General features: G+C 72.4%; 99 protein-coding genes and 1 tRNA gene (1 of these 100 only partly in view). 31 read left to right on the top strand and 69 right to left on the bottom strand.

The features are described 5' to 3' along the window. The 7 genes from ybeY to fumC all read right to left on the bottom strand — a co-directional run. Positions 1-167: the beginning of an rRNA maturation RNase YbeY gene (gene ybeY, locus ACI3ET_RS07270; RefSeq protein WP_405032335.1), read on the bottom strand. The gene continues 334 nt to the left of window position 1, outside the view; the window shows 167 of its 501 coding nt (coding positions 1-167); it begins with the start codon at positions 165-167; the stop codon falls past the left edge of the window. Next, positions 164-1,189: a PhoH family protein gene (locus ACI3ET_RS07265; protein ID WP_405032334.1), complete on the bottom strand. Its 1,026-nt coding sequence runs from the start codon at positions 1,187-1,189 to the stop codon at positions 164-166. The genes ybeY and ACI3ET_RS07265 overlap by 4 nt, the downstream gene beginning before the upstream one ends. Beyond that, positions 1,189-2,589 (bottom strand): MFS transporter, encoded by a 1,401-nt coding sequence (locus ACI3ET_RS07260; RefSeq protein ID WP_405032333.1) that lies wholly within the window; start codon positions 2,587-2,589, stop codon positions 1,189-1,191. The genes ACI3ET_RS07265 and ACI3ET_RS07260 overlap by 1 nt, the downstream gene beginning before the upstream one ends. Next, positions 2,586-3,323 (bottom strand): 16S rRNA (uracil(1498)-N(3))-methyltransferase, encoded by a 738-nt coding sequence (locus ACI3ET_RS07255; RefSeq protein ID WP_405032332.1) that lies wholly within the window; start codon positions 3,321-3,323, stop codon positions 2,586-2,588. Before ACI3ET_RS07255 ends, ACI3ET_RS07260 begins: the two co-directional genes overlap by 4 nt. Before the next feature lie 4 nt (positions 3,324-3,327). Beyond that, positions 3,328-4,455, bottom strand: a complete 1,128-nt coding sequence (gene dnaJ / locus ACI3ET_RS07250; RefSeq protein WP_405032331.1) for a molecular chaperone DnaJ — start codon at positions 4,453-4,455, stop codon at positions 3,328-3,330. A gap of 100 nt (positions 4,456-4,555) precedes the next feature. Then, complete coding sequence (gene hrcA / locus ACI3ET_RS07245; protein ID WP_405032330.1) at positions 4,556-5,575, bottom strand: heat-inducible transcriptional repressor HrcA; 1,020 nt, start codon at positions 5,573-5,575, stop codon at positions 4,556-4,558. A 75-nt stretch (positions 5,576-5,650) separates the two neighbouring features. Further along, positions 5,651-7,060 carry a class II fumarate hydratase gene (fumC, locus tag ACI3ET_RS07240; RefSeq protein ID WP_405032329.1) on the bottom strand — a complete coding sequence of 470 codons (1,410 nt, stop codon included), beginning with the start codon at positions 7,058-7,060 and terminating at the stop codon, positions 5,651-5,653. A 120-nt stretch (positions 7,061-7,180) separates the two neighbouring features. On the opposite strand from fumC, the gene ACI3ET_RS07235 reads away from it, so the two are divergent. Together ACI3ET_RS07235 and ACI3ET_RS07230 are read left to right on the top strand one after the other, a co-directional pair. Then, entirely contained in the window at positions 7,181-8,059 is an 879-nt protein-coding gene (locus tag ACI3ET_RS07235; protein ID WP_405032328.1) for a DUF3097 domain-containing protein, read from the top strand. Between the two features lie 5 nt (positions 8,060-8,064). After that, positions 8,065-8,496 carry a DUF4870 domain-containing protein gene (locus ACI3ET_RS07230; protein ID WP_405032327.1) on the top strand — a complete coding sequence of 144 codons (432 nt, stop codon included), beginning with the start codon at positions 8,065-8,067 and terminating at the stop codon, positions 8,494-8,496. 469 nt (positions 8,497-8,965) lie between these two features. On the opposite strand, the gene hemW is transcribed toward ACI3ET_RS07230, so the two are convergent. Then, positions 8,966-10,183 carry a radical SAM family heme chaperone HemW gene (gene hemW / locus ACI3ET_RS07225; RefSeq protein ID WP_405032326.1) on the bottom strand — a complete coding sequence of 406 codons (1,218 nt, stop codon included), beginning with the start codon at positions 10,181-10,183 and terminating at the stop codon, positions 8,966-8,968. Between the two features lie 89 nt (positions 10,184-10,272). Between hemW and ppk2 the strand changes: the two genes are divergently transcribed. Then, positions 10,273-11,163, top strand: coding sequence for a polyphosphate kinase 2 (gene ppk2, locus ACI3ET_RS07220; RefSeq protein ID WP_405032325.1), 891 nt, complete (start codon positions 10,273-10,275; stop codon positions 11,161-11,163). Positions 11,164-11,184: 21 nt separating this feature from the next. On the opposite strand, the gene trmB is transcribed toward ppk2, so the two are convergent. The 5 genes from trmB to ACI3ET_RS07195 form a co-directional block, all read right to left on the bottom strand. Beyond that, a complete protein-coding gene (gene trmB, locus ACI3ET_RS07215) occupies positions 11,185-11,835 on the bottom strand; it encodes a tRNA (guanosine(46)-N7)-methyltransferase TrmB (protein WP_405032324.1) in 651 nt (216 codons plus the stop codon). A 155-nt stretch (positions 11,836-11,990) separates the two neighbouring features. Then, positions 11,991-13,826 (bottom strand): translation elongation factor 4, encoded by a 1,836-nt coding sequence (gene lepA, locus ACI3ET_RS07210; RefSeq protein WP_405032323.1) that lies wholly within the window; start codon positions 13,824-13,826, stop codon positions 11,991-11,993. A gap of 178 nt (positions 13,827-14,004) precedes the next feature. After that, positions 14,005-14,712 carry a fasciclin domain-containing protein gene (locus tag ACI3ET_RS07205; protein WP_405032322.1) on the bottom strand — a complete coding sequence of 236 codons (708 nt, stop codon included), beginning with the start codon at positions 14,710-14,712 and terminating at the stop codon, positions 14,005-14,007. A gap of 32 nt (positions 14,713-14,744) precedes the next feature. After that, positions 14,745-16,283 (bottom strand): molybdopterin-dependent oxidoreductase, encoded by a 1,539-nt coding sequence (locus tag ACI3ET_RS07200; protein WP_405032320.1) that lies wholly within the window; start codon positions 16,281-16,283, stop codon positions 14,745-14,747. Between the two features lie 117 nt (positions 16,284-16,400). Then, the gene (locus ACI3ET_RS07195) at positions 16,401-16,835 is read right to left on the bottom strand and encodes a GNAT family N-acetyltransferase (RefSeq protein WP_405032319.1); all 435 of its coding nucleotides are present in this window, start codon (positions 16,833-16,835) and stop codon (positions 16,401-16,403) included. A gap of 169 nt (positions 16,836-17,004) precedes the next feature. On the opposite strand from ACI3ET_RS07195, the gene aceB reads away from it, so the two are divergent. From aceB to glcF, 4 genes are read left to right on the top strand one after another with little or no spacing between them, the layout of a single operon-like run. Next, the gene (gene aceB, locus ACI3ET_RS07190) at positions 17,005-18,627 is read left to right on the top strand and encodes a malate synthase A (RefSeq protein WP_405032318.1); all 1,623 of its coding nucleotides are present in this window, start codon (positions 17,005-17,007) and stop codon (positions 18,625-18,627) included. 50 nt (positions 18,628-18,677) lie between these two features. After that, a complete protein-coding gene (locus ACI3ET_RS07185; RefSeq protein WP_405032317.1) occupies positions 18,678-20,156 on the top strand; it encodes an FAD-linked oxidase C-terminal domain-containing protein in 1,479 nt (492 codons plus the stop codon). Beyond that, complete coding sequence (locus ACI3ET_RS07180) at positions 20,156-21,397, top strand: FAD-binding oxidoreductase (protein ID WP_405032316.1); 1,242 nt, start codon at positions 20,156-20,158, stop codon at positions 21,395-21,397. Before ACI3ET_RS07185 ends, ACI3ET_RS07180 begins: the two co-directional genes overlap by 1 nt. A gap of 5 nt (positions 21,398-21,402) precedes the next feature. Further along, the gene (glcF, locus tag ACI3ET_RS07175; protein WP_405032315.1) at positions 21,403-22,812 is read left to right on the top strand and encodes a glycolate oxidase subunit GlcF; all 1,410 of its coding nucleotides are present in this window, start codon (positions 21,403-21,405) and stop codon (positions 22,810-22,812) included. 109 nt (positions 22,813-22,921) lie between these two features. Here the strand turns inward: glcF and ACI3ET_RS07170 are convergent, their stop codons facing one another. After that, positions 22,922-24,730, bottom strand: coding sequence for an L-lactate permease (locus tag ACI3ET_RS07170; RefSeq protein ID WP_405032314.1), 1,809 nt, complete (start codon positions 24,728-24,730; stop codon positions 22,922-22,924). A gap of 153 nt (positions 24,731-24,883) precedes the next feature. On the opposite strand from ACI3ET_RS07170, the gene ACI3ET_RS07165 reads away from it, so the two are divergent. After that, positions 24,884-25,651, top strand: coding sequence for an IclR family transcriptional regulator (locus tag ACI3ET_RS07165; protein ID WP_405032313.1), 768 nt, complete (start codon positions 24,884-24,886; stop codon positions 25,649-25,651). Then, on the top strand, positions 25,648-26,154 hold the full coding sequence (locus ACI3ET_RS07160; RefSeq protein ID WP_405032312.1) for a type II toxin-antitoxin system PemK/MazF family toxin: 507 nt from the start codon (positions 25,648-25,650) through the stop codon (positions 26,152-26,154). The genes ACI3ET_RS07165 and ACI3ET_RS07160 overlap by 4 nt, the downstream gene beginning before the upstream one ends. Here the strand turns inward: ACI3ET_RS07160 and ACI3ET_RS07155 are convergent. The 6 genes from ACI3ET_RS07155 to ACI3ET_RS07130 form a co-directional block, all read right to left on the bottom strand. Further along, positions 26,129-27,379, bottom strand: coding sequence for an MFS transporter (locus ACI3ET_RS07155; protein ID WP_405032311.1), 1,251 nt, complete (start codon positions 27,377-27,379; stop codon positions 26,129-26,131). The two genes, ACI3ET_RS07160 and ACI3ET_RS07155, sit on opposite strands and share 26 nt — an antisense overlap. Before the next feature lie 122 nt (positions 27,380-27,501). After that, positions 27,502-27,574 (bottom strand) — tRNA-Ala (locus ACI3ET_RS07150). Between the two features lie 81 nt (positions 27,575-27,655). Continuing rightward, positions 27,656-28,291, bottom strand: coding sequence for a histidine phosphatase family protein (locus ACI3ET_RS07145; protein ID WP_405032310.1), 636 nt, complete (start codon positions 28,289-28,291; stop codon positions 27,656-27,658). Between the two features lie 13 nt (positions 28,292-28,304). After that, a complete protein-coding gene (gene rsfS / locus ACI3ET_RS07140; protein WP_405032309.1) occupies positions 28,305-28,682 on the bottom strand; it encodes a ribosome silencing factor in 378 nt (125 codons plus the stop codon). Continuing rightward, positions 28,679-29,251, bottom strand: coding sequence for a nicotinate-nucleotide adenylyltransferase (gene nadD, locus ACI3ET_RS07135; RefSeq protein WP_405032385.1), 573 nt, complete (start codon positions 29,249-29,251; stop codon positions 28,679-28,681). Before nadD ends, rsfS begins: the two co-directional genes overlap by 4 nt. A 14-nt stretch (positions 29,252-29,265) precedes the next feature. Beyond that, positions 29,266-29,493 (bottom strand): hypothetical protein, encoded by a 228-nt coding sequence (locus ACI3ET_RS07130; protein ID WP_405032308.1) that lies wholly within the window; start codon positions 29,491-29,493, stop codon positions 29,266-29,268. 37 nt (positions 29,494-29,530) lie between these two features. On the opposite strand from ACI3ET_RS07130, the gene ACI3ET_RS07125 reads away from it, so the two are divergent. Continuing rightward, the gene (locus ACI3ET_RS07125) at positions 29,531-30,526 is read left to right on the top strand and encodes a glycosyltransferase family 2 protein (protein WP_405032307.1); all 996 of its coding nucleotides are present in this window, start codon (positions 29,531-29,533) and stop codon (positions 30,524-30,526) included. Here ACI3ET_RS07125 and ACI3ET_RS07120 read toward each other — a convergent pair. The 7 genes from ACI3ET_RS07120 to ACI3ET_RS07090 all read right to left on the bottom strand — a co-directional run bounded on the left by ACI3ET_RS07120 (position 30,514) and on the right by ACI3ET_RS07090 (position 39,494). Further along, positions 30,514-31,797, bottom strand: coding sequence for a glutamate-5-semialdehyde dehydrogenase (locus ACI3ET_RS07120; RefSeq protein WP_405032306.1), 1,284 nt, complete (start codon positions 31,795-31,797; stop codon positions 30,514-30,516). The genes ACI3ET_RS07125 and ACI3ET_RS07120 overlap by 13 nt on opposite strands. A 70-nt stretch (positions 31,798-31,867) precedes the next feature. Beyond that, on the bottom strand, positions 31,868-32,995 hold the full coding sequence (proB, locus tag ACI3ET_RS07115; protein WP_405032305.1) for a glutamate 5-kinase: 1,128 nt from the start codon (positions 32,993-32,995) through the stop codon (positions 31,868-31,870). A gap of 115 nt (positions 32,996-33,110) precedes the next feature. After that, positions 33,111-34,616, bottom strand: coding sequence for a GTPase ObgE (gene obgE, locus ACI3ET_RS07110; protein ID WP_405032304.1), 1,506 nt, complete (start codon positions 34,614-34,616; stop codon positions 33,111-33,113). Positions 34,617-34,738: 122 nt separating this feature from the next. Next, on the bottom strand, positions 34,739-35,005 hold the full coding sequence (gene rpmA / locus ACI3ET_RS07105; protein ID WP_405032303.1) for a 50S ribosomal protein L27: 267 nt from the start codon (positions 35,003-35,005) through the stop codon (positions 34,739-34,741). Between the two features lie 35 nt (positions 35,006-35,040). Further along, entirely contained in the window at positions 35,041-35,349 is a 309-nt protein-coding gene (gene rplU / locus ACI3ET_RS07100; RefSeq protein ID WP_405032301.1) for a 50S ribosomal protein L21, read from the bottom strand. 159 nt (positions 35,350-35,508) lie between these two features. Next, the gene (locus tag ACI3ET_RS07095; RefSeq protein ID WP_405032300.1) at positions 35,509-38,388 is read right to left on the bottom strand and encodes an Rne/Rng family ribonuclease; all 2,880 of its coding nucleotides are present in this window, start codon (positions 38,386-38,388) and stop codon (positions 35,509-35,511) included. A 338-nt stretch (positions 38,389-38,726) separates the two neighbouring features. Further along, a complete protein-coding gene (locus tag ACI3ET_RS07090; RefSeq protein WP_405032299.1) occupies positions 38,727-39,494 on the bottom strand; it encodes a TIGR03936 family radical SAM-associated protein in 768 nt (255 codons plus the stop codon). Between the two features lie 186 nt (positions 39,495-39,680). Here ACI3ET_RS07090 and serC point away from each other — a divergent pair, with 186 nt between their 5' ends. Continuing rightward, positions 39,681-40,760 (top strand): 3-phosphoserine/phosphohydroxythreonine transaminase, encoded by a 1,080-nt coding sequence (gene serC, locus ACI3ET_RS07085; protein ID WP_405032298.1) that lies wholly within the window; start codon positions 39,681-39,683, stop codon positions 40,758-40,760. Positions 40,761-40,764: 4 nt separating this feature from the next. Beyond that, positions 40,765-41,949: a phosphoglycerate dehydrogenase gene (locus ACI3ET_RS07080; protein ID WP_405032297.1), complete on the top strand. Its 1,185-nt coding sequence runs from the start codon at positions 40,765-40,767 to the stop codon at positions 41,947-41,949. A 171-nt stretch (positions 41,950-42,120) separates the two neighbouring features. Here the strand turns inward: ACI3ET_RS07080 and ACI3ET_RS07075 are convergent, their stop codons facing one another. The 9 genes from ACI3ET_RS07075 to rbfA all read right to left on the bottom strand — a co-directional run bounded on the left by ACI3ET_RS07075 (position 42,121) and on the right by rbfA (position 51,742). Continuing rightward, entirely contained in the window at positions 42,121-44,085 is a 1,965-nt protein-coding gene (locus ACI3ET_RS07075; RefSeq protein ID WP_405032296.1) for a TIGR03960 family B12-binding radical SAM protein, read from the bottom strand. A gap of 67 nt (positions 44,086-44,152) precedes the next feature. Continuing rightward, a complete protein-coding gene (locus ACI3ET_RS07070) occupies positions 44,153-44,551 on the bottom strand; it encodes a hypothetical protein (RefSeq protein WP_405032295.1) in 399 nt (132 codons plus the stop codon). 42 nt (positions 44,552-44,593) lie between these two features. Next, positions 44,594-45,460 (bottom strand): hypothetical protein, encoded by an 867-nt coding sequence (locus ACI3ET_RS07065; RefSeq protein WP_405032294.1) that lies wholly within the window; start codon positions 45,458-45,460, stop codon positions 44,594-44,596. Between the two features lie 27 nt (positions 45,461-45,487). Continuing rightward, positions 45,488-46,210 (bottom strand): phosphatase PAP2-related protein, encoded by a 723-nt coding sequence (locus ACI3ET_RS07060; protein WP_405032293.1) that lies wholly within the window; start codon positions 46,208-46,210, stop codon positions 45,488-45,490. 26 nt (positions 46,211-46,236) lie between these two features. Then, entirely contained in the window at positions 46,237-48,084 is a 1,848-nt protein-coding gene (locus ACI3ET_RS07055) for an AMP-dependent synthetase/ligase (protein WP_405032292.1), read from the bottom strand. A 77-nt stretch (positions 48,085-48,161) separates the two neighbouring features. Continuing rightward, positions 48,162-49,292 (bottom strand): rod shape-determining protein RodA, encoded by a 1,131-nt coding sequence (gene rodA / locus ACI3ET_RS07050; RefSeq protein ID WP_405032291.1) that lies wholly within the window; start codon positions 49,290-49,292, stop codon positions 48,162-48,164. A gap of 14 nt (positions 49,293-49,306) precedes the next feature. Further along, positions 49,307-50,269: a bifunctional riboflavin kinase/FAD synthetase gene (locus ACI3ET_RS07045; protein WP_405032290.1), complete on the bottom strand. Its 963-nt coding sequence runs from the start codon at positions 50,267-50,269 to the stop codon at positions 49,307-49,309. A gap of 5 nt (positions 50,270-50,274) precedes the next feature. Then, positions 50,275-51,234: a tRNA pseudouridine(55) synthase TruB gene (gene truB / locus ACI3ET_RS07040; RefSeq protein ID WP_405032289.1), complete on the bottom strand. Its 960-nt coding sequence runs from the start codon at positions 51,232-51,234 to the stop codon at positions 50,275-50,277. Next, positions 51,224-51,742, bottom strand: coding sequence for a 30S ribosome-binding factor RbfA (gene rbfA, locus ACI3ET_RS07035; protein WP_405032288.1), 519 nt, complete (start codon positions 51,740-51,742; stop codon positions 51,224-51,226). The genes truB and rbfA overlap by 11 nt, the downstream gene beginning before the upstream one ends. Positions 51,743-51,837: 95 nt before the next feature. Between rbfA and ACI3ET_RS07030 the strand changes: the two genes are divergently transcribed. Genes ACI3ET_RS07030 through ACI3ET_RS07020 form a run of 3 tightly spaced genes read left to right on the top strand, consistent with a single transcriptional unit; the run spans position 51,838 to position 54,343 of the window. Then, entirely contained in the window at positions 51,838-52,476 is a 639-nt protein-coding gene (locus tag ACI3ET_RS07030) for a hypothetical protein (protein WP_405032287.1), read from the top strand. Positions 52,477-52,517: 41 nt separating this feature from the next. Next, positions 52,518-53,069 carry a copper chaperone PCu(A)C gene (locus ACI3ET_RS07025; RefSeq protein ID WP_405032286.1) on the top strand — a complete coding sequence of 184 codons (552 nt, stop codon included), beginning with the start codon at positions 52,518-52,520 and terminating at the stop codon, positions 53,067-53,069. Continuing rightward, on the top strand, positions 53,066-54,343 hold the full coding sequence (locus ACI3ET_RS07020) for a Dyp-type peroxidase (protein ID WP_405032285.1): 1,278 nt from the start codon (positions 53,066-53,068) through the stop codon (positions 54,341-54,343). The genes ACI3ET_RS07025 and ACI3ET_RS07020 overlap by 4 nt, the downstream gene beginning before the upstream one ends. A gap of 146 nt (positions 54,344-54,489) precedes the next feature. Here ACI3ET_RS07020 and infB read toward each other — a convergent pair whose 3' ends face one another. From infB to ACI3ET_RS07000, 4 genes are all read right to left on the bottom strand, one after another. Then, on the bottom strand, positions 54,490-57,468 hold the full coding sequence (gene infB / locus ACI3ET_RS07015) for a translation initiation factor IF-2 (RefSeq protein WP_405032284.1): 2,979 nt from the start codon (positions 57,466-57,468) through the stop codon (positions 54,490-54,492). Positions 57,469-57,659: 191 nt separating this feature from the next. After that, a complete protein-coding gene (locus ACI3ET_RS07010; protein WP_405032283.1) occupies positions 57,660-57,941 on the bottom strand; it encodes a YlxR family protein in 282 nt (93 codons plus the stop codon). A gap of 49 nt (positions 57,942-57,990) precedes the next feature. Further along, positions 57,991-59,022: a transcription termination factor NusA gene (gene nusA / locus ACI3ET_RS07005; protein WP_405032282.1), complete on the bottom strand. Its 1,032-nt coding sequence runs from the start codon at positions 59,020-59,022 to the stop codon at positions 57,991-57,993. Further along, a complete protein-coding gene (locus ACI3ET_RS07000; RefSeq protein ID WP_405032280.1) occupies positions 59,022-59,534 on the bottom strand; it encodes a ribosome maturation factor RimP in 513 nt (170 codons plus the stop codon). Before ACI3ET_RS07000 ends, nusA begins: the two co-directional genes overlap by 1 nt. A gap of 109 nt (positions 59,535-59,643) precedes the next feature. On the opposite strand from ACI3ET_RS07000, the gene ACI3ET_RS06995 reads away from it, so the two are divergent. The 3 genes from ACI3ET_RS06995 to ACI3ET_RS06985 are packed head-to-tail and all read left to right on the top strand — an operon-like array spanning position 59,644 to position 63,954. Continuing rightward, on the top strand, positions 59,644-60,645 hold the full coding sequence (locus tag ACI3ET_RS06995; RefSeq protein WP_405032279.1) for a hypothetical protein: 1,002 nt from the start codon (positions 59,644-59,646) through the stop codon (positions 60,643-60,645). A gap of 9 nt (positions 60,646-60,654) precedes the next feature. Next, positions 60,655-62,631 carry a thioredoxin domain-containing protein gene (locus ACI3ET_RS06990; protein ID WP_405032278.1) on the top strand — a complete coding sequence of 659 codons (1,977 nt, stop codon included), beginning with the start codon at positions 60,655-60,657 and terminating at the stop codon, positions 62,629-62,631. A 9-nt stretch (positions 62,632-62,640) separates the two neighbouring features. Next, on the top strand, positions 62,641-63,954 hold the full coding sequence (locus tag ACI3ET_RS06985; RefSeq protein ID WP_405032277.1) for a CapA family protein: 1,314 nt from the start codon (positions 62,641-62,643) through the stop codon (positions 63,952-63,954). Positions 63,955-63,983: 29 nt separating this feature from the next. Here ACI3ET_RS06985 and ACI3ET_RS06980 read toward each other — a convergent pair whose 3' ends face one another. The 4 genes from ACI3ET_RS06980 to ACI3ET_RS06965 all read right to left on the bottom strand — a co-directional run bounded on the left by ACI3ET_RS06980 (position 63,984) and on the right by ACI3ET_RS06965 (position 69,201). Then, positions 63,984-64,781, bottom strand: a complete 798-nt coding sequence (locus tag ACI3ET_RS06980; protein ID WP_405032276.1) for a TSUP family transporter — start codon at positions 64,779-64,781, stop codon at positions 63,984-63,986. Between the two features lie 17 nt (positions 64,782-64,798). Beyond that, on the bottom strand, positions 64,799-66,583 hold the full coding sequence (locus ACI3ET_RS06975; RefSeq protein WP_405032275.1) for a proline--tRNA ligase: 1,785 nt from the start codon (positions 66,581-66,583) through the stop codon (positions 64,799-64,801). A gap of 102 nt (positions 66,584-66,685) precedes the next feature. Beyond that, positions 66,686-67,960, bottom strand: coding sequence for an alpha-amylase family glycosyl hydrolase (locus ACI3ET_RS06970; RefSeq protein ID WP_405032274.1), 1,275 nt, complete (start codon positions 67,958-67,960; stop codon positions 66,686-66,688). After that, positions 67,957-69,201: a cysteine desulfurase-like protein gene (locus ACI3ET_RS06965; protein ID WP_405032273.1), complete on the bottom strand. Its 1,245-nt coding sequence runs from the start codon at positions 69,199-69,201 to the stop codon at positions 67,957-67,959. Before ACI3ET_RS06965 ends, ACI3ET_RS06970 begins: the two co-directional genes overlap by 4 nt. A gap of 91 nt (positions 69,202-69,292) precedes the next feature. Here ACI3ET_RS06965 and ACI3ET_RS06960 point away from each other — a divergent pair, with 91 nt between their 5' ends. Then, complete coding sequence (locus ACI3ET_RS06960; protein WP_405032272.1) at positions 69,293-71,617, top strand: glycoside hydrolase family 3 protein; 2,325 nt, start codon at positions 69,293-69,295, stop codon at positions 71,615-71,617. 342 nt (positions 71,618-71,959) lie between these two features. Here the strand turns inward: ACI3ET_RS06960 and ACI3ET_RS06955 are convergent, their stop codons facing one another. From ACI3ET_RS06955 to ACI3ET_RS06935, 5 genes are read right to left on the bottom strand one after another with little or no spacing between them, the layout of a single operon-like run. Further along, positions 71,960-73,345 (bottom strand): mannitol dehydrogenase family protein, encoded by a 1,386-nt coding sequence (locus ACI3ET_RS06955; RefSeq protein ID WP_405032271.1) that lies wholly within the window; start codon positions 73,343-73,345, stop codon positions 71,960-71,962. Beyond that, positions 73,342-74,742 carry a glucuronate isomerase gene (uxaC, locus tag ACI3ET_RS06950; protein ID WP_405032270.1) on the bottom strand — a complete coding sequence of 467 codons (1,401 nt, stop codon included), beginning with the start codon at positions 74,740-74,742 and terminating at the stop codon, positions 73,342-73,344. The genes ACI3ET_RS06955 and uxaC overlap by 4 nt, the downstream gene beginning before the upstream one ends. Before the next feature lie 19 nt (positions 74,743-74,761). After that, positions 74,762-76,066, bottom strand: coding sequence for a TRAP transporter large permease (locus ACI3ET_RS06945; protein WP_405032269.1), 1,305 nt, complete (start codon positions 76,064-76,066; stop codon positions 74,762-74,764). 1 nt (position 76,067) lies between these two features. Further along, positions 76,068-76,586 carry a TRAP transporter small permease gene (locus ACI3ET_RS06940; RefSeq protein ID WP_405032268.1) on the bottom strand — a complete coding sequence of 173 codons (519 nt, stop codon included), beginning with the start codon at positions 76,584-76,586 and terminating at the stop codon, positions 76,068-76,070. A gap of 20 nt (positions 76,587-76,606) precedes the next feature. Then, a complete protein-coding gene (locus ACI3ET_RS06935; RefSeq protein ID WP_405032267.1) occupies positions 76,607-77,632 on the bottom strand; it encodes a TRAP transporter substrate-binding protein in 1,026 nt (341 codons plus the stop codon). Positions 77,633-77,803: 171 nt separating this feature from the next. On the opposite strand from ACI3ET_RS06935, the gene ACI3ET_RS06930 reads away from it, so the two are divergent. Next, complete coding sequence (locus tag ACI3ET_RS06930) at positions 77,804-79,129, top strand: lactate racemase domain-containing protein (protein ID WP_405032266.1); 1,326 nt, start codon at positions 77,804-77,806, stop codon at positions 79,127-79,129. On the opposite strand, the gene ACI3ET_RS06925 is transcribed toward ACI3ET_RS06930, so the two are convergent. After that, positions 79,084-80,115 (bottom strand): LacI family DNA-binding transcriptional regulator, encoded by a 1,032-nt coding sequence (locus tag ACI3ET_RS06925; RefSeq protein ID WP_405032264.1) that lies wholly within the window; start codon positions 80,113-80,115, stop codon positions 79,084-79,086. The genes ACI3ET_RS06930 and ACI3ET_RS06925 overlap by 46 nt on opposite strands. 98 nt (positions 80,116-80,213) lie before the next feature. Between ACI3ET_RS06925 and gndA the strand changes: the two genes are divergently transcribed. From gndA to larB, 3 genes are read left to right on the top strand one after another with little or no spacing between them, the layout of a single operon-like run. Then, complete coding sequence (gene gndA, locus ACI3ET_RS06920) at positions 80,214-81,743, top strand: NADP-dependent phosphogluconate dehydrogenase (protein WP_405032263.1); 1,530 nt, start codon at positions 80,214-80,216, stop codon at positions 81,741-81,743. Then, complete coding sequence (gene larE / locus ACI3ET_RS06915) at positions 81,736-82,614, top strand: ATP-dependent sacrificial sulfur transferase LarE (RefSeq protein WP_405032262.1); 879 nt, start codon at positions 81,736-81,738, stop codon at positions 82,612-82,614. The genes gndA and larE overlap by 8 nt, the downstream gene beginning before the upstream one ends. Before the next feature lie 14 nt (positions 82,615-82,628). After that, positions 82,629-83,318: a nickel pincer cofactor biosynthesis protein LarB gene (larB, locus tag ACI3ET_RS06910; RefSeq protein ID WP_405032261.1), complete on the top strand. Its 690-nt coding sequence runs from the start codon at positions 82,629-82,631 to the stop codon at positions 83,316-83,318. On the opposite strand, the gene larC is transcribed toward larB, so the two are convergent. Next, complete coding sequence (gene larC / locus ACI3ET_RS06905) at positions 83,282-84,508, bottom strand: nickel pincer cofactor biosynthesis protein LarC (RefSeq protein WP_405032260.1); 1,227 nt, start codon at positions 84,506-84,508, stop codon at positions 83,282-83,284. The two genes, larB and larC, sit on opposite strands and share 37 nt — an antisense overlap. A gap of 102 nt (positions 84,509-84,610) precedes the next feature. Between larC and ACI3ET_RS06900 the strand changes: the two genes are divergently transcribed. Together ACI3ET_RS06900 and ACI3ET_RS06895 are read left to right on the top strand one after the other, a co-directional pair. Then, a complete protein-coding gene (locus tag ACI3ET_RS06900) occupies positions 84,611-85,483 on the top strand; it encodes an alpha/beta hydrolase (protein WP_405032259.1) in 873 nt (290 codons plus the stop codon). Next, positions 85,480-86,460: a DMT family transporter gene (locus ACI3ET_RS06895; protein WP_405032258.1), complete on the top strand. Its 981-nt coding sequence runs from the start codon at positions 85,480-85,482 to the stop codon at positions 86,458-86,460. Before ACI3ET_RS06900 ends, ACI3ET_RS06895 begins: the two co-directional genes overlap by 4 nt. A gap of 112 nt (positions 86,461-86,572) precedes the next feature. Here the strand turns inward: ACI3ET_RS06895 and ACI3ET_RS06890 are convergent, their stop codons facing one another. From ACI3ET_RS06890 to ACI3ET_RS06870, 5 genes are read right to left on the bottom strand one after another with little or no spacing between them, the layout of a single operon-like run. Beyond that, positions 86,573-87,283, bottom strand: coding sequence for an ABC transporter ATP-binding protein (locus tag ACI3ET_RS06890; protein ID WP_405032257.1), 711 nt, complete (start codon positions 87,281-87,283; stop codon positions 86,573-86,575). Next, the gene (locus ACI3ET_RS06885) at positions 87,280-88,986 is read right to left on the bottom strand and encodes a branched-chain amino acid ABC transporter ATP-binding protein/permease (protein ID WP_405032256.1); all 1,707 of its coding nucleotides are present in this window, start codon (positions 88,984-88,986) and stop codon (positions 87,280-87,282) included. The genes ACI3ET_RS06890 and ACI3ET_RS06885 overlap by 4 nt, the downstream gene beginning before the upstream one ends. Next, positions 88,986-89,861 carry a branched-chain amino acid ABC transporter permease gene (locus ACI3ET_RS06880; protein ID WP_405032255.1) on the bottom strand — a complete coding sequence of 292 codons (876 nt, stop codon included), beginning with the start codon at positions 89,859-89,861 and terminating at the stop codon, positions 88,986-88,988. Before ACI3ET_RS06880 ends, ACI3ET_RS06885 begins: the two co-directional genes overlap by 1 nt. Continuing rightward, positions 89,861-91,060: an ABC transporter substrate-binding protein gene (locus ACI3ET_RS06875; protein WP_405032254.1), complete on the bottom strand. Its 1,200-nt coding sequence runs from the start codon at positions 91,058-91,060 to the stop codon at positions 89,861-89,863. The genes ACI3ET_RS06880 and ACI3ET_RS06875 overlap by 1 nt, the downstream gene beginning before the upstream one ends. Further along, complete coding sequence (locus ACI3ET_RS06870) at positions 91,057-92,322, bottom strand: alpha-hydroxy acid oxidase (protein ID WP_405032253.1); 1,266 nt, start codon at positions 92,320-92,322, stop codon at positions 91,057-91,059. Before ACI3ET_RS06870 ends, ACI3ET_RS06875 begins: the two co-directional genes overlap by 4 nt. Before the next feature lie 111 nt (positions 92,323-92,433). Here ACI3ET_RS06870 and ACI3ET_RS06865 point away from each other — a divergent pair, with 111 nt between their 5' ends. Next, the gene (locus ACI3ET_RS06865; RefSeq protein ID WP_405032252.1) at positions 92,434-94,530 is read left to right on the top strand and encodes a prolyl oligopeptidase family serine peptidase; all 2,097 of its coding nucleotides are present in this window, start codon (positions 92,434-92,436) and stop codon (positions 94,528-94,530) included. 3 nt (positions 94,531-94,533) lie between these two features. On the opposite strand, the gene ACI3ET_RS06860 is transcribed toward ACI3ET_RS06865, so the two are convergent. Next, positions 94,534-95,376, bottom strand: coding sequence for a GNAT family N-acetyltransferase (locus ACI3ET_RS06860; protein ID WP_405032251.1), 843 nt, complete (start codon positions 95,374-95,376; stop codon positions 94,534-94,536). Between the two features lie 128 nt (positions 95,377-95,504). Between ACI3ET_RS06860 and ACI3ET_RS06855 the strand changes: the two genes are divergently transcribed. Together ACI3ET_RS06855 and glpK are read left to right on the top strand one after the other, a co-directional pair. Then, entirely contained in the window at positions 95,505-97,250 is a 1,746-nt protein-coding gene (locus ACI3ET_RS06855; RefSeq protein ID WP_405032250.1) for a glycerol-3-phosphate dehydrogenase/oxidase, read from the top strand. A gap of 4 nt (positions 97,251-97,254) precedes the next feature. Beyond that, positions 97,255-98,772, top strand: coding sequence for a glycerol kinase GlpK (gene glpK / locus ACI3ET_RS06850; protein ID WP_405032249.1), 1,518 nt, complete (start codon positions 97,255-97,257; stop codon positions 98,770-98,772). Positions 98,773-98,822: 50 nt separating this feature from the next. Here glpK and ACI3ET_RS06845 read toward each other — a convergent pair whose 3' ends face one another. The 7 genes from ACI3ET_RS06845 to ACI3ET_RS06815 are packed head-to-tail and all read right to left on the bottom strand — an operon-like array spanning position 98,823 to position 105,078. Further along, positions 98,823-99,533: a nucleoside/nucleotide kinase family protein gene (locus ACI3ET_RS06845; protein WP_405032248.1), complete on the bottom strand. Its 711-nt coding sequence runs from the start codon at positions 99,531-99,533 to the stop codon at positions 98,823-98,825. Positions 99,534-99,559: 26 nt separating this feature from the next. Then, positions 99,560-100,396, bottom strand: a complete 837-nt coding sequence (locus ACI3ET_RS06840; RefSeq protein WP_405032247.1) for a GNAT family N-acetyltransferase — start codon at positions 100,394-100,396, stop codon at positions 99,560-99,562. Positions 100,397-100,413: 17 nt separating this feature from the next. Next, positions 100,414-101,580, bottom strand: a complete 1,167-nt coding sequence (ispG, locus tag ACI3ET_RS06835) for a flavodoxin-dependent (E)-4-hydroxy-3-methylbut-2-enyl-diphosphate synthase (protein WP_405032246.1) — start codon at positions 101,578-101,580, stop codon at positions 100,414-100,416. A 30-nt stretch (positions 101,581-101,610) separates the two neighbouring features. After that, positions 101,611-102,930, bottom strand: a complete 1,320-nt coding sequence (locus ACI3ET_RS06830; protein WP_405032245.1) for a M50 family metallopeptidase — start codon at positions 102,928-102,930, stop codon at positions 101,611-101,613. Next, positions 102,927-104,168 (bottom strand): 1-deoxy-D-xylulose-5-phosphate reductoisomerase, encoded by a 1,242-nt coding sequence (gene dxr, locus ACI3ET_RS06825; RefSeq protein ID WP_405032244.1) that lies wholly within the window; start codon positions 104,166-104,168, stop codon positions 102,927-102,929. Before dxr ends, ACI3ET_RS06830 begins: the two co-directional genes overlap by 4 nt. Beyond that, positions 104,165-104,950, bottom strand: coding sequence for a hypothetical protein (locus ACI3ET_RS06820; protein WP_405032243.1), 786 nt, complete (start codon positions 104,948-104,950; stop codon positions 104,165-104,167). The genes dxr and ACI3ET_RS06820 overlap by 4 nt, the downstream gene beginning before the upstream one ends. Next, complete coding sequence (locus ACI3ET_RS06815) at positions 104,947-105,078, bottom strand: hypothetical protein (RefSeq protein ID WP_405032242.1); 132 nt, start codon at positions 105,076-105,078, stop codon at positions 104,947-104,949. Before ACI3ET_RS06815 ends, ACI3ET_RS06820 begins: the two co-directional genes overlap by 4 nt. Before the next feature lie 464 nt (positions 105,079-105,542). On the opposite strand from ACI3ET_RS06815, the gene ACI3ET_RS06810 reads away from it, so the two are divergent. Further along, complete coding sequence (locus tag ACI3ET_RS06810; protein WP_405032240.1) at positions 105,543-106,253, top strand: hypothetical protein; 711 nt, start codon at positions 105,543-105,545, stop codon at positions 106,251-106,253. Positions 106,254-106,604: 351 nt separating this feature from the next. On the opposite strand, the gene ACI3ET_RS06805 is transcribed toward ACI3ET_RS06810, so the two are convergent. After that, positions 106,605-108,521 (bottom strand): propionyl-CoA synthetase, encoded by a 1,917-nt coding sequence (locus tag ACI3ET_RS06805; protein ID WP_405032239.1) that lies wholly within the window; start codon positions 108,519-108,521, stop codon positions 106,605-106,607. Between the two features lie 62 nt (positions 108,522-108,583). On the opposite strand from ACI3ET_RS06805, the gene ACI3ET_RS06800 reads away from it, so the two are divergent. Both ACI3ET_RS06800 and ACI3ET_RS06795 read left to right on the top strand, forming a co-directional pair. Beyond that, complete coding sequence (locus tag ACI3ET_RS06800) at positions 108,584-109,786, top strand: LOG family protein (RefSeq protein WP_405032238.1); 1,203 nt, start codon at positions 108,584-108,586, stop codon at positions 109,784-109,786. 104 nt (positions 109,787-109,890) lie between these two features. Continuing rightward, entirely contained in the window at positions 109,891-110,487 is a 597-nt protein-coding gene (locus ACI3ET_RS06795) for a mycothiol transferase (RefSeq protein WP_405032237.1), read from the top strand. Here the strand turns inward: ACI3ET_RS06795 and rlmN are convergent. From rlmN to pyrH, 4 genes are read right to left on the bottom strand one after another with little or no spacing between them, the layout of a single operon-like run. Continuing rightward, positions 110,484-111,677, bottom strand: a complete 1,194-nt coding sequence (rlmN, locus tag ACI3ET_RS06790; protein WP_405032236.1) for a dual-specificity RNA methyltransferase RlmN — start codon at positions 111,675-111,677, stop codon at positions 110,484-110,486. The two genes, ACI3ET_RS06795 and rlmN, sit on opposite strands and share 4 nt — an antisense overlap. Before the next feature lie 27 nt (positions 111,678-111,704). Beyond that, the gene (locus tag ACI3ET_RS06785; RefSeq protein ID WP_405032235.1) at positions 111,705-112,571 is read right to left on the bottom strand and encodes a phosphatidate cytidylyltransferase; all 867 of its coding nucleotides are present in this window, start codon (positions 112,569-112,571) and stop codon (positions 111,705-111,707) included. Between the two features lie 33 nt (positions 112,572-112,604). Continuing rightward, positions 112,605-113,171, bottom strand: a complete 567-nt coding sequence (frr, locus tag ACI3ET_RS06780; RefSeq protein WP_405032234.1) for a ribosome recycling factor — start codon at positions 113,169-113,171, stop codon at positions 112,605-112,607. A 48-nt stretch (positions 113,172-113,219) separates the two neighbouring features. Next, positions 113,220-113,999: a UMP kinase gene (gene pyrH, locus ACI3ET_RS06775; protein WP_405032233.1), complete on the bottom strand. Its 780-nt coding sequence runs from the start codon at positions 113,997-113,999 to the stop codon at positions 113,220-113,222. Between the last annotated feature and the right edge of the window lie 130 nt (positions 114,000-114,129).

The raw sequence follows: 114,129 nt of genomic DNA, 5'->3' as shown, positions 1-114,129 counted from the left end.
CGCTCGTGCAGGGCCGTCATCGCCGGCTCGTCGACGAGGGTGATGGTCAGCTCGGCACGCGGGTGCACGCGCAGCTGCTCGAGCACGTGGCGTCCCAGGTCGGCCAGCTCCTGCTCGGGCACCGGCGCGGGGACCTCCCCCGACTCGTTGAGGATCTCGACGCTCACGCGTGGTCCCCCTTGGCCGCACGCCTGCTGCGTCGTTCGTCGTGCCGCTCGTAGGCGTTGACGATCTCGCCGATCAGCCGGTGGCGCACGACGTCGTCGCTGGTCAACCGTGCGAAGTGGATGTCGTCGACCTCGTCCAGGATCTCCTGGACCACCTTGAGGCCGGACTGGGTCCCGCCCGGGAGGTCGACCTGCGTGGTGTCCCCGGTGACGACCATCTTGGAGCCGAACCCGAGTCGAGTGAGGAACATCTTCATCTGCTCGGGCGAGGTGTTCTGGGCCTCGTCGAGGATGATGAAGGCGTCGTTGAGCGTGCGGCCCCTCATGAAGGCCAGCGGCGCGACCTCGATCGTCCCTGAGGCCATGAGCTTGGCCATCGAGTCGGGGTCGACCATGTCGTGCAGCGCGTCGTAGAGCGGCCTCAGGTAGGGGTCGATCTTGTCGTTGAGCGTGCCGGGCAGAAAACCCAGGCGCTCACCGGCCTCCACCGCGGGGCGGGTGAGGATGATCCGGTTGACCTGCTTGGCCTGCAGAGCCGCGACCGCCTTGGCCATCGCGAGGTAGGTCTTGCCGGTGCCCGCCGGACCCAGGCCGAAGATGATCGTGTGCTCGTCGATCGCGTCGACGTAGTGCTTCTGGTTGAGCGTCTTGGGGCGGATGGTGCGGCCCCGGTTGCTCACGATGTTCATCGACAGGACGTCCACGGGCCGCTCGGTCGTCGAGGCGCGCAGCATCCCGATCGAGCGCTCGACCGCGTCCCGGTTGAGCGGCTGCCCGGTGCCGGCCACCGCGACCAGCTCGTCGAGCAGCCTCTCCGCCAGGGCCATCTCGCCTGTCTCGCCGGCCAGCCGGACCTCGTTGCCGCGCACGTGCACGTCGAGCTTGGGAAAGGCTCTCTCGATGGTGCGGAGCAGCTCGTCGCGCGGCCCCAGGAGGGCGACCATGGCCACGTCCTGGGGGATCACGACGGTGTGGGTGGGCACGCCCGGGTGGGCGGGACTGGCGGGTTGCGCTTCTGTCATCAGGACGTCAGTCTATGCGTCTGCGGCACGACCGCCGGGCGAGCGCGCGCGGCGCTGAGCACGGACAGCAGCCCCACACCGACCGCCACGACCAGCGTGCCCACGAAGGCCGTGTGGGGGTCGGAGGAGTAGGAGAGGCCGAAGATGACGCCGGTGAGTGCCAGCGCGGCCGCACCGGTGAGGGCCTCCCCCACCTGCAGCGCCGAGGAGTTGCGGCCGATCTCGGCCGGGGGCGAGAGCCGCATCGTCAGCAGCGAGGTCGTGGGGTAGGCCAGCCCGACGCCCAGGGTGGCCACGCCGTAGACCAGCACGACGACCCAGCCCGGCCCCGAACGCTCGACGGTGACCGCGAGCGTGAGCATCATGACGACGAAGATCAGGGTGCCGGCCCACATGACCCGGTAGCGGTCCGTCTGGTCCCCCAGCCGTCCCTGCACCCACGACCCGAGCGCCCAGGCCACGGAGGCGACGGCCAGCACCGCGCCTGCCTCCGCCGGCGAGTAGCCGTGCTGGTCGCGCAGGAGGAGCGGCAGGTAGGCCTCGGCGGCCAGGAAGGAGCCGCCCATCGCCGCCCGGACGCCGATCACCGACGGCAGACCCCGGGCGAGCACGAGCGTCCCCACTGGCAGCAGACGCCGGCTCGCCAGCCCCAGGAGCACGACGACGACGGCGCCGACCACCCACTCCGCGCCCTCGACCGCCTCGCCGGCCAGGTTCAGCAGGCCGACCCCGAGGGCCGCGACCACGGCCCAGACGATCGTGGAGGGACGAAGGTAGGGGGCGTCGTCGCCGGCCCGGGTCCCGGCCAGCGCCCGCCAGAAGACGAGCAGGGCCACGCCCACCAGGGGTGTCACGCCGAGGAAGACCCACCGCCACGAGAGGTGCTCGACCAGGAACCCCGTCAGCAGCGGGCCGACCAGCCCCGGCACCACCCACGCCGCCGCGAGCAGCGAGAACACCGCCGGTCGCTGCGCGTCGGGGATCCGCTGCGCGATCACGACATACACCGCGACGGTGGACAGACCGGTGCCCAGGCCCTGCAGCCCCCGGCCCGCCACGAAGACCGACATCGTCGGCGAGAGCCCGGCCAGCACCAGGCCGGCCGCGAAGAGCAGGACGCCGGCGACCACGACCCGCTTCGGGCCGCCGTGGTCGCTCCACCAGCCGCCGACGATCATCCCGACGACGCTGGCCGCGACGGTCGCACCGAAGGCCATGTTGTAGAGGTGGTAGCCGTCCAGGGCAGCCGCGACCGTGGGCATCGCAGCACCGACGGCGATGTACTCGAGCGCGAACAGCGCGATCAGCGCTGCTGACCCGACCGAGGCGCTGCGCAGCCCCGGGGCGAAGATCGAGACGGGCCCGGCGCCCTCGACGGGCACGCGGGTGGCGGCGCTCACCGCCACCCCGACCGGGTGTGCAGTGCCGAAAGGGCCGCGGCCCCCGCGGTGGAGGTGCGCAGGACGGTCCGTCCCAGCCGCACCGGGCGGGCGCCGGCAGCGGTCAGCGCCTCGAGCTCGGCCGGGGTGAGGCCCCCCTCGGGACCGACGACCAGGAGCAGCTCGCCCCGGGACGGGATGTCGACGGTGGTCAGCTGCTCCTCGGCGTCCTCGTGGAGCACGAGCGCCAGGGTCGCCGCGCCCGCCCGCGCGACCAGCGCCCCGCGGTCCGCCAGCGGCGCCACCGCGGGGATGCGTGCCCGGCGCGCCTGCTTGGTGGCGGCGAGCGCGACCTGCTGCCACCTGCGGTGGGCCTTGTCCGCCCGCTCCCCCTTCCACCGCACGATCGAGCGGTCCGCCTGCCAGGGGACGATCTCGTCGACGTCGAGCTCGGTGGCCGCCTCGACCGCCATCAGGTCGCGGTCGCCCTTGGCGAGGGCCTGGACGAGCACCAGCCGCAGGTCCGGTCCGAGCTCCTCGCGCACGTCGTGCACGTCGAGGTCGAGCGCGCCCCGGTGGGCGGTCGTCACGGTGCAGGTCGCGATCCTGCCGGCACCGTCGCCGACGAGCACCGGCTCTCCGGGGGCCAGCCGCTGGACGTCGGCGGCGTGCCGACCCTCGGGGCCGTCCAGGTGGAGCGATGTGGTCCCGGGGGCGAGGGTGCCCGGCGGGACGAGGAAGAGGGGCGCGGTCACCGGCTCACCGGCCGCGGAGCGCGTCCCAGAACTTGCCGGCGCGGCCGTGCGACTGCCCGGCGGTGCTCAGCCGCCCGTCCGGCCGGGTCTCCCCGCGCTCCTCCGCCAGCCTCTCGAGCAGCTCGCGCTGGGTGTCGGTGAGGCGCGTGGGCACCCGGACGTCCAGGTGGACCACGACCGACCCGCGGCCCTGGGCGCGCAGGTGGGTCACCCCCCGCTCCGGCAGCGTCACGGTCTCGCCCGGCTGCGTGCCGGGCTCGACCTCGACGTCGACGAGACCGTCGAGGGTCTCCACCGGGATGGTCGCTCCCAGCGCGGCCGCGGTGACCGGCACCTCGACGCTGCAGTGGAGATCGTCGCCGCGACGGTGGAAGGTGTCGTGCGGCTCGACCGCGATCTCGACGTAGAGGTCTCCGGCAGGGCCTCCGTAGGGTCCGACCTCACCCTCGCCGGCGAGCTGGATCCGCGTGCCGCTGTCGACGCCGCCGGGGACCTTCAGGGTGAGGTCCCGCCGGGTGCGGACGCGCCCCTCGCCGGAGCAGTCGAAGCAGGGGTGCTCGATGACGTCGCCGTAGCCGCGGCAGGCCTGGCACGGGCGCGAGGTCATGACCTGGCCGAGGAAGGAGCGCTGCACCTGCTGCACCTCGCCCCGCCCTGCGCAGACCTGGCACGTGCGGGTGCCGCTGCCGGGCTGGGCGCCCGAGCCGGTGCAGGTGGAGCAGACGATCGCGGTGTCCAGGGTGAGGGTCTCCTCGCCACCGAAGACCGCGGTGCGCAGCTCGACGTCGAGCCGGACGAGCGCGTCGTGGCCGCGCTGCACCCGGGAGCGCGGACCGCGCTGGCCGGCGGCGGTGCCGCCGAAGAAGGCGTCCATGATGTCGCTGAAGGAGAAGCCCTGGCCGAAGCCGCCGGTGGTGCCGCCGTAGGGGTCCTGCCCGCGGTCGTAGGAGGCGCGCTTGCCCTCGTCACCCAGCACGTCGTAGGCCTGGGAGACCTGCTTGAACTCGGCCTCGGCGTCGGCTCCCGGGTTGACGTCGGGGTGCAGCTGGCGAGCCTTCTTGCGGTAGGCCTTCTTGATCTCCTCGGGGCTGGCGTCGCGGGAGACACCGAGGTCGGCGTAGTAGTCGTTCACAGCGTGGGGTGTCCTTGGGTGGTCGGTCTTCGGGCACGGGTTCGAGGGGTCCAGCAGGAGTCAACGACGCGCGGCGCCCAGGTATGCCGCGCGCGTCGGGTCATTCGTCCAGGATGTCCGCCACGTAGTGGGCGACGGTGCGCACGGCGGCCATCGCCTGGGGGTAGTCCATGCGGGTGGGTCCGACGATCCCCAGCCCGCCGGACACGCCATACCTGGTCGAGATCACGGAGGTGGTGCGCAGGGGTTCGTAGGGGTTCTCGCCGCCGATGCTCACCGCGATCGCGTCGAGGTCGGCGAGGGTGGACACGCTGCCCATCAGCCGCAGCAGCACGACGTGCTCCTCGAGGGCGTCCAGGACGGAGGAGAGGGAGGTGGGGAAGTCGCTGCCGGAGCGCGCGAGGTTGGCGGTGCCCGCGAGCACGACCCGTTCCTCGGTCTGCTCGTCCAGCGCCTCGGCCAGGGCCCGGGCGACGGCCACGGCCACCGGGCGGTCGTCGGGCGCGACACCGTCGACCACGGTCGCCAGCCGGCCGGGGACGGCGGCCAGCGCCTCACCCGCCGCCTCGGCGTTGACCCGCTGGCGCAGGTCCGCGACCAGCTGCTCGGCTCCGGTGAGGTCGCGGCCCACGTCGACGACCCGCTGCTCGACGCGGCCGGTGTTGACGATGAGGACGACCATGAGGCGGGTGCCACCCACGGGCACGAGCTCGACGTGGCGCACCGTGGAGCGGGACAGGCTGGGGTACTGCATGACCGCGACCTGGTGGGTCAGGCTGGAGAGCAGACGGGTGGTGCGCAGCACGACGTCGTCCAGGTCGACGGCACCGTCGAGGAACCGCTCGATCGCCGTGCGCTCGGCGCGGGTGAGGGGTTTGACCGAGGAGAGACGGTCCACGAAGAGGCGGTACCCGGCGTCGGTGGGGATCCGCCCGGCGCTCGTGTGCGGCGCCGTGATCAGGCCCTCCTCCTCGAGAACGGCCATGTCGTTGCGCACCGTGGCGGCCGACACACCCAGCTGGTGGCGCTCCAGCAGGGCTTTGGACCCGACGGGCTCGGAGGTCCGCACGTAGTCCTGCACGATCGCGCGCAGGACCTCCAGACGACGGTCGTCACTCATGGGTCACCTCCCCGCGTTGGCACTCCAGGACACAGAGTGCCAGTCTACCGCGCCCACCAAGCCCCGGACCTCGCGTCACACCTCGCGCGGGTGCGTCATCTCCGCGGGGACCACCCAGGCGTCGAACTCCTCGTCGGTCACGAAGCCGCTGCGCACCGCCGACTCGCGCAGGGTCAGGCCCTCCTGGTGCGCGGTCTTGGCGATCTGCGCCGACCGGTCGTAGCCGATGTGCGGGTTGAGCGCGGTCACGAGCATGAGGTTGCGCTCGAGGTTGGCCTCGATGCGCTCGGTGTGCGGCTCGATCCCCACGGCGCAGTGCGCCGTGAAGCTGCGGCACCCGTCGGCGAGGAGACGCACCGACTCCAGCACCGCGTGGGCCATCACCGGCTTGAAGACGTTGAGCTGGAAGTTGCCCTGGCTGCCGGCGAAGGCGACGGTCGCGTCGTTGCCGAAGACCCGGGTCACGACCATCGTCAGCGCCTCGCTCTGGGTGGGGTTCACCTTGCCCGGCATGATGCTCGAGCCCGGCTCGTTCTCCGGGATGGTGATCTCGCCGATGCCGGTCCGCGGCCCGGAGGCCAGCCACCGCACGTCGTTGGCGATCTTCATCAGCGCTCCGGCCAGCGTGCGCAGGGCGGCACTGACCGCGACGAGCTCGTCGTGCGCCGACAGCGCGGCGAAGTGGTTGTCGGCGACCCGGAACGGCTCGCCAGTCTCCTGGGCCAGGTGCGCCGCGGTCCGGGCGCCGAACTGCGGGTGGGCGTTGAGGCCGGTGCCGACGGCCGTGCCGCCGATCGCCAGCTGGTGCAGCCCCTCGTGGGCCGACCGCACCTGCCCGAGCCCGAAGTCGAGCTGCGCCACCCAGCCACCGATCTCCTGGCCGAGGGTCAGGGGGGTCGCGTCCTGGAGGTGGGTGCGCCCGGTCTTGACGACGTCGGCGAACCGCTCGGCCTTGGCCGCCAGCGTCTCGCGCAGCTCCTCCACGGCCCCGTAGAGCCGCTCGCTGAGCTCGAGCGCGATCGCGACGTGCATCGCAGTCGGGAAGGTGTCGTTGGAGCTCTGCCCGCGGTTGACGTGGTCGTTGGGGTGCACGGTGCGGTCGGCGCCCAGCTCGCCGGTGAGGATCTCGTCGGCGCGGTGGGCGATGACCTCGTTGGCGTTCATGTTGCTCTGCGTGCCGCTGCCCGTCTGGAAGACGACGAGCGGGAAGTGGTCGTCGAGGTCGCCTCTGACGACCTCGTCCGCCGCCTGGACCATCGCGGCACGGGCGGCGTCGTCGAGGGCGTCCAGCTCGCCCAGCTCGGCGTTGGCCAGGGCCGCGGCCTTCTTGAGCAGGCCCAGCGCCCGGACCATCGGCCGCCCCCACACGAAGCTGTCCCGGCCGATGTCGAAGTTGCCGAGACTGCGCTGCGTCTGGGCCCCCCAGTAGCGGTCCGCGGCAACCTCGACGGCGCCCATGCTGTCCTTCTCGGTGCGAGTGCTCATGCACCCGACGGTATCCCCCACCGGACGCGCGTCCGCGCCGGACCGGACGCGCGGTATGGCGTGACGCGTGCCGCGCGCGCCTCACCACCACCCCCGCCGGCACGGCATACCCTCTGGCCCGTGACCGATCGCTATGGCTCTGACGCGCTCGCCGGCGACTGGCGTGCCCCCCGACGGGGTCGCGCCCAGGACGTGGAGGCGGTGCGCGGGCTCGTCGTGGAGGACGTGCAGACGGGCTGGTGCGGCGCGGTCGTGAGCGTGGAGAAGGCGGGCGGCATGCGGGTCGTGCACCTGGAGGACCGCCGAGGCCGCAGCCGGGGCTTCCCGCTGGGGCCGGGGTTCCTGCTCGAGGGTCGTCCGGTCGTCCTCACGGTGCCGACCGCCGAGCGACGCGCGCAGGTCCTCGCCGCCGAGCAGGCCGCGAGCCGGACCGCCAGCGGCTCCGTCGCGGTCCGCGGTCAGCGGGCCAGGGTCGCGAGCGGCTCGCGGATCTGGGTGGAGGGCAGGCACGACGCCGAGCTCGTGGAGAAGGTCTGGGGCGACGACCTGCGCGCCGAGGGGGTCGTCGTGGAGATGCTCGACGGCGTCGACGACCTGGCCTCCGAGATCCGCGCCTTCGCGCCGACCCGCGTCCGACGTCTCGGCGTGCTGGTCGACCACCTCGTCCCGGGCACCAAGGAGACCAGGATCGTGCGCGAGGCGGAGCGGGTGAGCCCGCACGCGCTGATCCTCGGCCACCCCTACGTCGACGTGTGGCAGTCGGTGAAGCCGGCCCGGCTGGGCCTCGGGCGCTGGCCCGTCATCGAGCGCGGGAGGTCGTGGAAGCACGGGGTGCTCCAGGAGCTCGGGATGCCGCACTCCACCCAGACGGACGTGGCGCTAGGCTGGAGAAAGATCCTGGCCACGGTGCGTTCCTTCAGTGATCTGGAACCAACGCTGCTCGCCAGCGTCGAAGAGCTGATCGACTTCGTCACCGCACCCGTCGACACCGAGGAGTGACCGAGATGAGCCAGTACCCACCCAGCCCGCCGCCGCCCGGCGGCCAGCCCTACCCCACCGGAGCACAGGTCCCCGCCGACGGCGAGGAGCGCACGATGATGATGCTGGCACACCTGTCGGCCCCCATCTCGTTCCTGCTCAGCGGAGCCTGGCTGCCCTTCCTCGGGCCGTTGCTCGTGTGGCTGTTCTACAAGGACCGCAGCAGCGCCGTGCGCGTCGCCGCCGCGGGCGCCTTCAACTTCAACGTCTCGATGACGATCGCGTCCTGGGCCGTCTGGCTCTCGGTGATCCTCACCCTGGGCATCGGCTTCCTGTGGGCGATCCCGATCTGGATCGTGCTCCTCGTCGTCCAGGTCTGGGCCCACGTCAAGGGCGCGATGATGGCTTCCCGCGGCGAGGTCTACACCTACCCGTTCCAGATCCGGATCCTCAGCTGAGGCCAGCACTCCGGTCGCCCGGCCCGGCGTGTCAAGACGACACGCCGGACCGGCGCGTTTTTTCCGGTGAACCCCTTGCGGACGACCCGCAGCAGGAGTAGAACTGTCGTTACGCAAGTCCGCAAGGACGAGCGGGTCGCAAGACCAGTCGAGGATTCGAACGTCCGACCAGGTGCCTCGCGCACCGATGTCGTGACACTCCTGGTGGTGCAGGAGTCGAGCCTAGCGATCCCTTGCGCACCGTCCAGCGCACCACCACTGGTCGTGGCCCGTTTCGCGAACTCATACTTCGCGAAACGGGCCACACATCTCTCCGGCACCGTCCTGCTGTGGCAGGACCAGGCCCTGCTGGCTCATACCCGGCAGGGTCTGTTGTCGTTCTTACCCCTCGCCGGCACCGCGGACGTGTCAGGGGTATGGCGTGTCGGTGAACTGCTCGGGTCGCGTCGGTCGCGTCGGTCGCTCGGTCTCACGCCAGCAGGCGGTGGACCACCGTGTCGGCGAGGAGCCGGCCCCGCAGGGTGAGGACCACCCTGCCCCTCAGCGCTGCGGCACCGTCCACGAGCCCGTCGGCGATCAGCCCCGCCACCGCCAGCCGCCCGGCCGGGCGCAGCACCGTCGTGGGCAGCCCGTCGGCGAGCCGCACCCCCAGCAGCACCGCCTCGTCGTGGCGCTGGTCCTCGTCCAGGACCTCCCGTGCGTGGGCCGGGCTGCGGCCCTGGGAGAGGCGCTCGGCGTAGGCCCGGGGGTGCTTGACGTTCCACCACCGCAGCCCGCTGACGTGGCTGTGCGCGCCCGGCCCGACGCCCCACCAGTCGCCGCCGCGCCAGTACGCCAGGTTGTGGACGCACCGTGCCCCGGGGTCGCGGGCCCAGTTCGAGATCTCGTACCACGCCAGGCCACCGGCCCCCAGGAGAGCGTCGGCGAGCTCGTACTTGTCAGCCTCGTCGTCGTCCTGGGGCGCCGGGACCTCGCCGCGCCGCACCTGCCCTGCGAGCCGCGTCCCCTCCTCGACCACCAGTGCGTAGGCCGAGACGTGGTCCGGCTCCAGCGCCAGCGCCGTCTCCAGGCTGTGCCGCCAGTCCGCCAGGGTCTCCCCCGGCGTGCCGTAGATCAGGTCGAGGCTGACCTGCATCCCGGCCGCCCGCACCGCCTCGACGGCGCTGCGGACACCTGCCGGGTCGTGGGTGCGGTCCAGCGTCCGCAGCACGCGCGGCACGGCCGACTGCATGCCCAGGCTCACGCGCGTGAAACCGCGCTCGGCCAGCGTCTGCGCCACCCGTGGCGTGACCGTGTCGGGGTTGGCCTCGGTCGTGACCTCCGCCCCGGGCGCCAACCCCCACCGGCCGCGTATGTCGTCGAGCAGGTCCCCGAGCGTGTCCGGCGGGAGCATGGTCGGGGTGCCGCCGCCGACGAAGACCGTCGACACCGCCGGCGGACCACCCGCCGCGAGCACCCGGGACGCGAGCTCGAGCTCCGCGTGCGCCGCGGTCACGAAGTCGCCGGTCTGGCTGCCCCCCAGCTCGTCGAGGGTGTAGGTGTTGAAGTCGCAGTAGCCGCACCGCACCCGGCAGAAGGGAACGTGCAGGTAGACCGCGAACGAGCGTGACCCCATACCCTCCAGCACAGCGTCGGGCAGGGTCCCGTCGGGGGGTGCGGGGTCTCCCGGCGGGAACGCGGACGGCATACCTGCCAGTCTCCCACCCGGCCGGCACCGGGCCGCGCGTGTCTCCGTCCGTCCACCTGCCCTTCCCCGGCCCACGCTAGGGTCGGCGTGTGCAACAACGTCTTCGGGAGTACATCGACGCGCTGCGGGACGAGGGCTACACCGTCCGTGACGACCAGGGGTCGGACCCGGACCTGATCACGCCCGACGGCAGCGCCGTCGACACCTGGCGCGAGGACTACCCCTACGCCGAGCGGATGACCCGGGACTACTACGAGGTCGAGAAGTGGCTGCTGCAGGTGGAGCTGCTCAAGTTCCAGTACTGGGCCAAGGACAACGACACCCGCCACATCCTGGTCTTCGAGGGTCGTGACGCGGCCGGCAAGGGGGGCTCGATCAAGCGCTTCATGGAGCACCTCAACCCCCGCGGGGCACGGGTCGTGGCGCTCAACAAGCCGACCGAGGTCGAGGCCGGCCAGTGGTACTTCCAGCGCTACGTCCAGCACCTGCCGACGGCCGGGGAGATCGTGCTCTTCGACCGCAGCTGGTACAACAGGGCCGGCGTCGAGCGGGTGATGGGCTTCTGCTCCCAGCAGGAGTACGACCTGTTCATGCAGCAGGCGCCGGTGTTCGAGAAGATGCTCATCGACTCCGGCGCCACGGTCACGAAGTTCTGGTTCTCGGTGACCCGGACCGAGCAGCGCACCCGGTTCGCCATCCGCCAGCTCGACCCCGTGCGGCAGTGGAAGCTCTCGCCGATGGACCTGGAGTCCCTGGACCGCTGGGACGACTACGGCGCGGCCAAGGAGGCGATGTTCCGCGGGACGGACACCGACTGGGCACCGTGGATCACGATCAAGTCCAACGACAAGAAGCGGGCCCGCATCAACGCGATGCGCCACTTCCTGAGCCAGTTCGAGTACGAGAACAAGGACCACGACGTCGTCCTGCGACCCGACCCGCGGCTGGTCAAGCGCGCCCGCGACGCCGTCGGCGACTGAGGTCGCGGGTGCACCGCCGGTTCAGCGCGGTGCGTAGGCCAGGTCGGTGATCCGCCGGCCCCTGGCCACGCCCTTGCGCTCGAACCGCGTGACCGGACGCAGTGGTGCCCGGTCGGTCGAGACCAGCGTGAACCCGTCGTGCGCGTCCAGCACCGTGCGCATCGCCCCCGCGTAGTCGTCCCAGTCGGTCGCCAGGCGCCAGGTGCCGCCCGGCGCCAGCAGCCCGAGCACGGTGTCGGCGAGGTCCGCGTCGACGATGCGCCGCTTGCGGTGCTTGGTCTTGGGCCACGGGTCGGGGAAGTAGGTCCACACCTCCTGGACCGAGCCCGGCGAAAGGGCCGTGCCCAGCGCGACCGCCGCGTCGGCCTCGACGATCCGCACGTTGGGCAGCGCCTCGGCACCCATCTTGGCCATGCTGTGCCCGATCCCCGGACGCCAGACCTCGAAGGCGACGAAGTCCCAGTCCGGCCGCCGACGCGCACCCTCGACGAGCGCGTCGCCGGAGCCGCTGCCGATCTCGACGACCAGCGGGGCGTCCCGGCCGAAGACCGCCACGGGGTCGAGCCGGTATGCCGTGTGGACCAGGGTGGACCGAATGCCGGGCTGGAGGGGCACCTCGAGCAGCACCCGGTCGCCGAGCCGGTCGAAGGCTCGCTGGTGCGCCTCGGGCATCCGACCGCCGCGGCGGGTGAAGGAACGCGTCCGGGCCAGCGGTCGCGGGCCGATGGCCGGGTGGGCGAGCCTGTGGTGGCCGGGCGGGGGTGCCAGGGGTTGAGGTGCCAGGGGTTGGGGTGCCAGGGGTTGGGGTGCCAGGGGCGGGGGCCCGCTCACTTCTTCCCCTTCTCCCCTGCGCCCTCGTCCTGGGAGAGCGCGGCGATGAAGGCCTCCTGCGGCACCTCGACGGAGCCGACCATCTTCATCCGCTTCTTGCCTTCCTTCTGCTTCTCCAGCAGCTTGCGCTTGCGGCTGATGTCTCCGCCGTAGCACTTGGCGAGCACGTCCTTGCGGATCGCGCGGATGGTCTCGCGGGCGATCACCCGGGCCCCGATCGCGGCCTGCACCGGCACCTCGAACTGCTGCCGTGGGATGAGCTCACGCAGCTTGGAGACCATCTGCACGCCGTAGGCGTAGGCCTTGTCGCGGTGGACGACCGAGCTGAACGCGTCGACGGTCTCGCCCTGCAGGAGGATGTCGACCTTGACGAGGTCGGCCTCCTGCGAGCCGTCGGGCTCGTAGTCGAAGGACGCGTAGCCGCGGGTCCGGGACTTCAGGGCGTCGAAGAAGTCGAAGACGATCTCGGCCAGCGGGAGGGTGTAGCGCATCTCGACCCGCTCGGGCGAGAGGTAGTCCATGCCGCGCAGGGTCCCGCGCCGGCTCTGGCACAGGTCCATGATCGTGCCGATGAACTCGCTCGGGGCCAGGATGGTCCCGCGCACCACCGGCTCGGTGATGGACGCGATGCGACCGGCCGGGAACTCGCTCGGGTTGGTGACGTCGACGCGGGTGCCGTCGTCGAGCTGCACCTCGTAGCCGACGTTCGGGAACGTGGAGATGAGGTCGAGGTCGAACTCGCGCTCCAGCCGCTCCCGGACGATCTCCAGGTGCAGCATGCCGAGGAAGCCGACGCGGAAGCCGAAGCCCAGGGCCGCGGAGGTCTCCGGCTCGTAGACCAGGGCCGCGTCGTTGAGCTTGAGCCTGTCCAGCGCGTCGCGCAGGATCGGGTAGTCCGAGCCGTCGATGGGGTAGAGCCCGGAGAAGACCATCGGCCGAGGGTCGTGGTAGCCGCCCAGGGCCTCGGTGGCCATCCGCCCGGCCCCGGTGACGGTGTCGCCGACCTTGGACTGGCGGACGTCCTTCACCCCCGTGATCAGGTAGCCCACCTCCCCCACACCCAGGCCTTTGGACGGCACCGGCTCGGGGCTGATGACCCCGATCTCGAGCAGCTCGTGGGTGGCCTTGGTCGACATCATCGCGATCTTCTCGCGCGGCGAGAGGTGCCCGTCGATGACCCGCACGTAGGTGATGACGCCGCGGTAGGTGTCGTAGACCGAGTCGAAGATCATCGCCCGTGCCGGAGCGTCCGCCACGCCCTGCGGCGGCGGCACGAGCTCGACGATCCGGTCGAGCAGCGCGGCCACGCCGACACCGGTCTTGCCGGACACCTGCAGCACGTCGGCCGGGTCGCACCCGATGAGACCGGCCAGCTCCTCGGCATACCTCTCCGGCTGAGCGGCCGGCAGGTCGATCTTGTTGAGCACCGGGATGATCGTCAGGTCGTTCTCCATGGCCAGGTAGAGGTTGGCCAGGGTCTGCGCCTCGATCCCCTGCGCGGCGTCGACGAGCAGGACCGCCCCTTCGCCGGCCGCCAGGCTCCGGCTCACCTCGTAGGTGAAGTCCACGTGGCCGGGGGTGTCGATCATGTTGAGGATGTGCGTCGTCCCCGCAGACTCCCACGGCATCCGCACGGCCTGGGACTTGATCGTGATGCCGCGCTCGCGCTCGATGTCCATCCGGTCGAGGTACTGCGCGCGCATGTGCCGCTGGTCGACGACCCCGGTCTCCTGCAGCATGCGGTCGGCCAGCGTGGACTTGCCGTGGTCGATGTGGGCGATGATGCAGAAGTTGCGGATGATCGCCGGTGGGGTGGACGCAGGCTGGGGCACCAGTTCAGGGTGGGCGAGCGGGGACAGGATCAGCACCTCGGGTCGGCTGGCGGTCGTGTGCGGGGGGACTCTTCCCAGTGTCCCACGGCCCGGGCACCGGTCGGCAACCTCGAACGGGGCTCGCCCCCACCCCCCGCGCTCGGGGTGGGGGCGGTGCGCGCCACCGCGCGAGAGCGTGTCAGCCCTGCGGCATGAGCACCTCGTCGATCAGGTACACGGTCGCGTTGGCGGTCTGCACGCCGCCGCAGATGACGGAAGCGCCGTTGACGGTGAGCTCGTCGCCGGAGCCGGCCACCTCGACGGCCCCGCCCTGGACGGTCGTCTGCTCGCCGACGACCTGGTCGGGCGTGAGCTGACCGGGGACGACGTGGTAGGTGAGGATCGAGCTGAGCAGCTCGGAGTCTGTGGCCAGCGTGTCCATCGTCTCCTCGTCGAGCTGCGCGAACGCGTCGTCGACCGGGGCGAAGACGGTGAACTCGTCGCCGTTGAGGGTGTCGACCAGGTCGACGTCCGGGTTCACCTGGCCGGAGACGGCGGCGGCCAGCTGGGTGAGCAACGGGTTGTTGCCGGCCGCGACGGCGACCGGGTCGGCAGCCATGCCGGCGACGGAACCGGCGCCGTCGGGCACTGACTCCGCGTACCCGGCGCAGCCGGGCCCCACGAGGTTGGCGGCGGGGTCCATCGCGCCCTCGGAGGCCATGGCGTCGTCGGAGGCCATGGCGTCGTCGGAGGTCATGTCGTCGGAGGTCATGTCCTCCGTCGTCTCCCCGGCGGGCGCGGCGGCGCTGGTCGGGTCGGCGGCCATGTCCTCCGTGTCGCCGCCACAGGCGGTCAGGGCGAGCATCGAGGCCATCGACAGCGCGGTCAGTCCCTTGGAGATACGCATCATGCGGTCCTTTCTCAGTGGGTGAAGGGGTCTCACGCGACGGTGACCGTCACGTTGTGCCACCCGGTTGACCCGTCGGGAGCGATCGGCTCCCGACGGGAGATCTGTCTGCGGCCCGCACGGTCGGTCGCGCGCACCTCGAGCCGGTGCGTGCCCGGCTCGGCGTCCCACACCCAGCGCCAGGCGCGCCAGGTCTGGTCGGAGTCCTCGACGCCCAGCTCGGCGTCCTGCCACGGTCCGCTCCCGGCGCGCACCTGGACGCGCTCGATGCCGACCGTCTGGGCCCAGGCCACGCCGGCCACGGTGACGGGCCCGGCGTCGAGCCGGGCGAAGGAGCCCGGCACGTCGATGCGCGAGGAGAGCTTGACCGGCGCCTGCGCGGCATACCCCCGGTCGGTCCAGTAGGCCGAGAAGTCCGAGAACCTGGTCACCTCGAGCTCGACCAGCCACTTCGTGGCGGACACGTAGCCGTAGAGACCTGGGGTCACCATGCGGACCGGAAAGCCGTGCTCCGCCGGGAGCGGCTGGCCGTTCATGCCGATGGCGACGAGGGCGTCGCGGTCGTCGGTGAGGACGTCCAGGGCGGTCCCGGCCGTGAACCCGTCGACGCTGCGCGAGCGCACCGCGTCGGCACCGGTCTGCACGCCTGCCTCCGCGAGCAGCTCACGGGTGGGGATGCCCAGCCACGTCGCGTTGCCCAGCAGGTCGCCGCCGACCTCGTTGCTCACGCAGGTCAGGGTGATCCGTCGCTCGACCAGGTCACGCGCCAGCAGGTCCTCGAAGGTGAGATCCAGGGGCCGGTCGACCATGCCGGTGATGCGCAGGACGTAGTCGGACAGGGCCACCCGTGGCACCTGCAGCGCGGTGTCCACCCGGTAGAAGCCGGGGGTCGGGGTGAGGTGCGGCGTCAGCCCGGGGACCTCGAAGCTGACCCCGGCGGGCACCCGCGCCGCCGGGACGGTGGGAGCGGGCAGCCTGACCGCGACCGGTGCGGCGGGGTCGCCGGCCATTCCCCGGGTCGCTCCGCCCCCCGCGCCCAGGGCGGCGACGCTCGACGCGGCGAGCAGGAAGCGTCGGCGGTCCAGGCTGGCCGTCGGGGCGTCCCCGTCGACCGGCGGCCGCGGCAGGAGGGAGAGCAGCACGGCGAACCCACCGGGACCCACGAGCAGCATGCCGGCGACGGACGCCAGGACGGCGACCGTCCCGGCCCCCTGCGCCGGGTCCCGCAGCATCGCCCAGGCGGCCAGGCCGACGACGACCGTCATCCCCGCCACGGCGGTTCGACGGCGGGTGGTGCCGAGCCGGCCCAGGGCGAGGACCGTCAGGAGGACGGTGCCGAGCACTCCCCCCACGAGGACGGCCTTGTCTGCGGCGCCGAACGTCGCGACCGCCCACTCCTTGACGGGGCGGGGCGTGAGGTCGACCGCGCGGTTGCCCACCGCCACGACGGGCCCGGTCGCGCCGAGGAGCCTCGCCAGACCCTCCCCCACGAGCACCCCGGACGCACCGGCGAGTGCGCCGGAGAGGAGTCCGGCCCCTCGGGGTGCCCGCGCGGCGCTCGTGGTCGTCATACCCGGTCTTCGGAACGGGCACGCTGTCCGGATGTGTGACGTGGGACACGTCACACATCCGACCGCGGCCGGCACCGCCGGGCGTGCCCCGTCAGTCCACGCCGGGGCGGCGCGAGGTCACGTCTCGTCGAAGCGCACGAAGGCCCGGAGCCGGCCGTCGCCGTGGTCCCGGATCTCCTGATAGCCGAGGGACTCGTAGAAGGAGCGCTGCCGCGGTTCGTCGTCGGTCATCAGCACCTTCTGCCGGCAGTGGGCGTAGGGCTCCAGCGCGGCGTGGACGAGCGCCCGGCCGACGCCCTCGCGCTGCAGCTCGGGCCGCACGAGCACGTCCTGCAGGTAGACGATGCTGGCCCCGTCGGTCAGCACCCGCGCCAGGCCCAGGAGGTCCTCCCCGTAGCGGGCCGTCACGACCCGGCTCGAGCCCTCGATCGCGGCCTCGAGCACCTCCGGAGCCGTCGTGTAGCTGGACCAGCCCACGGCGTCGTAGAGGCCCACCAGCTCCTCCAGCGAGGGTCGGTCGTCGGCGCTGATGACGATCTCGTGGGAGCTCACGACTTCACCCTAGCGAGCGCACCAGGGGTGGACCCTCCGGACCAGAGGCGCTACGCTGATTTCACTGAACGGATCACTTGTTCCACATCGTGGAATCATTGACCGCTGCAGCCAGCGGCGCTCCGTCAGCGAGGCATCGCTCGCACAACGATCGTGAGGAGACATCTCTATGTCCACGCCCCAGCCCACAGCCCCCGCCCTCGACCTGCCCGAGGGCGTCGAGGTGACCGGCGCCCTCAAGCCCGGCTACGAGCAGATCCTCAGCCGCGAGGCGCTCGAGCTCGTCGCCACGCTGCACCGCGAGCTCGAGGACCGTCGGCAGGAGCGGCTGGCCGCGCGCCGGCAGGTCATGGACTCCGTGGCCTCCGGTCAGGACCTCGACTTCCTCCCCGAGACCGCCCACATCCGCGAGGACGACTCCTGGCGGGTCGGCGAGCACGCCCCCGGTCTGGTGGACCGCCGGGTGGAGATGACCGGCCCGACGGACCGCAAGATGACCATCAACGCGATGAACTCCGGCGCCAGGGTGTGGCTGGCCGACCAGGAGGACGCCAACACCCCCAAGTGGGAGAACGTGGTCGAGGGCGAGATCAACCTGCGCGACGCCATCCTCGGCACCATCAGCTTCTCCTCGCCCGAAGGCAAGGACTACGCGCTCAGCACCACCGACCAGGCGCAGCTGCCCACGATCGTGATGCGCCCCCGCGGCTGGCACCTCGACGAGAAGCACATCCTCGTCGACGGCCGCCGCACCTCCGGCAGCCTGGTCGACCTCGCCCTCTTCCTGTGCGCCTCCGCGCGCCCGCAGCTTGACGCCGGAAAGGGCCCCTACCTCTACCTGCCGAAGATGGAGCACCACCTCGAGGCGCGGATCTGGAACGACGCCTTCAACCTGGCCCAGGACGCCCTCGGCATCCCGCGCGGCACCATCCGGGCCACCTGCCTCATCGAGACCTACCCGGCAGCCTTCCAGATGGAGGAGATCCTCTACGAGCTCAAGGAGCACTCCGCCGGCCTCAACGCCGGGCGCTGGGACTACCTCTTCAGCGTCATCAAGACCTACCGCACCCGCGGCGCGGAGATGCTGCTGCCCGACCGCAACGCGGTGACGATGACCGCCCCCTTCATGCGGGCCTACACCGAGCTGCTCGTGCGCACCTGCCACAAGCGCGGGGCCCACGCGATCGGCGGCATGGCCGCGTTCATCCCGTCCAAGGACGAAGAGGTCAACAAGGTCGCCTTCGAGAAGGTCCGGGCCGACAAGACGCGCGAGGCCCAGGACGGCTTCGACGGCTCCTGGGTGGCCCACCCCGGCATGGTGCAGACCTGCCTCGAGGTCTTCGACAGCGTCCTGGGCGAGCGCCCGAACCAGGTCGACAAGCTCCGCGAGGACGTCTCGGTCTCGGCCGCCGACCTCCTGTCGGTCGACCAGACCCCCGGGGACGTGACCGAGGTCGGGCTGCGCTCCAACATCGACGTCGCGATCCAGTACCTCGCCGTGTGGCTCACCGGCCGCGGAGCCGTCGCGGTGCACAACCTCATGGAGGACGCTGCGACCGCCGAGATCTCGCGCTCGCAGATCTGGCAGTGGCTGCACAACGACGTCACCCTGGCCGACACCGGCGCCACGGTCACCCGCGAGCTGGTCGAGCGTCTCACCCAGGAGGTTCTGGCCGAGCTCCCCGGCACGCCCGAGGACTACCGGGCGGCCACCGACCTGTTCCTTCAGGTCGCGGTCGCCGACGACTTCGCCGACTTCCTGACCGTTCCGGCCTACGAGACGATGGACTGACCTCGTAGGCTGGTCTGCAGAACCACCCATCCACGACGAGGAGGTCGGGTATGACGTTCGACAGCGGGCGCGACAGCGTCCGGCAGGTGCTCGAGGAGCTGCGCGACGTCATGCCCGACTCCCACCTCCTCACCGACCCGAGCGAGGTCGCGACCTACGAGTGCGACGGGCTCGCGGCCTACCGCGTGACCCCCGCGCTCGTGGTCCTGGCGGACACGGCGCAGGACGTCGCCGCCACGGTGGCCGCGTGCGCGCGGCACCGGGTGCCGTTCGTGGCGCGGGGCTCCGGCACCGGCCTCAGCGGTGGCGCGCTCCCCCACGCCGAGGGGGTGCTGGTGGTGACCAGCCGGCTCCGCACCCTGCACGCCGTCCGACCCGAGGACCAGCGTGCGGACGTGGACGCGGGCGTCATCAACCTGCAGGTGTCCAAGGCGGCCAACCCGCTGGGCTACTACTTCGCCCCCGACCCCAGCAGCCAGCAGATCTGCTCGATCGGCGGCAACGTCGCGGAGAACTCCGGCGGCGCGCACTGCCTCAAGTACGGCTTCACCAGCAACCACGTCCTGTCCCTGGATGTCGTCACCCCGTCCGGCGCCCAGGTGACGCTGGGCACCGACGCCCCGGACGCGCCGGGCTACGACCTCGTCAGTGCCTTCGTCGGCTCCGAGGGCACGCTCGGCGTGGCGACGCGGGCCACCGTGCGCCTGGTGCGCCTGCCCCAGGAGGTGCGCACGATCCTCGCCGGCTTCCGCACCACCGACCAGGCCGGGGCCGCGACCAGCGCGATCATCGCGGCCGGCATCGTGCCCGCCGCCATCGAGATCATGGACGCCCTGGCGATCGAAGCCGCCGAGAAGGCCGTCTCGTGCGGCTACCCGCAGGGCGCGGGCGCGGTCCTCGTCGTCGAGCTGGACGGCGCGCGCCAGGAGGTCGAGCACGAGTATGCGGTGGTCGAGCAGATCTGCACCGAGCAGGAGGCGTTCGAGTTCCGGATGGCCACCGACGCTGCCGAGCGGGCCGAGATCTGGAAGGGCCGCAAGTCGGCCTTCGCCGCGGTGGGCCGGATCTCCCCCGACTACATCGTCCAGGACGGGGTGGTGCCCCGCACCGCGCTGCCCGCGGTGCTGCGGCGGATGGGCGAGATCAGCGCCGAGCACGGGGTCCGCGTCGCCAACGTCTTCCACGCCGGGGACGGCAACCTGCACCCGCTCGTGCTCTTCGACGCCAGCGAGGAGGGTGCCACCGAGCGGGCCGAGATGGTCTCCGGCATGATCCTCGACCTGTGCATCGAGCACGGCGGCTCGATCACCGGCGAGCACGGCGTGGGCTCGGACAAGGCGAAGTACATGCCCAGGATGTTCACCGACGAGGACCTCGACACCATGCAGCTGCTCCGTTGCGCCTTCGACCCGGACGGCATCGCCAACCCGGGCAAGATCTACCCGACCCCCCGCCTGTGCGGCGAGCGACCCCGGATCGTCCAGGGTGCGCACCCGCTGCAGGAGGCCGGCCTGGCGGAGGTCTTCTGATGACGACGACCGACCTGCTCGCAGACGTCTGTGAGCTCGCCGAGCCCGCGGCGTCCGACTCCGTCGACGGGATCGCGCCGCGGGTGGTGGCCCGGCCCGCCTCGACGCAGGAGACGTCGGCGCTCCTGCGCGCCTGCCACGAGCAGGACCTCGCCGTGGTCGTGCGCGGGCACGGCAGCAAGCTGGCCTGGGGCCGTCCTCCTGAGCGCCTGGACGTGCTGCTGGACACCACCCGGATGGACGAGCTGGTCGAGCACTCGCGCGGCGACCTCGTCGCCACGGCCGGCGCGGGCATGCCGCTGGCGCGTCTGCAGGAACGCCTCGGGCAGGGCCGTCACCAGCTGGTCGTGGACGACCTCGTCGGCGGCACGCTCGGCGGCAGCACGCTCGGCGGGGCGGTCGCCACGAACCTCGCCGGCCCGCGGCGCATGTGGGTGGGGTCCACCAGCGACGTCGTGATCGGCGTCCGCTTCGTGCGGGCCGACGGCACGGTCGCCAAGGCTGGCGGCAAGGTCGTCAAGAACGTCGCCGGCTACGACCTGTCCAAGCTCCTGACCGGCTCCTTCGGGACTCTCGCGGTCCTCACGGAAGTGACGGTCCGCCTGCACCCGGTGCCGCAGGCGAGCCTCTGGGTCGGTCTCACCACGCCCGCCGACCACCTGGCGGACGTCGTCGCCGGGCTCGTGTCCAGCCAGCTGGTCCCCCACGCCGTCGAGGTGCACGTCGTGCCAGACCAGGACCCGGTCGTCGTGGCCCTGGTCACCGGCACCCCGGACGGCGCGGCCGCCCGGGCCGAGGCCCTGGCCGCCGGGCTGGGCGAGCAGGCCTGGGTCGCCGACGAGGCTCCCTCCTGGTGGGGTCGCCTGCCCACGACCGGCGAGGCCGAGGAGCCACGACCCCTCCTGCTCCGCGCCACCGCCCGCCTGAGCGGCATACCACAGCTGGTCGGTGAGCTCTCCCGCCACGGGGCGAGCCTCACCGGTTCCGCCGGCGCCGGGGTCCTGCACGCCTCCCTTCCCGGGACGACCGCGCCCGAGGCCGCGGCCGCGGCGGTGGAGGCGGTGCGTCGGACCAGCACCGCGCTCGGCGGCTCGACCGTCGTCCTCGACGCCGCCCCCGGGACCAAGCGGACCCTCGACAGCTGGGGCCCGGTCCCGGCGCTGGACCTCATGCGCCGGGTCAAGGCCGAGTTCGACCCCGGTCGCATCCTCGCGCCGGGCCGTTTCGTAGGAGGCCTGTAGCACCGATGAGCGACCGCGCCGTCCCCACCACCACCCCGCCCGCCGCCGTGCCGACCGCCTCGGCCGTCGAGCTCGGCATGCCGACCGTCCGCGGCGAACGCTCGGACGTGCTGGCCACGCCGGCCTTCGACGCTCACCACCCGCCCAGCCAGGACCTGCTCGACGACTGCGTGCACTGCGGGTTCTGCCTCACCACCTGCCCGACCTACTCGTTGTGGGGCGAGGAGATGGACAGCCCCCGCGGACGCATCGACCTCATGCGTGCCGGCGTCGAGGGCGCCCCGCTGACCCAGTCGATGGTCACGCACTTCGACGCCTGCCTCGGCTGCATGGCGTGCGTGACCGCCTGCCCGTCGGGAGTCCAGTACGACCGGCTCCTCGAGCAGACGCGTGCCCAGGTCGAGCGCCGGGTCGAGCGCCCGGCCGCCGAGCGCGGACTGCGGGCGCTCATCTTCAGCCTGTTCCCCTACCCGGCCCGGTTGCGGGCCCTGCGCGGCCCCCTCCGGATCGCCCAGCGCACGGGCGCCCTGGGCCTGGTGCAGCGCACCGGTCTGGTCGGCCGGGTGAGCCCGCAGCTCGAGGTCATGCAGTCCCTGGCCCCGCCCCTGGGACCACGTGTCGAGGTGCCGGAGCGGACGCCCGCCGTGGGAAAGCGCCGGGCCGTCGTCGGGATGCTCACCGGGTGCGTGCAGCGGGAGTTCTTCGGCGACGTCAACGCCGCCACGGCCCGCGTGCTCGCCGCCGAGGGCTGCGACGTGATTGCGCCACGGCGGCAGGGGTGCTGCGGCGCGCTGTCGGTGCACGTCGGGCGTGAGGAGGAGGGGCAGGAGTTCGCCCGGCGACTCATCGACACCTTCGAGGAGGCCGGGGTGGACCAGATCGTGGTCAACTCCGCCGGCTGCGGGTCGACCATGAAGGAGTACGTCCACCTCCTTGCCGACGACCCCGCCTACGCCGACCGGGCCCGGGCCTTCAGCGAGCGGGTCAGCGACCTCTCCGAGATCCTCGTCGAGCTGGGGTCGGTCGCCCCCCGTCATCCGGTCGCCCCGGAGGGACGGGAGCTGGTGGTCGCCTACCACGACGCCTGCCACCTGCGGCACGCCCAGAAGGTCGTCAGCCAACCCCGTCAGCTGCTGCGCGAGATCCCCGGGGTGACGCTGCGGGAGATCCCGGACGCCGAGATCTGCTGCGGCTCTGCCGGCGTCTACAACATCCTGCACCCCGAACCGGCGCGGGAGCTCGGTGACCGGAAGGCGGGCACCATCCTGCAGACCGGGGCCGAGCTGCTCGTCACCGCGAACCCCGGCTGCCTGATGCAGATCAGCCAGGCGCTCGAGCGCGCCGGACGGCCGATCCCGTTCGTGCACACCGCGACCCTGCTGGACGCCTCGATCCGCGGCGAGCAGCTCGTCTGAGGCGGTTCCTGCGCAGGGTCGGACGCCGGCGCTGCTCCGGCCTGACACGACGACGACGCCCCGCCCGGATCCCGGGCGGGGCGTCGTCGTGGACGGTCGGGTGGACCTCTCAGCGCGGCGTCTGGACCTGCGCCATGTTCTTGTCCCGGTTGAGCGCCCAGTAGGCCAGACCGGCCAGGAGGGCGACGAGCAGGACGAGCTGGATCAGACCCAGGTTGAGGCCGAAGCCGTAGATCCACAGGAAGCTGACCGCACCGGCCACGAGGCAGTAGTAGGCCGTGATCAGCACGGTCTTGCGGATGAGGTCGCCCTCGCGGCCCAGCAGTCCGACCGTGGCGGAGGCCGCGACGATGTTGTGGATCGCCACGGGGTTGCCGCCCGCGCCGCCGACGGCCTGGGCCGCGACCACGCTCTCCGGCGGGACGCCGATCTCGTTGCCGGTCGCGAACTGGAACAGCGAGAAGGTCAGGTTGCTGACCGTGTTGGACCCGGCGACGAACGCACCCAGGGCACCGATCCAGGGTGCGACCAGGGGCCAGTTGGCGCCGGCCACGGTCGCGGCCCCCTCGGCCAGCGTCACCGGCATGGAGGCCAGGCCGGAGTTGGTGAAGTCGGGGCCGGACCGGATGAGCAGCCGCACCAGGGGCACCGCGAAGCCGAGCGCGACGGCGGTGCCGAGCAGCTGCGAGCTTGCGGCAGACCAGGTCGCCCGGATCTGGTGGCGACTCATCCGGTGCAGGCCGTAGGTGATGAGGCAGGTGACGATGAAGACCGTGCCCGGGCTGTAGAGCCACTGCCACGTCGTCGAGATCCCGGAGTTCAGGATGTTGTTGAACGGGATCGTGACCCAGGGAGCCTCGGAGCGCAGGGCTGCGGTCAGCGGCTCGATGAGACGGGTGGCCAGCAGCAGCACCGCGATGATGACGTAGGGCATCCAGGCGGTGACGATGCCCATCCGCTTGTTGATCTCCACCTCCTCGCCGAGGTGGTCGGTGTCCAGGGAGCCCATCCAGCGCTCCTCCCAGGAGGCGCGCGGCCCGAAGTCCCAGGTGTCCTTGGGCATCAGGAACCCGCGGCTGGAGGTGAACATCACCAGGGCGAGGCCGAAGAGACCGCCGAGGAGGGACGGGAACTCCGGTCCGATGAAGCGGGCGACGAGGACGTAGGGGACGGTCATCGCGAGCGAGGCGTAGAGCGCGAAGGGCCAGACCTTCAGACCCTCGGCGAAGCTGCGCCGCTCACCGAAGAAGCCCGTGAGGAAGACCGCTATCGCCAGCGGGATGAGCAGGCCGGCGATGGCATGGATGGCGGCGGTCTGGAAGGCGATCTCGGCGACGAGGCCGTCGTAGTCCAGGCCCAGCTCGGCGGCGCGCTCGTTGACCCCGGCACCGTCGCGCAGGCCGTTGCCGACGCCGACGATCATCGGGGTGCCGACGGCGCCGAAGGACACGGGGGTCGACTGGATGATGAGGCCGACCATGACGGCAGCCATCGCCGGGAAGCCGAGGGCCAGCATCAGGGGGGCCACGACCGCGGCGGGCGTGCCGAACCCGGAGGCGCCCTCGATGAAGGAGCCGAAGAGCCAGCCGATGATGATCGCCTGGATCCGTCGGTCCGGCGAGATCGAGGTGAAGCCGGCGCGGATGGTGCTCATCGCACCGCTGGCGATCACCGTGGCGAGCAGGAGCAGGGCGCCGAAGACGATGTAGAGCAGCGTGACCGCGATGATCACGCCCTCGATGGTGGCGGCGACGACGGCGTTGGGCTTCATCTCCCAGACCAGCAGGGCGATGATCACGGTCACCACGTAGCCGACGGGCATGGCGTACTTGGCCGGCCACCGGAAGCCGGCCAGCAGGATGCCGACCAGGGCTATCGGCGCAATGGCCAGCAGACTGAGCACTGCAAGGTTGTCCACGATGACACCTCATGTTTGAGAAGGACGGGAGCTTCCGGCCGTTCCTCGACGGAATGGCCTGACCATTGGGCGCCTCGCACTATGCACCCCACCGACCACCTGCGTCAAGCACCTCGACGGCGCGCCGGGCGCCCCCCGGTAGGCTGACCGGCCATGAGCACCCGTGACGAGGAGCGCCCCCGCGGTGTCCAGTCCGTGGACCGGGCGCTCGACGTGCTGGAGGTGCTCGCCGACCACCGCGGGACGCTGGGCGTGACCGAGGTCGCGCGCGCGGCCGGACTGCCCCCCGGCACCGCACACCGCCTCCTCGTCGCCCTGGCGCAGCGCGGCTGGGTGCGTCAGGACCCGGGTCGCCGGTACGGCGTGGGCCCGGCGGCCATGCGGCTGGGCGACGCGGCCTACCGTGAGCTGGCAGCGGTGGCCGCCCCGGCGCTGCGGGCGGCGGTCGAGGCCACCGGGGAGACCGCCAACCTGGCGGTCCTCGAGGGCGACCAGATGGTCTACGTGGCGCAGTCCCCCTCCCCCCACACGCTGCGCATCTTCGCCGAGGTCGGTCGGCGGGTCCCCCTGCACTCGACCGCCGTCGGCAAGGTCGCCCTGGCGGGACTCGACCCCGACCGGGCCGGGTCGCTCCTGGCCGGGCGCGAGCGCGTGGCCCGCACACCCCATACCCTCACCGACCCGGAGGACCTGCGCCGCGAGCTGGAGGTGGTGCGGGGTCAGGGCTTCGCGCTCGACGACGAGGAGCAGGAGCTCGGGGTCCGCTGCGTGGCCGTGCCCGTCGACGTGCCGGGCGTCCGTCTGGCGCTGTCGGTGAGCGGACCGACCGAGCGGATGACCCGGGAGGTCGCCCGGGCCGTGGTTCCTGCGCTGCGGCGGATCGCCGAGGACCTCGTCGGCACCGGCCTGGGCGTGCGGTGACGGGCCCGGCACGGGTGTCGGGCTGGACCGCCCGGCTGAGCGGCGCCGCCCGCCGGGCGGCGGACGCCCTCGGTGGCCTGGCGACGTCGCGGGCGGGGGCAGCGGGACGGGGCGAGGGAGCTGGCTTCGCGTACGCCCCCGTCGACGACGACCGCGCCGACCCCGGCGAGGTCGTGTGGGCATGGGTGCCGTTCGAGGAGGACCCGCGGCGGGGCAAGGACCGTCCGGTGCTCGTCGTCGGGCGCGACGGGGCCGTGCTCCTGGCCCTGCAGCTGACGAGCAAGGACCACGACCTCGACGAGGCGCAGGAGGCCGCCGAGGGACGCTACTGGGTCGACGTCGGCACGGGCGCCTGGGACCGGTACCGCCGGCCGAGCGAGGCGCGGGTCAACCGGCTGGTCCGGCTGCCTCCCGGCGCCGTGCGCCGCACCGGGGCCCGCCTCGACGAGGACGTTTTCGCCCGGGTCGTCACGGAGGTCAGGAAGCACTCCCCGCGGCTCTGAGTCCGGCCTCCCCCGCACGCCGCCGCTGCTCGGCCCGACCCACCTGGTGCCGGACCCACAGCGTGCCCCCGAGGCAGACCGCCCCGGTGGCGACGCAGGCCGCGGCGAGCGGGACGACGGCGGCCAGCACGGTGACCAGCAGCGGTCCGGCGGTGGTCCCCACGTCTCCCGCCAGCCGCCACCCACCGAGGTACTGCGCGCGCCCGCTCACCGGCGCGGTGTCGGCGCCCAGGGTCATGACGATGCCGGAGCCCATCCCGTTGCCGACGGCCATGAGCACGGCGAGGGCGGCGAAGACGGGCAGTCCCTGCGCCAGCGGCAGCAGGGCCACACCCAGCCCGATCAGGCCCACCACCGGCACCGCGACGACGGTGCGCCCGAGGCGGTCCATCGTCCAGCCGGCGGGATAGACCAGCGTGATCTCCACCAGTGCGGACAGACCGAACACCAGCGAGGTCGCCTCTGCCGAGATCCCGACGTGGTCGGCCCACAGTGGCAGCACGGTCGCCCGCAGGGACCGCGCCATGCCGATGACGACGACCGCGCTGCCCACGGTCACCAGGACGCGCCGGTGCTCGCTCAGCACCCCGCGCAGGGTGGGCATCGGCACCGGTGGCGACCCCGTCCGGCCCGAGCGCGCACGCGGGACGCCGCCGGTGAGGTCCCTGACCGCGAGGATGATCACGGTGGACAGCAGGGCCATCGCGGCCGCCAGCCAGAAGACGGAGCGCAGGCTGCCGGTGCCGCCGAGCAGGAACGCCCCGAGCGTCGGTCCGACGAACGCGCCGACCCGGTGGCTCCCGCCCAGCGCCGACATCGCGCGGGCGCGCAGGTGCAGGGGGGTGACGACGATGAGGAAGCCCTGCCGGGCCAGCAGGAAGACCGACCAGCTGGCACCGCTGAGCAGCACCGCCACGGCGAGCATCGCCAGCGAGGTGGACATCGCGGCCAGCACCATCGCCGCTGCGTCGACCACTCCTGCCCCCGCGAGGGCGCGGCGCTCGCCCACGCGGGCCACGAGGGCCCCGGCCGGCAGCGAGGTGAGCAGGCTGCCGACCCCGAGCAGCGCGACGACGAAGGCGGCCTCGCCGACGGTGGCGCCGAGGTCACGCGCCACGAGGGCCAGCACCGGCATGATCGCGGCGTGGCCGATCCCGTTGACGACGGTGGGCGCGAACGCGGCGACGACGACGTCCCGGAACCTGAAGGTGTCTGGCTCCGCCACCGGCCCGTCCTCCGCTCGCAGGTGTCCCCGGGCCCGTCGACCCGCGCCTGGTCCGACCGCCTGCCCGACGCGCGGAGGCCCTGTCTCCCGCGGGAGACAGGGCCTCTGTCGTCGTTCTCGGGTGGAGCTGAGGGGACTCGAACCCCTGACCCCCTCCATGCCATGGAGGTGCGCTACCAGCTGCGCCACAGCCCCTCGTCGTGAGGACTGGACTACTTTACCCAGCGGCCGGAGCAAACACCAAATCGTGGTGTGCAGTTGCGCTGACCAGCGCTTTCACCGGTCCGTGACGCTCAGGGCGCTGGTGCCGACACCGGCGTTCCAGGTGTCCAGGCGCCACCCCGTGCGGTGCTCGACGAGCTCGGCCCAGTGGCAGTTGCGCAGCCCGACGAGCGAGAGCCAGGCCTGCTGGTAGGACAGCCCCAGCACGTCGGCCACCAGGGCCCGGCTGGCCATCCCGTGCGTGGCGACGACGGCCGTCTCGTCCTCGCGCAGTCGGTGGACCAGCTCGTCGAAGACTGCGCGCACCCGCACCTGGACGTCCGCGACCCGCTCGCCCGTCTCACCGCGGACGGCGTCCTCACCTCGGTCGAGCGCGGCGACGACGTCGGGGAAGCGGGCGACCACCTCGGTGTGCGGCAGTCCCTGCCAGCGTCCGACGTGGATCTCGCGCAGGCGGGGGTCGTGCTCGACGACCAGGCCGGTCAGCGCTGCGAGCGCGTCGGCGGTGTCGGAGGCACGGGCGAGGTCGCTGGACAGCAGCCGGGCGACGGGGCGGCCGGCGAGCACCTCGGCGGCGTCCCGGGCCTGCTCGCGCCCGCGCTCGGACAGGTGGCTGTCGAGCTGGCCCTGGTAGATCCCGCCCGCGTTGTGGGCGGTCTCTCCGTGCCGCCAGACGACGACGCGACGCACGCGCGCTCCGGGCTCAGGCCTGCGCGGCGGGGGGGGCCGCCGGCAGCACGACCGGCGGGCAGTCCTTCCAGAGGCGCTCGAGGTCGTAGAAGTCGCGGTCCTCGGTGTGCATGACGTGCACGACGATGTCGCCGAAGTCGAGCAGCACCCAGCGCCCGTCACGCTGACCCTCCCGACGCAGCGGCTTGGAGCCGAGCTCCTGGAGCCGCTCCTCCACCGCGTCGACGACGGCGCCGACCTGCCGCTCGCTGGGGGCGGAGGCGATGAGGAAGACGTCGGTCAGCGCCAGCTGTCCGGAGACGTCGAGACCCACCACCTCCTGGGCCAGCTTGTCGTGGGCTGCGGCGGCGGCCGCCTGGGCGAGCTCGACGGCGCGCGGGGTGGCGGTCACGAGTGGTCCTCCTTGTAGAGCCGGTACTTGCCGATGTACTGCACGACGCCGTCCGGCACGAGGTACCAGACCGGTTCGCCGGAGGCGGTGCGCTCCCGGCAGTCGGTCGAGGAGATGGCCATGGCCGGCACCTCGAGGAGCGTCACCTTGTCCTCCGGGAGGCCGGCGCCCGAGAGCTCGTGGCCCGGCCGGGTGACCCCGACGAAGTGCGCGAGCTCCCAGAGCTCCTCCACGCCCTTCCAGGACAGGATCTGCGCCAGCGCGTCCGCGCCGGTGATGAAGAACAGCTCGTCGTGGGGACGCTGCGCGTGCAGGTCCACGAGCGTGTCACGGGTGTAGGTCGGGCCCTCGCGGTCGACGTCCACACGGCTGACGGTGAAGCGCGGGTTCGAGGCCGTGGCGATCACCGTCATGAGGTATCGGTCCTCGGGTGGGCTGACCTGGCTGACGTCCTTGCGGTAGGGCTGCCCGGTCGGCACGAACACGACCTCGTCGAGGTCGAGCAGGTGCGCGGCCTCGCTGGCCGCCACGAGGTGGCCGTGGTGGATGGGGTCGAAGGTGCCGCCCATCACTCCCAGGCGCATCAGTGGGCGCTGGTCCCGCGGCCCGAGTCAGGGTCCACGTGCCCCTCGGCGACGCCGTGGGGGTCGAGCGCGAGGGTGTTGCGGAAGGCCCACAGGGTGGCGAGCAGCGCCAGGAACGCGACGATGGCGATCACGCCGAACCAGATGGGCTCGAAGAGCAGCTCGTTGACCACCTCGTGGCCGCCCTCTTCGGCGGCGGCCCGGACCTGGGTAAGCGCAGACGTCATGGGGGTCACTGTACCGGCCACGTCATACAGTGTGCGCATGTCGACCCACCCAGCGCCCGTGCTCTCCGTGGTGGTGCCCATGTTCGACGAGGCCGAGGTGCTGCCCCTGCTCGTGGCGCGGCTGCGGCCGGTGCTGGACGCGCTGCCCGACGCCTACGAGGTGGTCGCCGTCGACGACGGCAGCCGGGACCAGACACCGGTCCTGCTCCAGGCGCACCGACGCACCTGGCCGCAGCTGCGCGTCCTGCGCCTGCGCGCCAACGCCGGCCACCAGGCGGCGATCTCGGCGGGGCTGGCGGCGGCGCGCGGCGCCTGGGTGGTCACGCTGGACGCCGACCTGCAGGATCCCCCGGAGGCCGTCCCTCGGCTGCTCGAGGCGGCGCGCACCCACGGCGTGGACGTCGTCTACGGGGTCCGGACCGACCGGTCGAGCGACAGCCCCTTCAAACGGAGCACCGCCCACGCCTACTACGCCACCATGCGGGCGATGGGTGCGACCGGGGCCCCCGACAACGCGGGCGACTACCGGCTGATGTCCCGGGCGACGGTGGACGCCGTCAACGCACTGCCCGAGGAGCACCGGGTGCTGCGCCTGGTCGTGCCCGCGCTCGGCTTCCCGTCCACCACCGTCGGCTACGCCCGGGACGAGCGGGCGGCCGGGACGAGCAAGTACCCGCTGTCCAAGATGGTCCGCCTCTCCGTCGACTCCATCACCGGGTTCTCCAGCGCCCCGCTGCGCCTGGCCACCTGGTTCGGGCTCGGCGGTGGCCTGGTCGCCGTCGCCCTGCTGGTCTACGCGTTGCTGGCCAAGGTCCTGGGCCACACGGTCGCCGGCTGGACCTCCACGGTCGTCATCGTGGCCGCCGTGGGGGCCCTGCAGCTCCTCAGCCTGGGCATCCTCGGCGAGTACGTCGGCAGGATCTATGTCGCGCTCCAGCGCCGGCCGAGCTACTACGTCGCCCACGACTCCCTGCACGACCCGGACAGCCCGACCCAGGGCCGGAGCCAGGGCCGGCCCGGTCAGCGCACCTGACCGTCACCCTCCACGACCCACTTGGTCGTGGTCAGCTCGGCCAGCGCCATCGGGCCCCGGGCGTGCAGCTTCTGCGTCGAGATGCCGATCTCCGCACCGAAGCCGAGCTCACCACCGTCGGTGAACCGGGTCGAGGCGTTGACCATCACCGCGGCGGCGTCCACCTGGGTCGTGAACAGCCGGGCGGCGGCCCGGTCTGCGGTGACGATCGCCTCGGTGTGCCCGCTGGAGTGCTCCTGGATGTGCGCGATCGCGTCCTCGATGCTGTCCACCACGCGGGCGGAGATGTCGAGGGAGAGGTACTCGGTGTCGTCGTCCTCGTCGGTGACCGGCACGTGCGCGGCTCCGGCGGAGGCGGCATACCCCTCCATCGCGGCGTCACCGTGCACGGTGACGCCGGCGGTGCCGAAGCGCTCCATGATCGCCGGCAGCACCCGGTCGGCGGCGTCCCGGTGGACGAGCAGCGACTCGGCTGCGTTGCACACGGACGTGCGCTGGGTCTTGGAGTTGAGCACGATGTCGACGGCCATCGCGGTGTCCGCCGAGGCGTCGACGTAGACGTGGCAGTTGCCGACGCCGGTCTCGATGACCGGGACCGTCGACTCGGTCACCACCGTCTGGATGAGGCCGGCGCCGCCGCGCGGGATGACGAGGTCGACCAGCCCGCGCGCGGTCATCAGCGCACGAGCCGCGTCGTGGCCGCCGTCGGTGAGCAGGTTGAGCGCATCGGCGGGCAGCCCCTGCGCCTCCAGCGCCGCCCGCATGATCTCCACGAGGCGGGCGTTGGTCGCCGACGCGGCGGAGCCGCCGCGCAGGATGACGGCGTTGCCGCTCTTCAGTGCGAGCCCGGCGGCGTCGACCGTCACGTTGGGGCGGGCCTCGTAGATCATCCCGATGACCCCCATCGGGACCCGCACCTGGCGGATCTGCAGACCGTTGGCCGTGGTCGAGCCGCGGACGATCTCCCCCACGGGGTCCGGGAGCGAGGCCACCTGGCGCAGCGCCTCCGCCACGGCGTGGACACGGTCGGCGTCGAGGGTGAGCCGGTCGAGGAGGTTGGCGGCCAGGCCCCTGTCACGGCCGGTCCGCAGGTCCTCCGCGTTGGCGGCGATGACCTCGGCGGTCGCGGCGTCGATCGCGTCGGCGAGGGCGAGCAGCGCCGCATCCTTCTCGGCCCTGGCCAGCAGCGCCAGCCGGCGGGCGGCGACCCGTGCGCGACGGGCGGTCTCGTGGACGTGGTCGACGACCTCGGGGGCGATCTGGACGGTCATGCTCGAGGACTCCTCGGGTGGTCGGGGCGGGGGTCGGGGGTGGGCGCGCGGGTCGAGGCTGGGCGCGCGGCTACTGGAGCACGACGAGGTCGTCGCGGCGCACGACGGGTCTCGGCGCCGGTGCCCCGGTGCGCAGGCGCGTGCCGCGCTCGAGCCGGTGACCGACAAGGGGTCGCAGCTCCTCGGCGTCGTAGCCGACGAGCCCCCGGGCCACCACCCGACCCTGCGGGTCGCAGAGCTCGACGGTGTCGCCGGCGCTGAAGCGCCCTTCGAGACGGGTGACGCCGACGGGCAGCAACGACGTACGCCGGCGCACGACCGCCTCGACCGCCCCGTCGTCGAGCACGATCCGGCCCGAGGTGCCGCTGGCGTGCGTGAGCCAGCGGCGCCGCGCGGAGCTCTTGACGTCGGTGGGGGTGAAGAGCGTGCCGATCTCCTCACCGGCCAGGGCGGCGGTGATCTGGTCGGCGCTGGTGAGCAGGACGCTGATCCCCTCCGCCGTGGCCATCTGCGCGGCGGCGACCTTGGTGGCCATGCCCCCGGTGCCGACGGCCGAGCCGCCCCCGCTGACGTCCACGTGGGCGATGTCGGCCGGCGACGACACCAGCGGGATGCGCCGGGTCCCGTCCCGGCTCGGCGGCCCGTCGTAGAGCGCGTCGACGTCGGAGAGCAGCAGCATCGCGTCCGCGTCCACGAGGTGCGCGACGAGCGCGGCGAGCCGGTCGTTGTCGCCGAAGCGGATCTCGTCGGTCGCGACCGTGTCGTTCTCGTTGATGATCGGGACGATCTCCAGCTCGAGCAGCCGCTCGAGGGTGCGGGAGGCGTTGACGTAGTGGCTGCGCCGGTGGAGGTCGTCGGCGGTGAGCAGGACCTGCCCGACCCGGATGCCGTGCATCGTGAACGCGGTGGAGTAGGCCGCCATGAGTACGCCCTGACCGGTGCTGGCGGCTGCCTGCTGGGTCGCGAGGTCCTTGGGCCGGCGGGCCAGCCCGAGCGGCTCCATCCCGGCCGCGATCGCACCGGAGGACACGAGCACGACCTGCACCCCGTCCAGCGCCTTCTTGGCCAGCGTCGTCGCCAGCGCCTGCAGCCGGAACCCGTCCAGCCTCCCGCCGGGGCCGGTCAGCGAGGAGGACCCGACCTTGACCACGATCCGCCGAGCGTCACGGATGACGCGACGACCACCGAGAGAGGACATGACCGAATACTAATCCACTCCTTGACATACTCATACATCCTCACCCCCCGACCGGACGCGTCTCCTGGCCGCACCGGAATGCCGCACCCGCCGGCTCGGCGCGCACGACATACCCTCAGTCTGTCTCGTTCCACTTCCCAGCGCGCCGCTCGGCCTCGAGCTCTGCCCGCGCCTGCGCCGCGGCGCCCATCTTGCCGTGGAAGGCCTCGCGCTTCTCGCCGCGCGTGGGGCGGCTGCGGTCGGCCAGTCGCAGGTCCTCACCGCGACGCCCCAGCAGCTCGGCCCCGGCGGCCATCGTCGGTTCCCAGTCGAAGACGACCGCGTCGTCCTCGGGACCGACCAGCACCGTCGAGCCGGCGACCGCGCCCGCCTTGAGCAGCTCGTCCTCGACGCCGAGCCGGCCCAGCCGGTCGGCGAGGTAACCGACGGCCTCGTCGTTGGAGAAGTCCGTCTGCCGCACCCACCGGGTGGGCCGCTCGCCGATGACCCGGAAGACCTCGCCGTCGGCCGTCACCTCACGCCGCACGACGAAGCCCGTGTCGTCGATCGCCTTCGGCCGCACGACCACGCGTTTGGGCTCGATGACCCTGTGCTCCTCGCGCGCCTGCTTCACGTGCGCGGCGAGGGCATAGGTCAGCTCCTTCAGGCCGGTGTGCGCGACGGCGGAGACGATGTGCACCTGGTAGCCCTTGGCCTCGAGGTCCGGGCGCACCATCTCGGCGAGCTCGCGGGCCTCCGGCACGTCAGCCTTGTTGAGCACGATGACACGCACACGCTCGGCCAGCGGGATGCCGCCGAGGGAGCCGTGGGGGACGTAGGCGGCGAGCTCCTCCTCGATCACCTCGAGGTCGGTCAGCGGGTCGCGGCCCGGCTCCAGGGTCGCGCAGTCGATGACGTGCGCCAGCACGTGGCAGCGCTCGACGTGGCGCAGGAACTGCAGGCCCAGGCCCTTGCCCTCGCTCGCCCCGGGGATGAGACCGGGGACGTCGGCGATCGTGAACCGCTCCCCGCCCGCGGTGACGACGCCGAGGTTGGGCACGAGCGTGGTGAAGGGGTAGTCGGCAATCTTCGGCCGCGCGGCCGACAGCACGGAGACCAGCGACGACTTTCCGGCGGAGGGGAAGCCGATGAGGGCCACGTCCGCGAGCGTCTTGAGCTCCAGGACGATCTCGGTCTCATCTCCCGGCTCGCCGAGCAGCGCGAAGCCGGGCGCCTTGCGGCGTGGCGACGAGAGCGCCTTGTTGCCCAGGCCTCCGCGTCCGCCCTGCGCCGCGACGAACTCGGCGCCGTCCCCGACAAGGTCCGCCAGGACCTCTCCCGAGCGGGTGGTGACGACGGTGCCCGAGGGCACCGGCAGCACGAGGTCGGCGCCCTGCGCGCCGTTGCGCTCCGAGCCCTCGCCAGGCTTGCCGTTCGGCGCGCTGCGGTGCGGGCTGTGGTGGTAGTCGATGAGAGTGGTGATCTGGTCGTCCACCCGCAGGACGACGTTGCCACCGTTGCCCCCGTCGCCCCCGTCGGGGCCACCGAGCGGCTTGAACTTCTCGCGGTGCACCGAGGCGACGCCGTGGCCCCCGTTGCCCGCGCGCAGGTGCAGCACGACACGGTCGACGAATGTTGCCATGGGGCCGATCCTCTCTCGAAAACGGTGATCAGGTGCTGCGGACGGGGGTGTCGTGCCCACAGACAGCGCGACGCCGGTGGGGGCAGCTGCCCACCACCGGCGTCCCGGCGAAACGGTCGTGCTCAGACCTGGGCGGTCTGCGCCTCGACGATGTTGACGGTCTTGCGGCCGCGCTTGCTGCCGAACTCCACGACGCCCGGGACGAGCGCGAAGAGCGTGTCGTCGTTGCCGCGACCGACGCCCTCGCCGGGGTGGAAGTGCGTGCCGCGCTGACGGACGATGATCTCACCGGTGCCGACGATCTGGCCGCCGAACCGCTTCACGCCCAGACGCTGTGCGTTCGAGTCGCGACCGTTGCGGGTCGAGGACGCACCCTTCTTGTGTGCCATGGCTGTTACCTCCTGGGTGTGCGGTGGGCCGACGCTCAGGCGTCGATCGAGGTGATCTTGATCTGGGTCAGCGGCTGGCGGTGGCCCTGGCGCTTCTTGTACCCGGTCTTGTTCTTGTACTTCTGGATGATGATCTTGGGGCCCTTGGTCGCACCCATGACCTCAGCCTTGACGACGACCTTGCCCAGGGCATCGGCGTCGGTGGTCACGGTCGAGCCGTCGACGAGCAGGACAGGAGCCAGCTCCACGGTCTCGCCGGCCTTGACCTCGACCTTGTCGATGATCAGGATGTCGCCGACGGCGACCTTCTCCTGACGGCCGCCAGCACGGACGATCGCGTACACGGTGAACTCACTTCCTGAAGTCTTAGGTGGGTTGTACAGCTCCCGGTGGTCCGGCTGAGCCAGCACCTTCGCACTGTCTGCCAAGCCTGCCCCGGGGCGGGGTGAACCGACGCACCAGACTACCGTGCGCCCCGCCCCGGGACCAAACCGAACGGGTGGTCAGGACGTCTCGCTGCCCTCGGTGCTCCCGGCCCTGTCCTCCTCGACCCCGGTGGGCGGTCCGGCGGGCGCGAGGACCCGGCCGCGGCGACGCCGCTTCGGGGCCGGTGCGGGCTCGTGTGTGGGCTCCGGCTGCGGCTCGGGGGTCGGACGCTCGGTCTCGGGCATCGCACCGGGCGATGCCTCCGGCTCGGGCGAGTCGGCCGCGAGGACGGCCTCGACCGCCTCCACGACCCCGTCCGGCACCGTCACCGTGGGCGCCGACGTCTCACCGGCCGAGGCGTCGGCGGCGTGCAGGGCGGCGGCGTGCGCGGCCGCCGCGATCTGCGCGGGCGTCGGACCCTTCGGGTTGGGCGTGGGCAGCACGTTCTTCGGCTCGCTGGAGCCGTTGCCACCACCCCCGCTGCCCGAGGCACGACCCTTGCCACGGCCCCGCTTGCTGGACGGCGCGTCCTCGTCCTGCGCCGGGCCGGCGTCGCCCTTGGCGGTCGGCTCGGTCTGCACGATGATGCCCCGCCCGGCGCAGTGGACGCAGGTGTCGGAGAAGACCTCGATGAGGCCGGAGCCGACCCGCTTGCGCGTCATCTGGACCAGACCCAGCGAGGTGACCTCCGCCACCTGGTGCTTGGTGCGGTCCCGCCCGAGGCACTCGAGCAGCCGCCGCACCACCAGCTCGCGGTTGCTCTCGAGCACCATGTCGATGAAGTCGATGACGATGATGCCGCCGATGTCGCGCAGGCGCAGCTGACGGACGATCTCCTCGGCCGCCTCGATGTTGTTCTTGGTGACGGTCTCCTCCAGGTTGCCCCCGGAGCCGGTGAACTTCCCGGTGTTGACGTCGACGACCGTCATCGCCTCGGTCCGGTCGATGACGAGCGACCCGCCCGAGGGGAGCCACACCTTGCGGTCCATCGCCTTGGCGATGGACTCGGAGACGCGGTGCGCCGTGAAGATGTCGGTCGTGCCGGTGTACTTCTCGACGCGATCGGCCAGGTCGGGAGCCACGTCGTCGATGTAGCGCTTGACCTCGGTCCACGCCTCGTCGCCGGAGACGATCAGCCTGGAGAAGTCCTCGGTGAAGACATCGCGGATGACGCGCACGGTCATGTCGGGCTCACCGTGGAGCAGCGTCGGGGCGCTCGAGCTCTTGGCCTTGGCCTTGGCGTCGATGCGCTCCCAGGTCGCGGTGAGCCGCTCGACGTCCGCACGCAGCTCGGCCTCGGAGGCGCCCTCGGCCGCGGTGCGCACGATCACACCAGCGTCGTCCGGGACGACCTCCTTGAGGATGCGCTTGAGCCGGGCCCGCTCGGTGTCGGGCAGCTTGCGGGAGATGCCGGTCATCGCGTTGCCCGGCACGTAGACCAGGTAGCGACCGGGCAGCGAGACCTGCGACGTCAGTCGGGCGCCCTTGTGCCCGATCGGGTCCTTGGTCACCTGCACCAGCACGGACTGCCCCGGCTTGAGCGCGTTCTCGATCCGCTTGGGCTCCTTGGAGTCCAAGCCGGCGGCGTCCCAGTTGACCTCGCCGGCGTAGAGCACGGCGTTGCGGCCCTTGCCGATGTCGACGAAGGCGGCCTCCATGCTCGGCAGCACGTTCTGGACCCGGCCGAGGTAGACGTTGCCGGCCGTCGAGCTCTGCGCGGAGCGGGAGACGTAGTGCTCCACCGTCACACCGTCCTCCAGGACGGCGATCTGGGTGCGGTCCTCCAGCCCCCTGACCACCATGACCCGGTCGACGCTCTCCCGGCGTGCGAGGAACTCCGCCTCGGTGATGATCGTGCGGCGACGTCCGGCCTCGCGACCCTCGCGGCGCCGCTGACGCTTGGCCTCGAGCCGGGTCGAGCCCCGGACCGAGGTGACCTCGTCGCGGGCGGGGCGCTCCGCCGTGGACGCCTCGCCGCTGCGGCGACGGCGACGGCGACGGCGGGTGCCACCGGCCCCACCCTCACCGTCGTCGGACCCGTCCGCGTTGTCGGGGCTCCCGTCCTGGTCGGCCGACCCCTCGTCGCCGGAGGGCTCCTGCCCCTCCGGTCCACGGCGGCCACGGCCGCTGCGGCTTCGTCGCCTCGACCCGCCGCCGCTGCCGGTCTGCTCCCCGTCCCCGCGGTCGGCGTCTCCCTGATCACCGTCGTCACCGGCGGTCTGATTCTCGGCGGACTCGTCGTCGGCGTCCGTGCCGTCGGCGTCCTCGCCCTGGTCCGGTCCACCGCGGCTGCGCCGACCCTTGCCACCACGCCGCCGCCGGCGACCGTTGCGGCCGGAGGAGCCGTCGTCCCCGCCCTGGTCGTCGTCCCCGTCCTGCTGCGTCTCGGCGCCGTCCGGCGCGGCGCGCCGTGAGTCTCTGGCGGTCTGGGTGTCCTGCGTGTCGTGCTTGTCCTGCGTGTCGTGGCTGTCCTGCGTGTCGTGCGTGTCCTGCACCGGACGCTCGACGGGCGCGGTCACCCCGGCGGTGGCCCGGCGCGAGCGTCGGCGCGGCAGGTCCGTGAGGTCGGGCGCCTGGAAGATCAGCCCGAAGGAGGGCAACGGCTCGGCGACCGCCACCGGCTCGAAGGGCTCGCCGTCGGGCTCCTCCTCCGCGGCGCCGTCGGGCTCCTCCTCCGCGGCGTCGTCGGAGTCGTCGGAGCTGTCGCTGTCCCGGGACTCGACGCCCTCGGCGGAGTCGTCGCGGGTCTCGACCTCCGCGGCGTCCTTCCCCTGCTCAGCCTCCTGGGCGTCCCTGTCCTCGGCGGACCCGACCGCGTCCGCCTCGACCGACCGCGCCTGCGCGACCAGCTCGGCGGCGAGGGCGGAGGCGCGGCTGGCGCGCTCGTCCTGCTCGGGATTCTGCGTGCGTGCGTCCTCGGTCCGTCCGTCGGTGCCGTGGATGGTGTCGTCAGACACGTGGTGTCCTCTCAGGCCGCGCGACCGAGCCCACACCACGGGACCCCCGGGGGGGGGTCCACTCCCCGCGCAAGCGGGTGCAGTCGTCCTGGCCGGTCGGCCCGGACGGAAGTCGTCCTGGCTACCTCACCACAGTTCGCGCGGGGGCGCGGCACCGGGCGGGCCGGTGGGAGTCGTCTCGAAGCTCCTCAAGAGGCTTCGCGCGTGCCGGCAGCGCCGCACAGCGAGGGGACTCGCACCGGGCCGGACAGCGGTGTGGCACTTCTGTCCGTCCACGGCGAGTATCGCACACGGCACCCCCGGCGTCGCCATCCTGCGCGGCGGCACGCGGGCGCGCCTCAACCCCCCAGCCGCTCGGCGACCTCCCCGTCCAGCACCGGTCCCTGCCGCAGACGCGTGGCCAGCGGGCGCGGGAGGTCGAGCCCGGACACCTGGCGCAGCGCCGTCCAGACCTCCGCGGGCCGCACCGTCGGGGTGGTGTGCCGAAGGGTGACGAGGAGTACCACGTCGCCGCTCCGCTCCTCGCCGCTGTCCTCCCCGGGGGCGAGCTCGAGGCCCACGACCGCTGCCCGCACGTCGAGCTCGCGCGCGCCCTTCTTCATCATCCGGCTCACGTGCAGCTCCGGCGCGGCCAGGAGCGCGGCGACGGCGGACCGCACGCCCTCACGCTCCACCCGACCTGCCTGCTCCGCTCCGCCGCGGAAGCGCATCTCCCACAGACTCCCCTGCAGGTGCTCGGCGAGGGCTCCCGGCAGGTCCGCGCTGTCACTGACCTCCAGCACGTCCAGACCCTCGGGCAGCGCCGCGTCGAGGGGCGCCACGAGGGAGGAGGGGTCGAGGACGCGGGTCAGCGACACCTCGACGAACTCCGCCTCGCTGGCCGCGCCGGTGGGGGCCGCGTTGGCGTAGGAGATCTTGGGGTGCGGGTGGAACCCGGCGGAGTAGGCCACCGGCAGCCCGGCTCGACGCACCGCACGCTCGAGGGCGCGCTGGAAGTCACGGGTGGAGGTGAACCGCATCCGCCCGCGCTTGGCGTAGCGGATCCGCACCTTCTGGACGGCGGGGTCGGGGGTGGGCCCCTCGGGGACACGACGGGAACCGGCCATGGTGGGACAGGGTACTGCGGTCGGCACGGCCCGCCGCCCGAGCACGCCATACGCAGGCGGTTCCTGGGTGGGACCGGCTTGACGGTACGGTAGTCAGGGCACTCGACGTCGAGTCCGTGACCGGGGCAGGACGCTGTCCTCCCGAGCTGCCGGTCGTCCCCCACCCCCGATTCGCGAGGAAGACCAGTGCGCGTCTACAACTTCTCCGCCGGCCCCGCCACCATGCCCCTCGAGGTGCTCGAGCGTGCCCAGTCCGAGCTGCTCGACTGGCGAGGTTCCGGGATGTCGGTGATGGAGATGTCGCACCGCTCCCCCGAGTTCGTGGGGATCGCCGCCGAGGCGGAGGCGCGGATGCGCTCGCTGCTCTCCCTCCCGGACGACTACGCGGTGCTGTTCCTGCAGGGCGGGGCCACCGGGCAGTTCGCCGGCGTGCCGCTCAACCTCACCGCGCCGGGAGCCACGGCCGCCTACGTCAACACGGGCGCCTGGAGCAAGAAGGCGATCACCGAGGCGAAGAAGTACCTCGACGTCCGCGTCCTGGCCGACGAGTCGGCGTCCAACTACGCGACCGTCCCCCCCGAGGGCAGCCTCGAGGTGCCGGCCGACGCCGCCTACCTGCACTACACCCTCAACGAGACCATCGGCGGGGTCGAGTTCCCCTACGTCCCCGACGCGGGCGAGGTGCCGGTCGTGACCGACGCCAGCTCCACGATCCTGTCCCGCCCCCTGGACGTCTCCCGGTTCGGCGTCGTCTATGCCGGCGCGCAGAAGAACCTCGGTCCCGCCGGGCTGGTCGTGGTGATCGTGCGCAAGGACCTGCTCGGCCGGGCGCGCCGGGAGGTGCCGAGCGCCATCGACTGGACCGCGATGGCCGAGGCCGACTCGATGCTCAACACCCCCCCGACCCTGGCGTGGTACCTCGTCGGACTGGTGCTGGAGTGGATCGAGCAGCAGGGCGGGGTCGCCGGGATGGGCGAGCGCAACCGGGCCAAGGCCGAGCTGCTCTACGGCGCGATCGACGCCTCCGACTTCTACTCCAACCCGGTCGACCCCGGCGCCCGCTCGTGGATGAACGTCCCGTTCCTCGTCCCGGACGGGGCGCTGGAGAAGCCGTTCGTCGCCCAGGCCGCCGAGGCCGGGCTGTCCGGGCTCGGCGGGCACCGCAGCGTCGGCGGGATGCGCGCGAGCATCTACAACGCCATGCCCCTCGAGGGCGTCCAGGCCCTCATCGACTTCATGACCGAGTTCGAGCGGAAGAACGGCTGAACCCATGACCACCTTCGCGATCCAGACCCTGAACGCCATCTCGCCGATCGGCCTGCAGCGCCTCGACCGGGACGTCTTCGACATCGGCACCGACATCGCCCAGCCCCGGGCCATCCTGCTGCGGTCGGCCGACCTGCACTCGCTCGAGGTGCCCCCGTCCCTGTATGCCGTGGCCCGCGCCGGCGCCGGGACCAACAACATCCCGGTCGACAAGATGGCCGCGCTCGGCATCCCGGTGTTCAACACCCCCGGGGCCAACGCCAACGCCGTCAAGGAGCTGGTGATCGCCGGCATGCTGCTGGCCGCCCGCAACCTCTACCACGCGGCCGACTACACGCGGAACCTCGTCGCGGACCAGAGCCTGAGCGGCAAGGACCTGGACAAGCAGGTCGAGGCCGGAAAGAAGCAGTTCGCCGGCTTCGAGCTGCCCGGCAAGACGCTCGGCGTCATCGGCCTCGGCGCGATCGGGGTGCTGGTGGCCAACGGCGCCCAGTCCCTCGGGCTCAAGGTCCTCGGCTACGACCCTGCCATCACCGTCGAGCGTGCCTGGCAGCTCTCCCCCAACGTCGAGCAGGTCACCAGCGTCGAGGAGCTGCTGTCGCGCTCGGACATGATCACCCTGCACGTCCCTCTCGTCCCCGGCACCGCAGGGCTGATCAACGCCGACCGGATCGCGCTGATGCCGGAGGGCTCCGTCGTGCTCAACTTCGCCCGCGGAGGCGTCGTCGACGAGGAGGCCGTCATCGAGGCCCTCGACTCCGGTCACCTGCACGCCTACGTCAACGACTTCCCCACGGAGGCCGGGGCGGTCCACCCCAAGGTCATCGCCCTGCCCCACCTCGGCGCCTCCACCGCCGAGGCCGAGGACAACTGCGCCGTGATGGCCGTCGACCAGCTCTCCGACTTCCTGCTCCACGGCAACATCCGCAACTCGGTCAACTTCCCCGAGGTCGTGATGGCCCGCACCCCCGGCACCACGCGGCTGGGGATCTTCAACGAGAACAAGCCCAACATGATCGGTCAGATCACGGCCGTCCTCGCCGACGCCGGCCTCAACGTCGCGGAGTTCACGAACAAGGCCCGCGGCGACTACGCCTACACCCTGGTCGACGTCGAGGGTGAGGTCCAGGACGAACTCAAGACGGCCATCCTGGCGATCGACGGCGTCGTGCGCGCCCGCAAGATCTGAGCCGCGTACGACCCTCGCGTGTGGGGCAGCGCGGTGCAGCCGAGTGCCAGCTGCTCCTGCTCCGGCACTGCTTCGACCACCGCTTCGACAGGGTCAGGATCCAGACCGACGGGGCCCACGGTGGGCTTCCGCCTCGAGAGCTGAGCGTCGACCCGGGCACGGGTCCGGTCCTCAGACGACGGTCAGCGGCAGGAGCCTCTGGCCGGTGGGGCCGATCTGGATCTGGGTCTCCATCTGGGGGCAGACCCCGCAGTCGAAGCAGGGTGTCCAGCGGCAGTCCTCGACCTCGCGCTCCTCGAGGGCGTCGAGCCAGTCCTCCCACAGCCACTCCTTGTCCAGCCCGGAGTCGATGTGGTCCCACGGCAGGACCTCGTGCTCGCCGCGCTCGCGGGTGGTGTACCACGCGACGTCGACGGGTCCCCCGCCGAGGGCCAGCCCCGCAGCGGCCATCCACCGATCGAAGGAGAAGTGCTCGCTCCACCCGTCGAAGCGGGCACCTGCACGCCATACCTGTTCGATCACCGAGCCCACCCGCCGGTCGCCCCGGGACAGCAACCCCTCGACGATGCCCGGCTGCCCGTCGTGGTAGCGGAACCCGATCGCCGAGCCGTAGCGGCGGTCGGAGCGGATCGCCGCACGCAGCTTGGCCAGCCGCGCGTCGGTCTCCTCGGCCCCCAGCTGCCCGACCCACTGGAAGGGCGTATGCGGCTTGGGCACGAAGCCGCCGATCGACACCGTGCAGCGGATGTCGCGGTGCCCGGAGACCTCGCGACCGGTGTCGATGACCCGCTTGGCCAGGTCGGCGATCGCGAGCACGTCCTCGTCGGTCTCGGTCGGCAACCCGCACATGAAGTAGAGCTTGACCTGTCGCCAGCCCGCGGCGTAGGCCGCCGCGACCGTCCTGATCAGGTCCTCCTCGCTGACCATCTTGTTGATGACCTTGCGCATCCGCTCGCTGCCGCCCTCGGGGGCGAAGGTCAGCCCTGACCGCCTGCCGTTGCGCGTCAGCTCGTTGGCGAGCTCGATGTTGAACGCGTCCACGCGCGTCGAGGGAAGCGACAGCCCGGTCTGCGTCCCCTCGTAGCGGTCGGCGAGGCCCTTGGTCAGGTCCGCGATCTCGCTGTGGTCCGCCGACGACAGGGACAGCAGCCCCACCTCCTCGAACCCGGTCGCCTCCAGCCCCCGCTGGACCATCTCGCCGATGCCGGTGATCGAGCGTTCCCGGACGGGGCGGGTGATCATCCCCGCCTGGCAGAAGCGGCACCCGCGCGTGCAGCCCCGGAAGATCTCGACCGACATGCGCTCGTGCACGCTCTCGGTCACCGGCACGAGCGGCTGCTTGGGGTAGGGCCACGCGTCCAGGTCCATCACCGTGTGCTTCGCGACCCGCCACGGCACCCCGTGCGCCGTCGGCGCCACCCTCTGGATCCGCCCGTCGGGCAGGTAGTCCACGTCGTAGAACGCCGGCACGTAGACACCGCCGGTACGCGCGAGCTCCAGGAGCAGCCCCTGCCGACCGTCCGGACGACCGGCCTCCTTCCACGCCCTGATGATGCGGCTCGTCATGAGCACGGCCTCCTCGCCGTCGCCGACGATGGCGGCGTCGACGAAGTCCGCGATCGGCTCGGGGTTGAAGCTCGCGTGCCCCCCGGCGACCACCACGGGGTGCTCGTCGGTCCGGTCCCTGGCGTGCAGCGGTATCCCGGCGAGGTCGAGCGCCGTGAGCATGTTGGTGTAGCCGAGCTCGGTCGAGAACGAGAGCCCCAGCACGTCGAAGTCTCCGACGGCACGGTGCCCGTCCACCGTGAACTGGGGCACCCCGTGCTCACGCATCAGCGCCTCGAGGTCCGGCCACACGGAGTAGGTGCGCTCGGCCAGCACGTCGGGCTGCTCGTTGAGGACCTCGTACAGGATCATGACCCCCTGGTTGGGGAGCCCGATCTCGTAGGCGTCGGGATACATCAGCGCCCAGCGCACGGTGTCCTCGCCGCCGCACTCCCAGTCCTTGACCTGGGAGTTCAGCTCGCCACCGATGTACTGCACCGGTTTGCTCACCTGCTCCAGCAGCGGCTCGAGCTCGGTCAGGACAGAGGCGCCGCGGACGCGGGTCGGGACGTGGGACTGGGTCACGGACATGCCGTCCAGGGTATGCAGAGCGTCGGCACCGCACGAATCAGCTCAGGTGCCGTTCCAGGACCACGCCCTACGTCGCGGTGTACCTGACGTTCCGTCTGGCGCGCCAGAGAGTGGTCACGGCGAGCGCGAGGAGCGCCGAGAACCAGAGCCCGGCTTCAGCCTGGACCCACCCCGCTGAGTCGGGGACGACCGCTGCGGCGACGGACGATGCGAGCATGGAGAGGGCGAAACCGATCATCACGCCCAGCAGAGCGCCGATGACCCGTGCGGCTGGGCGGCGTCCGCGCGTCACCGCCGCGCCCAGCGAGGCGAAGGCGACGACGATCGCGACGAGGCCCAGCACGAAGAGGGGGCCTTCCAACGGGCTCTGGTCCAGGCCGCCGGCAACGCCGATCGCCACCGCCTTCGATCCCCAGGCCAGAACGGCAGCGACCGCGGCCAGGACGGCCACGCGTGAGGCGCTCATCCTGCGAGACTAGCCGAACGGCGCTCGGCGAGAGGGTCAGCCTCAGTCCACGAGCGGCCGCATCAGGGCCTGGGGGTCGTCGACCATCTCCTGCAGGATCTGAGAGCTGCGGACCAGGTAGAAGCCGTCCGTGGCCCGTTCGTCGATCGTGTACACGACGTCGACCCTGCGCCGGGCCACGATCATGCCGGACTCGTCGACCACCGCCTCGGGGCGGACCGTGCCGATGGCGACGAAGACGGTGGCGGTGCCCCGCTGGTACAGGTGGTGGAAGGGTGCCTCCGCCTGGAGCGAGCCGAGGTTGACGAGGTAGGAGCTCGCGTAGACGGGAATGGCGTCCTGCAGGGCCCGCGGCAGGAGGTTGGTGGCGTCCAGGATCCAGATCGTCCGCGCAACGCCTGCGAGCACCGGGCGCGGGAGCCGCACGAGCGCATCGACCAGCCGGTCGCTCTCGTTGCGGCTGCTGCTCCGGGCCTGGGCCAGGACCCCGTCGACCTTGTCGCGCACCTCGTCGACGGTCTCGGTGCCGGTGAAGGTGATGTGCGCCTGCACCTCTGCGCCCTCGTCGGTCATCTCCTGCTTCACCGTGAAGGAGAAAGTGATGTCGCGGTGCTCGTAGGTGCGCCGTCCGGAGATGAAGCGGTTGAGCTCGGGACGGCGACGGTACAGCCGGGCCCAGGCGGTGAGGAAGACGTGGAAGAACCGCACGCGCTCCCCCGCCGGCCGGTCGGCGTTGACCTGCTCCAGCCATTCGGTCAGATGCTCGACGTCGAGGTGCTGCCGGTAGTAGACCGTCGACTCGAGCCTGGTGGGCATGAGATGGGGCACCACCCGTCGCATCGCGGGAAGGTCCGCCACGAGCCGCCCGTCCCGGCGCCCCCTGACCGGTCGGCGTCCGGTGAAGAACATGGCCCGAGACTACGTGGGCGGGAGGTGTCAGCTGCCGGTGACCCTGGTGATGGGTGCGAACAGCCGACCCGACCGCCAGGTGTGCACGACGAAGTACGCCAGGAGCAGACCACCGACGACGTCGATCGAGTAGTGACCATGCGCGAGCACCAGTCCGGCGGACATCATGAGCACCATCAGCCACTGGAGCCGTCGCCGCCACACCCGTTCCGTCGGGGTGAGCAGCGCGAGCAGGGTGAGGGCGGCGACGTGACCGGAGGGGAACATGCCGTACTGCTGCGGGGTGAAGAGGAACGGACCGTCGCCCTGGGCGGGCGCGAGCGGGGTGAGGACCATGATCACGGCCCGCAGCAGGTACATGAGAGCGAACACGGCGCCGACCGCCGGAACCCGTGACCGGTCGTGGCGGAGCAGGTCGACCAGGAAGGCACCGAACCCGACGACCAGGGCGACCAGGGTGAGCCAGCGAGCGGGGCGGACGTACGGCAGCAGCTCGAAGAGCAGGTCGTCGGGGCGAGCCGCGTCGGCGAAGCGCTCGACGATCAGGGTGCTTCCGAGCGTCGAGGCGACCAGCGCCGTCAGGCCCAGACCCAGGGCGACGGCCCAGGCTGCGACGAGGGAGCCCGGTCCCTCGTCGGCCTGGTCGTCCACGGGCGCGGTCTCGGCGACCTGGTGGAGGGCGTTGTCGTCCCCGACGCCCATGATGTCCTCCTCCACCTCGGCGGCGAGAGCCTTCCGGCGACCGGCCACCGTGGCCCTCGCCTCGTGGCTGCGGCTCAGCTCTCCACGTAGAACTTGTCGAGCTCCTCCTTGTACTTGGTCGTGACGGCCTTGCGCTTGAGCTTCATGCTCGGCGTCAGGTCGCCCGCCTCCACGGACAGGTCGTGGTCCAGGATGTGGAACTGCTTGATCTGCTCCCACCGGTTGAGCTGGGAGTTGAGCTCGTCCACGTAGCCCTGGACCATCTCGCGACACGCCTCGGAGGTGACGATCTGGGAGTAGGAGTCGCCGGCCATGCCGTGCTGGGCGGCCCAGCCGGTGATCACGTCCGGGTCGAGGGTGATGAGGGCCGACACGAACTTGCGCCCGTCGCCCTCGACGATGAGCTGACTGGCGTAGGGGCAGATCCCCTTGAACATGGACTCGATCTGCGACGGCGCGACGTACTTGCCGCCCGAGGTCTTGAACAGGTCCTTCTTGCGGTCGGTGATCGTGAGGAAGCCGTTCGCGTCCACCTCGCCGATGTCGCCGGTGGAGAACCAGCCGTCTTCCGAGAGCGACTCGGCCGTGTGGTCGTCGAGCTGGTGGTATCCGGCGGTCACGCCGGGACCGCGCAGCAGGATCTCGCCGTCCTCGGCGATGCGCACCTCGGTCCCGGGCAGCGGCCAGCCGACGGTGCCGAACTTGTAGCCGCCCGGGTGGGGCCGGTTGACGAACGACGCGGCGCTGGTCTCGGTGAGGCCGTAACCCTCGAGGATGAGCAGTCCCATCGCGTCGAACCAGCGGGCCACGTCCTCGTTGAGGGCGGCAGAGCCGGAGATGAAGAACCGCACGCGACCCCCGAACCGGTCCCGGATCTTGGAGAGCACGAGCTTGTCGGCGAGACGATACTTGACGGCGAGCAGGCCCCCGGGCTCCCCGCCGGCCCCCCTGATCTCACCGACCTGCTTGCCCACCCCGGTGGCCCAGCCGAAGAGCTTGGCCTTGACGCCGCCCTCGCTCTCGATCATCGTGGTGATCTTGCCGTAGGCCCTCTCGAAGATCCTCGGCGCGGCGCCCATGAAGGTGGGCTTGACGACACCCACGTTCTCGACGATCTTGTCGGGGCGTCCGTCCACGGCGGTCGGGAAGCCGATCTGCAGCGGGAGCGTAAGAAGCACCTTGCCGAAGACGTGGGCGAGGGGCAACCAGAGGAACTGCAGGTCTTCCTGGCTGAGGATGCCGATGGCGTCGACGGCAGCGGCCTCGTACGTCCAGGCAGAGTGCGTCAGCGGCACACCCTTGGGCCGACCGGTGGTGCCCGAGGTGTAGATGATGGTGGCCAGGTGATCCGGGGTCAGGGCGTCGATACGTGCGTCGACGAGGTCGGCCTCGGCCGCCAGCCGGCCACGACCCGACTCCTCCAGCTCCGCGAACGACACCACCCAGTCACCGTCACCCTCACCGTCGATGACGACGACCTTGAGGACCTCCGGCATCTGCGCCCGCTGCTGCCGGAGGGTCTCGACCTGGGTGGAGTCCTCGGCGATGACGACCCGGCTGGCGGAGTCGGCCATGATGTAGGCGACGTCCGAGGGGATCGTCGTCGGATAGATGGTGGTGGTGGCGGCGCCGGCGCACATCACGGCGAGGTCGGCGAGCACCCACTCCAGGCGGGTCGCGGACATCAGCGCCACGCGCTCCTCGGGCTCGACGCCGAGCAGGACCAGCCCGGCAGCCAGCGCGTAGGCCCGGTCGCGGGTCTGCGTCCACGTCAGCGACTCCCAGCCCTCACCCACCGGGTAGCGGAAGGCCTCGGCGTCCGGCAGTGCCGCGACCCGGTCGCGGAACATGTGCGCCACGCTGGGGGCCCGGTTCTCGATGAGGCTCAGGTCGACCTTCTCGTCGGCTGCAGATCGGGACATCGTCAACTCCTTCGTCACGGTGTGGCCCTGATCCTCTCAGGTCGTGGCCTCCGGACCAAGCATCGCCCCGGGTGTTCTCAGTCCTGCTGCGCGCACGCCACGAGACCGACCGCCAACCAGCAGGCGAGCATCGAGGACCCGCCGTAGGACAGGAAGGGCAGCGGAAGTCCGGTGACCGGCATCAGCCCCAGCGCCATGCCGACGTTCTCGAAGACCTGGAAGGCGAACCACGCCCCGACGCCCACCGCCACCAGGCGCCCGAAGGAGTCCTCGCAGCGCAGTCCGACCAGCAGCGCGCGCACCACGAGGAAGCCGAGCAGCAGGAGCAGTCCGACCGCGCCCACGAACCCGAGCTCCTCCCCCGCCACGGAGAAGACGAAGTCCGTGTGCTGGTACGGCACGAACCCGCCCTGCGTCTGCGGTCCCTGCCCCAGCCCGGCGCCGGTCCAGCCTCCTGAGCCGATCGCCAGGCGGACCTGCCGCGTCTGGTAGCCGATGCCCTCCGGGTCCAGCATCGGGTCCCGGAACGCCAGGAGCCGGTCGACCTGGTAGGGGTCGAGCAGCGGCACCCGCACCGCCGCCACCACCGCTGCGACCGTGGCGGTCAGCGCGGCGGCGCTCCAACGCCACGCTGCTCCCGAGCTCGCGACGATGCCGAGTGTCAGCATGCCGAGGACGAGCGCGCTGCCGAGGTCCGGCTGGAGGACGATCAGCCCGACCGGCAGCGCCGCCACCGCCCAGGCCAGGACGACGTCCCGCCCCTGGGGCGGTCGCAGCGGGTCCCTGCCCTCGGCCAGGAGCATCGCCAGCCCGATGACCAGTCCGATCTTGGCCAGCTCCGCCGGCTGCAGGGAGAAGCCACCGGGCAGGAAGAGCCAGGAGCGGGACCCGTTCACGGTCTGCCCCAGCGGGCTGAGGACGAGCAGGAGACCGACGATGCCAGCCAGGTAGATCCAGGGTGCCGCCGCCCTCAGCCGACGCACGTCCACGGCGACCAGGGCCAGGGCCAGGGCCAGGCCGATCGCCGCGTTGACCAGGTGACGCACGGCGAGCGCCGTGCCGACGTCGGCGCGGGTCGCCGACCACACCAGCAGCGCCCCCACCAGCGAGAGCCCGAGCGCGGCCACGAAGAGTCCCCAGTCGGTGCGGGCGTAGCGGGCCCGCAACGGCCGTCTCCCCGCACCCGCCCGGGCCGGCGCCCACGCCATACCCGGTCCCGCCCCTAGGCCAGCAGTTCGCGGGTGTGCTCGACGTCGGCGGCCATCTGCTGCAGCAGCTCCTCGATCGAGTCGAAGCGCAGGTTGTCGCGCAGCCGCTGGACGAAGTCGACCCACACCGTCTCGCCGTAGAGGTCGAGGTCGGTGCGGTCCAGGACGTAGGCCTCGACGGTGCGGGTCATCACGTCGTCGAAGGTCGGGTTGGTGCCGACCGAGATCGCGGCGGGCTGCCGCCGTTCCGGGTCGTCGGGTGCCAGGCTCGGCCGCTCCAGCCAGCCCGCGTAGACCCCGTCGGCGGGGACCAGACCCTCGCTGTCGTGGGAGAGGTTGGCCGTGGGGTAACCGAGCCCACGGCCCCGGTGGTGCCCGTGGACGACGATCCCGGACACCCGGTGGGGCCGGTCGAGGATCTCCGCGGCCGCGCGCATGTTGCCCTCGGCGATCGCGGTGCGCAGGGCGGTCGAGGACCAGCTCCGCAGCCCGTCCGTCAGGTGGTCGCCCACCGTCCCCTGCACGACGACCTCGAAGCCGTAGCGCTCGCCGAGCGCGTGCATCGTGGCGATGTCGCCGCTGTTGTGGAGCCCGAAACGGGTGTCCTCCCCGACGACGACGACCCGGGCGCCCAGGCCCTCGACGAACGTCTCGTGGACGAACTCCTCGGGGGTGAGCAGGGCGTACTCGGGCGTGAACTCGATGACGACCACGCCGTCGACCCCCAGCTCCTCCAGCAGGTCGAGACGGTGCTCGAGCCCGGCGATCGCCGCCGGGGCGCGCTCGGGGTGCAGCACCGCCACCGGGTGCGGGTCGAAGGTCACCGCGACCGAGGCCAGTCCGCGCTCGCGGGCCATCCTCGTCACGGTCCGCAGGACCGCGCGGTGACCGCGGTGGACCCCGTCGAAGTTGCCGAGGGTGGCAACCGTGGGGCCGAGCTCGGCGGGGACGTCGTCCAGGCTGGTCCAGCGGTGCACGCGCGTCACTCTACGCGTCCGCCGGCGGGGGCCAGGACGACGTGGGCGCGGGCCTGCGCCCCGCTCTCGTCGAGGATCGCGACGAGGGTCCCGTCCGGCCCGACAGCCGCCACCGGCCCGCTGCGGCCGGGTTCGGAGGAGGCGATCCGCTGCCCGTGGCCCAGCGCCCGCGCCTCCGGCTCCTCGAGCCGGCGCACCGGGAGCGCCGCCGCTGCGGCGTCCGCCAGCGGGACCAGGTAAGCCGTGGGGCCGGGTCCGCGCTCCGGGTCCAGCTCCTCGAGCGTCACCGCGTGCTCGAGCGTCAGACCGCCGACCCGGGTCCGGCGCAGCGCCGTCAGGTGACCGCCTACGCCGAGGTCCGCACCGAGGTCGCGCGCCAGGGCGCGCACGTAGGTCCCGGACGACACGTCCACCTCCGCGTCCAGGTCGAGCACGCCGTCTGGCACGGTGGCCCCGTCGGGACCCGTGTCGCCCGGTCGGCGGACGGCGAGCACCTCGAAGCGGCCGACGGTCACCGCCCGGGGCGCGAGCTGCACGTCCTCCCCCGAGCGCACCCGCGCGTAGGACCGCCTGCCGTCGACCTTGATCGCGCTGACGGCGCTCGGCACCTGCTGGATCTCGCCGCGCAGGGCGGCCACCGCCCGGAGCACCCGTTCCTCGGTCAGACCGCTCGCGTCGGCGCCTCCGGTGACCTCGCCCTCCGCGTCGTCGGTGACCGTCGACCGACCCAGGCGGACGGTCGCGGCATACCCCTTGTCGTGGCCGACGAGGAAGGTGAGCAGCTTGGTGCCCCGGTTGACGCCGAGCACCAGAACCCCGGTCGCCATCGGGTCGAGGGTGCCGGCATGCCCCACGCGACGGGTGCGGCACAGCCGCCGCACCCGTCCGACCACGTCGTGGCTGGTCCAGCCGGCCGGCTTGTCGACGACCAGCAGCCCGTCGCCGACCGGTTCCTCAGCGGTCATCGGCGGAGGCGTCGGTCTCGTGCTCGGCGCCCGCCTCCGCTCCTTCGCCGTCCTCGCCGTCCTCGCCGTCCTCGCCGTCGTCCTCGGCCCGCGGCTTGCGGTAGGGGTCCGCCTCCCCGGCGAAACCTGCCTCCGCCGCCCGGGCCGCCGCGAGCTCCGCGTCGCGCTCGGCGACCTTGCGCAGCAGGTCGTCCAGGTGTGCGGCGTCCTCGGGCAGCGCGTCGAGGATGAACTCCAACGAGGGGGTCAGCCGGATCCCCAGCCCCCTGCCGACGAACGAACGCAGCCGTCCGCGGTAGGCCTCGAGGATCTCGGCCGCCGTCTCGCGGTCCTCCTCGCCGCCGAGGACGGTGTAGAAGACGCTGGCCTGCTGCAGGTCACCGGTGACGCGGACGTCGGTGATGGTGACGAAGCCGAGGCGCTGGTCCTTGACCACCTGGGACAGCCCCTGCGTCACCAGCTGCTTGATGCGCTCGGCGATGCGGCGGGCGCGGGCCTGGTCTGCCATGGGGTCCTCCTGGGGCGTCGGGACGTGCTCGGTGGGACGTCCGGGCACAAGGCCCGGACCACGCCCATCCTACGAGGTGGAGTACCCTCCGGGGTATGACGAGGGTGGGCCGGGGAGCGCGCGCGCTCGTCCTGTCCCTGCTCGCGGTCCTCTGGGGGACGGTCGCGCACGGGCACGGACTGGTCGCCCTCGGGTCGCTCGGCCCCGCGTCGCTCGGCCCGCTGGTGTGGTCGGGCGCCGCCACCGCCCTGCTGGCCTGGTGGACCCTGCCCCCGCGCCCGACCCTCACCGGCGCACAGGCCGGCCGCGGCTCCGCCGTGACGGGCGTGGCCGCCGTGGCGGGCGCCGGCCAGGCGCTGACCCACGCGGCCCTCGCCGTGACCCCGCTCCTCACCCGGCAGACCGGACGGCCGCTCGAGGCCCACGTCCACGTCGTGGGGGCGGTCACCGGCACGCCCGACGCGCAGACCGTCCTGACGGCTCTCGGGCACGGCGGGGTCCAGGTGCTGGTGCTGCACACGCTGGCTACCCTCACCGTCGCCCTCCTGTGGGCGAGCGCTGGGGCCCTGTGGAGCGAGGCCACCGCCTGGTGGGACCAGCTGGTCGCCACGACCGACGCCCGGGCCTGGGTCGCGCCGCGCACGGCGGCCGAGCGGCGCCCGACCCTCCTCCAGGGTTCCTCGGCCCACCTCTCCTGGGACGGGAGGGCACCGCCGGCCACGGCGCTGCCCTGACCCCGTACCCCAGCCCCCCGCACCACACCCAGGAGACCCCTGTGCCCACCCCCCGCCCCGTGCTGCCCGCCCTCGCCCTGTCCGTCACCCTCGCCCTCGTCGGCTGCGGTGCCGACGCCACCCCCACCTCCGTCGACGGCACGTCCGCCAGCTCACCGTCCGCCGCTGCCACCACCGCGGCCACCGCCCTCACCCTCGAGGACGGGTGGGCCAAGGCCACCGACGCCCCGATGACCGGCGTCTTCGGCACCCTGACCAACTCCGGCGGCACCGAGATCCACCTGGTGTCCGTCCGCAGCGAGCTGGCCGGGATGGCCGAGCTGCACGTCACCGTCGACGACGGCGCGGGCGGCCGGGTCATGCGCGAGGCCGAGGACGGCTTCACGATCCCGGCCGGCGGAGAGCACGACCTGGTGCCCGGCGGCGACCACCTCATGCTGATGCAGCTCACCGGCCCGGTCGAGACCGGCCAGGAGGTGGCACTGACGCTCCTCGACGAGGACGGGCGGGAGTATGCGGTGACCGTCACCGCGCGCGCGTTCTCGGGTGCGGAGGAGGACTACGACCCGGAGCCGCAGACGGAGCAGCCGTGAGCGAGAGCCGCGGGGCGGCTGCCGAGGCGGGCGTCGGTCGCCGGACGCTGCTCAAGGGCGGCCTGCTCGGCGGGGCCGGTGCCCTCACGCTCGCCGGCGGTGTCGCCTCGGGCACCTCCGCGGGCCAGGCTTCGACCACCGTGGGCGGGGCCGGGTCGGCGGGCAGCGTCTCGGGCATCCTGCCCACCGGCGACGCTCCCTCTCCGGTCGGGCACCTGGTCGAGCCGTTCCACGGCGCCCACCAGGCCGGGATCGCCACGGTGCCGCAGTCGCACGCCGTCTTCGTGGCACTCGACCTCGACGAGGGAGTGGGCGTGACCGAGCTGGGCCGGCTCATGCGCGTCTGGACCGACGACATCGCGCGACTGGCCTCCGGTCGCGCCCCGGTGACCGACCAGGAGCCCGAGCTCGCCGCGCGGCCTGCCGGGCTCACGGTGACCGTGGGCTGGGGCGCCGGTCTCTTCGGCCGGCTCGGGACGGAGCACCTGCGGCCCCGCTGGCTGGCGCCGCTCCCGCCCCTGCCGATCGACGACCTGGACGGCCGCTTCGGAGAGGCCGACCTGCTCCTGCAGATCGGTGCCCACTCCCCCGTCACGCTCGCCCACGCCCGACGGCACCTCGTCGGCGCGGCCCGGGGCATCGCCTCGCCACGCTGGCTGCAGCCGGGCTTCCGCGAGCCGATGGAGCGGGACGGCTGGTCGTTGCGCAACCAGTTCGGGCAGGTCGACGGGACCGTGCAGCCGGACGTCGACGGCGTCGACGCAGGGCTGCTGTGGATCGACGCCCACGGCCAGCCGGCCTGGGAGGGCGGCTCCAGCCTGGTGCTGCGCCGGATCCGGATGGACCTGGCGGGCTGGGAGCGCGCCGACCGGGTGGCGCGCGAGCACGCCGTCGGCCGGGACCTGGCCACCGGGGCACCGCTCACCGGGGGTGAGGTCGCCACGCCCGTCGACCTGCACGCCGTGCTTCCGGGCGGCCTGCCGGTCGTGGACAGGGACGCGCACGCGCGTCGCGCCGGCCCGCACGCCCCGCACCAGCGGTTCCTGCGCCGCCCCTACACCTACGAGGAGGTCTCCGCCGACGGCACGGTGGAGACGGGTCTGCTGTTCGCCGCCTACCAGGCCGACCCTCTGCGTCAGTTCCTCCCCGTGCAGAGACGCCTGGCCGAGGCGGACCTGCTGAACCTCTGGACGACCCCCGTGGGCTCAGCGGTCTTCGCGCTCCTGCCCGGGTGCCCCGAGGGCGGGTGGCTCGGTCAGCACCTCCTGGCCTGAGGGCGCAGCTCGGGGACCGAAGACCTGCGCTCGGGGGGCCACCAGGACCGAGCTCGGCACTGGTCGTCTCCTCCGCCGTCACCCCGAGAACGACAGGACCGGCCCCACCCCGAGGGGTGGAGCCGGCCTGCGTCGTGCCCTGACGGTCAGCTGCGAGGGATCTCGCGCATCTCGTAGGTGGTGATGACGTCCTCGAGCTGGAGGTCGTTGAACGAGCCCAGGTTGACACCGCACTCGTAGCCCTCGCGGACCTCGGTGACGTCGTCCTTGAACCGCCGCAGACCGGCGATCTCCAGGCTCTCGGTGACCACGACGCCCTGGCGGGTGATGCGGGCCTTGGCACCGCGGCGGATCTCGCCGCTGCGGACCAGGCAGCCCGCGACGTTGCCGAACTTGGAGCTGCGGAAGATCTCGCGGATCTCCGCGGTCCCGGTCTGGAACTCCTCGTACTCGGGCTTGAGCATCCCCTTCAGCGCGTTCTCGATGTCCTCGATGGCCTGGTAGATCACGCCGTAGTAGCGGATCTCCACACCCTCGCGCTCGGCGTAGTCCGCGTTCTGGCCCTCGGCGCGCACGTTGAACCCCAGGATGATCGCGTCGGAGGCGACCGCCAGGTTGATGTTGTTCATCGTGATCGCACCGACGCCGCGGTCGATGATCCGCAGGTCGACCTCGTCGCCGACGTCGATCTGCAGCAGCGCGTCCTCGAGGGCCTCGACCGATCCGGACACGTCGCCCTTGAGGATGAGGTTGAGGGTCTCGACCTTGCCCTGGGCGAGCGCCTGGTTGAGGTCCTCCAGGCTGATCCGCTTGCGGGACTTGGCCAGCGCCGCCTGACGGTCGGCCGCCTCGCGCTTCTCGGCGATCTGGCGTGCCGTGCGGTCGTCCGGAGCCACCAGGAAGGTGTCGCCGGCCCGTGCCACGGTGTCCAGGCCCAGCACCTGCACCGGGCGGGACGGGGTCGCCTCCGCCACGGTGTTGCCGTGCTCGTCGAGCATCGCCCGGACACGGCCGTGGCTGGCCCCGGCGACGATCGCGTCGCCGACCCGCAGGGTGCCCTGCTGGACCAGCACGGTCGCCACCGCACCGCGGCCACGGTCGAGGTTGGCCTCGATCGCGACACCACGGGCGTCCTTGGAGGGGTTCGCCCGCAGGTCCAGCGCCGCGTCCGCGGTGAGCAGGACGGCGTCGAGCAGGGCCTCGATGTTCAGGCCCTCCTTGGCCGACACGTCCACGAACATCGTCTCGCCGCCGTACTCCTCGGCGACCAGGTTGTACTCCGTCAGCTGCTGGCGGATCTTGGAGGGGTTGGCGCCCTCGACGTCGATCTTGTTGACCGCGACCACGATGGGCACGTCGGCCGCCTGGGCGTGGTTGAGCGCCTCGATCGTCTGGGGCATCACGCCGTCGTCGGCCGCGACCACGAGGATCGCGATGTCGGTCACCTTCGCGCCACGGGCACGCATGGCGGTGAACGCCTCGTGGCCCGGGGTGTCGATGAAGGTGATCGCGCGCTCGACACCGTCGTGCTCCGTGCGCACCTGGTAGGCACCGATGTGCTGCGTGATGCCGCCGGCCTCGCCGGACCCGACCTCGGACTCCCGGATCGCGTCCAGGAGCCGGGTCTTGCCGTGGTCGACGTGACCCATGACGGTGACGACCGGGGGACGTGCCTCCAGGTCCTCGTCGGACTCACCCTCGGCCTCGGCGTCAAGGTCGATGTTGAAGGCGCTGAAGAGCTCGCGCTCCTCCTCCTCCGGGGAGACGACACGGATGTTGTAGTCCAGCTCCGCGCCAAGGACGCTGAAGGTGTCCTCGTCGAGGGACTGCGTCGCGGTCGCCATCTCACCGAGGTGGAACAGCACGGTCACCAGCGATGCCGGGTCGACGTTGATCTTGTCGGCGAAGTCGCTCAGCGAGGCACCGCGGCGCACCGTGATGATCTGCCCACCACCGCGCGGCACGTTGACGCCACCGATGGCCGGGGCCTGCATCTGCTCGAACTCGGCCCGCTTGGCCCGCTTGGACTTGCGGCCGCGGACCTTCCCGCCGCCTCGACCGAACGCACCAGCCGTGCCGCCACGGCCACGAGGACCGCCGCCACGACCACCGGGACCCCCGCCGGGGGCACCGCGGTAGCCGCCACCGGCACCAGCACCGGCGGGACCGCCGGGACCGCCGCCGGGTGCGCCAGGACGACCACGACCGCCAGGACGGGCGGGGCGCTCGCCCGGCCGCGGCACGGCCGCGCGCTCGGGCATCATGCCGGGGTTGGGTCGCGCCCCGCCGGGACGAGGAGCCCCGGGGCGGGGGGCGCCCGGACGGGGACCGGCAGCGCCTGGCGCTCCGCCACGGGTTCCGCCGGGACGGGGCATGCCCTGGCTGGGGGCGAACGGGTTGTTGCCCGGACGCGGTGCACCAGCGCGGTCGCCTCGGTCGCCACGGTCGGGACGCTCGCCACGGTCGGGACGCTCGCCACGGTCGGGACGCTCGCCGGCTCGACGCTCGCGACCCATGCCCTGGCTGGGGGCGAACGGGTTGTTGCCCGGACGCGGACCAGGCTTGACGCCCGGCCGGGGCGCCGCCTTGGGCTCGGTCTGCTCGCCAGGCGTCGTCGACGCCGCGGATGCCGCCGCCGGGGCGGCGGGCGCGGACTGCTCAGGCATCGACGGCGTGGGCGTCGAGGACGGCGCGGGTGCCTCGGGCGCGGAGGACGCAGCCGGTGCCTCGGGCGCGGAGGACGCAGCCGGCGCCTCGGGGGTCGCCGGACCCGGACGCGGTCCGGGCCTCGTCCCCGCGGGCGGGGTCGAGGGAGAGCCGGGCCTGGCTCCGCCGGACGGTGCGGGAGAGCCCTGGCCACCGGACCGCGGTGCGGTCGGCGAGGCTCCCGGGGTGGACGGGCGGGGATGGCCCGGCTTCTTGGCGCCCGGCTTGGAGCCGGCGCCGTCGCTGTCGCCGCCACCGGTGGGGGTGGGCGGGTTCTCGCGGATCTTGCGGACGACAGGCGGTTCGATGGTCGACGAGGCCGACCTGACGAACTCTCCCTGCTGCTTCAAGTGGGCGAGCAGCTCCTTGCTCTCGACCCCGAGCTCTTTGGCGAGCTCGTAGACCCTGAGTTTGGCCACGGTGTGGTGTCTCCTTGGTGTTGCGCCACGACCGGGCCCCTGCAGGGCACGCTCGTGACTAGTGCTGGTGGGTGCTCATCGCTGAGTACTCATCGGGTGCTCATCAGCGTCAAACCCGCTTCCGGTTCCTCGATGACAGGCCCGGGTGGGCCCGCCCTTGCTCGGCGACCGGGTCAGGCGACCCGGTCGTGTCACGTCTGCTGCTGCAGCCACTCCTGCACGGGGGCGGTGTCGACCTGGCTGCCCGCCGGGAGGCGGAGCGCACGGCCGAACGCACGTCGTGCGATCGCGGTCTGCAGACACTCGGGGGCGGGGTGCACGCTGGCACCGCGTCCCTGACGGCGACGACGTCGGTCCGGGACGATGAGCCAGCCGGTGGCCGACCCGTCCGGGACCGCGACGACGCGCAGCAGTGCGGTCTGATCGTCCTTGCGCCGGCATCCCACACAGGTGCGCACCGGGGTGTGGTGCACGCCGGAGCTCACGGGAGGCGCGGGGTCAGGACGGACAGTGGGACCCACTCTACACGCTTGCGCTGTCGTCCCCGGTCGTCGCCCGCGCCGCGTGCTGCTGCTCGGTGTCGGCGCGGATGTCGATCTTCCAGCCCGTCAGCCGGTGCGCGAGACGGGCGTTCTGCCCCTCGCGCCCGATGGCCAGGGACAGCTGGTAGTCGGGGACGACGACCTGGACCTGACGGGTCTTGACGTCCACGATGCGGGCGGACTGGACCTTGGCCGGGGACAGCGCCGACGCCACGAAGTCCTCGGGGTCGTCGCTGTAGTCGACGATGTCGATCTTCTCCCCCTGCAGCTCCGCCATGACGGCCCGCACCCGCTGGCCCATCGGGCCGATGCAGGCACCCTTGGCGTTGACGCCGGGCACGGTGGAGTGGACGGCGATCTTGCTGCGGTGACCGGCCTCGCGGGCGATCGCCGCGATCTCGACCGTGCCGTCGGCGATCTCGGGGACCTCGAGGGCGAAGAGGCGCAGCACGAGGTTGGGGTGGGTCCGCGACAGCATGATCTGCGGCCCGCGGTGGCCGCGCTTGGCGCTGACGACGTAGCAGCGGATCCGTTGGCCGTGCTGGTAGCTCTCTCCCGGCACCTGCTCGGCGACCGGCAGCTCGCCCTCGACCGTGCCGAAGTCGACCAGCACGAAGCGGGGGTCGTTGGACTGCTGGATGATGCCGGAGGCGATGTCGCCCTCCCGGCCCCGGAAGTCCCCGAGCACCGCGTCGTCCTCGAGCTCGCGCATGCGCTGGGTGATGACCTGGCGAGCCGTCGCCGCGGCGACCCGGCCGAAGCCGGCGGGCGTGTCCTCGAACTCGGGGCCGGGCTCGCCCCGGGTCCCGTCCTCGAGGACGGGCGGGTCCTCCCGTGCCCACACGGTGATCTTGCCCGACTTGCGGTCCAGCTCCACCCGGGCGTGCCGGTAGTGACCCTCCACCCGCTGGTAGGCGGACAGGAGGGCTTGTTCGATGGCCTGGACGATCACGTCCATCGGGATCTCGCGCTCGCGCTCCAGCAGGCGCAGGGCCGCCATGTCGATGTCCATCAGTCGTCCTTTCGGTCGGGCCGGGAGAACTCGACCTGGACCGTGGCCCGGGTCACCTCGGACCATCCGAGGTCCTGGTCGTTCGCGGCGGTGAGTCGGATGCCGTCGGCACCGGCCGAGGAGAGCCGACCGGTGACGGTCGAGCCGTCCTCCAGGTGCACCTCGAGGAGCCGGCCGACGTTGCGGCGGAAGTGGTCGCGACGCGTGAGGGGCCGGTCCAGGCCGGTGGAACTGACCTCGAGCGTGTAGGCCGCCTCCCCCATGACGTCGGAGGAGTCGAGGGTCTCGGACACGGTGCGGGTCGCCTCGGCGACCTCGTCCAGCGTGAGCGGCTCGACCGGGCTGGCGGTGTCGTCAGGGGCGAGGGCGGCGACGTCGCGGGCGACGAACACGCGCACGAGACGGCGCCGGCCGGCCTGCTGCACGACGACGTCGTCGACGACGACGCCGCTTCCGGCGAAGGTTTCGGAGAGCTGGTGGGTGATCGACTCGGCGCGCGCCCGGGCATCCATCGGGTGTCTCCTGCCATCTTCTGATGTGTGTGTCGCGGCTCCGGGCACGACGGTGCCCCGGACGACCGGTCCTGGGTCGTCCAGCCTACCGTCTGCGATGATCCTCGTCATGCCTCCGCGTCCGACCCGTCGATTCGTGCTGCTCGGCGCCCTCGGGACGGCCGCGCTGCTGGTCACGGGCTGCCAGGAGGAGCGTCCCGACAACGTCGTGCCCACCGGCGACGTGGATGCCGACGACCCGCGCACCTGGCCCGCCGACACCCAGCTGCTCATCGCCGCCCGGCAGCGCGTCCACGGCTACCTGCAGTCCCTCGACAACGTGTCGCTGCCGCCCGCTGCCCGCGGGCTGGGGCAGACCTGGGCGCTGCAGCAGGAGCGGCTCGAGCAGCTCATCACCCTCGGGGGCGTCCCGCTGCCCGCCCTGCTCGACGCCCCCGCCGTGTCACCGTCCGTCGACCCCGTCCCCACCACGGACGCGCCCGACGACGGCGGCGCGACGACGGACACGTCGGACGCCACCGCGTCGCCGCGGAGGGAGGCGAGCGTCCTCGGACGGGTCCTGGTCGAGGACCTCTCCGACGCCGTGCGCGAGGCCTCGGTCAGCACGCCGACGAACCTGGCCATGCTCTGCTCGCTCGCCGCCCAGCACGGGGCGAGCGCCGCCCTGCTGGGAGCGCCGGTACCGTGGCCGCCGCTGGCCGGCCCGGCCGGTGCCGCGGCCGTGCCGGTGCTGTCCGTGACCCGCCCCGCCGTCTTCGGGCTGGAGGTCGTTGCCGCCCGGTCCTCCGGGGAGGAGCGGGCGGCCTACGAATCGGTCCTGCAACCCCTGCTCGTGGTCACGCGTCAGCTGGAGACCCTCGCCGGGGAGACCGCCCCCGTGCCTCCGCTCGGCTACGACCTGCCGGAACCGCTGGAGACGGCCGGGCAGCGGCGCGGGCTGGCCCGCGCCCTGGTCGCCGACATCGCCCCGGCCACCCTGTCAGCCTCGGTGCGGGTGCCCGGCGACGCCGAGCAGCTCGGGGGGGTCGTGCGGATCGTCGCCGAGACCGTCGCGTGGTCGGCCGCCCTCGAGGAGCAGGCCCAGCCCTTCCCCGGCATGACCCTCCCCTAGTTTGGGGGCATGCCCAACCGTCTGGCCACCAGCACCTCTCCCTACCTGCTCCAGCACGCCGACAACCCTGTCGACTGGTGGGAGTGGGGCGAGGAGGCGTTCGCGGAGGCCCGGCGCCGGGACGTGCCCGTGCTCCTGTCGGTCGGGTATGCGGCGTGCCACTGGTGCCACGTGATGGCGCACGAGTCGTTCGAGGACGAGGAGGTCGCCGCCGCGCTGAACGCCGGCTTCGTGGCCGTCAAGGTGGACCGTGAGGAGCGTCCCGACGTCGACGCCGTCTACATGGCCGCCACCACGGCCCTGACCGGCCACGGAGGCTGGCCGATGACGTGCCTGCTCACACCGGACGGTGCCCCCTTCTGGGCCGGCACCTACCTGCCCCGCGACGGCTTCGTGCAGCTCCTCGGCGCCGCTGGAGCGACCTGGCGGCACGACCGGGACCGCCTTCTCGAAGGCAGCGAGCGCATCGTCTCCGCGCTGCGGCAGACGGAGGGCGGAGCCACCCGCGGCTCGCCCCTCACCGACGAGGACCTCGCCGCGGCGGTGCGCACCCTGGCCACCGGCTACGACCAGCAGTGGGGCGGCTTCGGCGGCGCACCCAAGTTCCCGCCCTCCATGGTCCTCGCGTTCCTCCTGCGCCACCACGGGCGCACGGGTGATCCCGCTGCCCTGGGCATGGCCCGCGACACCTGCGAGGCGATGGCCCGCTCGGGCATCTACGACCAGGTCGGCGGCGGCTTCGCGCGGTATGCCGTGGACCGCGCCTGGGTGGTGCCGCACTTCGAGAAGATGCTCTACGACAACGCCCTCCTCCTCGGCGTCTACGCCGACCTCTGGCGCGCGGACCCTGGCGCCCGCCCCTGGGCCGAGCGCGTCGTGCGCGAGACCGTCGACTGGCTGCTGCGGGAGATGTGGACCGAGCAGGAGGCCTTCGCCAGCTCCCTGGACGCCGACACCGAGGGCGTCGAGGGGCTCACCTACGTGTGGACGCCCGAGCAGCTGCGCCACGCCCTGGGCGACGACGACGGTGCGCGGGCCGCGGAGCTGCTGCGGGTGACCGCGACCGGGACCTTCGAGCACGGAGCCTCGACCCTGCAGCTGCGCGAGGACCCCGCCGACCCCGCGTGGTGGGCCGGCGTCCGAGAGCGCCTCGACCTGCACCGGACCCTGCGCCCCCAGCCCGGGCGCGACGACAAGGTCGTCACCGCCTGGAACGGTCTCCTCGTCTCGTCCTTGGCCCACGCCGGCTGGCTGCTGGAGGAGCCGGAGTGGGTCGACGTCGCCGCCCGCTGCGCCCGCTTCCTGCTGGGCACGCACGTGGTCGACGGGCGGCTGCGCCGCACCTCCCGGGACGGCGTCGTCGGTGCGGCCCTGGGCGTGGCCGAGGACCACGGCAACCTGGTCGACGGCCTGCTCGCGCTCCACCGGGCGACGGGCGACGCGAGCTGGCTGAGCGAGGCCGGCTCGCTCCTGGACGCGGCGGTCGGCCTGTTCGGGCGGGCCGACGGCGGGTTCGCGGCCACCGGCCACGACGCCGAGCGGCTGGTGCTCGACCCGCGACCGGAGGGGGACAACGCCGAGCCAGGAGGGGCGAGCGCCCTCGCCCTCGCCCTCGTGCGCCACGGGGCGCAGGCTGCCCACGCAGGTCACCTCGACGCCGCGGCCACCGCGCTGGAGGGGATCGCCACGACGGCGCGGCAGGCCCCCCGCTTCGCCGGGTGGGCGCTGGTCGCCGCGGAGGAGCTCGCGGCCGGGCCGCTGCTGGTGACGCTGTCGGCGGACGGGGGCGATCAGGGCGCGGCGACCTCGGGCACGGCGCCCACCACCCTCGCCGAGACGGCACGGCATACCCCCGTGGGGACGCTCGTGGTCGACGGAGACCCGGGGACCCCGGCCCTCGAGGGACGGCGGTCGGCGACGGTCTGCCGCGGCACCGTCTGCGACCTGCCGGTGGTGCACCCCAGCGAACTCAGCATCCGCGGCTAGTCTGCCCAGATGCGCGCACGGTTGGCTGCACGAGCAGCCTCGATCCTCATGGCCACGACGTCCTTGACGGCCTGCGGCCTGCTGGGCGGGGACGACCCGACCTCTGTCCCGGCACCCGCGCCGGCACCGTCGGGGGGATCGGGCGAGAGCACGTCGGAGGGGTCGGGCGAGGGCACGTCGGGCGACGGGTCGACCACCTCCGACCAGGGCGCCCAGGACGACCCCGCGACCGCCGAGGGGCAGGACGCACCCGACGACGCGCCGCTGGAGGTCACCCTCGCGGCGACCGGCGACATCCTGGCCCACTCCCGGCTCAACCTGACGGCCAACGCCTACGCGGGGTCGGTGGAGGGTCGCTACGACTACGGACCGATGTTCGCCGACGTGGCACCGCTGATCTCGCAGGCCGACCTGGCCCTGTGCCACCTGGAGACGCCGCTGTCCCCCGACAACACCAACCTCTCGGTGCCGGACACGCTGGTCTTCAACACCCCCCACGAGATGGCCACCGCGCTGGCCGACGCCGGCGTGGACGGCTGCGACTTCGCCTCCAACCACACCATGGACATGGGGCTGGGTGGCCTGGAGGCGACAGAGCAGGTCATGCGGGACGCCGGGATGGGCTACGCCGGGCCGACCGCCCACGAGGACCGCGCCGGGCTCGCGGAGGTCTACGACGTCCCGACCGAGGGCGGCAACGCCCAGGTGGCCCACCTCGCCTACACCTACACCTACCCCAACGCCGGGATGCCGACCACGGACATCCCGGGCGACGCGCCGTGGCTGGTCGCGAGCTCCTGGCCCAACCTCGGCAGCGAGGGCATCGCCGAGCAGGCCCGGGCCGCGAAGGACGACGGCGCCGACTTCGTCGTCGTCAGCATGCACTGGGGCAACGAGTACCAGGCCCAGCCCACGGAGGACCAGACGCAGATCGCGCAGGACCTGCTCGGCTCCGGAGAGGTCGACCTGATCCTGGGCACGCACGTGCACGTCATCCAGCCGTGCGAGGAGGTCGACGGCAAGCAGGTGGTCTACGGCCTCGGCAACTTCCTGTCCAACCAGTCGCCGGACACCAACGTCAACCTGGTGCCGGCGACGCAGGAGGGCATGGTCGCCTCCTTCACCCTGCGCCGTGACACGGACGGCGTGGTCACCACGCAGATGGACTACCAGCCCACGCGCGTCGAGATCGTGCCGGGCCAGCAGCCGGGGCCGCACGTCGTCCGGCTCGTCTCCCCCGAGACCGACCCGGAGACCTGGGAGCGCACCACCACGACCGTGGACCTGCTCGGCGGGTGCGGCGCGACGCCGCAGCAGCCCTGACCGACGCAGGGGCACGGGGCCTCGCGGCCTCAGTGCGTGAACTGCACCCAGGTGTCCAACCCGATCTTGACGACGAAGGCCGTGAGCACGACCACGAACACCACCCGCACGAACCGGCTCCCGCGGGCGACCGCGACGCGGGCGCCCAGGTAGCCCCCGACGATGTTGCACGCCCCCATGACCAGGCCGACCTCCCACATGACCGCCCCCTGCGGCACGAAGACGACCAGGGCTGCGAGGTTGGTCGCGAGGTTGGCGATCTTGGCCTTGGCGCTGGCCTCGAGGAAGCCGTAGCCCAGAGCGCTGACCAGCGCGAACACGAAGAACGACCCGGTCCCCGGACCCAGCGCACCGTCGTAGGCTCCCACGACCAGCCCGATGAGCAGGGCGACCGCCAGGTGCCGCCGCGGGCGCACGTGCCCGAACCTCAGCCGCTGCATCTGCCCCATGGAGGGCCTGGCCAGGGTGTAGGCACCGACCGCCACGAGCACCGTGAGGATGATCGGGTTGAACGACTCCTTGGTGATGAGGAAGGCCGTCCCTGCACCGGCCGCGCTGCCCAGGAACGCCGCTCCCGCCAGCGGCAGTGCCGTCCGCAGGTCCGGACGCACCCGACGGAAGTAGGTGATCGAGCTCGTCGTCGTGCCGGCGATGGAGCCGAGCTTGTTGGTCGCCAGCAGCTGCACGGGCGTGGCGCCGGGGATGCCGACGAGCAGCGCCGGCAGCTGCACGAGCCCACCGCCGCCGACGACCGCGTCGATGAAGCCGGCGGTCAGCCCGGCCAGCGCCAGGAAGACCAGGACACCCGGGTCGAGGGTCTCGAGCAAGGACGCGGGGTATGCCGTCAGGCCGGGTGCGCGTCGCCGCGCACCTCGGCCAGGACCTGGGTGGCGGCGTCGGCGACGGGCACCTCGCGGCGCTCACCGGTGCGCCGGTCCTTGATCTCGATCGTGCCGTCGGCCAGGCCGCGGCCGACGACGACGATCGTGGGCACGCCCAGCAGCTCGGCGTCCTTGAACTTCACGCCGGGGCTCACCTTGGGCCGGTCGTCGTGGACGACCTCGAGACCGGCGGCCTCGAGCTCGGCCACCAGCTTCTCCGCGTGCTCGAAGACCGCCCGGTCCTTGCCCGTGGCGAGCACGTGCACGTCGGCCGGGGCCAGCGCCCGCGGCCAGCACAGCCCGACCTCGTCGTGCGTGGCCTCGGCCACGGCGGCGACGGCGCGGGAGACGCCGACGCCGTACGAGCCCATGGTGACGGTGACGAGCTTGCCGTTCTCGTCCAGGACCTTGAGGTCGAGCGCCTCGGCGTACTTGCGGCCGAGCTGGAAGATGTGGCCCATCTCGATGCCGCGGGCCAGCGTCAGCGTGCCCGCGCCGTCGGGGCTGGGGTCGCCCTCGCGGATCTCGGCGGCCTGGACCGTCCCGTCGGCGGTGAAGTCGCGTCCCAGCACGAGGTCGAACACGTGCTTGCCGTGCTCGTCGGCACCGGTGACCCAGGCCGAGCCCTCGGCGACGGAGGGGTCGAGCAGGTAGCGGATCCCGGACGGCGCCTCCAGCCCGAGCACGGACGGGCCGATGTAGCCCTTGGTCAGCAGCGGGTGGGCGGCGAAGTCCTTCTCGTCGAAGGGCGCCCACTCGGCCGGGGCCACCTGCGTGTCCAGCCGCTTGGCGTCCACCTCGCGGTCGCCGGGCAGGCCGATCGCGAGCGGCTCCTTGGTCCCGTCGGGGTGGGTGAGCAGAACGACGACGTTCTTGAGCGTGTCCGCCGCGGTCCAGGACCTCCCGTCGGCGCGCGGGTGCAGCCCGTTCGCCTGCGCGACGAGCGTGTCGATCGTCGGTGAGTCGGGGGTGTCCTCGACGTGCGCGGCCGGGGTCGCCGCGACCACGCCCGGGTCGACCGGGGGTGCCTGGGGCACGACGACCGCCTCGACGTTCGCGGCATACCCGCTCGCCTCGCACCGCACGAAGGTGTCCTCCCCGTCGGGGCTGACCGCGAGGAACTCCTCGCTCGCGGACCCACCCATGGCGCCGGAGTCGGCGTAGACGACGACGTAGTCCAGCCCGAGCCGGTCGAACATCCGCACGTAGGCCTCGCGGTGCCGCTGGTAGGCGGCCTCGAGCCCGGCGTCGTCGACGTCGAAGGAGTAGGAGTCCTTCATGATGAACTCGCGGCCGCGGAGCAGTCCGGCGCGCGGGCGGGCCTCGTCGCGGTACTTGGTCTGCACCTGGTAGAGCGTGAGCGGCAGCTCCTTGTAGGAGCTGAACATGTCCTTGACCGCGAGCGTGAACATCTCCTCGTGCGTCGGGCCCAGGAGCATGTCGTTGCCCTTGCGGTCCTGGAGGCGGAAGAGGTTGGGACCGTACTCGGTCCAGCGGCCGGACGCCTCGTAGGGCTCGCGCGGCAGCAGCGCGGGGAAGCTGAGCTCCTGGCCCCCGATCGCGTCCATCTCCTCGCGGACGACGGTCTCGACCCTGCGCAGCACCTTCAGGCCCAGCGGCAGCCAGGTGTAGATGCCGGGGGCGGCCCGTCGGATGTAGCCGGCGCGCACGAGCAGCTTGTGCCCGGGCAGCTCGGCGTCGGCCGGGTCCTCGCGCAGGGTCCGCAGGAACAGGGTCGACAGGCGCATGGCCACGAGGGTGCACTCCTTGGCTGGGGCGGGTGGTCCCGAACCCCGGACCGTATGCCGTGGGCGCACGGGCGTCCGCAGGGCCGGGGGGACCGTCGCAGACTACCCGAGCGCCCATCCGTGGGAGGGCACGGCGAGGTCGCCGTGGACCCCGCCGAGGGTGACGGGGTCGTCCGTGAGGTTGAGCCCGAGGGTGAGCCGTTGGTCCTCCTGAGCTCCGACCAGGTCGATCGCCGCCGTGGCGTCGGCCACGTCCCTGGCGGTGGCCGTGGCCGTGGTGATCCACGGGTGCGTCCGGCGCAGGTGGACGATCCGCTGGTGCTCCTCCAGCAGGGCTCGGCCGTGGGGCAGGAGCTGGTCGGGACTGTCGGGGAACGGCGGACGGACGGAGTCGTCGCCGCCGGGCTGGTCCAGCTTCTCGCCCGTGAAACCCTGCTCGTCACCGGCGTAGACCGACGGCACCCCGGGCAGCAGGAGCGCCAGGGCAGCCGCGGTGCCGACGTGCCGCGGGTCGGTGAGCTTGCTGGCGATCCGGGTGACGTCGTGGTTGCCGACGAAGGTCTGGGGGCGGAAGACGGCGCAGAAGTCGGCGTGCCGCGTCAGCGCCCAGGCCAGCTCGTGCAGGTTGACGTCGTTGAGGGAGCTCCAGACCGCCTTCCACAGCTCGTACTGCGTCACGGAGTGCATGCCGGAACGCCGGACGAAGTCGACGTAGTCGCCCTGGATGACCTCACCGAGGATCCACGCGTCCGGGTGCCGCTGCCGGACCCGGTCCACGATGGGGCGCCAGGCGTCGGCCCCTGGTGCGAAGGCCGCGTCCAGCCGCCAGGCGTCGACGCCGGCGGCCAGCCAGTGACACATGACGTCGACGACGTAGTCCTGGACCGGGGGGTGCGTCAGGTCTAGCTCGACCAGGTCGAGGTTGCCCTCGAAGCCGCGGGGGTACTCCCCCACCCATCGCAGCCACGCCCGGTCCTCCTGCGTGGCACCCGGCGCGAGCGCCCGGCGCACGATCTCGTGGTCCTCCGAGACGTGGTTGAAGACACCGTCGAAGGCGACCCGGACACCCCGGCCGCGGGCCTCGTCCAGGAGCTCACGAAGGTCGTCCTCGTCCCCCAGCCGCGGGTCCACCCGGTAGTGGTCGAGCGTGTCGTAGCCGTGGCTCGTCGAGGCGAGGACGGGACCGAGGAGCAGGCCGTTGGCGCCGAGCTGCAGCAGGTAGTCGAGCCATCCGGCGACTCGCGGCAGCCGGTGCGCCACCTCGTCGCCGGTCCCGGCGTGCTCCGCGGCCGTGTGCTCCGCGCCGACGAAGCCGAGGGGGTAGAGGTGCCACCAGACGACGGTGTCGACCCAGCCCGGGCTCATCGCAGCGCTCATCGCCGGGCCACGACCTCGGCGACGCCCGTCAGGAGCCGGTCGACCTCCTCGGCCGTCGTGTAAGGAGCGATGCCGACGCGCACGCCGCCGCTCGCCCCGAGGCCGAGCCGGTGGCTCGCCTCCCAGGCGTAGAAGTGGCTGGCCGGAGCGTTGACCCCCACGGCCGCCAGGTGCCGGTGGACCGCGGACGGCTCGACGCCGTCCAGCGTGAACAGCAGGGTCGGCGTCCGGTGGGCGGCCCGGGAGTGGAGCCTCACCCCGTCGATCGAGCGGAGACCCTCCTCTGCGTGGGTGCGCAGCGCCTCCTCGTGCTCGTGGAGCGCGGCGAAGGAGGCGATCAGCCGCTCGCGGCGGGTCGACCCGTCCGGGTCCTGGTGCGCCGACGCACCCTCCCCCTCCCGGGCCAGCCCCGCGAGCACCTCGACCGCGGCGGTCGTCCCGGCCAGCAGCTCGTAGGGCAGCGTGCCCAGCTCGAAGCGCTCCGGCACCGCGTCGCTGGACGGCAGCAGCTTGTCGGGTCGGAGCCCCTCGAGGAGGTCGGCCCGGCCGCAGGTGACGCCGAGGTGGGGGCCGAGGAACTTGTAGGGCGAGCAGGCGAGCAGGTCGGCGCCCAGGACGTCGCGGTCGAGCAGGTCGTGCGCGGCGAGGTGGACCGCGTCGACGTGGACGAGGGCGCCGACGTGGTGGACAGCGTCGACGATCGCCGGCAGGTCGGGCCGGGTGCCGATCAGGTTGCTGGCCGCCGTGACCGCGACCAGCCGGGTCCGCTCCGACAGCACCTCCTGCACAGCCTCGAGCGGCAGCTCACCCGTCGCGGGGTCGAGCTCTGCCCACCTCACCGTCGCGCCGACCGCCTCCGCGGCGATCACCCACGGCCGGACGTTGCCGTCGTGGTCCAGGGAGGTGACGACGACCTCGTCGCCGGGTCCCCACCCGTGGCAGCGCGCCAGCGTGCGGGCCAGGTCCATCGTGTTCGCCGTCATGCTGCGCCCGAAGACGACCGTGGCGGGGTCGGTCCCCAGCAGGTCGGCCATGGCCGCCCGTGCCTCGACGACGGTCCGCTCCGCCAGCTGCTCGGCGGCGGTCACGCTGCCCCGGTTGGCGATCGAGGAGGTCATCGTCCGGGCGACCGCCTCGGCGACCGGAGTCGGTGTCTGCGACCCGCCGGGGCCGTCGAAGTGAGCCGTCCCGCCCTCCAGGGCGGGGAACAGCGCGCGGACCGCGGCGACGTCATACCTCATGGCGCCCAACCTAGGGCAACTCCCGGCAACCGATGGTTCCTGCCCGCCCGGCGGGATTGGTTTGTCTCTTCCGTCACCAAAGGAGCTCGACATGAACCATCGCAGCCGCCGGGCGCTCAGCCTCGCGCTCGCCCTCCCCCTCGCCCTGTCCGCCACCGTCGCCCCTGCCGCCCCCCACGGCCCGTCCGGGGGCCAGGACAAGCAGAACCCCCCGGCCCACAAGGACCAGCCCGCGCTCGAGGCCCGGGTCAAGGACACGATCCGGATCGGCAACAAGACGTTCAAGGACCTCAACGACAACGGTCGGTTGGACCGGTACGAGGACTGGCGTCGCAGCACCGACCAGCGGGTCGCGGACCTGGTGTCCCGGATGACCCTGGAGGAGAAGGCCGGCCTCATGCTCATCGACACCCTCAACGCCGGGTGCGAGGGTGCGGTGCCGGGGACCGCGGACAACTACCAGTTCACCCAGCAGATGCGCCGGTTCATCTTCCGGAACACGGTCGTCAAGCCCGGCGACCAGAAGTGTGGCACGGACGGTGGCTTCGCGGCCGGGTCCACGGTCTCGGCAGAGGAGGCCGCGACCTTCATGAACCGCATGCAGGCGCGCAGCGAAGGAACCCGGCTGGGTGTCCCGCTGCTCTACAAGAGCAACGCCCGCAACCACATCGATCCCGACGCGCGCGCCGGCATCAACGAGTCGGCCGGTGCGTTCACCGCCTTCCCCAAGGAGGCGGGGATCGCGGCTGCCGCGCTCGGAGCCCAGGCAGCGGCCGGGGAGGAGCCGACCACCGGGGACCTGTCCGTGGTCGAGGACTTCGCCGAGGTCATGGGCGAAGAGTGGGCCTCGATCGGCCTGCGCGGCATGTACGGCTACATGGCCGACCTGTCCACCGAACCGCGCTGGTACCGCACCCACGAGACCTTCACCGAGGACGCCGACCTGGCGGCGGGCATCATGACCCAGCTGGTTCGCACCCTGCAGGGCCCGGTCGACAGGGACGGCAGCTCGCTGTCGCCCGACACCGACGTGGCCCTGACGATGAAGCACTTCCCCGGGGGCGGCCCGCAGGAGCTCGGTCTGGACCCGCACTACGCGTTCGGGAAGGTCCAGACCTACCCGGGCGAGGCCTTCGGGTACCACCTCAAGCCGTTCGAGGCGGCGATCGAGGCGGGCGTGGCCGCGATCATGCCCTACTACGGGGTCCCCGTGGACGCGAGCTACCAGGGCGAGGAGCTGGACCAGATCGGCTTCGCCTTCAGCGACCAGGTCATCAACGGCCTGCTCCGAGACACCCTGGGCTACCAGGGCTACGTCAACTCCGACACCGGCATCATCAACGACCGGGCCTGGGGCCTGGAGGAGGCCACGGTCCCCGAGCGGGTCGCCGCGGCGACCAACTCAGGCACCGACACTCTGTCCGGCTTCAACAACGTCAGCGTCATCACCGGTCTGGTCGAGGACGGCCTCGTCACGGAGGACCGGGTGAACCTGGCGGCGCAGCGGCTCCTCGCCCCGATGTTCCAGATGGGCCTGTTCGAGAACCCCTACGTCGACCCCGCCGTGGCAGCGACCACCGTGGGCAGCGTCGAGCACACGGAGGTCGGTCTGGACCTGCAGCGCCGCTCCGCAGTCCTGCTGCAGAACCAGGACGACGAAGCCGACGACCCCGTGCTGCCGATGAAGGCGGGCTCCAAGGTGTACGTCCTCGGCAACGTCGACGCGGCCACCGTCAGTCAGGCCGGCTACGAGGTGATCGACGGCAACGTCGCCGCCGGACAGCCCCGTCCCAGCGCCGCCGGCGCGGACTACGTCGTGGTCCGGCTCACGTCCCGGACCGTCAGCACCAACACCTACGTGAGCGACAACACGAGCTCGGGCCTCGACACCGCGCACCTCAACCCGTCGGTGCTTGAGGGGGTGCTGGGGCTCGACGGACAGAGCCCCTACGGTGCGGCGGACGCCTGTGTCGCCTACGACGCAGCAAACTGCACCGACAACGGTCTGAGATTCGGCGGTTCCTTCCCCTGGGAGTCCAGCATCCTCGACTTCACCGGCATGGAGGCGGCCGAGTCGTGGCAGCCCACCCCCTCGCTGGACGTCATCAAGCAGGTGACAGAGGAGGTCGGCGACCCGACAAAGGTCGTGCTCAACGTCTACTTCCGCCAGCCGTTCGTCCTCGACGAGGCCAGCGGGCTGCAGGACGCCGGGGCCATCCTGGCGACGTTCGGGCAGTCGGACGCAGCCCTCGTCGACGTGCTCTCCGGCGACGTCGCACCGCAGGGGCGCATGCCCTTCGCGCTCGCCGGCACCCGCCAGGCCATCGAGCAGCAGAACAGCGACACGCCCGGCTACGACGAGACCACGGACGGCGCGCTCTTCCCGTTCGGTCACGGCCTGACGTACGCCCCGTGACCCGGGACCCCGCAGGCAGCTGAAGTCCTGCCGAGGCATCGTCAGGACGCAGAGCGCGAGGGCCCGGTCGTGCCACAGAGGTGGCCGGCCGGGTCCTGGCGTGTCCCTGGCACGCGGTCCCTCCTCGCACCCCTCAGACCCGCCTCCCCCTGGCGCCTGACTCTGCAGCCGGGCTGCCCGGCTGTGCAGCGCAGGGCTCAGGCGGGTCTGTCCGGTGCGACGACACGAGGCAGGACGATCGGGGTGTTCCGCGGAACACCCCGAACGTCTGTGGCTGCTCTGGGAAGGACGCGGGCGCGCGCGACCGGAACCTACCGGTCGCGCGCCTGACGTCGCCTGTCGTCAGTCGGCCTCCGGCACTCCGCTCGGCACCAGCGCCTCGGCCAGTTGCATCGTGCGGTCGATCAGGGACCGGTCCAACCCCCAGCCATCGTGGACCCTGCCCATGGCAGTCCTCAGGTCGCCTTCGACCAGGGACCGGGCCTGGTCGGCGGAAGCGTCGGTGAGGGGAGCCCCGGCGCCCCGGACGTGCAGGACCCAGGCCGCCACCACGCGCAACCCGCCGTCAGGGTCGCCGCCTGCGCTGTGGGCGGCTCTGAGAGCAGGCAGGATCCGCACCGGGATCTTCTGCGTCCCGTCGGCCACGATCTGCGCGAGCAGGTGTCGGATGCTGCGGTTGCGGAAGCGGTCGGTGAGCGCCCGGGTGTAGGCGCGCAGCTCGTCCTCGGGCAGCTCCAGGTGGGGGATGGCCACCTCCCACCACTCCTGCACCCACCCTGCGAGGTCCTCGTCCGCCATGGCGTCGGCCACGGTCTCGTGACCCCGGATGCTGCCCGCGTAGGCCAGCAACGAGTGCGCCCCGTTGAGGAGCCAGAGCTTGCGGGTCTCGTACGGGCGCACATCGTCGGTGAACACCGCCCCGGCCACCTCCCAGGCCGGTCGGCCGGCCGGGAAATCGCCCGACAGGTCCCACTCGATGAAGGGTTCTGTGACGATGCAGGCGGGGTCGTCCACCCCGGTCATCTCCAGCACCCTGGCCCGGTCGTCCGGGGTCGGTCGCGGAGTGATCCGATCAACCGCCGTGGTGACGAACGACACGTTCTCCCGCACCCACGCGGCGAGGTGCGGGTCCATCTCCTCGGCAGCGCCGAGCACCACCTCACGGGCGACGGACCCGTTCCCGGGGAGGTTGTCGCACGGGACGACAGCGATGGGTCCGGCACCGGCTGCCCGTCGTGCAGCCAGCCCGCTCGCCAGCCGGACGGGGGCTGTCACCAGCTCCTGAGGACGACCGTACCGCCACGCCCCGAGGTCCGCGCCGACCTCCGGGTCGGCGAGGTCGAGCCCCCCGTCTGAACTGCGTCGGTAGCCCGCCTCGGTGACGGTGGTGGTGACGACCCCCACCTGCGGGTCGGCCAGGTAGCGGTGCCACGCCTCGTGGTCCGAGGCCGGGCGTGCGTCGACCACGCTCTCGACCACCTCGATCGTCGTTCCGTCGGCCTCGTCGACCACGAGGGTGTAGAGGCCGTCCTGCTGCCTGAGCCTGTCCGCGACCTCCGTCGAGCGACCGGTGAAGGCGGCGATGCCCCACTGCTGATCGACAGGTCGTCCCTGGTTGGCCCTGTGGGTGTACCAGGCCTGGTGGGCCCGGAAGAAGTTGCCCAGCCCCAGGTGGACCATGCGGACCGCAGGCGGTGCCGCGCTGCGCGAGAGACGGTCGGGGCTCACAGGCCGAACACCTCTCTCGGCTGGGTCTGCACGAGATAACGGACCGTCTCCAGCGCCTCGTCCTCAGTCAGACGGTGCTCGGCGACGAGCCGGGCGAGGAAACCGCTGTCGAGCCGACGGGCCATGTCGTGACGGGCCGGGATCGACAGGAAGGCACGCGTGTCGTCGATGAACCCAGAGGTGCGGGTGAACCCCGCGCTCTCGGTCACCGCCGCACGGAAGCGGGTGATCGCCTCCGGGGCGTCGATGAACCACCAGGGGACACCCACCCGCAGGCTGGGGTAGAACCCGGCCAGCGGAGCGAGCTCCCTGCTGTAGACGGTCTCGTCGATGGTGAACACCACCAACGTGAGGCGCGGGTCCGTGCCGAAGCGCTGCAGGGCCGGCGCCAGCGCCCGGGTGACCTCGACCGCCATGGGTATGTCGCCACCCACGTCCGGGCCGAACCGCTCGTAGGTGGGGGTGTGGTGGTTGCGGTGGACCGCCGGGTGCAGGGTCATGGTCAGACCGTCCTCGGTCGCCATGCGCACCATCTCGGTGACCATGTGCCGTCGGAGGCGGTCGCCGTCCACACCGCTGGCACGGCCCTGCCGCGCCCGGCCGTAGAGGCGCTCCGCCTCGGCCGGCTCGAGCGGCTCGGTGCCGAGGTCACGGTGGCTGTGGTCGGTCGAGACCGCCCCGTGCTCCTTGAAGTAGGCGCGACGGTTCTCCATGGCCGACACCCAGCCCGCGTAGGTGTCGCAGGACCCGTTCGCGACCCCGGCCAGCCGGTCCACGTCCTCGTTCCACGCTGGGGCTGCCGGCTCCAGGTAGCGGTCGGGGCGGAAGGTGGGCACGACGGTGCGCGTGAACGTGGGATCCTGCGCCAGCACCCGATGGTGGGTGAGGTCGTCGCAGGGGTCGTCGGTGGTGGCGAGGAAGGCGATGTCGAAGGACTCCATCAGCGCCCGCGGCCGCGACGACTCCTGACCGATCCAGCCGGCGATGACGTCGTAGAGGTTGTCAGAGGTCCGCTCCGACGGCACCAGGTCCGTCTCGAACACCTGCACCAGCTGTGTCTCGAACCACAGCTTCATCGGGGTGCCCCGGTAGACGGACCAGTGCCGGCAGAAGATGCGGAAGGCCTCGCGCGACGCCTCCTCCGACAACGTCCCGCGTCCCACGCCGACGTCGCCCAGGTCGACCCCGTTGGAGTGCAGGAGCCGAGTGATGTAGTGATCGGGCGTGATGAGCATCGAGGTGGGATCCACGAACGGGGTGTCCTCGGCCAGCCAGACCGGGGGGACGTGTCCGTGCGGCGAGATGATGGGCAGGTCGGCCACCTCGGCGTAGAGGTGGCGCGCCACCTCCCGGGTGCCGGGGTCGGCGGGGAAGAGCCGGTCAGGGTGCAGGCTCACGCTGGCTCCGCGCCCCATCTCAGACCAGTCCCAGGGTCGTGGGCAGCCACATGGACAGCCACGGGACGAAGACCACGATGAGCAGCCCGATGACCAGCGCCAGCAGGAACCAGCCCAGCTTGGCGATGACGGGCTCGATCCGTAGACCGGCAACCTTGGCACCCACGAAGAGGACGTTGCCGACTGGCGGTGTGATGACCCCCACGCACAGGTTGTAGACGATGATCGTCCCGAAGTGGACGGGGTGGATCCCGAAGTCCTGCACGATGGGCAGGAAGATGGGCGTGAAGATCAGGATGGCCGGCGTCGGGTCCATGAAGGTGCCCACGAGCAGCAGGATCAGCATCATGATGATGAGGATCGCCTGCGGGTTGCTGGTCAGGCTCAGCAGAGCCTCGGAGACCAGGCGCGGGATACGGGCGAAGGACATCACCCACGACAGCGCCGAAGACACGCCCACGAGGAGCATGACGATGGCGGTGGTGCGGGATGCGTCGAGCAGCACAGCGGGGAGCGCGTTCACCCTGAGCATGCGGTACGCGAAGCCGAGCACCAGGCAGTAGACGACGGCGATGGCCGCCGACTCGGTGGGGGTGAAGTACCCCGCCAGGATGCCGCCGACGACGATGACGATCATCAGCAGGGACGGGACCGCGCGCCAGATCGTGATCAGGGCCTGACCGACCGTGGGGTGGACGTCGCTGCGGGGGGCACCGTACTTCCGGTGCATGCCCATCACGACGGCGATGCAGGCGAGCACCCAGACCAGCCCCGGTCCGACCCCGGCCATGAAGAGCGCGGCGATGGAGGTGCTGCTGACGAGGGAGTAGACGATAAAGGTGTTGCTCGGGGGGATGAGCATGCCCGCCGGCGCCGATGCGACGTTGACGGCTGCCGCGTACGGCCGGTTGTAGCCCTCCTGGACCATCCGGGGCTGGGTCACGGTGCCCACCGCGGCAGCGGCGGCGACCGCAGCACCCGACACGGCTCCGAAGAGACCGTTGGCCACGACGTTGGTGGCAGCCAGGGAGGACGGCAGACGCCCGACGAGGACCTGAGCCGCGTCGATGAGGCGGCTGGCTATCCCTCCGGAGTTCATCAGCGCGCCGGCCAGGACGAAGAGCGGGATCGCGAGCAGGGGAAAGCTGTTGATCCCGGTGAACATGCGCTGTGACGTGGTGAGCACGGCACTCTCGGCACCCAGCAGGACCGTGGCGGCCCCCAGCGTGGACAGACCGATGCCGACCGCGATGGGCATGCCGATGGCGATGCTGAGCAGGATCCCGAACAGGAGGATGAGCGCGGCGATCAGGGAGGTGTCCATGTCACTCTCCCGACTTCTCGACGATGTTCTCGTGTAGGTCCTCTTCGTGCGCGAACGGGTCGCCGCGCACCGCGTCCACCAGGTGGTGGAGCGCGTAGAAGAGGATCAGGACCCCCGTGATGGGCATCACGAGGTACATCTGGCCCAGCGTGGCCGGCAGCGAGGACAGCTGCTGGTTCCAGGCGCCCTGCGAGGCGCGCCACCCACCCCAACCAAGGATCAGGACCGCCATCGCGATGATCGAGAGCTGGACAAACACTCCGACGGCCTTGCGCCCGACCAGGGGCAGCTTGCGGACGAGGTAGTCGACGGCGATGTGTCCCTTCTCGGAGAAGACGAGGGCCGTGGCGAAGAACCCGAGCCAGACGAACGTCATCCGGGACGCCTCCTCCGTCCACGTGCTGGGGGTCAGCACCTGACGGGAGAAGACCTGCCACACGACGATCACGACGAGAACGGCGAACAGGACGATCGAGGCGACCGAGAGGACCCTGTCCAACCCCTTCTTGATGGCATCCATGGTGGGCGGCGCAGACCAGGTCAGTTCGCGGCTGAGCGGGAGGCTTCGAACAGCGCCTTCTGCGAGTCGGTCGTGAGGAACTCGTCCTGGAGCGTGCTCAACGCCTCCGAGAAGGCAGCAGCGTCGACCTCGACGAAGGTGGCCCCACCGGCCTCGGCATCGGTGATCGCCTGCTCGGTGGCAGCCGCCCACAGCTCGGTGTGCTCCTCGTGAGTGGCGGTCCAACCGTCGAGGAACGCCTGACGGTCCTCCTCGCTCATCCCGTTGAGCACGTCGGTGTTGATGATCAGGTAGTCGAGCCCGACCAGGTGGTTGGTGCGCGAGTAGAAGGGCGCGACCTCGAAGTGCTTCTGGGTGAAGTAGGAGACCTCGTTGTTCTCGGCGCCGTCCAGGACCCCGGACTGCAGCGCGGTGTAAACCTCGCCGAAGGCCATCGGGGTGGCTGAGCCGCCCATCGCCTCGATCATGCCGATGTGCAGGGGGCTCTCCTGGACCCGGATCTTCAGGCCTGCCAGGTCGCCCGGCGTCTCCACTGGTGCGTCCGAGTAGATGCTGCGCGTGCCCTGCGTGAACCCACCCAGGATGGTGACGTTGTTGCTCTCCTCGAGGGAGGCGTAGAGCTCCCCCACGATCTCCTCGTCGTGGATCACGTTCATCTGGTGCTCGACGCTGTCGAATGCTCCGGGCATGTTGAACGCAGCGAAGTCGTCGTTCAGGTTCTCCAGCTGGGTCCCGGAGACGATGCCCATGTCCACGGAACCGTCGCCGACGTACTGCAGGGCCTCGGCCTGGGCCCCCAGCTCCTCGTTGGGGTAGACCTCGATGCTGTAGCGACCGTCGGTCTCCTCGGACAGCCTCGTGCCGAAGTTGTCCAGTGCGATGAAGGAGGGGTGCTCCTCCGTCTGGTTCAGCGCCAGGCGCATGTCGGCACCGTCGCCGGCCCCTGCACCGGCCGCACCGGTGGAGTCGGTCGTGTCACCGCTGCCGCAGGCGCTGAGGGCGAGGATCGAGAAGGCCGCGGTGACCGCGAGAGTGTGCTTCCTCATTGAAGGGTTCCTTTGCTGTCTGTGCTGATGGCCCGCGCCAGGCAGCGTTGCCGGGGCGGAAGGTGTGGTGTCCATTGGAGTGGACACGGACCGGCCGCACGACATGTTGCCAAGAGTTGCCCCTCCCGGCCGGGGTGACGCCGAGGCCCCTGCCTCGTAGGCTCTCGAGCCATGACGACCACCGCCGAGCACCCACCGTCCACCTGTCGTCAGGCGGGTGGGCCTCACCTGCGGGTGGGGGCCGAGGCCCTCGACGAGCTCGTCGCAGCGTCGGTGGCCGAGGCCGACCTCGCCGGTCAGAACGTGGTCCTGGTCATCCCGGACGGCACGCGGTCGTGCCCGCTGCCGCTCCTGGTCGGCACCCTGCACCGGCACCTGTCCCCCGTCGTGGCCTCGATGACCGCCGTCATCGCGCTCGGCACCCACTCCTACATGGAGCCGGAGGAGATCGACCGGCTCCTCGGGGTGGGCGGCGACGGGCAACCCCCGAGCCTCGAGGCGGCATACCCCGGACTCGTCGTCGTCAACCACGAGTGGGCGGACCCGGACATGCTCGTCCAGGTCGGGACCGTCCCGGCCGCCCGGATCGCCGAGCTGTCCGAGGGACGGCTGGAGCGCGACGCGCCGATCGTGGTCAACCGCCGGGTGGTGGAGGCCGACGTCGCGATCGTGGTCGGACCGGTGTTCCCGCACGAGGTCGTGGGCATCTCGGGCGGCAACAAGTACTTCATCCCGGGCGTGGCCAGCCAGGAGTTCATCGACATGACGCACTGGGTCGGGGCGCTCATCACCTCGACCGAGATCATCGGCACGACGGGCATCACGCCGGTGCGCGCGATGATCGACGAGGGCTCGGCGATGATCCCGACCCGGCGGCTCGCGCTGTGCTGCGTGGTCGAGTCGGGCACCGGCGAGCTGGAGGCGGCGGCGTTCGGGACGCCCGAGGACGCGTGGGCGGCGACCGCGGTGATCGCGGCGGAGACGCACGTGCACTGGCTGGACGAGCCGCTGCAGCGGGTCATCGCGGTCATGCCGACCCGCTACGAGGACATCTGGACCGCGGCCAAGGGCGGCTACAAGACCGAGCCGGTGGTCGCCGACGGCGGCGAGGTCGTCATCTTCGCCCCGCACGTCACGGAGGTCTCGGAGGTCCACCGGGAGATCTACGACATCGGCTACCACTGCCGCGACTACTTCGTGAAGCAGTGGGCGCGGTTCGAGCACGTCCACTGGGGCGTGCTCGCGCACTCCACCCACCTGCGCGGCCAGGGCAGCTACGACGCCGACACCGGTGAGGAGCGGCTGCGGATCAGGGTCACGCTCGCGACCGGGATCCCGCAGGAGGTCTGCCAGCAGATCAACCTCGGCTACCTGGACCCGCGCAGCGTCGACCTCGACGCCCTCGCTGCCGAGCCGGGCACGACTGTGGTCGCGAACGCGGGCGAGGTGCTCTACCGGCTGCGGCCTGCTGACGGTGGGGCCGGCCCCGTCGAGTGACGGACGACGAGGTGCACGGGCAGCACCGAGGTCCGCTCACGGGTCTCGTTCTTGCCGTCGACCAGCCCGATGACGTGCCGGGTCGCCGTCTGCCCCAGCAGGGTGACCGGCTGCGCGATGGTGGTCAGTCCGGGGGTGACCAGCTCCGCCGGGAGCGTGTTGTCGAAGCCCACGACACTGACGTCGCCGGGCACGTCGACGCCGAGCGCGGCCAGCCCGCGCAGGAGCCCGACGGCGACGAGGTCGTTGTAGGTCAGGACGGCTGTCAGCCCACGTTCCACCACCAGCTCGGCAGCGCTGCGGCCACCGGCCAGGGTCGGCGCCACCGGCCCGACCCGCACGTCGGTGAGGACCAGCTCCAGGCAGGCCTCCCGCACCGCCCGCCACCTCGCCCCGTCCGCCCACGACGCCTGAGGGCCCGCGACATACCCGATGCGGGTGTGCCCGAGCGTCGCGAGGTGCTCCACGGCCCGGCGTATGCCGCGCGCGTTGTCCGGGTGGACGCAGGGAAGGCCCGAGACGCGGCGCCCCAGGACGACGACGGGCAGCCGTCGCGCCAGGGCACGCAGCTCGGTGTCCGAGAGCCGGGACGAGGTCACCAGCAGCCCGTCGACGAGCGGCAGGTGCCGCGCGAGCATGCGCCGCTCCTCCTCGGCTGACTCGCGCGCGTCGGCGACCATGAGCGTGAAGTCGTTGTCCGCCGCTGCCTTCTCGGCGCCCCGGATGATGCCGAAGTAGAACGGGTTGGTGATGTCGCTGACCGCCAGGGCGATCACCCTCGAGCGCGCGGCCCCCTGCACGCGGTGGGGCTCGTCGGCGCGGTAGCCCAGGCGTTCCGCGGCCTCGTGGATGCGGCGGGCCGTCTCGCTGCTGACGCGACCCGGACGGGAGAAGGCGCGGGACACGGTCGACGCGCTGACGCCGACCTCGCGCGCCACGTCGTAGATCGTCGTCCGTCTCGTCCCGGAGACCGCGTCGTCGTCCACCATCCCACCGTAGTGCCCTGCAACACGTGGCAACTGCGACCACGCGCCACCGTGGGCGCGTCAGGATGGCACAACGTCACGAGAGGGAGACCACCACCATGACCGTCCCACCGAGCGGACCCGTCGGCTCCACATCCCCGTCCCCGGGAACCGGCACCACGCCCGCAAGCAGCACCCCGCCCGGACTGACGGGCACCGCGGTCGTCGGCGTCGTCGGCATGGCGGTGATGGGGCGCAACCTCGCCCGCAACCTCGCCCGGCACGGCCACACGGTCGCTCTCTACAACCGTACGACCGCACGGACCGACGAGGTCGTTGCGGCGCACGGCCACGAGGGCACCTTCGTGCTGGCGCCGGACCTGGCCAGCTTCGTCGACGCGCTCGCGCGACCGCGCCGCGTCATCATCATGGTCCAGGCCGGGGCGGGCACCGACGCCGTCATCGACCAGCTCGTCCCGCTGCTGGAGGAGGGCGACATCGTGGTCGACGGCGGCAACGCGCACTACACCGACACCCGCCGCCGCGAGCGGGCGCTACGGGCGCAGGGCCTGCACTTCGTCGGTGCCGGCATCTCCGGCGGCGAGGTGGGCGCGCTCGAGGGCCCGTCGATCATGCCGGGCGGGTCGGTGGAGTCGTACGCCGCGCTCGGACCGATCCTGGAGAGCATCGCCGCCGAGGTCGACGGCGAGCCGTGCTGCGCGCACCTGGGGCCCGACGGCGCAGGCCACTTCGTCAAGATGGTCCACAACGGCATCGAGTACGCCGACATGCAGTTCATCGCCGAGGCCTACGACCTCCTGCGCGGGGCGGGCCTTGACGCGGAGCAGATGGCGGGCATCTTCCGCACCTGGAACGAGGGCGACCTCGACTCCTACCTCATCGAGGTGACCGCCGAGGTGCTCTCCCAGCGCGACGCCCGCACCGGCGGCGCCCTGGTCGACTCCATCGTCGACGCGGCGGGCCAGAAGGGGACCGGCAGCTGGACCGTGCAGGCTGCCCTCGAGCTGGGCGTGCCGGTCAACGCCATCGCCGAGTCGGTCTTCGCGCGCGCGGCCTCCAGCCATCCGGAGCTGCGGACGGCGGCGCGGGCAGCGCTCAGCGGCCCGACCACGGGCACCGGGTCTGGCAGGTCGGGCGCGGACCGCGAGGCCTTCGTCGAGGACGTCCGGCAGACCCTGTGGTCGGCCAAGGTGGTCGCCTACGCCCAGGGCCTGCACCTCATCCGCGTCGCCTCCCAGACCTACGGCTGGGACGTCGACATCGAGACCGTGGCCCGGATCTGGCGGGCGGGCTGCATCATCCGGGCCCGGCTGCTCGAACGCATCCGCGGCGAGTACGCCGCGAACGACCTGGTCACCCTGCTCGAGGCGCCCAGCATCCGCGACGGGCTTGCCACCACCCAGGCCAGCTGGCGGCGCGTGGTCGGTGCGGCGGCGCAGGCCGGTGTCCCGGTGCCCGGCTTCGCCGCGGCCCTGTCCTACTACGACACGCTCCGCGCCGAGCGCCTGCCCGCCGCCCTGATCCAGGGGCAGCGTGACTACTTCGGCGCGCACACGTATCGTCGGGTCGATGACGACGGGACCTTCCACACACGATGGTCCGCGGACCGGAGCGAGGCCCGTGTCTGACGGGCCGGGTGCTCCGGCACAGCTCCTCGCCGACCCTCCACCCCACCTGCTCGCGCACGTGGACCGCGTCGGCGCGGCGCTGGAGGGGGTGGGACGGCTGGGCGTGGCGTTCTCGGGCGGGGTCGACTCCTCGGTCCTGCTCGCGCTGGCGCTGCGCATCCTCGGACGAGAGCGGGTGCTTGCCGTCACCGGCGTCTCGCCCAGCCTGGCCGCCCGCGACCGCGGCCGCGCGCACCGCGTCGCCGAGCACCTGGGGGCTCGCCTCCTGGAGGTCGCCACCCACGAGGGGGACCGGGAGGACTACCGCCGCAACGGTCCGGACCGCTGCTTCTTCTGCAAGGACGAGCTCTTCTCGATGATCTCCGAGGAGCTGGCGCGCGAGCACCTCCTGGACGCGGTGGCCTACGGAGAGAACGCCGACGACGCCCGGCGCCCGGACCGGCCGGGAGCAGGTGCCGCGACCCAGCACCGCGTCCTGCGGCCGCTCGCCGACGCCGGTCTGGGCAAGGCCGAGGTGCGCGAGCTCGGCCGCTGGCTCGGCGTGCCCACCGCGGACGCCCCGGCCTCACCCTGCCTGGCCTCGCGCATCCCCCACCACTCCGAGGTCACGCCCGAGAAGCTGGGCCAGGTCGAGCAGGCCGAGGACGCGGTCCTCGCCCTCGGGGTCCGGGACGTGCGGGTGCGCCACCACGGCGACATCGCCAGGATCGAGGTGCGCCCGGACGACATCGCCACCGTCCTGGGTGCGCGCGACGAGCTCGTGGCCGCCTGCCGCCGGCTCGGGTTCCGGCACGTCACCGTCGACCTCGCCGGGCTGCAGTCGGGGGTCTTCACGCTCGAGGCTCTGGGCCTGCGCGGGGGCGACCGGTGACGAACGGTCAGGTCGTGCCGTCCCAGCGCCCCCTGCAGGTCGAGGACTTCGACCTCGACCACGAGCGCACCCGCCGCCGGGGCTACCCCGAGGCGGTGCTGTGCGACGTCAAGACCCCGGACCAGGTCCGGCGGATCGCCGCCGAGTGCCGGGAGAGGGCCACCGGCACTGTCCTGTTCACCCGCGCCGACCCCGAGCGCGCCCGCGCCGTCCTCAGCGAGCTGCCGGACGCCCACCACGAGCCGACCGCCCGGCTGGTCGCCTGGCCGCCCGAGCCACCAGCCCCCACCGGTGGCCTGGTGGTGGTGGTCAGCGCCGGCACCTCGGACCTGCCGGTGGCCCTCGAGGCGGAGATGACCGCGCGTTACCTGGGCCGGCGCACCGAGCTGGTCGTCGACGTCGGCGTGGCCGGGTTGCACAGGGTGCTCGGCCGGCTGGAGCTGCTGCGCGCCGCCCGCGCCGTCGTCGTGGCCGCCGGCATGGACGGGGCGCTGCCGTCGGTGGTGGCCGGCCTGGTGTCCGCGCCGGTGGTGGCCGTCCCGACGTCGGTGGGGTACGGCGCGAGCTTCGAGGGGGTCGCGGCGTTGCTGACGATGCTCACCAGCTGCTCTCCCGGGGTGGGCGTCGTCAACATCGACAATGGTTACGGCGCAGGGCATCTCGCTGCTCAGATCGCAGCGCCGGACACCCAGCCCCCCTCCTGAGCCGCCGCCTCGGCAGCACGGAGCACCACCCGCAGAGGTATGGCGTGCCGCCCCGCCAGGGTGCGGCAGTCCTCCAGCTCCGGTGTGGCAGACAGGATCCGTCCTGCACGCGTTCCCACCTTGACCCGCACGCTCCCCCACGGCACGACGACCTCCACCCAGCGCCTCTCCAGTGCGGTGCGGCGCACCATGTGCGAGCGCACGCCCAGGGTCGTGGTGTGCTCGAGCAGGACGTCCACCATGCGGTTGCGATCACCGGGCTCCGCCAGCACGGAGACGACCGTGCCTGGTCGTCCCTTCTTCATGTGCACCGGCGTCAGCCAGGCGTCCAGCGCTCCGGCCACGAGCAGCTCCTCCACGACGGCCGGCCAGACCCGCGGGTCGAGGTCGTCGACGGTGGCCGCCAGCTCCACCAGCTCGCGGTCCTCGTCCTCGTCCCCGGCCACTCCCGTGCCAACGGTTCGGGGCCCGAGGACGACGACGCGCGTCACGTTGGCCCGGCCCTCGACGTCCCGGGTGCCGGCACCGGTGCCGGTGGCCAGGACCACCCCGGCGGGCGAGGCCACCGTGGACGTCCCGAGCGCGGAGAGCAGCGCGACGCCCGTGGGGGTGGCGCACTCCCCCACCAGCGTCCCGTCGCCAGCCACGACCAGGTGGCTTCCGCGCAGCAGGCCGAGCACCGCAGGGACCGGCACCGGCATCTCGCCGTGCTCGGTCCGCACCGTGCCCGAGCCGAGTCCCACCGGACCGCTGCTCAGCTGTCCGACGCCCAGGTCGGCGAGCGCGGCGCACACCCCGACGACGTCGGCGACGGAGTCCCAGGCACCCACCTCGTGGAAGTGCACGTCGTCCTCGGAGACCCCGTGTGCCCCCGCCTCGACCTTCGCCAGCAGCGTGAACGTGGAGAGCACCCCGGCGCGCACCTGCTCGTCCAGGCCGGACTGCTGGATCAGCCGGCGCAGGTCCGCCCAGGAGCGGGCCGGGGGCTCGCCGGTCGGCCGGACGCGGACGTGCACGGCCGACAGCCCGGCGCGCAGGACCCGGTCGACGGACACCACCACCTGCCCCGGCAGCACCGCCTCGACGGCGGAGCGGACGACGTCCAGGTCCGCCCCCGCGTCGAGCAGGGCACCGAGCAGCATGTCGCCCGCCACCCCGGCCGACGCGTCGACCCACCCGTGCCGTTCCACGCGGCCGACCCTACTTGTCCGCCGCCGTGCCCGCGTGCCCGCCTCCACCCCTCCGGCCGCACCGTCCGGTCCGTCCCCACCTCCCGCTCCTAGGATGCGTGCGTGATCCTCGACCCGGTCCAGCTGACCCCCTTCACCGATCCGCACCTCCTCGGCGACCTGCGCTCCTGGCGCGACGTCGAGCTGCCGGGCCTGGGACGCAGCGCCGAGGTCTACGCCTGGCTCCCCCCGGGCTACGACTCGTCCGACGAGCGCTACCCGGTCGTCTACCTCCACGACGGGCACAACATGTTCCTGCCGCAGCGCGCCTACGCCGGGGTGGCCTGGGACGTGGACCGGGCGATGACCGACCTGGCGCGCGACGGCATACCTGCGGTCGTCGTCGCCGTGCCCTGCCATCCCACCGAGCGCGCCGACGAGTACACGCAGTACCCCCTGCCCGGCGAGGGCGGCGGCCGCGCCCCGGACTACGCCGCGTTCCTCGTCGAGCACCTCAAGCCCGCGGTCGACGCGGTCCTGCGCACCCGTCCGGGGCCGGAGCACACGGTCACGGCCGGCAGCTCGCTCGGCGGGGTGGTCTCGACCTACCTGTGGGAGCGGCACCCGGACGTCTTCGGTGGTGCGGGCGTGTTCTCCCCCGCCTTCTGGTGGCCCGGCGAGCAGGCCCTCGTGGACCTCCAGACGTCCCTGCCCGAGCGGCGCGGCGGCCGGGTCTACGTGGACGTCGGGGGTCGGGAGCGGCACGACGACGCCGACATCGAGCGCCGCTACGTCGAGGACGCCGAACGGCTCGTCAGGGTGCTGCGGGGAGCGGGCGTGCCCGTCCGCTACGTCTTCGACTCGCAGGCCTACCACGTCGAGACGGCGTGGGCGGAGCGGTTCCCCTCCGCGGTGCGCTGGCTGCTCCGCGGGTATGCCGTCGCGCCGCCGGCGTACGTGGTCGCCGACCTCGCCAGGGGCGGGACCGGGTCGTGAGCGTGACCAGCACCGACCGGGCGACCTCTGCGCCAGACCCGGCACTGCGCACCCGCGCGAACCTCCTGCTGGCCCTCACCGCGGCGATCTGGGGCCTCGGTTTCGTCGCCCAGCGGCTCGGGTCCGACCACATGGGCGCCATGAGCTTCAACGCGACGCGCTTCGCCATCGGCGCGGTGTCGTTGCTGCCCCTCATCTGGTGGTTCTCGCGACGGCGCCGGGCGGCACCTCTGGCCCACGCGCCGCTGCCGGAGCCGCCCGCCGGAGACGTGGTCACCGCGCCGACGACGGCATCCCCGACCCGCTCCCCGCTCGTGCCCGGACTGGTCGCGGGAGGGGTGCTGTTCGCCGCGGCGGGCCTGCAGCAGATCGGGATCGCGACGACCACGGCCGGCAAGGCCGGCTTCATCACCGGTCTCTACATCGTGCTGGTGCCGGTGCTCGGTCTGGCGCTGGGGCACCGTGCGACGCGAGCGATCTGGGTGGGTCTCGCGCTCGCGGTGCCGGGCCTGTACCTCCTGAGCGTGACCGGTGCGCTGACGATCGGCACCGGCGACCTGCTCGTGCTCGCGGGGTCACTCTTCTGGGCGGGGCACATCCTCGTCATCGACCACTACATCCGCGACGTCGACGCGCTGCAGCTGTCGGCGACCCAGTTCGCCGCGTGCGCGCTGCTGTCCGGCGGGTCGGCGCTCGCCGTCGAGCCGCATCCGTTCGGTGGCCTGGGTCCGGCGCTGGGCGCGGTCCTCTACGGCGGCCTGCTGGCGGTCGGCGTCGCCTACACGCTGCAGGTCGTGGCGCAGCGGCACGCGAAGGCCTCGCAGGCAGCGATGCTGCTGAGCCTCGAGGCCGTCTTCGGGGCGCTCGGCGGGTGGCTCCTCCTCGGCGAGGTCATGAGCCTCCGCATGCTGATCGGTGCGGCACTGATGATGACCGGCATCCTGATCTCGCTGCGCGGGACCGAGACGACGACCTGACCCTGGAGGAGCGGGTGCGGGCGGACCCGCTGGTCAGCCCACGTGACACCTCTGTGGAGGCCGGCGCGTCCGGTCCGACAACCCGGCGCGTCCGGTCGCGTGCCGGCCGCCGTCAGCCGGTCTCGAGCCCCAGGTAGGCCGCGACGATGCTGTCGTCGGCGAGGAGCTCGGCCGCCGGCCCGGACTGTGCCACCTCGCCGGAGGCCAGGACGTAACCGTGGTCCGCGGCCCGCAGCGCGCGACGGGCGTTCTGCTCGACCAGCAGCACGCTCGTCCCGCCGGCGCGGATCTCCTTGATGACCCGGAACACCTCGTCGACCACCTTGGGCGCCAGGCCCATGGACGGCTCGTCCAGGAGCATCAACGAGGGCTCCGCCACCAGGGCGCGGCCGATCGCCAGCATCTGCTGCTCGCCACCCGACAGGCTCCCAGCCAGCAGCCTGCGGCGTTCCTTGAGCACGGGGAACCGGTCGTAGACCTCGTCGGTGCGGCCGCCGGAGGTGTGCCACCCGCCGAGCTGGAGGTTCTCCTCGATGGTCAGGGAGGCGAGGACCTGTCGACCCTCGGGCACCTGGACCAGCCCGCGCCTGACCAGGGTGTGGGCCGGGGTGCGGGTGATGTCGACACCCTCGAAGGTGATCCGGCCCGACGTCGGCCGGATCACCCCCGTCACCGCGTTGATGATCGAGGTCTTGCCCGCGCCGTTGGCGCCGACCATGGTCACCAGCCCGCCGCGGGGCACCTCGAAGCTCACCCCGCGCACGGCCTGGACCCGCCCGTAGCTGACGGTCAGGTTCTCGACGGTCAGGATCGCGTCGGTCATGGCACCTCCTGGGTGTCGTGGGCCCCGGGCGGGGCGTCCCCGTCGCTGCCGAGGTAGGCCTCGACGACGGCAGGGTCGTGCACGATCTCCTCGGGCGTGCCCGCGGCGATCACCTCACCGAAGTTGAGCACGACGATCCGGTCGCAGGTCTTCATGACCATGCCGACGTTGTGCTCGATGAGCAGGATGGTCAGCCCCTCGCCGGCGAGCGACCCGATGAGCGCCGACAGCGAGTCGGCCTCGACATGGTTCATCCCCGCCGCGGGCTCGTCCAGGATGAGCAGCGAGGGGTCGCTGGCGAGCGCCCGGGCGATCTCCAGCCGGCGCTGGTCGCCGTAGGACAGCGCGGACGCGTCGACCCCGGCGAGATCCTCCAGCCCGACCCTGTCCAGGCACCGGGCCGCGTGGGCGACGACGACGGCCTCGTCCCGCCGGGCACCCGGAAGCCACAGGAGCCGCCGCAGGAAGGTGGGCCGGCTGACCGCGTGCGCGCCGACGAGCACGTTCTCCAGCGCGGTCAGTCTCGGGAACAGCTTGGAGTGCTGGAAGGTGCGGCTCACCCCGGCCTGCGCGATCTTGTGCACAGGTGTGCGTCCCGGGTGCGTCCCGAGCACCTCGAAGGTGCCCGACGACGCGGGGATCAGGCCGCTGATCATGTTGACCAGGGTCGTCTTGCCGGCCCCGTTGGGGCCGATCAGCCCGACCACCTCGCCGGAGGCGACCGTGAGGTCCACGTCCCGGACGGCGTGCACGCCGCCGTAGTCCTTGTTGCCGTCCACGATCGTCACGACCGGCTCGCCGGCCGCCGGGTGCGTGCGGGCGACGAGCCCGGGCAGCTCGCCGGTGGCGTCGCCACGACCGGGCCGGACCCTGGTCCGGACCCGGGGCAGCAGCGAACCCAGGCCGCCGGGGAGGAAGAGGATGACGAGCAGCATCAGGGCGCTGGCGATGAACGGCCTGATCCAGCCCGCCTCGACGCCGACCGCCCGCTGGACCTCCGGCACGAGCGTGAGGAACACGCTGCCCAGGATCGGACCCAGCCACGTGGTGGAGCCACCGACCACGGCCGTGACCAGCCCGTCGATGGCCTCGGTGAAGTCGAAGTCCTCGGGGACCAGCAGGCGCATGTAGTAGGCCCACAGCACGCCGTACAGCCCGGCGACGGCACCGGCCGTCACGAACGCCGACAGCCGGTGCCGACCCACGTCGATGCCCATCGCGCGCGCCGCCAGCTCGTCCTCACGGATCGCGGCGAGCGCGCGCCCGTAGCTGCTGGGCCCCTGACGCCAGAACCAGTAGGCGACCAGCGCCAGGGCGCCCCACGCCATCAGGGGGGTGACCACCTTGGGCACGGACATGCCGTTCGCGCCGCCGGTCCACTCGGCGTTGATGAGCAGGATCCGCACGGCCTCGGAGAAGCCCAGCGTCGCGATGGCCAGGAAGACCCCGCGCAGGTGCATGGTGGGCAGGCCAAGCACCACGGCGGCCAGTGCCCCGACGACCATGCCGATCGCGATTGCGACGAGCAGCGCCGGGACCTCGCCGATGTCCGACGGTGCCGGCGCCACCGAGGCCGCCGTGAAGCCACCCAGGGCAGCGAAGCCCATCTGGCCCAGGCTGAGCTGGCCGGCCACGAGGACGGCGTAGAAGGAGAAGGCGAGGATCGCGTTGAGCGCGACGAAGACGAGGACGGACTCGCTCATCAGACCTCCCGCACGCGACGGGTGCCGAAGAGGCCCTGCGGGCGCACCACGAGCAGCAGGAAGAGCAGCCCGAAGGCGACGACGTCTCGCCAGCTCGACCCGATGTACTGCACGGCGAACACCTCCGCCAGCCCCAGGAGCAGACCTCCCACGAGGGCGCCGGGCAGGGAGCCCATGCCGCCCACGATGATGACCGCCAGCCCTTTGAGCTCGATGGCGGCGCCCATGCCGAGCTGGGCGGAGTTGACGTTCATGGCGAACAGCGCGCCGGCCACGGCACCCAGCGCCGAGGACAGGGCGAAGGTGGTCGCGGTGACCCGGTCGACGTTAATGCCCAGGACGGTGGCAGCCCGCGGGTTCTCCGCGACCGCGCGCATGGCACGACCGAGGCGGGTCCGCGCCACGAGCCAGGTCAGCCCGACCATCAGGAGGATCGAGATCGCCAGGATCGCCAGCTGGAGCAGCGTGACGCGCGCCCCGGCCACCTCGAAGGCGGTGGACGGGAACGCGTCGGCCGGGAAGCGCCTGGTGTCCGGGCCATAGCGCCACAGGAGCAGAGCGATGATCATCCCGGCGACGCCGATCGAGGAGATGAGCCCGGCGAAGTGCGCGTCGGGTCTGTTCCGCAGCGGTCTGAACGCCACCCGTTCGATGATCAGTCCGAGCAGCGCACCGACGCCGGCGACGAGGGGAAGCGCCAGCCAGATCGACACCCCGCCGACGGTCACCATCTCGATGCCGATGAAGGCAGCCGCGGCGAAGACGGCGGGGTGCGCCAGGTTGAGCCGGTCCAGGATGCCGAAGACGAGCGTGAAGCCGATCGCGAACAGCGCGTAGATGGAGCCGAGGAAGACTCCGTTGAGGAGCTGCTGCATCAGTCGAGGACGGTGAACGTGCCGTCCTGGACCACCTGGACGACGGCTTCGTGCTCGGCATCACGGTCGGCGTTGATCGAGAAGGTGCCCAGGACGGTGTCGAGGTCCGCGATCCCCGCGAGGCCTGCCTTGATGTCGTCCGGCTCACCGGAGCAGTTGGCCCGCACCGCCGCGTCGATGACGTGCAGGCCGGTGTAGGCCTGCGCGGCGAACTGGTCGGGCTGGGCGTCGTACTTGGCCTCGAAGGCCTCCAGGAACGCCGTGTTGAGCTCCCCCTCGGAGGCGGAGTTCCACGCCGCGCCGACCACGACACTCTCGGCCGCCTCGCCGCCGTCGGACATCAGCTTGGGGTTGTTGAACCCGTTGCCGCCGATGATCGGCACGTCGATGCCCAGCTCGCGGGCCTGCGTGACGAGGGGGATTGCCGCCTCGATGAGGCCCGAGACGATGAGGGCGTCGGGCTCGGAGGTCTTGGCCTCGGTCAGCAGCGCCCGGAAGTCGGTGTCGGCCTTGGAGAAGGTGAGGGTGTCGGCGACGGTGACGCCCTCCTCCTCGAGCGCGCTGGCGAAGACCTCGTAGCCGGACTCCGTGAACGCGTCGTCGTTGGAGTACATGACGACGACGTTCTCCAGGCCGTAGACCTCGGTCGCCTTCGCCACCGTCTGGGGGATGACCTGGCCCTCGGTGAGGGAGACACGGAAGATGTAGTCACCCTGGGCGGTGATGCCCGCCGCGGTGTTGGAGATGGCCAGCACCGGCACGCCCGCCTCCTGGGCGATCGGCTGGGCCTGGAACGCGCCGTTGGACAGGGTCGGGCCGATGATGACAGAGCGGTCGCTGGTGAACTCCTCGAAGACGGTGATGCCCTGGCGGGGGTCCGTCGCGTCGTCCTCGATGACGAGGTCGTAGGTGACGCCGCCCACCTCGGCGAGCTCCTCGGCGGCCAGCTCGAGGCCCTTCTGCTGGGACTCGCCGTAGGAGGCGGCCGGGCCGGTGAGGGACAGCGCGGCACCCACCGGGACCGCCTCCTCGATGGTGCAGTCGGCGCCGCTGCCGGTGCCGGTGAGACCGCCGGCCTCGCCACCCGTGGCGCCACCACCGGCGTCGGCGCCGGTGTCCCCACCGTCGTCACCTCCGCAGGCGGTCAGGGTCAGCGCCAGGGCACTGGTGAGGGCGAGCGCCTTGATGGTGCGGTTCATACGTTCCTCCATGGAGTGGTGTGGTGCATCTGAGGTGAAGTGGTGTGCCGTCGGACGGCATGCTCGGGGGTGAGCTCGGCGAGCCGGGCGACACCGAGGAGCCGAAGGGTGCGGTGGACCTGGGTGAGCAGGATCTCGAGTGTGCGGTCCACCCCGGCCTCACCGCCGGCCATCAACCCGTAGAGGTAGGCGCGGCCGACCATCACGGCGTCGGCCCCACGGGCCACCGCCGCCACGACGTCGCCACCGTTGAGGACGCCGCCGTCGATGAGGAGGGGCAGGTCCGGACCGACAGCGGCGCGGATCTCGGGCAGGAGCTCCAGGGGCGCCACGGCCCGGTCGAGCTGGCGACCGCCGTGGTTGGAGATCACCAGACCGTCCACCCCGGCCGCCACGAGGTCGACCGCGTCCTTCGGGTGCTGGACGCCCTTGACGACCATCCGCCCCGCCCACTCCTCGCGCAGCCAGGCCAGGTCGGCGAGGGTGACGCCCGGGTCGAACATGCGGTCCACGAGGTCGGCGACCGTCCCCCCGGACGTGGTCAGGGACGCGAACTCGATGGGCTCGCTCGTGAGCAGGTTGCTCCACCACCGCGGGTGCAGCGCCATCCCGCCCAGGGTGCGGGCGGTGAGCGCCGGAGGGATCGTGAGGCCGTTGCGGACGTCCCGCAGGCGCTGGCCGGCGACGGCCGTGTCGACGGTGAGGACCAGTGTCCCGTAGCCGGCGGCGGACGCCCGCCGCACGAGCGAGCGCGAGGCGTCGCGGTCGCGCCACAGGTAGAGCTGGAACCAGCGCTGGACGTCCGGGACGTCCGCGGCGAGGTCCTCGACGGAGACGGTGCCCATGGTGGACAGGGTGTAGGGCACCCCGGCGCGCGCGGCGGCACGGGCCACCGCCCACTCCCCCTCGGTGTGCATCATGCGGGTGAACCCGGTGGGCGCCAGCACGATCGGCACCGGGCTGGTGACCCCAAGGAGGTCAACGCCCGCGTCGACCCGGCTCACGTCGCGCAGCACGCGCGGGCGGAACTCGACGTCGGCGAACGCCTGCCGGGAGCGGGACAGCGACACCTCGCCCTCGGCCGCACCGTCGACGTAGTCGAAGACGGCGCGTGGCGTGCGCCGCAGGGCGAGCCGGCGCAGGTCCTCGATGGTGGCCGCCCGGGCCAGGGCGGCGTCCGTGCGGCGCAGGGTCGGGCGCTCGACCCGGAGGAGAGGGCGCAGCTCCGACCAGGTGGGGACGCGGCGCCGGAGCGGGGACACACGACCTCCTCGTCGATGCACACCTCTGCATGCTGGTGGTGGAACGCACACACCATAACCCTCCGTCCCCCGTCCCTCGTCGCAGCGCCGTCGTGTGATGAGGTGGGGCGCGTGACCGACGCACCCGCCCAGCCCCCGCACGACCGGACCGCGACCGACCCCCACCGCTGGCTCGAGGAGGTGGAGTCCGGGGCCGCGCTCGACTGGGTCACCCTACGCGGCACCGCCGCCGAGGACCGGCTGCGCGCGCACCACCTCTTCGCCCCGGTGCACGCCGGGCTGCGCGAGGCGCTCGAGGCGGCGGACCGCATACCCCTGGTGTCCCAGGTCGGGGACCACCTCTACGGCTTCTGGACCGACGCCGAGCACCCCCGCGGGGTATGGCGCCGCACCAGCTGGGAGAGCTACCGCACCGAGGACCCGACCTGGGAGGTCCTCGTCGACGTCGACGCGCTTGCGAGGGACGAGGACACGCCGTGGGTGTGGCAGGGGGCGAGCGTGCTGCGGCCGACGCACGACCGCGCGCTCGTGCACCTCTCCCGCGGGGGCGCGGACGCCGGGACCACCCGCGAGCTCGACCTGACCACCGGGCGGTGGGTCCCCGCGCCCGAGGGGTTCGCGAAGGCCGAGGCCAAGGGCCGGCTGGTCTGGCGCGACCGCGACCACGTCTACCTCACCTCGGCGGCGGACCCGACCGGCGCGACGCGCTCGGGCTACCCCCGCTCGGCCCGGCTGTGGGAGAGGGGCACCGCGGTCGAGCAGGCCGAGGTGGTCCACACGGTCGACAAGTCCGACCTCGGCCTCTTCGTCGAGCACGACCAGCACACCGGCTTGACCCTCCTGCGCCGGGCCATCGCCTTCTACGCCGAGGAGACGCTCGTGCTCGGCGACGACGGGCCGGTGCGCGTGCCGGTGCCGGTGAGCGCCGACGCCTCCGTCCACCAGAAGCACGTGGCGGTGCGCCTGCGGGAGGACTGGACCACCTCCTCCGTCGACCGGCAGGAGACGACCTGGGCCCAGGGCAGCCTGCTCGTCGCGCCGCTGGCGGACGTCGTGGCCGGACGTGCGGAGTGGGTCGCCGTGTTCGTCCCCGACGAGCGCTCGGCGCTCGTCGACCTCACCTGGACCGCCTCCCACCTGGTCACGTCCGCGCTGGTCGACGTGCGTCATACCGTGCGGGTCCACTCCCCCGGGCCCGAGGGGACCTGGTCGTCAGAGGACCTCACCGCCTCCCTCGACGTCGGTCTGCGGACGGTGAGCGTGTCGGCGGTCGACGCGCACACGAGCGACGACCTGTGGCTGGTGACGACCGGGTTCCTCCAGCCCATGGAGCTGTCCGTGGCGCACCTGGGCGCGGACGCTTCGGTCACGGCGCTCGTCGAGCCGCTCAAGGCGGCACCCGCGCGGTTCGACGCCTCCGGGCTCGAGGTGTCGCAGCACTGGGCCACCTCGGCCGACGGCACCCGGGTGCCCTACTGGCAGGTCGGCCCGGCCGGGCTGCCGCTCGACGGGAGCACCCCGACCGTGCTGCACGGCTACGGAGGGTTCGAGCACGCGCTCACCCCCGCCTACGACCCGATCGTCGGGCGCGCCTGGCTCGCGCACGGGCATGTCCACGTCGTCGCCGGCATCAGGGGTGGCGGTGAGTTCGGGCCACGGTGGCACCGGGCTGCCCTCGGACCGGAGCGGCACCGGGCCTACGAGGACTTCGTGGCGGTGGCGCGCGACCTCGTCGCGCGCGGCGTCACGTCCGTGGAGCGGCTCGGCTGCACCGGACGGTCCAACGGCGGGCTGCTCGTGGGAAACATGCTGACCGGCTACCCGGAGGACTTCGGCGCGGTGGTGTGCCAGGTGCCGCTGCTCGACATGGAGCGCTACCACCTGCTGCTGGCGGGTGCGTCCTGGATGGCCGAGTACGGCGACCCCGACGACCCCGAGCAGTGGGAGTGGCTGCGGACCTACTCGCCCTACCAGCACCTCGACCCGCAGCGCCCGACGCCGCCCGTCTACCTGGCCACGTCGACGCGCGACGACCGGGTGCACCCGGGTCACGCGCGGAAGATGGCTGCCCTCCTGGAGGAGCACGGCCGCGACGTGACCTACTGGGAGAACACCGAGGGCGGTCACGGCGGGGCGAGCACGGCCGAGCAGTGGGCGACCTGGCACGCGCTGGCATGGACCTTCCTGCACGAGCGGCTGGCCGGGTGAGCCTCAGAGCAGGACGGTCGCGAACGTGCCCGTCTGCACAAATCCCACGCGGCGGTAGGTGCGGACCGCCGGCTCGTTGAAGTCGTTGACGTAGAGCGTCACGGTCGGGGCGACGTGCCGCAGCGTGTGCTCCACGACCGCCGCCATCGCCGGGGCCGCCAGGCCGCGGCCCCGCCAGCGCGGGTGGACCCACACGCCCTGCACCTGCGCGACCCCGAGCGCCACCGAGCCGAGGTCGGCCTTGAAGACGACCTCGCCCTCCTCGACCCGGACGAGCGCGTGGCCGCGCTCGATCAGGCCGGCGACCCCCTGGCGGTATGCCGTGCCGCTGCCGCGGTAGGGCGGGTAGCCGATCTCCTCGGTGAACATGGCCGCCGCGGCGGGCACGACGAGGTCGAGCTCGTCGGGACGGGCCGGGCGGACGTGCGGGTCCACCTCGACCCCGAGGGCGAGGGGGGAGTGGCTCATGGTCATCACGAACTGGTCCGCCCGGACCTCGCGGGGGTCGCCCCAGTGCCGGGACAGCCGGCCCCACAGGTCGAGCACCTGCTCGGCGGGACCGAAGATGGAGCTGGCCCAGGTGCGGCGCCGGACGACCTTCGCGGCGAGGGCGCCGATGGCTCGGGGGCTCGCCTCGACCGGGACCACGTTGGCCGAGCACCAGCAGAGCGCGCGCTCCCCCGCCACGTCGTAGCCGAAGAGCGGCCCACGGGTGCCTGCCAGCCCGCTCTCGAGGATGCGCGCGGCGACGAAGACGTTGGCGACCGGGTCCTGCGCGCAGACCTCCAGGGCGTCGTCCACGTCCTGCAGGCCGAGGGCCCGGACGGCACCGATGCTGCGCAACATGGGGACCAGCCTGCCCCACCACCCTGGGCACCGTCGAGACGGACCCTCCTCATGCCGCTGTCGGACCCGGGTGAGAGGGTGGACCGAGGTCGAGGAACACCTCCTCACGAAGGGGTCGGCAGCACATCATGCAACCGAAGGCACTCACCGGCCGGAGCCGCGACGAAGCCCTGTGGGCCCTGGAGGAGAGCGGGTCCGGAGGGGCGGTGATCGACGTGCTCGTGATCGGTGGCGGGGTCACCGGGGCGGGCGCGGCGCTGGACGCCGCGACGCGAGGGCTGTCCACGGTCCTGGTCGAGGCCGGCGACTGGGCCTCCGGCACCTCGCAGTGGTCGACGAAGCTCGTGCACGGCGGACTGCGCTACCTGCAGATGCTCGACTTCGGGCTGGTGCACGAAGCGCTGACCGAGCGCGGACTGCTGCTCAACACCCTGGCACCGCACCTGGTCAAGCCGATGCCCTTCCTCATCCCGCTGCAGCACCGCATCTGGCAGCGTGCGTACTACGGCGCGGGCGTCACCCTCTACGACCTGCTCGCCAACCTCCTGCCCGGCAAGCGCGCACTGCCGATCCACCAGCACGCCTCCCGACGCACCCTGGCCCGGGAGTTCCCCGACCTGCGGGTCGGCCAGGCGATCGGTGCGGTGAAGTACTGGGACGCCACCGTCGACGACGCACGACTGGTCGCCACGCTGGTCCGCACGGCCCACACCTACGGTGCCGAGGTCGCCAGCCGCACCGAGGTGGTCGGCATGCTCAAGGACGACACCGGCCGGGTCGTGGGCGCCACCCTGCTCGACCGTGAGTCGGGCCGCACGATCGAGGCCCGGGCGCGCCACGTCGTCTCGTGCACCGGCGTCTGGACCGAGGACGTCACCGACCTGGCCGAGACCGACGGCGGCCTGCGGGTGCAAGCCTCAAAAGGGGTCCACCTGGTGGTCCCGCGCGAGAAGATCCAGGGCAGCACCGGCCTGTTCCTCCACACCGAGCGGTCGGTGCTGTTCTTCATCCCCTGGGCGCGCTACTGGATCCTCGGCACCACCGACACCCCGTGGGAGCTGGGCAAGGAGCACCCCGTCGCCACCGCGGCCGACGTCGACTACATCCTCGAGCGGGCGAACGCCGCCCTGACCAGCACGCTGACCCGCGACGACGTGGTCGGGGTGTATGCCGGTCTGCGCCCCCTGCTGCAGCCCGGCACCAAGCGCGGCACCGACTCGGTCAGGGTCAGCCGTGAGCACACCGTGGCCTGCCCCACCCCGGGGCTGACCGTCGTCGGCGGGGGCAAGCTGACCACCTACCGGGTGATGGCCGAGGACGCGGTCGACCACGCACTCGGCGACCTGGCCGCCGAGCTGCCCTCGATCACCGCCCAGATCCCGCTGGTCGGCGCGGAGGGCGAGGCGGCGATGCGGCGACGGATGCCGGCCCTCCGGGAGAGGTTCGGGTGGAGCGAGCAGCTGACCGACCATCTCCTCCACCGCTACGGGTCCCTCGTCCAGGAGCTGCGCGAGCTCATCGTCGAGGACCCGTCGCTGGCGACGCCGCTGACGCACGCCCCCGCCTACCTGCGTGCCGAGATCGCCTACGCCTGCATCTACGAGGGCGTCCTGCATCTGGAGGACATCATGATGCGCCGCACCAGGCTCTACTACGAGGAGCCGTCCAAGGGGCTGGCCGCCGTCCCTGAGATCGCCGAGATCGCGGTGCAGTGGCTCGGCTGGGGCGTGGAGCACGAGGCCCGCGAGATCGAGGACTACCTGCTGCGGGTCCGCGCCGACGAGGCAGCGGCGGCGGCCCCCGACGACCTGGCCGCGGTGACGGCACGGGACCGGGTGCTGCGCGGCATCCCCGCGGACCCGGTGGAGGGCTGAGCACATGGCTGCCCGCTTCGTCCTCGCCATCGACCAGGGCACCACGAGCACCCGTGCGATCGTCTTCGGGCACCGCGGCCAGATCGTGTCCGTGGGGCAGCAGGAGCACGCCCAGCACTTCCCGCGGGCCGGCTGGGTCGAGCACGACGCGGTCGAGATCTGGGACAGCACCCGCGAGGTCATCGGGCTGGCGCTGGGGAGGGCCAACCTCACCGGCGACGACCTCGCCGCCATCGGGATCACCAACCAGCGCGAGACGACCGTCGTGTGGGACCGGCACACCGGCGAGCCGGTGCACCCGGCGATCGTGTGGCAGGACACCCGGACCGCCGCGCTGGTCGCCGAGCTCGCGGGCGACGACGGTCCCGGCCGCTTCACGGACGTGTGCGGGCTTCCGCTGGCGACCTACTTCGCCGGCCCGAAGATCCGGTGGATCCTCGACCACGTCCCCGGTGCCCGCGAGCGTGCCGAGGCCGGCGACCTGCTCTTCGGGACGACCGACTCCTGGCTGGTCTGGAACCTCACCGGCGGGACCGAGGGGGGCGTCCACGTCACGGACGTCACCAACGCCTCGCGCACGATGCTCATGGACCTGCGCACCCTCGACTGGGACGAGGGCGTGGTCGCGGCCATGGGCGTGCCTGCGGCGATGCTGCCGCGGATCTGCTCGTCCTCGGAGGTCTACGGCCACAGCTCCAAGCTCGGCACGCCGATCGCCGGCATCCTCGGCGACCAGCAGGCGGCGACGGTCGGTCAGGCCTGCTTCGAGGTCGGGATGTCCAAGAACACCTACGGGACCGGCAACTTCATGCTGCTCAACACCGGGACCGAGATCGTGCGCAGCGAGCACGGCCTGCTGACCACCGTGTGCTACCAGTTCGGGGACGCGCCGGCGGTCTACGCCCTCGAGGGCTCGATCGCGGTGACGGGGTCGCTGGTGCAGTGGCTGCGGGACAACCTCGGGATCATCGACGAGACGTCGGAGGTCGAGGAGCTCGCGTCCCAGGTCGACGACAACGGCGGCTGCTACGTCGTCCCTGCGTTCTCCGGGCTGTTCGCGCCCTACTGGAAGGACGACGCCCGGGGGGCGATCGTCGGGCTGACGCGCTACGTGACCAAGGAGCACCTGGCGCGCGCCGCCCTGGAGGCCACGGCGTACCAGACCAGGGAGGTGCTGGAGGCGATGGAGGCGGACTCGGGGGTGCGGATCAGCGAGCTGCGCGTCGACGGCGGCATGGTGGCCAACGAGACGCTGATGCAGTTCCAGGCCGACATCCTGGGCGTCGACGTGGTCCGGCCGCGGGTGGCCGAGACGACCGCCCTGGGCGCGGCCTACGCCGCCGGGATCGCGGTCGGCTTCTGGGCCGGCGAGGAGGACGTGGTCGACAACTGGGAGGAGGGCGGCCGGTGGAGACCGCAGCTCGGCGAGGCCGAGCGCGAGCGACTGTTCCGGCAGTGGCGCAAGGCTGTCACACGGACCTTCGACTGGGTCGACGAGGACACGGCGGCGACGGAGGAGTAGGCATCGCCGCCCGACCGACCGCCCCGACCGACCGCCTCAGGCGGCGGTCGTCACCCGTCCCCGAACCACTGCGGCTCCTCGGGGTCCGGGACGATCAGCTCGGGCCTCTGGAGGTCGCTGTGGTCGACGATCCAGGTCGGCTGCCACAGCCGCGCCTGCTGGTCGTAGAGCCGCTGACCGCCCACGTAGCGGGCGTTGGCCGGGTGGTCCGGGTCGTGGTCGCCGGGGACCCGGGCCCGGGGGAAGCGCGCGTTGCCGCGCGGGACGGTCACGCGCAGGGGCGCGGTGACCAGGCAGGTCGCGTCCCACTCGCCCGCCAGCTCGGGCCGGCGCAGGAAGATGCCCTCGACGATGAGCAGCGCGTCGTCCGTGGGCTCGACGGGGTCGGGGTGGACGGGCTGGTCCGTGGCGACGTCCCGGACGGCCGGCACGATCTCGCGTCCGGCGCGGAAGGGGCGGAGCACCTTGGCCCGCAGCGCGTCGTAGTCGTAGGACTCGTGGTAGAAGGTCTTGGCCGTGCTGCCCCGCGCGTGCCGGTGGGCGCGCGGGTGGTGGAAGCCGTCGACGGACACGCTCAGCACCTCGCGCCCGGCCACGTGCGGGGCCAGGGCCACGAGTTCCCCGACCAGCCGGGTCTTGCCCACGCCGTCGGGTCCGTCCACCGCGACCATCGCCCGCTCCCCGGGCCGGGTGGCCAGCATCAGCGCGAGCAGGTCGACCAGCACCAGCTGGCGCGTCGGCAGGAAGCCAGGCATCGACATACCGCAAGGGTATGCGGCCCGTCGTGCTAGCGGGACCACTCCATGTAGAGGCCGTTGTCGAGCAGGACCGCGTCGGGGGGCGGGGGCTTCTCGGCGAAGCCGAGCGTGCGGTAGAGACTGCGGGCGCGGGTGTTGTCCTCGCCGACGTCCAACCAGACGCGGGTGGTGGGCGAGCCGGCCAGGGCCTCCTCGAGCAGGTGCCGCAGCAGGATTCGACCCAGACCCTGACCGCGGCCCTCTGGCGCGACGACCATGCGCCGGACCTCCACGACCCCGGGCGTGCTGACCCCTGCCAGCACGCCGAACGCGACGACGTGGTCGAGGCGGTCGACGAGCACCCAGTGCTCCATGTCAGCGTCGCCGAGGACCTGCTCGTGCCACCCCAGCCCACCCTCGCCGATCCACTGCTGGGTGTCGAGCGCCGCCTCGATGTCCGACACCCGCTGCAGGTCGTTGCGGCGCGTGCGCCGCAGGTAGGAACCCACGACCAGGACGCCACGGTCGTGGGTGCCGCCCCGTGCGCGCGTCGGCGCGCGGGCGACGCGTGGTGCAGAGACGACGAGGAGCTCGAGGTCCTCCTCGCCGTCGTTGCGGATCGCGTGCCGGGTCCGCGGGGCGACCTCCAGCCCGGAGCCCTCCGGCACGGTGATCGTGCGTCCGCCGACGACGGCCGTGCACTCGCCGCGCAGGACGTGGAAGAACTGCCGGGACCGGTCGTGGGCATGGGCAGAGACACCGCCCCCGGGCGGGATGAGCTCTTGGACGACCGACAGGTCGGCCCGGTCGAGCAGCTGCCATGCCAGACCCTGCCCCTCGCCCGTGGAACGTCGGGCGGTCTCGGGGCTGACGGGGTCCGGGGCCATGACCAGACGCTACCGGGTCAGCCCACGGTGACGGAGGGCGAACCCCCGCCCTCGGCCGAGGCCTCCATGTCCTCGGCGATGCGCATGGCCTCCTCGATGAGCGTCTCGACGATCAACGACTCCGGCACGGTCTTGACGACCACCCCCTTGACGAAGATCTGACCCTTGCCGTTGCCGGAGGCCACCCCGAGGTCGGCCTCGCGGGCCTCGCCGGGACCGTTGACGACGCAGCCCATCACGGCCACGCGCAGCGGGACCTCCATCCCCTCCAGCCCCTTGGTGACCTCCTCGGCCAGCGTGTAGACGTCCACCTGGGCACGCCCGCACGACGGGCAGGAGACGATCTCGAGCTTGCGCGGCTTGAGGTTCAGGCTCTGCAGGATCTGGTTGCCGACCTTGACCTCCTCGACGGGCGGGGCCGAGAGGGACACGCGGATGGTGTCGCCGATCCCCTTGGAGAGCAGGGCGCCGAAGGCGACCGACGACTTGATGGTGCCCTGGAAGGCCGGGCCCGCCTCGGTCACGCCGAGGTGCAGGGGCCAGTCGCCGCGCTCGGAGAGCATCTCGTAGGCGCGGACCATCACCACGGGGTCGTTGTGCTTGACCGAGATCTTGAAGTCGTGGAAGTCGTGCTCCTCGAACAGGCTCGCCTCCCAGACCGCCGACTCGACGAGAGCCTCCGGAGTGGCCTTGCCGTACTTCTTCATGACGCGGGGGTCGAGCGAGCCGGCGTTGACGCCGATGCGCACCGAGACCCCGGCGTCCTTGGCGGCCCGCGCGATCTGCTTGACCTGGTCGTCGAACTTGCGGATGTTGCCCGGGTTGACCCGCACCGCGGCGCAGCCGGCGTCGATGGCGGCGTAGACGTACTTGGGCTGGAAGTGGATGTCGGCGATGACCGGGATCTGCGACTTGCGGGCGATCGCCGGCAACGCGTCCGCGTCGTCCTGGGTGGGGCAGGCCACGCGGACAATGTCGCACCCGGTGGCCGTCAGCTCGGCGATCTGCTGCAGGGTGGCGTTGACGTCGGTGGTCTGCGTCGTCGTCATCGACTGCACCGAGATCGGCGCGTCCCCCCCGACCTCGACCTTGCCGACCCGGATCTTGCGGGTCGGGCGCCGGGGCGCGAGGACCGGCGGAGGGGCAGAGGGCATGCCGAGGGAGATGGGGGTGCCAGCAGTCATGTCGGTCAGTATCTCAGGCGTGGCTGGCAATCAGCCCAGCCTGATCGGGTTGACGATGTCGGCGTAGATGAGCAGGGCGCCCATCCCGAGCAGCCCGACGGCCACGGCGTACGCCACCGGCAGTGCCTTGGCGGTGTCGACCGGCCCCGGCACGGGCAGCCCGCGCACGCGCGCCCAGGCCTTCTTGACGCCCTCCCACAGCGCCCCGACGATGTGCCCCCCGTCCAGGGGCAGGAGCGGGATGAGGTTGAAGACGAACAGGGCCATGTTGAGCGAGGCGATGAGGGACAGGAGCACCCAGAAGCGCTCGGTGAGCGTGGAGCCCTCGCCGAGCCCGCCCTCGGCGACCTCGCCGGCGACCCGACTGACCCCGACGACGGACATCGGACCCTGCTCGTCGCGCTCCTCGGTGCCGAAGGCGGCCTGGGCCACGTCCGCCATCCGCTGCGGCAGGGTGAGGACGACCCGGGCGGTGCCGGTGAAGGCGTCGCCGACGAAGGCCGGGACGGCGCTCAGCGGCTGCTGCTCCAGCGCGAAGGTGGGGGTCGCGCCGAGGAAGCCCACCTGCCCGACCACCGGGTCCCCCTGCTCGTCGAGCAGGGGCTGACCGTCCGGGCCGATGAGCTCACGCTCGCGCAGGACGAGGTCGGCGGCGAGGTCCTGGCGCTGGCTGTCGCGCTCGACGGTGAACACCGCCTGGTCCCCGGCGTTCTGGATCGCGTAGACGGTCTGGGCCCACGTCGAGACCGCGGTGCCGTCGACCGCGACGATCGTGTCGCCGACCTGCAGCCCGGCAGCGCGCGCGGGCGACGGCTCCATGCCGGCGCAGTCGTCGTCGGTGACGTCGGTGTTGGCGCACTGGGCCACCGACGACACCGTCGGTGAGAGGGTGCCGATGCCGTGGACGGTGAGGACGAGGGTGAGCAGCACGACCGCGATGGCCGCGTTCACCAGGGGTCCACCGGCCATGATGACGAGGCGCTGCCACACCGGGAGCCGGTAGAACACCCGGTCCTCGTCGCCGGGGCGCACCTCCTCGAGCGAGTCGGCGCGGGCCTGCTCGATCATCTGGTGGACCGGGTTGGAGGACCCGGCCCGCAGCCGACCACCGTCGCCGGGGCGGGGTGGGAACATGCCGATCATCCGCACGTAGCCGCCGAGCGGGACCGCCTTGACGCCGTACTCTGTCTCGCCACGCCGGGTGGACCACAGGGTGGGCCCGAAGCCGACCATGTACTGCGGCACCCGGACCCCGAAGATCTTGGCGGGCACGAGGTGGCCCACCTCGTGCAGCGCGATCGACAGCGCGATGCCGACCACCATCACGAGGACGCCGAGCAGGTACATCATCGGGCCGCCTCCTGGGTCTGGTGGGCCAGCGCACCGATCCGCTCGGTGGCGCGTCGTCGGGCCCAGGTGTCGGCCGCGAGCACCTGGTCCACGCTGAGGTCAACCGACGGGGCGGCGATTCCGTTCCCGCCGGGGCCGGCGTGGTCCTCGACCACCCGGGCCACGACGTCGACGATCTCGGGAAAGGCCAGGGCGCCGGCGTGGAAGGCCGCGACGCACACCTCGTTCGCCGCGTTGTAGACGGCCGGGAAGGTGCCGCCCTCCCGTCCGACCCTGACGGCGAGCCGCACGGCCGGGAAGGCCTCGTCGTCGAGGGGCTCGAACTCCCACGTGGCGGATCCGCTCCAGTCGCAGGCGGCAGCCACGTCCGCGAGCCGCTCCGGCCAGGACAGCCCGAGGGCGATCGGGATGTGCATGGTGGGCGGGGAGGCCTGGACCAGCGTGGACCCGTCGACGAACTCGACCATCGAGTGGACGACCGACTGGGGGTGCACGACGACCCCGATGTCGTCGTAGGGCACGTCGAAGAGCAGGTGGGCCTCGATGACCTCAAGCCCCTTGTTGACCAGGGTGGCCGAGTTGGTGGTCACCACCAGCCCCATGTCCCAGGTGGGGTGGGCCAGCGCCTGCTGCGGGGTCACGTCGCGCAGCTGCTCGCGCGTCATCCCGCGGAAGGGTCCTCCGCTGGCGGTCACCACGAGGCGGCGGACCTCCTCGCGCCGCCCGCCGCGCAGGCACTGGGCGATCGCGCTGTGCTCGGAGTCGACGGGCACGATCTGGTCCGGGCGGGCGGCCGCCTTCACGACGGGGCCCCCGACGATGAGCGACTCCTTGTTGGCCAGCGCCAGGGTGCTGCCGGCGGCCAGCGCCGCGAGCGTCGGGCGCAGGCCGATGCTGCCGGTGATGCCGTTGAGCACCACGTCAGCGCCGTTGCCCGCCACCGTCTCGGCGGCCGTGGCTCCAGCCAGGACCTCGGGGCGGTATGCCGTGAGGCCGGCCTCGGCGGCGGCGTGCACCAGGGCCTCGCGCAGCTCTCGCACGGTCGGTTCGTCGTCCCGCGCCACGGCGACCTGCTCCACCCGCAGCGCCACGGCCTGGTGGGCGAGGAGACCGACGTCGGACCCGCCTGCCGCAAGGGCCCTGACGGTGAACCGGTCGGGGTGGCCGTCGACGACCTCGATCGCCTGGGTGCCGATGGAGCCGGTGGAGCCGAGGATAGTCACGGAGCGCTGCGTCACCCGGTCATTGTGCCCTCCTCTCCGGGGACGACCACGACCGCACGCACGAGGCGGTCGACGAGGTCGCGGACCCATTCGGGGTCGACCGGCGCGAGGACGACGTCCTCCCGCCCGTCCCTCCCACCTCCCGCCGTCGGCCGGGCGGCGCCGAAGCACCCGCGAGGGCCGAGCGCGGCGAGCCAGGAGTCGACCCCGGGGTCGACGGCGGAGCGTGGCCCGGGACCGCGGTCGGCAGCTGCCCAGGAGATCTCGGCCAGCACGGTGGGACGGCCGAGGTCCCGGACCAGGTCCGCCGCCCTCAAGGACCGTACCCGGCGGGGAGGACCCGTCCCCGGTGCCGCGTGCAGCGGGACCAGCACGTCGGTCAGGGCCTGGGTCACCTCGGCGGGACCGGTCAGCAGGGCGAGCCCGTGCACCTCGCCGAGGAGGTCGTCGTGGGCCACGTCCTCCACGCAGGCACCGAACGGCGTCAGGTGGGCGACCCGCGCCGCGCGGACAGGGCGCTCGGCCACCTGCACGGTGCGCTCCACGACGAGCACCCCCTCGCTGCCGGCCCGGACGTCCAGGGCCAGGGCCAGCCGCTCGGTCAGCGGCTCGTCCTCGAGCAGGACGCCGTCGGCACCGACGAGGCCGCGGACGGTCAGCGAGCGGCGCGCCTCCTCCCGGACGGCTGCACCAGGCTCCGGGTCGGCCGACACCCGACCCGGGCCGAGCATCCGGGCGTGCGCGTCCTCGAGCACCTCCAGCTCCGTGCCGGTCAGGAGGATGAACGGCACCGTCACGGCGAGGCCCCGGGGACGCTCGGCACGGTCTGCGGGAGACGGTCCAGGAGGCCGGAGCCGACGTCCCGGGCCTGCCGCCGCAGCCGCCGGAGCCCGCGCCCCGCCCGCTCCTGGGCCCGCTGCACCACCCCACCGACCTGACGGACCCCGCGCCCCGCCTGACGCGCCCCCTCACCCACCTGGCGCGCGCCCCACCGGACCGCCGGGAGGATCGTGGCCCGGTGGTCGTGGAGCCAGTTGCCGGCCAGCCACAGGAGACGGCTCCGACGGCTCCGACGGCTACGAGCCCGGCGGGGGTCCCGACCAGGAGCACGGCCGCCGGCATCCCGACGACCGCGCCGCCGGCGAGGACGCGCGTGATCCCGGCCCGCCAACCGTCGTGGTCGGCTCCCGTGCGCACGTCCTGGACGGCGAGCGCCCAGGCCCCCACCGCAGAGGCCCGGGCGAGCAGCCGCCGCGCGGGCGCCAGCACCCCCGACGCCTGGCGCAGCGCCTCCGCCGCAGCGACCTGCTTCGCCCAGACCTTGGACACCGATCCGTCCAACCTGGTGCGGGCAGCGCTCCGCAGCTCCTCGGACCGGGACCACCGCAGGTGGGCCAGCGCGACCAGGCCCACCGTCGAGACGACCGCTCGCCTGCCGTGGCGCACCACGGTGCTGGCCTTGCCGCGGAGGTCGTGGAGCACCCCGACGTGGGCCAGCGCCGTCTGGACGGACGACCAGACGGACTCCAGGATCGTCGCCGCCCGACGCTGCACGGCCGCGAAGTCCTCCTCGGTGCGACGCAGCTGCTCACGTGCGTGGTCCACGCGCGCCTCGAGCTCGGCCACCCGGCGCCGCCAGGCCTCCTGCAGCAGCGACTCCGGCGGCGGTCCCACGGCCCGCAGTCCCCCGAGCTCGTCCAGCGCGTCGTCGACGTCGCGCGCCCAGCGCCGCACCTGGGTGAGCGCCTCCTCGGCCGCTCCGGCGACCTCATCGAGGACGGCGGCCGCCTCCAGGCCAGGACCGGCGAGGACGTGGAGCAGCCGCTGGGCGGACTCGACCGCGGCCTGCATCTCCAGCGCCGCCAGTCCCGACCACCCACCGTCCACGACGACCGTCGCACCGGCCCGCTCCGCCAGCTCCTCCACCTGCGCCCCCGCCGCGCGCAGCTGTCGGGCCGCGGCCCGCAGGTCCTCGGACGAGCAGGCCAGCAGGGGACCTCCGGCCGTGGCGCCCGCCCAGGTCACGACGACGCCCCCGGCGTCTGTGCGTCCACGCGCCCGGCCCACACCCGGGCCACGAGGAGCTCTGCCTCCCGGTAGGCCTGTGCGGACGCGCGCGTGGCCCCGGCCAGCCGACCCGTCACGCCCGCGACACCCGCGGTCAACCGCGTCCCCTGGTCGCCCGCGACCGTGCAGGCGTCGGCGAGCTCACGACCTCCCGCCGCGTGGGCTGCGGCCTGCCACGCCCACGCGGCCCCCTGTGCGACCCGTTCCAGATCGGCGACTACGGTGTCCAGGCCGGCTGCCGCGGCAGCCACCTGGTCCGGGTCGACGCGCACGACATGCCCCATGGTCCGTCCCCTCCCGTCCGGGCCGGGTCAGGTCTCCCGGCACGCTTCGAGAGTAGGAAGGTCCGTGCCGGGCCTGCAGAACTTGTCCACAGGGCCGTGGTCAGCGGGCCGGCCGCCGCAGCACCTCCGCCAGGTCGTCCAGCACCGACGCGTCCTCGATCGTGGACGGCACCTGCGCCTCCTCACCGTCGGCCATCTGGCGCATCGTCTTGCGCAGGATCTTGCCCGAGCGGGTCTTGGGCAGGGCCTCCACGACGTCGACCTGGCGCAGCGCCGCCACCGGGCCGACCTCGTCGCGGACCCGCTGCACCAGCTCGGCCTCGAGCGCGTGGCGGGCGGCGTCGTCCGGCACGTCGATCCCGGCCTTCAGCACCACGAGCGCCCGCGGCACCTGCCCCTTGAGGGCGTCGGCGACGCCGATCACCGCGCACTCCGCGACGGCCGGGTGGCCGGCGAGCGCCTCCTCCAGGGAGCCGGTCGAGAGCCGGTGCCCCGCCACGTTGAGGACGTCGTCGGTGCGCCCCATGACGAAGACGTAGCCGTCCTCGTCGACGTAGCCGCCGTCGCCGGAGAGGTAGTAGCCCTCGAAGGCGGACAGGTAGGAGGACACGTAGCGGTCGTCGTCGCCCCAGAGCGTGGGCAGGGTGCCGGGCGGGAGCGGCAGGCGCAGGCAGATCGCTCCCTCCACCCCGGGCGGCACGGGCGTGCCGGTCTCGTCCAGCACCTGCACGTCGTACCCCACCGTCGCCAGGGTCGGGCTGCCCGGCTTGATGTCGAACGGCGCCACCCCGACCGGGTTGGTGGCGATCGGCCAACCCGTCTCGGTCTGCCACCAGTTGTCGACCACCGGCACGCCCAGGTGCTCGGTGGCCCACCGCCAGGTCTCCGGGTCCAGACGCTCGCCGGCGAGGAAGAGGGTCCGCAGCGACGAGATGTCCCGGCCCCGCAGCAGGGTGGCGTCGGGGTCCTGCTTCTTGATCGCCCGGATCGCCGTGGGCGCGGTGAAGGCCGCCACCACGCCGTGCTCCTCGATCATCCGCCAGTAGGTCCCGGCGTCGGGGGTGCCGACCGGCTTGCCCTCGAAGAGGATCGTCGTCGCCCCGGTCAGCAGGGGGGCGTAGACGATGTAGGAGTGGCCGACCACCCACCCGACGTCGGAGCCGCACAGCCACGTCTCCCCCGGCTGCACGCCGTAGAGGTTCGTCATCGACCACCGCAGCGCCACGGCATACCCTCCGCTGTCCCGCACGATGCCCTTGGGACGACCCGTCGTGCCGGAGGTGTAGAGCACGTAGAGCGGGTCGGTGGCCTCGACGGGCACGATCTCCGCCGGCGCCACCGAGTCGGGGTTCATCACCTGCTTCCAGTCGAGGTCGCGCTCCCCCATCTCGCAGGTCAGCTGCTCGCGCTGGACGATCACGCAGTGGTCCGGCTTGTGCGACGAGCGGTGGATCGCCTCGTCGAGCATCGGCTTGTAGGGGATGACGCGCGAGGGCTCGATGCCGCAGGACGCCGTCACCACGACCTTCGGGGCGGCGTCCTCGATGCGGGCGGCGAGCTCGGCAGGGGCGAAGCCGCCGAACACCACCGAGTGGACCGCGCCGATCCGCGCGCAGGCGAGCATCGCGACCACGGCCTCGGGGATCATCGGCATGTAGACCACGACGCGGTCGCCCTTGCGCACCCCCAGGTCGCGCAGCACCCCCGCGAACCGGGCCACCAGGTCGAGGAGCTGGGCGTAGGTGTAGTCACGGCGCGAACCGGTGACCGGGCTGTCGTAGATGAGCGCCGTCTGGTCCGCCCGCCCGTGGACGACGTGCCTGTCGAGGGCGTTGAAGCAGACATTGAGCCGTCCGCCGGTGAACCAGCGGTAGAACGGGGGGTCCGCGTCGTCGAGGACCTGCACCGGTCGGGTGATCCAGTCGATGAGCCCGGCCGCCTCGCCCCAGAACGTGTCCGGGTCCTCCAGGCTGGCCGCGACCATGTCGCGATATCCCTGCTGTGCGTCGGTGGTCATGCTTCATCAAACCGGATGGCCGGGGAGCACCGCGAGGCGGGGTGGCGACTAGATTCCCGGGTATGCGGTGGAGCCAGGGGCGCGTCGACGCGCAGGGCGCGCGGGTGGTCGGGGGCTGCTCCGACGCCCCGGAGGTGCGCTACCCGCGGGCCGAGGGCCTGCGGCCGGTCGGCGGCCGCGAGGTCGAGGACGACCTCGCCTGGGAGACGGTGCTGCGGGGGGCCGAACCGCTGCACAACCTGCGGCTGCAGGGGCTGGACCTGCGCGAGCACCGTGACCTGCTGCTGGGTCGCGACGACCTCAGCGACCTGGTGGTGCTCGGCGGCACGCTGGACGAGGAGATCGAGCAGCACCTGCGGCGGCACGGCGCGATCATCTTCCCCGCCGACCCCCGCGCACCCGTCGACCCCTACCGGGCCCGGCTCTACACGCCGCAGGAGCTCTACGCGGGGATGGACGAGGCCGGCTACGTCGGCACCGTGGACGCCCGCGCCTACGCCTGGTCCCAGGACGCGGCCCTGCAGCACGACGCCTACGTCAGCGCGCTCCGCGCGATCCACGACGACGCGATGACGGACGCCCTGGCCGCGGTCGTCGAGGGCCGGGAGGTCGTCGGGGTGATGGGCGGGCACGCCCTGCGCCGGGGCAGCGACGACTACGCCTCGGCCGCGCTGCTGGGCCACCGGCTCGCCCAGTCCGGCGCACTGGTGGTCACCGGCGGCGGACCGGGCGCGATGGAGGCCGCGAACCTCGGGGCGTGGGCGCCCGACCACGACACGCTCGCCGCCACCCTGGGGCAGGTCGCTGCGGTCCCGGACTTCGCCGCGGACATCGCGGCGTGGGCGGCACCCGCGCTACGGGCGCGGCTCGAGCTCGGCCCGCCCCAGCCCCAGCGGGTGCGCAGCGTGGGCATCCCGACCTGGTACTACGGCCACGAGCCGCCCAACGCGTTCGGCCAGCTGGTGGCCAAGTTCTTCTCCAACGCCCTCCGGGAAGACCTGCTGCTCGCGCACTCCCGTGCCGGCCTGGTCGTGCTGCCCGGTGCCGCCGGCACGGTCCAGGAGATCTTCCAGATGGCCACACGGCTCTACTACGGGGTCGACGAACGGGCGGCCCCGCTGGTCCTGGTGGGGGTGGAGCACTGGACCACGCACCTTCCGGTGTGGCCGCTCCTGCGGGCCCTGGGCCGGTGGCGTCCGATGGACGGGTCGCTGCACCTCGTGGGGACCGTGGACGAGGCCGCCGCGGTCCTGGCTGCGGGCTGATCGCGGTCAGCGCCTGTCCGCAGGTCGCTCCTGCGGTGCTGACACCGCCCCCGGCCCAGGGCTAGCGTCGGAGCACGACATACCCCCCGACGAAGGAGCAGCCCATGACGGCGACCCCCACCGCCGACCCGACCACCGACCCGCCCTGGGAGCCTCCCCTGGCCGGCACCGACGTGGAGCACGCCGTCGGCACCCTCGAACGCCTGCGCGCGACCTTCCGGTGGAAGGCCGACGGACTGGACGTCGAGCAGCTGAGGGCGCGAGCGGTCCCGTCGTCGGAGCTGACCGTCGGCGGCCTGCTCAAGCACCTGGCCGTGTGCGAGGACGACGTCTTCTGCTGGCGCATGGCCGGGCAACCGCCGGTGACCTGGCTGTCGGTGCCGGAGGAGGAGGTCGGGCACTGGCAGTTCACGGTCGGCCCCGACGAGACGGCCGAGGAGGTCTACGGGCTGTGGGCGGCTGCGGTCGCCCGCTCGCGCGCCACGCTGAGGCGCCTGCTCGCCGAGGGCGGGCTGGACCAGCCGGGCCACCTCGACGTCGAGGGGTCGCGGCCGAGCGTGCGCCGGCACCTGCACGACATCCTCGAGGAGTACGGCCGGCACACCGGGCACATGGACCTGCTGCGCGAGGCGATCGACGGACGCACCGGCGAGGACCCGCCGCGGGACTGGCCGATGCTGCCCGCGGAGCCGGTGGCCTAGTCGGTCACGGCGGCCAGCTGGCCGCAGGCACCGTCGATCTCGGAGCCTCGGGTGTCCCGCACCGTCGTCGGTATGCCGTGCGCGCGCAGCCGCTCGACGAACTGCTGCTCGACCCCCCGCCGGGACGCGGTCCACTTGCTCCCGGGCGTCGGGTTGAGCGGGATGGGGTTGACGTGCACCCACCCCCGCCCGCGGGCGTTGAGCTTCTCGCCCAGCAGGTCGGCCCGCCACGCCTGGTCGTTGATGTCCCTGATGAGCGCGTACTCGATGCTGACCCGCCGGCCGGTGGCGTCGAAGTAGCGGCGGGCGGCGTCGAGGGCCTCGTCCACCTTCCACCGGGTGTTGATCGGCACCAGCTCGTCGCGCAGCTCGTCGTCCGGGGCGTGCAGGCTCAGCGCGAGCGTCACCGGGATCCCCTCCCCCGCCAGCTTGTCCATCGCGGGCACGAGCCCGACCGTCGACATCGTGACGCCCCGCGCCGACATGCCCAGCCCCTCGGGGGCCGGGTCCACGAGCCGGTGGATCGCGCCGAGCGCAGCCTTGTAGTTGGCCAGCGCCTCCCCCATCCCCATGAAGACCACGTTGCTGACCCGCAGGGCCTGCTCGACGGTGGGCGGCTCGTGGTCGGCGTCCTCGTTCTCCACAGCGGTCCCGCCGGCGAGATCGCCGTGGCGCACGGCCCGGGCGGCGGCCGCGACCTGCTCGACGATCTCAGCGGTCGAGAGGTTACGGGTCAGCCCCTGCTGGCCGGTGGCGCAGAACGGGCAGTTCATCCCGCACCCCGCCTGGCTCGAGATGCAGATCGTGACCCTGCCCGGGTAGCGCATGAGCACCGACTCGACCATGGCCCCGTCGTGCAGCCGGTGCACCTGCTTGAGGGTGGCGCCCTCGTCGGCCGACAGGGTGCGGACCGGCGTGAGCAGCGGCGGCAGCAGCGTGCCGACGAGCTCGTCACGCCCCCCCTTGGGCAGGTCCGTCATCTCCTGCGGGTCGGTGGTCAACCGCTCGAAGTAGTGGCGTGAGACCTGGTCGGCACGGAAGCCCGGCACGCCGAGCTCCTGCGCCCAGGCCTTGCGACCGGCGAGGTCCAGGTCGGCCAGGTGGGTGGGGGCCTTGCCCCGCCGGGGCGCGGCGAAGGTCAGCGCGCCGGGGGCGGGTCGGGAGGTCGGGGTCGGCAGCTCGGTGGTCATCCCCGCCATTGTCGCAGGGGTTGCGCCTCAGAGAAGAACGTGCAGGAGTGCCCAGCACACCGGGGCGGTGACCAGCAGCGAGTCAAGGCGGTCCATGACTCCGCCGTGCCCCGGCAGCAGGTGACCCATGTCCTTGATGCCGAGGTCGCGCTTGATCGACGACTCGGCGAGGTCCCCGACGGTGGCGAAGCAGGCCGCGACCGCGCCGACGACACACCCCACCCACCAGGGTCCGTCCAGCAGGAGGACGACCGCGAGGGCGCCGACCACGGCGCTGGTGCCGACGGACCCGGCGAAGCCCTCCCAGGACTTCTTCGGCGACAACGAGGGTGCCATCGGGGTCCGCCCGCGCAGCACGCCCACGACATACCCCCCGGTGTCGCTCGCCACCGTCACCAGGACGTAGGTGAGGATGCGCCCCACCCCGTCCGGCTCGGCGACCATGAGCATCGTGATCGCCGCGAGCACCGGCAGGTAGGCGACGACGAAGACGCCGCCGGCGACGTCGGTGAGCGCGCCGACGGGGTCGCCGACGGAGCGCCAGAGGACGATGATCGCCGTGACCGCCGCGAACCCGGCGGCGAGACCGTCGGGCCCGGCGACGTAGGCGAGGGGCACCAGCCCCGCGGCCAGCAGCACCGGGGGGAGGGGGACCCAGATCCGCCCTTGCCGCAGGGCGTGGTCGAGCTCCCAGACGCCGAGGACCGCGAAGAGGGTGACGAGCCCCACGAACAGCGGGGTGTAGAGGTAGAGGCTCGCGACCACCACGGCGATGAGTGCCAGCCCGACCGCGGTCGCGGCGGTCAGGTTGCGACCCGCCTTCGGCGGCGACTGGCCCGCGCGGGCCCGCAGCGCCCTCCGCGTCTGCGCCCGTTCGCCCACCGTCTCAGCCATGGCGCAAGGGTAGGGGGTGTCCGGGCCGGCTGCTCAGACGTCGAGCAGCTCGGCCTCCTTGTGCTTGAGGATGTCGTCGACGCCGTCGACGGCCTTCTTCGTCATCGCCTCCAGCTCCTTCTCCGCCCGCGTCCCCTCGTCCTCGCCGACCTCGCCGTCCTTGACGGCGCGGTCGATGACGTCCTTCGTGTGCCGCCGCACGTGCCGCACGGAGACCTTGGCGTCCTCGCCCTTGCTGTGCGCGAGCTTGATGTACTCGCGGCGGCGCTCCTCGGTCAGCTGCGGCATGACGATCCGGATCGCGTTGCCGTCGTTGCCGGGGTTGGCACCCAGGTCGGCCGAGCGCAGGGCCTTCTCGATCTCGCTCATCGCCGCCTTGTCGTAGGGGGTGATGAGCAGCGTGCGGGCGTCCTGCACGGTGAAGGAGGCGAGCTGCTGCATGGGGGTCGGGGCCCCGTAGTAGTCGACCTCGATCCTGGCGAACATGCCCGGGTGGGCGCGGCCGGTGCGGATCGAGGACATGTCGTCACGAGCCACCTCCAGAGCCTTGTCCATCTTCTCCTCGGCCTCCATGAGGGCCATCTCGATGACTTCGGACATCGCTGCGGTGTGCTCCTTCGTGACGTGTTTCGTTGGGGGTGCGCGCGCTCAGCCCGCGGTGACCAGTGTCCCGATCTTCTCACCCCGGAGTGCGCGGGTCACCGCGTCCTCGCCGTCGATGCCGAAAACACGCATCGGCAGGTCGTTGTCCATGCACAGGCTGAAGGCGGCGGCGTCGACCACGCGCAGGTTGCTGGCCAGCGCCTCGGTGAACGTCAGCTCCTCGAGCTTGACCGCCCTGTCGTCGGTCCTCGGGTCGGCGGTGTAGACGCCGTCGACGCCGTTCTTGCTCATCAGCACCTCGTCGCAGTGGATCTCCAGCGCGCGCTGCGCGGAGACGGTGTCGGTGGAGAAGTACGGCATACCGGCTCCCGCACCGAAGATCACCACGCGGCCCTTCTCGAGGTGGCGGATCGCCTTGCGCGGGATGTAGGGCTCGGCGACCTGACCCATCGTGATCGCGGTCTGCACGCGGGTGTCCACGCCCTCCTTCTCCAGGTAGTCCTGGAGAGCCAGGCAGTTCATCACCGTGCCGAGCATGCCCATGTAGTCGGCCCGCGCGCGTTCCATGCCCCGCTGCTGCAGCTGGGCACCGCGGAAGAAGTTGCCCCCGCCCATCACCACGGCGATCTGTGCGCCGCTGCCGTGCGCGACCGCGATCTGGCGGGCGATCCCCTTGACGACGTCGGGGTCGAGCCCCACCTTGCCGCCCCCGAAGGCCTCCCCGGAGAGCTTGAGCAGCACGCGTCGAGAGGTGTGCCCGTCCTCGGGCGCCGCCGGGGAGGTGGGGGTCTGCACGGTGGCGGGGATGGACGCGGACGTGGTCATACGAGGTCTCCCGGGGGTGCGTGGGCGGTCGCCCGATCCTGCCACACGGTCGTGACGTGCCACACCGGCGGTCGGTCCCCGGACGCGGGGGGGGGGCGCACACCGCAGAAAAGGGGGGCGCCCCCCAGGG

Source organism: Ornithinimicrobium jinqii, from assembly GCF_045032595.1.
Classification (GTDB): Bacteria; Actinomycetota; Actinomycetes; order Actinomycetales; family Dermatophilaceae; genus Ornithinicoccus.
This window is presented reverse-complemented; position numbering and strand designations above follow the sequence as displayed.

Excerpts from the sequence above, each read along its gene's own strand:
- ACI3ET_RS06985 (WP_405032277.1), top strand. The coding sequence starts at position 62,641 with ATGCGCGCACGGTTGGCTGCACGAGCAGCCTCGATCCTCATGGCCACG.
- ACI3ET_RS06990 (WP_405032278.1), top strand. The coding sequence starts at position 60,655 with ATGCCCAACCGTCTGGCCACCAGCACCTCTCCCTACCTGCTCCAGCAC.
- rpmA (WP_405032303.1), bottom strand. The coding sequence starts at position 35,005 with ATGGCACACAAGAAGGGTGCGTCCTCGACCCGCAACGGTCGCGACTCG.
- ACI3ET_RS06975 (WP_405032275.1), bottom strand. The coding sequence starts at position 66,583 with ATGCGCCTGTCGACCCTGTTCCTGCGGACCCTGCGCGAGGACCCGGCC.
- fumC (WP_405032329.1), bottom strand. The coding sequence starts at position 7,060 with ATGAGCACTCGCACCGAGAAGGACAGCATGGGCGCCGTCGAGGTTGCC.
- ACI3ET_RS07000 (WP_405032280.1), bottom strand. The coding sequence starts at position 59,534 with ATGGATGCCCGGGCGCGCGCCGAGTCGATCACCCACCAGCTCTCCGAA.
- aceB (WP_405032318.1), top strand. The coding sequence starts at position 17,005 with ATGTCCACGCCCCAGCCCACAGCCCCCGCCCTCGACCTGCCCGAGGGC.
- ACI3ET_RS06930 (WP_405032266.1), top strand. The coding sequence starts at position 77,804 with ATGACGACCACCGCCGAGCACCCACCGTCCACCTGTCGTCAGGCGGGT.
- ACI3ET_RS06945 (WP_405032269.1), bottom strand. The coding sequence starts at position 76,066 with ATGGACACCTCCCTGATCGCCGCGCTCATCCTCCTGTTCGGGATCCTG.
- ACI3ET_RS06885 (WP_405032256.1), bottom strand. The coding sequence starts at position 88,986 with ATGAGCGAGTCCGTCCTCGTCTTCGTCGCGCTCAACGCGATCCTCGCC.
- ACI3ET_RS07090 (WP_405032299.1), bottom strand. The coding sequence starts at position 39,494 with ATGGCCGGTTCCCGTCGTGTCCCCGAGGGGCCCACCCCCGACCCCGCC.
- ACI3ET_RS07165 (WP_405032313.1), top strand. The coding sequence starts at position 24,884 with ATGAGCACCCGTGACGAGGAGCGCCCCCGCGGTGTCCAGTCCGTGGAC.
- ACI3ET_RS06840 (WP_405032247.1), bottom strand. The coding sequence starts at position 100,396 with ATGGCCCCGGACCCCGTCAGCCCCGAGACCGCCCGACGTTCCACGGGC.
- ACI3ET_RS06995 (WP_405032279.1), top strand. The coding sequence starts at position 59,644 with ATGCCTCCGCGTCCGACCCGTCGATTCGTGCTGCTCGGCGCCCTCGGG.
- hrcA (WP_405032330.1), bottom strand. The coding sequence starts at position 5,575 with ATGAGTGACGACCGTCGTCTGGAGGTCCTGCGCGCGATCGTGCAGGAC.
- ACI3ET_RS07070 (WP_405032295.1), bottom strand. The coding sequence starts at position 44,551 with ATGAGCGCCTCACGCGTGGCCGTCCTGGCCGCGGTCGCTGCCGTTCTG.
- ACI3ET_RS06960 (WP_405032272.1), top strand. The coding sequence starts at position 69,293 with ATGAACCATCGCAGCCGCCGGGCGCTCAGCCTCGCGCTCGCCCTCCCC.
- ACI3ET_RS07120 (WP_405032306.1), bottom strand. The coding sequence starts at position 31,797 with ATGACCGTCCAGATCGCCCCCGAGGTCGTCGACCACGTCCACGAGACC.
- ACI3ET_RS07080 (WP_405032297.1), top strand. The coding sequence starts at position 40,765 with ATGACCACCTTCGCGATCCAGACCCTGAACGCCATCTCGCCGATCGGC.
- ACI3ET_RS07185 (WP_405032317.1), top strand. The coding sequence starts at position 18,678 with ATGACGTTCGACAGCGGGCGCGACAGCGTCCGGCAGGTGCTCGAGGAG.
- pyrH (WP_405032233.1), bottom strand. The coding sequence starts at position 113,999 with ATGACCACGTCCGCGTCCATCCCCGCCACCGTGCAGACCCCCACCTCC.
- ACI3ET_RS07055 (WP_405032292.1), bottom strand. The coding sequence starts at position 48,084 with ATGTCCCGATCTGCAGCCGACGAGAAGGTCGACCTGAGCCTCATCGAG.
- ACI3ET_RS06845 (WP_405032248.1), bottom strand. The coding sequence starts at position 99,533 with ATGTCGATGCCTGGCTTCCTGCCGACGCGCCAGCTGGTGCTGGTCGAC.
- ACI3ET_RS07205 (WP_405032322.1), bottom strand. The coding sequence starts at position 14,712 with ATGCGTATCTCCAAGGGACTGACCGCGCTGTCGATGGCCTCGATGCTC.
- nusA (WP_405032282.1), bottom strand. The coding sequence starts at position 59,022 with ATGGACATCGACATGGCGGCCCTGCGCCTGCTGGAGCGCGAGCGCGAG.
- ACI3ET_RS07125 (WP_405032307.1), top strand. The coding sequence starts at position 29,531 with ATGTCGACCCACCCAGCGCCCGTGCTCTCCGTGGTGGTGCCCATGTTC.
- ACI3ET_RS07180 (WP_405032316.1), top strand. The coding sequence starts at position 20,156 with ATGACGACGACCGACCTGCTCGCAGACGTCTGTGAGCTCGCCGAGCCC.
- proB (WP_405032305.1), bottom strand. The coding sequence starts at position 32,995 with ATGTCCTCTCTCGGTGGTCGTCGCGTCATCCGTGACGCTCGGCGGATC.
- ACI3ET_RS07265 (WP_405032334.1), bottom strand. The coding sequence starts at position 1,189 with ATGACAGAAGCGCAACCCGCCAGTCCCGCCCACCCGGGCGTGCCCACC.
- hemW (WP_405032326.1), bottom strand. The coding sequence starts at position 10,183 with ATGCCGTCCGCGTTCCCGCCGGGAGACCCCGCACCCCCCGACGGGACC.
- ACI3ET_RS07200 (WP_405032320.1), bottom strand. The coding sequence starts at position 16,283 with ATGACGACCACGAGCGCCGCGCGGGCACCCCGAGGGGCCGGACTCCTC.
- rbfA (WP_405032288.1), bottom strand. The coding sequence starts at position 51,742 with ATGGCAGACCAGGCCCGCGCCCGCCGCATCGCCGAGCGCATCAAGCAG.
- ACI3ET_RS07230 (WP_405032327.1), top strand. The coding sequence starts at position 8,065 with ATGAGCCAGTACCCACCCAGCCCGCCGCCGCCCGGCGGCCAGCCCTAC.
- ACI3ET_RS06935 (WP_405032267.1), bottom strand. The coding sequence starts at position 77,632 with ATGAGGAAGCACACTCTCGCGGTCACCGCGGCCTTCTCGATCCTCGCC.
- ACI3ET_RS06795 (WP_405032237.1), top strand. The coding sequence starts at position 109,891 with ATGACGGCGACCCCCACCGCCGACCCGACCACCGACCCGCCCTGGGAG.
- ACI3ET_RS06855 (WP_405032250.1), top strand. The coding sequence starts at position 95,505 with ATGCAACCGAAGGCACTCACCGGCCGGAGCCGCGACGAAGCCCTGTGG.
- ACI3ET_RS07130 (WP_405032308.1), bottom strand. The coding sequence starts at position 29,493 with ATGACGTCTGCGCTTACCCAGGTCCGGGCCGCCGCCGAAGAGGGCGGC.
- truB (WP_405032289.1), bottom strand. The coding sequence starts at position 51,234 with ATGACCGCTGAGGAACCGGTCGGCGACGGGCTGCTGGTCGTCGACAAG.
- ACI3ET_RS07075 (WP_405032296.1), bottom strand. The coding sequence starts at position 44,085 with ATGTCCGTGACCCAGTCCCACGTCCCGACCCGCGTCCGCGGCGCCTCT.
- ACI3ET_RS06940 (WP_405032268.1), bottom strand. The coding sequence starts at position 76,586 with ATGGATGCCATCAAGAAGGGGTTGGACAGGGTCCTCTCGGTCGCCTCG.
- ACI3ET_RS06860 (WP_405032251.1), bottom strand. The coding sequence starts at position 95,376 with ATGTTGCGCAGCATCGGTGCCGTCCGGGCCCTCGGCCTGCAGGACGTG.
- glcF (WP_405032315.1), top strand. The coding sequence starts at position 21,403 with ATGAGCGACCGCGCCGTCCCCACCACCACCCCGCCCGCCGCCGTGCCG.
- rlmN (WP_405032236.1), bottom strand. The coding sequence starts at position 111,677 with ATGACCACCGAGCTGCCGACCCCGACCTCCCGACCCGCCCCCGGCGCG.
- gndA (WP_405032263.1), top strand. The coding sequence starts at position 80,214 with ATGACCGTCCCACCGAGCGGACCCGTCGGCTCCACATCCCCGTCCCCG.
- ACI3ET_RS06970 (WP_405032274.1), bottom strand. The coding sequence starts at position 67,960 with ATGAGCGCTGCGATGAGCCCGGGCTGGGTCGACACCGTCGTCTGGTGG.
- ACI3ET_RS06965 (WP_405032273.1), bottom strand. The coding sequence starts at position 69,201 with ATGAGGTATGACGTCGCCGCGGTCCGCGCGCTGTTCCCCGCCCTGGAG.
- ACI3ET_RS06890 (WP_405032257.1), bottom strand. The coding sequence starts at position 87,283 with ATGACCGACGCGATCCTGACCGTCGAGAACCTGACCGTCAGCTACGGG.
- ACI3ET_RS07065 (WP_405032294.1), bottom strand. The coding sequence starts at position 45,460 with ATGTTCTTCACCGGACGCCGACCGGTCAGGGGGCGCCGGGACGGGCGG.
- ACI3ET_RS06785 (WP_405032235.1), bottom strand. The coding sequence starts at position 112,571 with ATGGCTGAGACGGTGGGCGAACGGGCGCAGACGCGGAGGGCGCTGCGG.
- obgE (WP_405032304.1), bottom strand. The coding sequence starts at position 34,616 with ATGGCAACATTCGTCGACCGTGTCGTGCTGCACCTGCGCGCGGGCAAC.
- ACI3ET_RS07030 (WP_405032287.1), top strand. The coding sequence starts at position 51,838 with ATGACGAGGGTGGGCCGGGGAGCGCGCGCGCTCGTCCTGTCCCTGCTC.
- ispG (WP_405032246.1), bottom strand. The coding sequence starts at position 101,580 with ATGACTGCTGGCACCCCCATCTCCCTCGGCATGCCCTCTGCCCCTCCG.
- glpK (WP_405032249.1), top strand. The coding sequence starts at position 97,255 with ATGGCTGCCCGCTTCGTCCTCGCCATCGACCAGGGCACCACGAGCACC.
- trmB (WP_405032324.1), bottom strand. The coding sequence starts at position 11,835 with ATGCCCGAGGCGCACCAGCGAGCCTTCGACCGGCTCGGCGACCGGGTG.
- rodA (WP_405032291.1), bottom strand. The coding sequence starts at position 49,292 with ATGGCGTGGGCGCCGGCCCGGGCGGGTGCGGGGAGACGGCCGTTGCGG.
- nadD (WP_405032385.1), bottom strand. The coding sequence starts at position 29,251 with ATGGGCGGCACCTTCGACCCCATCCACCACGGCCACCTCGTGGCGGCC.
- ACI3ET_RS06800 (WP_405032238.1), top strand. The coding sequence starts at position 108,584 with ATGCGGTGGAGCCAGGGGCGCGTCGACGCGCAGGGCGCGCGGGTGGTC.
- frr (WP_405032234.1), bottom strand. The coding sequence starts at position 113,171 with ATGTCCGAAGTCATCGAGATGGCCCTCATGGAGGCCGAGGAGAAGATG.
- ACI3ET_RS06830 (WP_405032245.1), bottom strand. The coding sequence starts at position 102,930 with ATGATGTACCTGCTCGGCGTCCTCGTGATGGTGGTCGGCATCGCGCTG.
- ACI3ET_RS06880 (WP_405032255.1), bottom strand. The coding sequence starts at position 89,861 with ATGCAGCAGCTCCTCAACGGAGTCTTCCTCGGCTCCATCTACGCGCTG.
- ACI3ET_RS06875 (WP_405032254.1), bottom strand. The coding sequence starts at position 91,060 with ATGAACCGCACCATCAAGGCGCTCGCCCTCACCAGTGCCCTGGCGCTG.
- ACI3ET_RS06805 (WP_405032239.1), bottom strand. The coding sequence starts at position 108,521 with ATGACCACCGACGCACAGCAGGGATATCGCGACATGGTCGCGGCCAGC.